105 protein-coding genes, 1 tRNA gene and 7 pseudogenes (1 of these 113 running past the window's edge) are annotated in these 115,343 nt (G+C 43.0%); 48 read left to right on the top strand and 65 right to left on the bottom strand.

Annotation, left to right across the window (positions count from 1 at the left end; translation table 11 throughout):
* Nucleotides 1-184 precede the first annotated feature (184 nt).
* Nucleotides 185-451, top strand: a complete 267-nt coding sequence (locus tag B0X70_RS05005; RefSeq protein ID WP_105396620.1) for a helix-turn-helix domain-containing protein — start codon at nucleotides 185-187, stop codon at nucleotides 449-451.
* A 142-nt stretch (nucleotides 452-593) separates the two neighbouring features.
* Here B0X70_RS05005 and B0X70_RS05000 read toward each other — a convergent pair.
* A tRNA-Asp gene (locus B0X70_RS05000) sits at nucleotides 594-670 on the bottom strand.
* A gap of 129 nt (nucleotides 671-799) precedes the next feature.
* Nucleotides 800-1,546, bottom strand: a complete 747-nt coding sequence (gene dnaQ, locus B0X70_RS04995; RefSeq protein ID WP_105396619.1) for a DNA polymerase III subunit epsilon — start codon at nucleotides 1,544-1,546, stop codon at nucleotides 800-802.
* A 57-nt stretch (nucleotides 1,547-1,603) separates the two neighbouring features.
* On the opposite strand from dnaQ, the gene rnhA reads away from it, so the two are divergent.
* Nucleotides 1,604-2,074: a ribonuclease HI gene (gene rnhA / locus B0X70_RS04990; RefSeq protein WP_040153435.1), complete on the top strand. Its 471-nt coding sequence runs from the start codon at nucleotides 1,604-1,606 to the stop codon at nucleotides 2,072-2,074.
* Here the strand turns inward: rnhA and B0X70_RS04985 are convergent.
* Nucleotides 2,071-2,787 carry a methyltransferase domain-containing protein gene (locus tag B0X70_RS04985; protein ID WP_217471025.1) on the bottom strand — a complete coding sequence of 239 codons (717 nt, stop codon included), beginning with the start codon at nucleotides 2,785-2,787 and terminating at the stop codon, nucleotides 2,071-2,073. The genes rnhA and B0X70_RS04985 overlap by 4 nt on opposite strands.
* 42 nt (nucleotides 2,788-2,829) lie before the next feature.
* On the opposite strand from B0X70_RS04985, the gene gloB reads away from it, so the two are divergent.
* From gloB to B0X70_RS04970, 3 genes are all read left to right on the top strand, one after another.
* Nucleotides 2,830-3,582: a hydroxyacylglutathione hydrolase gene (gene gloB, locus B0X70_RS04980; RefSeq protein WP_217471024.1), complete on the top strand. Its 753-nt coding sequence runs from the start codon at nucleotides 2,830-2,832 to the stop codon at nucleotides 3,580-3,582.
* A gap of 71 nt (nucleotides 3,583-3,653) precedes the next feature.
* Complete coding sequence (gene mltD / locus B0X70_RS04975; RefSeq protein WP_040153437.1) at nucleotides 3,654-5,018, top strand: murein transglycosylase D; 1,365 nt, start codon at nucleotides 3,654-3,656, stop codon at nucleotides 5,016-5,018.
* 711 nt (nucleotides 5,019-5,729) lie between these two features.
* Nucleotides 5,730-6,668, top strand: coding sequence for a 2OG-Fe(II) oxygenase family protein (locus B0X70_RS04970; RefSeq protein ID WP_217471023.1), 939 nt, complete (start codon nucleotides 5,730-5,732; stop codon nucleotides 6,666-6,668).
* Nucleotides 6,669-6,790: 122 nt separating this feature from the next.
* On the opposite strand, the gene B0X70_RS04965 is transcribed toward B0X70_RS04970, so the two are convergent.
* Both B0X70_RS04965 and B0X70_RS04960 read right to left on the bottom strand, forming a co-directional pair.
* On the bottom strand, nucleotides 6,791-7,207 hold the full coding sequence (locus tag B0X70_RS04965) for a PIN domain-containing protein (protein ID WP_036808120.1): 417 nt from the start codon (nucleotides 7,205-7,207) through the stop codon (nucleotides 6,791-6,793).
* Nucleotides 7,194-7,427: an AbrB/MazE/SpoVT family DNA-binding domain-containing protein gene (locus B0X70_RS04960; RefSeq protein ID WP_036808122.1), complete on the bottom strand. Its 234-nt coding sequence runs from the start codon at nucleotides 7,425-7,427 to the stop codon at nucleotides 7,194-7,196. The genes B0X70_RS04965 and B0X70_RS04960 overlap by 14 nt, the downstream gene beginning before the upstream one ends.
* Before the next feature lie 356 nt (nucleotides 7,428-7,783).
* Here B0X70_RS04960 and B0X70_RS04955 point away from each other — a divergent pair, with 356 nt between their 5' ends.
* Complete coding sequence (locus B0X70_RS04955; protein ID WP_110086576.1) at nucleotides 7,784-8,719, top strand: 2OG-Fe(II) oxygenase family protein; 936 nt, start codon at nucleotides 7,784-7,786, stop codon at nucleotides 8,717-8,719.
* Nucleotides 8,720-9,245: 526 nt separating this feature from the next.
* The gene (locus B0X70_RS04950) at nucleotides 9,246-10,448 is read left to right on the top strand and encodes an MFS transporter (protein WP_217471022.1); all 1,203 of its coding nucleotides are present in this window, start codon (nucleotides 9,246-9,248) and stop codon (nucleotides 10,446-10,448) included.
* A 90-nt stretch (nucleotides 10,449-10,538) separates the two neighbouring features.
* Here B0X70_RS04950 and B0X70_RS04945 read toward each other — a convergent pair whose 3' ends face one another.
* Complete coding sequence (locus B0X70_RS04945) at nucleotides 10,539-11,924, bottom strand: DASS family sodium-coupled anion symporter (protein ID WP_040153441.1); 1,386 nt, start codon at nucleotides 11,922-11,924, stop codon at nucleotides 10,539-10,541.
* Nucleotides 11,925-13,273: 1,349 nt separating this feature from the next.
* On the opposite strand from B0X70_RS04945, the gene B0X70_RS04940 reads away from it, so the two are divergent.
* The 3 genes from B0X70_RS04940 to B0X70_RS04930 all read left to right on the top strand — a co-directional run bounded on the left by B0X70_RS04940 (nucleotide 13,274) and on the right by B0X70_RS04930 (nucleotide 15,915).
* Nucleotides 13,274-13,996 carry a helix-turn-helix transcriptional regulator gene (locus B0X70_RS04940; protein ID WP_036808128.1) on the top strand — a complete coding sequence of 241 codons (723 nt, stop codon included), beginning with the start codon at nucleotides 13,274-13,276 and terminating at the stop codon, nucleotides 13,994-13,996.
* 153 nt (nucleotides 13,997-14,149) lie between these two features.
* A complete protein-coding gene (locus B0X70_RS04935; protein WP_217471021.1) occupies nucleotides 14,150-14,872 on the top strand; it encodes a helix-turn-helix transcriptional regulator in 723 nt (240 codons plus the stop codon).
* 320 nt (nucleotides 14,873-15,192) lie between these two features.
* Nucleotides 15,193-15,915 (top strand): helix-turn-helix transcriptional regulator, encoded by a 723-nt coding sequence (locus B0X70_RS04930; protein ID WP_217471020.1) that lies wholly within the window; start codon nucleotides 15,193-15,195, stop codon nucleotides 15,913-15,915.
* 332 nt (nucleotides 15,916-16,247) lie between these two features.
* Here B0X70_RS04930 and B0X70_RS04925 read toward each other — a convergent pair whose 3' ends face one another.
* The 8 genes and pseudogenes from B0X70_RS04925 to pyrG all read right to left on the bottom strand — a co-directional run bounded on the left by B0X70_RS04925 (nucleotide 16,248) and on the right by pyrG (nucleotide 24,890).
* Complete coding sequence (locus tag B0X70_RS04925; protein ID WP_046396916.1) at nucleotides 16,248-16,457, bottom strand: helix-turn-helix domain-containing protein; 210 nt, start codon at nucleotides 16,455-16,457, stop codon at nucleotides 16,248-16,250.
* A 489-nt stretch (nucleotides 16,458-16,946) separates the two neighbouring features.
* Entirely contained in the window at nucleotides 16,947-18,140 is a 1,194-nt protein-coding gene (locus tag B0X70_RS04920; protein WP_040154302.1) for an MFS transporter, read from the bottom strand.
* A 22-nt stretch (nucleotides 18,141-18,162) separates the two neighbouring features.
* Nucleotides 18,163-19,344: a cysteine desulfurase family protein gene (locus B0X70_RS04915; RefSeq protein ID WP_217471678.1), complete on the bottom strand. Its 1,182-nt coding sequence runs from the start codon at nucleotides 19,342-19,344 to the stop codon at nucleotides 18,163-18,165.
* 59 nt (nucleotides 19,345-19,403) lie between these two features.
* Nucleotides 19,404-20,111 (bottom strand): hypothetical protein, encoded by a 708-nt coding sequence (locus B0X70_RS04910; RefSeq protein WP_229001151.1) that lies wholly within the window; start codon nucleotides 20,109-20,111, stop codon nucleotides 19,404-19,406.
* Between the two features lie 822 nt (nucleotides 20,112-20,933).
* Nucleotides 20,934-21,122, bottom strand: a complete 189-nt coding sequence (locus tag B0X70_RS04905; protein WP_246593432.1) for a type II toxin-antitoxin system RelE/ParE family toxin — start codon at nucleotides 21,120-21,122, stop codon at nucleotides 20,934-20,936.
* A gap of 82 nt (nucleotides 21,123-21,204) precedes the next feature.
* Nucleotides 21,205-21,408, bottom strand: a pseudogene (locus tag B0X70_RS04900) (type II toxin-antitoxin system RelB/DinJ family antitoxin).
* Between the two features lie 467 nt (nucleotides 21,409-21,875).
* Nucleotides 21,876-23,177 carry a phosphopyruvate hydratase gene (gene eno, locus B0X70_RS04895; RefSeq protein WP_217471019.1) on the bottom strand — a complete coding sequence of 434 codons (1,302 nt, stop codon included), beginning with the start codon at nucleotides 23,175-23,177 and terminating at the stop codon, nucleotides 21,876-21,878.
* Nucleotides 23,178-23,252: 75 nt separating this feature from the next.
* Nucleotides 23,253-24,890 (bottom strand): glutamine hydrolyzing CTP synthase, encoded by a 1,638-nt coding sequence (gene pyrG / locus B0X70_RS04890; RefSeq protein WP_046396912.1) that lies wholly within the window; start codon nucleotides 24,888-24,890, stop codon nucleotides 23,253-23,255.
* Between the two features lie 410 nt (nucleotides 24,891-25,300).
* Between pyrG and B0X70_RS04885 the strand changes: the two genes are divergently transcribed.
* Genes B0X70_RS04885 through B0X70_RS25730 form a run of 6 tightly spaced genes read left to right on the top strand, consistent with a single transcriptional unit; the run spans nucleotide 25,301 to nucleotide 28,560 of the window.
* Nucleotides 25,301-25,648, top strand: a complete 348-nt coding sequence (locus B0X70_RS04885) for a hypothetical protein (protein WP_036780498.1) — start codon at nucleotides 25,301-25,303, stop codon at nucleotides 25,646-25,648.
* 1 nt (nucleotide 25,649) lies between these two features.
* Entirely contained in the window at nucleotides 25,650-26,258 is a 609-nt protein-coding gene (locus B0X70_RS04880; protein WP_217471018.1) for a restriction endonuclease fold toxin 5 domain-containing protein, read from the top strand.
* Nucleotides 26,209-26,994 carry a hypothetical protein gene (locus B0X70_RS04875; RefSeq protein WP_336246313.1) on the top strand — a complete coding sequence of 262 codons (786 nt, stop codon included), beginning with the start codon at nucleotides 26,209-26,211 and terminating at the stop codon, nucleotides 26,992-26,994. Before B0X70_RS04880 ends, B0X70_RS04875 begins: the two co-directional genes overlap by 50 nt.
* Nucleotides 26,995-27,054: 60 nt before the next feature.
* Nucleotides 27,055-27,777 (top strand): Imm52 family immunity protein, encoded by a 723-nt coding sequence (locus tag B0X70_RS04870; RefSeq protein WP_217471017.1) that lies wholly within the window; start codon nucleotides 27,055-27,057, stop codon nucleotides 27,775-27,777.
* 60 nt (nucleotides 27,778-27,837) lie between these two features.
* Nucleotides 27,838-28,287: a hypothetical protein gene (locus B0X70_RS25735; protein WP_336246312.1), complete on the top strand. Its 450-nt coding sequence runs from the start codon at nucleotides 27,838-27,840 to the stop codon at nucleotides 28,285-28,287.
* 60 nt (nucleotides 28,288-28,347) lie between these two features.
* Entirely contained in the window at nucleotides 28,348-28,560 is a 213-nt protein-coding gene (locus B0X70_RS25730) for a hypothetical protein (protein ID WP_336246311.1), read from the top strand.
* Nucleotides 28,561-28,625: 65 nt separating this feature from the next.
* Here the strand turns inward: B0X70_RS25730 and B0X70_RS04860 are convergent, their stop codons facing one another.
* The 6 genes from B0X70_RS04860 to rlmD form a co-directional block, all read right to left on the bottom strand.
* Nucleotides 28,626-29,240, bottom strand: a complete 615-nt coding sequence (locus tag B0X70_RS04860; RefSeq protein WP_217471016.1) for an AAA family ATPase — start codon at nucleotides 29,238-29,240, stop codon at nucleotides 28,626-28,628.
* Nucleotides 29,241-30,369: 1,129 nt separating this feature from the next.
* Nucleotides 30,370-30,702, bottom strand: a complete 333-nt coding sequence (locus B0X70_RS25905; RefSeq protein WP_217471015.1) for a TauD/TfdA family dioxygenase — start codon at nucleotides 30,700-30,702, stop codon at nucleotides 30,370-30,372.
* Complete coding sequence (locus tag B0X70_RS04850) at nucleotides 30,695-30,946, bottom strand: hypothetical protein (protein WP_217471014.1); 252 nt, start codon at nucleotides 30,944-30,946, stop codon at nucleotides 30,695-30,697. Before B0X70_RS04850 ends, B0X70_RS25905 begins: the two co-directional genes overlap by 8 nt.
* A gap of 160 nt (nucleotides 30,947-31,106) precedes the next feature.
* Nucleotides 31,107-31,892 carry a nucleoside triphosphate pyrophosphohydrolase gene (mazG, locus tag B0X70_RS04845; RefSeq protein ID WP_217471013.1) on the bottom strand — a complete coding sequence of 262 codons (786 nt, stop codon included), beginning with the start codon at nucleotides 31,890-31,892 and terminating at the stop codon, nucleotides 31,107-31,109.
* Between the two features lie 23 nt (nucleotides 31,893-31,915).
* A complete protein-coding gene (gene relA / locus B0X70_RS04840; protein ID WP_217471012.1) occupies nucleotides 31,916-34,147 on the bottom strand; it encodes a GTP diphosphokinase in 2,232 nt (743 codons plus the stop codon).
* A 42-nt stretch (nucleotides 34,148-34,189) separates the two neighbouring features.
* On the bottom strand, nucleotides 34,190-35,506 hold the full coding sequence (rlmD, locus tag B0X70_RS04835) for a 23S rRNA (uracil(1939)-C(5))-methyltransferase RlmD (protein WP_217471011.1): 1,317 nt from the start codon (nucleotides 35,504-35,506) through the stop codon (nucleotides 34,190-34,192).
* Nucleotides 35,507-35,559: 53 nt separating this feature from the next.
* On the opposite strand from rlmD, the gene B0X70_RS04830 reads away from it, so the two are divergent.
* Nucleotides 35,560-37,911: an ATP-binding protein gene (locus tag B0X70_RS04830; protein WP_217471010.1), complete on the top strand. Its 2,352-nt coding sequence runs from the start codon at nucleotides 35,560-35,562 to the stop codon at nucleotides 37,909-37,911.
* On the opposite strand, the gene dgt is transcribed toward B0X70_RS04830, so the two are convergent.
* On the bottom strand, nucleotides 37,895-39,421 hold the full coding sequence (gene dgt, locus B0X70_RS04825; RefSeq protein WP_217471009.1) for a dGTPase: 1,527 nt from the start codon (nucleotides 39,419-39,421) through the stop codon (nucleotides 37,895-37,897). The two genes, B0X70_RS04830 and dgt, sit on opposite strands and share 17 nt — an antisense overlap.
* 126 nt (nucleotides 39,422-39,547) lie before the next feature.
* On the opposite strand from dgt, the gene mtnN reads away from it, so the two are divergent.
* Both mtnN and btuF read left to right on the top strand, forming a co-directional pair.
* Nucleotides 39,548-40,249, top strand: coding sequence for a 5'-methylthioadenosine/S-adenosylhomocysteine nucleosidase (gene mtnN / locus B0X70_RS04820; protein WP_036781932.1), 702 nt, complete (start codon nucleotides 39,548-39,550; stop codon nucleotides 40,247-40,249).
* Nucleotides 40,250-40,329: 80 nt separating this feature from the next.
* Entirely contained in the window at nucleotides 40,330-41,157 is an 828-nt protein-coding gene (gene btuF / locus B0X70_RS04815) for a vitamin B12 ABC transporter substrate-binding protein BtuF (protein WP_246593431.1), read from the top strand.
* A gap of 81 nt (nucleotides 41,158-41,238) precedes the next feature.
* Here btuF and erpA read toward each other — a convergent pair whose 3' ends face one another.
* Nucleotides 41,239-41,583 carry an iron-sulfur cluster insertion protein ErpA gene (gene erpA, locus B0X70_RS04810; RefSeq protein WP_036781943.1) on the bottom strand — a complete coding sequence of 115 codons (345 nt, stop codon included), beginning with the start codon at nucleotides 41,581-41,583 and terminating at the stop codon, nucleotides 41,239-41,241.
* A gap of 318 nt (nucleotides 41,584-41,901) precedes the next feature.
* Here erpA and B0X70_RS04805 point away from each other — a divergent pair, with 318 nt between their 5' ends.
* Together B0X70_RS04805 and hemL are read left to right on the top strand one after the other, a co-directional pair.
* Nucleotides 41,902-42,687: a DUF1460 domain-containing protein gene (locus B0X70_RS04805; protein ID WP_217471008.1), complete on the top strand. Its 786-nt coding sequence runs from the start codon at nucleotides 41,902-41,904 to the stop codon at nucleotides 42,685-42,687.
* A 50-nt stretch (nucleotides 42,688-42,737) separates the two neighbouring features.
* The gene (gene hemL, locus B0X70_RS04800; RefSeq protein WP_217471007.1) at nucleotides 42,738-44,021 is read left to right on the top strand and encodes a glutamate-1-semialdehyde 2,1-aminomutase; all 1,284 of its coding nucleotides are present in this window, start codon (nucleotides 42,738-42,740) and stop codon (nucleotides 44,019-44,021) included.
* A gap of 75 nt (nucleotides 44,022-44,096) precedes the next feature.
* On the opposite strand, the gene B0X70_RS04795 is transcribed toward hemL, so the two are convergent.
* Nucleotides 44,097-44,495 carry a type II toxin-antitoxin system VapC family toxin gene (locus B0X70_RS04795; RefSeq protein ID WP_217471006.1) on the bottom strand — a complete coding sequence of 133 codons (399 nt, stop codon included), beginning with the start codon at nucleotides 44,493-44,495 and terminating at the stop codon, nucleotides 44,097-44,099.
* The gene (locus B0X70_RS04790; protein WP_112896116.1) at nucleotides 44,492-44,752 is read right to left on the bottom strand and encodes an antitoxin; all 261 of its coding nucleotides are present in this window, start codon (nucleotides 44,750-44,752) and stop codon (nucleotides 44,492-44,494) included. Before B0X70_RS04790 ends, B0X70_RS04795 begins: the two co-directional genes overlap by 4 nt.
* Nucleotides 44,753-44,798: 46 nt before the next feature.
* Here B0X70_RS04790 and B0X70_RS04785 point away from each other — a divergent pair, with 46 nt between their 5' ends.
* Together B0X70_RS04785 and B0X70_RS04780 are read left to right on the top strand one after the other, a co-directional pair.
* Nucleotides 44,799-45,023 carry a type II toxin-antitoxin system RelE/ParE family toxin gene (locus tag B0X70_RS04785; RefSeq protein ID WP_217471005.1) on the top strand — a complete coding sequence of 75 codons (225 nt, stop codon included), beginning with the start codon at nucleotides 44,799-44,801 and terminating at the stop codon, nucleotides 45,021-45,023.
* The gene (locus B0X70_RS04780) at nucleotides 45,013-45,297 is read left to right on the top strand and encodes a type II toxin-antitoxin system RelB family anti-toxin (RefSeq protein ID WP_214040179.1); all 285 of its coding nucleotides are present in this window, start codon (nucleotides 45,013-45,015) and stop codon (nucleotides 45,295-45,297) included. The genes B0X70_RS04785 and B0X70_RS04780 overlap by 11 nt, the downstream gene beginning before the upstream one ends.
* A 265-nt stretch (nucleotides 45,298-45,562) precedes the next feature.
* Here the strand turns inward: B0X70_RS04780 and B0X70_RS04775 are convergent, their stop codons facing one another.
* The 20 genes and pseudogenes from B0X70_RS04775 to hrpB all read right to left on the bottom strand — a co-directional run bounded on the left by B0X70_RS04775 (nucleotide 45,563) and on the right by hrpB (nucleotide 72,346).
* Nucleotides 45,563-50,419 (bottom strand): non-ribosomal peptide synthetase, encoded by a 4,857-nt coding sequence (locus B0X70_RS04775; protein ID WP_217471004.1) that lies wholly within the window; start codon nucleotides 50,417-50,419, stop codon nucleotides 45,563-45,565.
* Nucleotides 50,416-55,125: a non-ribosomal peptide synthetase gene (locus tag B0X70_RS04770; RefSeq protein ID WP_217471003.1), complete on the bottom strand. Its 4,710-nt coding sequence runs from the start codon at nucleotides 55,123-55,125 to the stop codon at nucleotides 50,416-50,418. Before B0X70_RS04770 ends, B0X70_RS04775 begins: the two co-directional genes overlap by 4 nt.
* Nucleotides 55,122-58,622 (bottom strand): non-ribosomal peptide synthetase, encoded by a 3,501-nt coding sequence (locus tag B0X70_RS04765; protein ID WP_217471002.1) that lies wholly within the window; start codon nucleotides 58,620-58,622, stop codon nucleotides 55,122-55,124. Before B0X70_RS04765 ends, B0X70_RS04770 begins: the two co-directional genes overlap by 4 nt.
* Nucleotides 58,623-58,814: 192 nt before the next feature.
* Nucleotides 58,815-59,142 (bottom strand): annotated as a pseudogene (locus B0X70_RS04760) (IS630 family transposase); the annotation flags it as partial.
* Between the two features lie 34 nt (nucleotides 59,143-59,176).
* A pseudogene (locus tag B0X70_RS24985) lies at nucleotides 59,177-59,278 on the bottom strand (DUF6392 family protein); the annotation flags it as partial.
* Between the two features lie 104 nt (nucleotides 59,279-59,382).
* Nucleotides 59,383-59,841: a DUF6392 family protein gene (locus tag B0X70_RS04755; RefSeq protein WP_217471001.1), complete on the bottom strand. Its 459-nt coding sequence runs from the start codon at nucleotides 59,839-59,841 to the stop codon at nucleotides 59,383-59,385.
* Between the two features lie 13 nt (nucleotides 59,842-59,854).
* A complete protein-coding gene (locus tag B0X70_RS04750; RefSeq protein WP_217471000.1) occupies nucleotides 59,855-60,307 on the bottom strand; it encodes a DUF6392 family protein in 453 nt (150 codons plus the stop codon).
* A gap of 88 nt (nucleotides 60,308-60,395) precedes the next feature.
* The gene (locus B0X70_RS04745) at nucleotides 60,396-60,869 is read right to left on the bottom strand and encodes a DUF6392 family protein (RefSeq protein ID WP_217470999.1); all 474 of its coding nucleotides are present in this window, start codon (nucleotides 60,867-60,869) and stop codon (nucleotides 60,396-60,398) included.
* 205 nt (nucleotides 60,870-61,074) lie between these two features.
* Nucleotides 61,075-61,332, bottom strand: a complete 258-nt coding sequence (locus tag B0X70_RS04740; protein ID WP_217470998.1) for a bacteriocin immunity protein — start codon at nucleotides 61,330-61,332, stop codon at nucleotides 61,075-61,077.
* A gap of 117 nt (nucleotides 61,333-61,449) precedes the next feature.
* A complete protein-coding gene (locus B0X70_RS04735; RefSeq protein WP_217470997.1) occupies nucleotides 61,450-61,704 on the bottom strand; it encodes a bacteriocin immunity protein in 255 nt (84 codons plus the stop codon).
* A gap of 61 nt (nucleotides 61,705-61,765) precedes the next feature.
* Nucleotides 61,766-62,233, bottom strand: coding sequence for a DUF6392 family protein (locus tag B0X70_RS04730; protein WP_217470996.1), 468 nt, complete (start codon nucleotides 62,231-62,233; stop codon nucleotides 61,766-61,768).
* A 65-nt stretch (nucleotides 62,234-62,298) separates the two neighbouring features.
* A pseudogene (locus B0X70_RS04725) lies at nucleotides 62,299-62,985 on the bottom strand (DUF6392 family protein); the annotation flags it as partial.
* Nucleotides 62,986-63,018: 33 nt separating this feature from the next.
* Nucleotides 63,019-63,474 carry a DUF6392 family protein gene (locus tag B0X70_RS04715; RefSeq protein ID WP_110086659.1) on the bottom strand — a complete coding sequence of 152 codons (456 nt, stop codon included), beginning with the start codon at nucleotides 63,472-63,474 and terminating at the stop codon, nucleotides 63,019-63,021.
* Complete coding sequence (locus B0X70_RS04710) at nucleotides 63,474-64,022, bottom strand: S-type pyocin domain-containing protein (protein WP_246593430.1); 549 nt, start codon at nucleotides 64,020-64,022, stop codon at nucleotides 63,474-63,476. Before B0X70_RS04710 ends, B0X70_RS04715 begins: the two co-directional genes overlap by 1 nt.
* Nucleotides 64,019-64,477 carry a DUF6392 family protein gene (locus tag B0X70_RS04705; RefSeq protein ID WP_217470995.1) on the bottom strand — a complete coding sequence of 153 codons (459 nt, stop codon included), beginning with the start codon at nucleotides 64,475-64,477 and terminating at the stop codon, nucleotides 64,019-64,021. The genes B0X70_RS04710 and B0X70_RS04705 overlap by 4 nt, the downstream gene beginning before the upstream one ends.
* Complete coding sequence (locus B0X70_RS04700) at nucleotides 64,477-65,001, bottom strand: S-type pyocin domain-containing protein (RefSeq protein WP_256448184.1); 525 nt, start codon at nucleotides 64,999-65,001, stop codon at nucleotides 64,477-64,479. Before B0X70_RS04700 ends, B0X70_RS04705 begins: the two co-directional genes overlap by 1 nt.
* A gap of 57 nt (nucleotides 65,002-65,058) precedes the next feature.
* On the bottom strand, nucleotides 65,059-65,310 hold the full coding sequence (locus B0X70_RS04695) for a bacteriocin immunity protein (RefSeq protein WP_165578168.1): 252 nt from the start codon (nucleotides 65,308-65,310) through the stop codon (nucleotides 65,059-65,061).
* 7 nt (nucleotides 65,311-65,317) lie between these two features.
* Entirely contained in the window at nucleotides 65,318-66,985 is a 1,668-nt protein-coding gene (locus B0X70_RS04690; protein ID WP_217470993.1) for a pyocin-S2/colicin E7-DNase domain-containing protein, read from the bottom strand.
* Nucleotides 66,986-67,356: 371 nt separating this feature from the next.
* Nucleotides 67,357-69,813 carry a bifunctional glycosyl transferase/transpeptidase gene (gene mrcB, locus B0X70_RS04685; protein ID WP_217470992.1) on the bottom strand — a complete coding sequence of 819 codons (2,457 nt, stop codon included), beginning with the start codon at nucleotides 69,811-69,813 and terminating at the stop codon, nucleotides 67,357-67,359.
* Between the two features lie 94 nt (nucleotides 69,814-69,907).
* Nucleotides 69,908-72,346, bottom strand: coding sequence for an ATP-dependent helicase HrpB (gene hrpB, locus B0X70_RS04680; RefSeq protein WP_217470991.1), 2,439 nt, complete (start codon nucleotides 72,344-72,346; stop codon nucleotides 69,908-69,910).
* 92 nt (nucleotides 72,347-72,438) lie between these two features.
* Between hrpB and sfsA the strand changes: the two genes are divergently transcribed.
* The 8 genes from sfsA (at nucleotide 72,439) to panD (ending at nucleotide 79,161) form a co-directional block, all read left to right on the top strand.
* The gene (gene sfsA / locus B0X70_RS04675) at nucleotides 72,439-73,146 is read left to right on the top strand and encodes a DNA/RNA nuclease SfsA (RefSeq protein ID WP_036808210.1); all 708 of its coding nucleotides are present in this window, start codon (nucleotides 72,439-72,441) and stop codon (nucleotides 73,144-73,146) included.
* A gap of 195 nt (nucleotides 73,147-73,341) precedes the next feature.
* The gene (gene dksA / locus B0X70_RS04670) at nucleotides 73,342-73,797 is read left to right on the top strand and encodes an RNA polymerase-binding protein DksA (RefSeq protein ID WP_011145244.1); all 456 of its coding nucleotides are present in this window, start codon (nucleotides 73,342-73,344) and stop codon (nucleotides 73,795-73,797) included.
* Between the two features lie 61 nt (nucleotides 73,798-73,858).
* A complete protein-coding gene (gene gluQRS / locus B0X70_RS04665) occupies nucleotides 73,859-74,761 on the top strand; it encodes a tRNA glutamyl-Q(34) synthetase GluQRS (protein ID WP_036808211.1) in 903 nt (300 codons plus the stop codon).
* 294 nt (nucleotides 74,762-75,055) lie between these two features.
* Nucleotides 75,056-76,414 (top strand): polynucleotide adenylyltransferase PcnB, encoded by a 1,359-nt coding sequence (gene pcnB, locus B0X70_RS04660; protein ID WP_110087219.1) that lies wholly within the window; start codon nucleotides 75,056-75,058, stop codon nucleotides 76,412-76,414.
* 5 nt (nucleotides 76,415-76,419) lie between these two features.
* Complete coding sequence (gene folK, locus B0X70_RS04655; protein WP_217471674.1) at nucleotides 76,420-76,935, top strand: 2-amino-4-hydroxy-6-hydroxymethyldihydropteridine diphosphokinase; 516 nt, start codon at nucleotides 76,420-76,422, stop codon at nucleotides 76,933-76,935.
* 70 nt (nucleotides 76,936-77,005) lie between these two features.
* Nucleotides 77,006-77,797 (top strand): 3-methyl-2-oxobutanoate hydroxymethyltransferase, encoded by a 792-nt coding sequence (panB, locus tag B0X70_RS04650; RefSeq protein ID WP_036808213.1) that lies wholly within the window; start codon nucleotides 77,006-77,008, stop codon nucleotides 77,795-77,797.
* 54 nt (nucleotides 77,798-77,851) lie between these two features.
* A complete protein-coding gene (panC, locus tag B0X70_RS04645; RefSeq protein ID WP_036808215.1) occupies nucleotides 77,852-78,706 on the top strand; it encodes a pantoate--beta-alanine ligase in 855 nt (284 codons plus the stop codon).
* Nucleotides 78,707-78,780: 74 nt separating this feature from the next.
* Nucleotides 78,781-79,161, top strand: a complete 381-nt coding sequence (panD, locus tag B0X70_RS04640; protein ID WP_036783129.1) for an aspartate 1-decarboxylase — start codon at nucleotides 78,781-78,783, stop codon at nucleotides 79,159-79,161.
* Nucleotides 79,162-79,295: 134 nt separating this feature from the next.
* Here the strand turns inward: panD and B0X70_RS04635 are convergent, their stop codons facing one another.
* Together B0X70_RS04635 and B0X70_RS04630 are read right to left on the bottom strand one after the other, a co-directional pair.
* Nucleotides 79,296-80,066 (bottom strand): ABC transporter permease, encoded by a 771-nt coding sequence (locus B0X70_RS04635; RefSeq protein WP_036808217.1) that lies wholly within the window; start codon nucleotides 80,064-80,066, stop codon nucleotides 79,296-79,298.
* The gene (locus B0X70_RS04630) at nucleotides 80,063-80,989 is read right to left on the bottom strand and encodes an ABC transporter ATP-binding protein (protein WP_217470990.1); all 927 of its coding nucleotides are present in this window, start codon (nucleotides 80,987-80,989) and stop codon (nucleotides 80,063-80,065) included. Before B0X70_RS04630 ends, B0X70_RS04635 begins: the two co-directional genes overlap by 4 nt.
* Nucleotides 80,990-81,176: 187 nt before the next feature.
* Between B0X70_RS04630 and can the strand changes: the two genes are divergently transcribed.
* Entirely contained in the window at nucleotides 81,177-81,830 is a 654-nt protein-coding gene (gene can, locus B0X70_RS04625) for a carbonate dehydratase (protein WP_036808222.1), read from the top strand.
* A gap of 229 nt (nucleotides 81,831-82,059) precedes the next feature.
* Here can and B0X70_RS04620 read toward each other — a convergent pair.
* Together B0X70_RS04620 and B0X70_RS04615 are read right to left on the bottom strand one after the other, a co-directional pair.
* Nucleotides 82,060-82,559: pseudogene (locus B0X70_RS04620) on the bottom strand (GNAT family N-acetyltransferase).
* A gap of 4 nt (nucleotides 82,560-82,563) precedes the next feature.
* Complete coding sequence (locus B0X70_RS04615) at nucleotides 82,564-82,842, bottom strand: type II toxin-antitoxin system TacA family antitoxin (protein WP_082301047.1); 279 nt, start codon at nucleotides 82,840-82,842, stop codon at nucleotides 82,564-82,566.
* Between the two features lie 240 nt (nucleotides 82,843-83,082).
* Between B0X70_RS04615 and B0X70_RS04610 the strand changes: the two are divergent.
* Together B0X70_RS04610 and B0X70_RS04605 are read left to right on the top strand one after the other, a co-directional pair.
* Nucleotides 83,083-83,363, top strand: a pseudogene (locus B0X70_RS04610) (type II toxin-antitoxin system RelE/ParE family toxin).
* A gap of 10 nt (nucleotides 83,364-83,373) precedes the next feature.
* On the top strand, nucleotides 83,374-83,652 hold the full coding sequence (locus B0X70_RS04605) for a HigA family addiction module antitoxin (protein WP_036808228.1): 279 nt from the start codon (nucleotides 83,374-83,376) through the stop codon (nucleotides 83,650-83,652).
* Nucleotides 83,653-83,760: 108 nt separating this feature from the next.
* On the opposite strand, the gene hpt is transcribed toward B0X70_RS04605, so the two are convergent.
* From hpt to cueO, 4 genes are all read right to left on the bottom strand, one after another.
* Complete coding sequence (gene hpt, locus B0X70_RS04600) at nucleotides 83,761-84,297, bottom strand: hypoxanthine phosphoribosyltransferase (protein WP_036808231.1); 537 nt, start codon at nucleotides 84,295-84,297, stop codon at nucleotides 83,761-83,763.
* 360 nt (nucleotides 84,298-84,657) lie between these two features.
* Nucleotides 84,658-85,128: a hypothetical protein gene (locus B0X70_RS04595; RefSeq protein ID WP_217470989.1), complete on the bottom strand. Its 471-nt coding sequence runs from the start codon at nucleotides 85,126-85,128 to the stop codon at nucleotides 84,658-84,660.
* 3 nt (nucleotides 85,129-85,131) lie between these two features.
* Nucleotides 85,132-85,671, bottom strand: coding sequence for a Panacea domain-containing protein (locus tag B0X70_RS04590; RefSeq protein ID WP_217470988.1), 540 nt, complete (start codon nucleotides 85,669-85,671; stop codon nucleotides 85,132-85,134).
* A 112-nt stretch (nucleotides 85,672-85,783) separates the two neighbouring features.
* On the bottom strand, nucleotides 85,784-87,328 hold the full coding sequence (cueO, locus tag B0X70_RS04585; protein ID WP_217470987.1) for a multicopper oxidase CueO: 1,545 nt from the start codon (nucleotides 87,326-87,328) through the stop codon (nucleotides 85,784-85,786).
* Between the two features lie 205 nt (nucleotides 87,329-87,533).
* On the opposite strand from cueO, the gene B0X70_RS04580 reads away from it, so the two are divergent.
* From B0X70_RS04580 to speD, 3 genes are all read left to right on the top strand, one after another.
* Entirely contained in the window at nucleotides 87,534-87,881 is a 348-nt protein-coding gene (locus tag B0X70_RS04580) for a YacC family pilotin-like protein (RefSeq protein ID WP_036782614.1), read from the top strand.
* Between the two features lie 112 nt (nucleotides 87,882-87,993).
* The gene (gene speE, locus B0X70_RS04575) at nucleotides 87,994-88,857 is read left to right on the top strand and encodes a polyamine aminopropyltransferase (RefSeq protein WP_217470986.1); all 864 of its coding nucleotides are present in this window, start codon (nucleotides 87,994-87,996) and stop codon (nucleotides 88,855-88,857) included.
* Nucleotides 88,858-88,885: 28 nt separating this feature from the next.
* Nucleotides 88,886-89,680: an adenosylmethionine decarboxylase gene (gene speD, locus B0X70_RS04570; protein WP_036808244.1), complete on the top strand. Its 795-nt coding sequence runs from the start codon at nucleotides 88,886-88,888 to the stop codon at nucleotides 89,678-89,680.
* 110 nt (nucleotides 89,681-89,790) lie between these two features.
* Here speD and B0X70_RS04565 read toward each other — a convergent pair whose 3' ends face one another.
* Entirely contained in the window at nucleotides 89,791-90,330 is a 540-nt protein-coding gene (locus B0X70_RS04565) for a cysteine hydrolase family protein (RefSeq protein ID WP_217470985.1), read from the bottom strand.
* A gap of 177 nt (nucleotides 90,331-90,507) precedes the next feature.
* Here B0X70_RS04565 and B0X70_RS04560 point away from each other — a divergent pair, with 177 nt between their 5' ends.
* Nucleotides 90,508-90,918, top strand: coding sequence for a type II toxin-antitoxin system HicB family antitoxin (locus tag B0X70_RS04560; RefSeq protein ID WP_036808247.1), 411 nt, complete (start codon nucleotides 90,508-90,510; stop codon nucleotides 90,916-90,918).
* A gap of 130 nt (nucleotides 90,919-91,048) precedes the next feature.
* On the opposite strand, the gene B0X70_RS04555 is transcribed toward B0X70_RS04560, so the two are convergent.
* Genes B0X70_RS04555 through agaR form a run of 9 tightly spaced genes read right to left on the bottom strand, consistent with a single transcriptional unit; the run spans nucleotide 91,049 to nucleotide 99,776 of the window.
* Nucleotides 91,049-92,953, bottom strand: a complete 1,905-nt coding sequence (locus B0X70_RS04555; RefSeq protein ID WP_046396218.1) for an alpha-galactosidase — start codon at nucleotides 92,951-92,953, stop codon at nucleotides 91,049-91,051.
* Nucleotides 92,954-92,991: 38 nt separating this feature from the next.
* The gene (locus tag B0X70_RS04550; RefSeq protein WP_036808250.1) at nucleotides 92,992-93,852 is read right to left on the bottom strand and encodes a tagatose bisphosphate family class II aldolase; all 861 of its coding nucleotides are present in this window, start codon (nucleotides 93,850-93,852) and stop codon (nucleotides 92,992-92,994) included.
* Nucleotides 93,853-93,861: 9 nt separating this feature from the next.
* A complete protein-coding gene (agaF, locus tag B0X70_RS04545) occupies nucleotides 93,862-94,296 on the bottom strand; it encodes a PTS galactosamine/N-acetylgalactosamine transporter subunit IIA (RefSeq protein ID WP_036808253.1) in 435 nt (144 codons plus the stop codon).
* 22 nt (nucleotides 94,297-94,318) lie between these two features.
* A complete protein-coding gene (locus B0X70_RS04540) occupies nucleotides 94,319-95,212 on the bottom strand; it encodes a PTS system mannose/fructose/sorbose family transporter subunit IID (protein ID WP_040149583.1) in 894 nt (297 codons plus the stop codon).
* On the bottom strand, nucleotides 95,202-95,999 hold the full coding sequence (gene agaW / locus B0X70_RS04535) for a PTS N-acetylgalactosamine transporter subunit IIC (RefSeq protein WP_036808259.1): 798 nt from the start codon (nucleotides 95,997-95,999) through the stop codon (nucleotides 95,202-95,204). The genes B0X70_RS04540 and agaW overlap by 11 nt, the downstream gene beginning before the upstream one ends.
* A 10-nt stretch (nucleotides 96,000-96,009) precedes the next feature.
* Nucleotides 96,010-96,492 carry a PTS N-acetylgalactosamine transporter subunit IIB gene (gene agaV, locus B0X70_RS04530; RefSeq protein ID WP_181147811.1) on the bottom strand — a complete coding sequence of 161 codons (483 nt, stop codon included), beginning with the start codon at nucleotides 96,490-96,492 and terminating at the stop codon, nucleotides 96,010-96,012.
* Complete coding sequence (locus B0X70_RS04525; protein WP_217470984.1) at nucleotides 96,458-97,675, bottom strand: AgaS family sugar isomerase; 1,218 nt, start codon at nucleotides 97,673-97,675, stop codon at nucleotides 96,458-96,460. Before B0X70_RS04525 ends, agaV begins: the two co-directional genes overlap by 35 nt.
* Nucleotides 97,672-98,967, bottom strand: a complete 1,296-nt coding sequence (locus B0X70_RS04520) for a D-tagatose-bisphosphate aldolase, class II, non-catalytic subunit (RefSeq protein ID WP_217470983.1) — start codon at nucleotides 98,965-98,967, stop codon at nucleotides 97,672-97,674. The genes B0X70_RS04525 and B0X70_RS04520 overlap by 4 nt, the downstream gene beginning before the upstream one ends.
* Nucleotides 98,968-99,002: 35 nt before the next feature.
* Entirely contained in the window at nucleotides 99,003-99,776 is a 774-nt protein-coding gene (agaR, locus tag B0X70_RS04515) for a transcriptional repressor AgaR (RefSeq protein WP_217470982.1), read from the bottom strand.
* A 399-nt stretch (nucleotides 99,777-100,175) separates the two neighbouring features.
* On the opposite strand from agaR, the gene ampC reads away from it, so the two are divergent.
* Nucleotides 100,176-101,333, top strand: coding sequence for a class C beta-lactamase (gene ampC, locus B0X70_RS04510; RefSeq protein WP_036808271.1), 1,158 nt, complete (start codon nucleotides 100,176-100,178; stop codon nucleotides 101,331-101,333).
* Between the two features lie 90 nt (nucleotides 101,334-101,423).
* On the opposite strand, the gene B0X70_RS04505 is transcribed toward ampC, so the two are convergent.
* Complete coding sequence (locus tag B0X70_RS04505; protein WP_217470981.1) at nucleotides 101,424-102,722, bottom strand: Tle-like phospholipase domain-containing protein; 1,299 nt, start codon at nucleotides 102,720-102,722, stop codon at nucleotides 101,424-101,426.
* 36 nt (nucleotides 102,723-102,758) lie between these two features.
* Nucleotides 102,759-103,235 carry a CesT family type III secretion system chaperone gene (locus B0X70_RS04500; protein ID WP_246593429.1) on the bottom strand — a complete coding sequence of 159 codons (477 nt, stop codon included), beginning with the start codon at nucleotides 103,233-103,235 and terminating at the stop codon, nucleotides 102,759-102,761.
* A gap of 796 nt (nucleotides 103,236-104,031) precedes the next feature.
* Here B0X70_RS04500 and B0X70_RS04495 point away from each other — a divergent pair.
* The 5 genes and pseudogenes from B0X70_RS04495 to B0X70_RS04475 all read left to right on the top strand — a co-directional run bounded on the left by B0X70_RS04495 (nucleotide 104,032) and on the right by B0X70_RS04475 (nucleotide 109,224).
* The gene (locus B0X70_RS04495) at nucleotides 104,032-106,146 is read left to right on the top strand and encodes a type VI secretion system Vgr family protein (protein WP_246593428.1); all 2,115 of its coding nucleotides are present in this window, start codon (nucleotides 104,032-104,034) and stop codon (nucleotides 106,144-106,146) included.
* A gap of 2 nt (nucleotides 106,147-106,148) precedes the next feature.
* Nucleotides 106,149-107,507, top strand: a complete 1,359-nt coding sequence (locus B0X70_RS04490; protein ID WP_217470979.1) for a VRR-NUC domain-containing protein — start codon at nucleotides 106,149-106,151, stop codon at nucleotides 107,505-107,507.
* Nucleotides 107,508-107,521: 14 nt separating this feature from the next.
* Nucleotides 107,522-108,667: a DUF3396 domain-containing protein gene (locus B0X70_RS04485; protein ID WP_217470978.1), complete on the top strand. Its 1,146-nt coding sequence runs from the start codon at nucleotides 107,522-107,524 to the stop codon at nucleotides 108,665-108,667.
* A gap of 37 nt (nucleotides 108,668-108,704) precedes the next feature.
* A pseudogene (locus B0X70_RS04480) lies at nucleotides 108,705-108,959 on the top strand (hypothetical protein); the annotation flags it as partial.
* A complete protein-coding gene (locus B0X70_RS04475; RefSeq protein ID WP_217470779.1) occupies nucleotides 108,952-109,224 on the top strand; it encodes a PAAR domain-containing protein in 273 nt (90 codons plus the stop codon). The pseudogene B0X70_RS04480 and the gene B0X70_RS04475, both read left to right, overlap by 8 nt.
* 904 nt (nucleotides 109,225-110,128) lie before the next feature.
* Here the strand turns inward: B0X70_RS04475 and B0X70_RS04470 are convergent.
* Nucleotides 110,129-110,356: a hypothetical protein gene (locus tag B0X70_RS04470; protein ID WP_217470977.1), complete on the bottom strand. Its 228-nt coding sequence runs from the start codon at nucleotides 110,354-110,356 to the stop codon at nucleotides 110,129-110,131.
* A gap of 571 nt (nucleotides 110,357-110,927) precedes the next feature.
* Here B0X70_RS04470 and B0X70_RS04465 point away from each other — a divergent pair.
* From B0X70_RS04465 to B0X70_RS04450, 4 genes are all read left to right on the top strand, one after another.
* Nucleotides 110,928-111,560: a response regulator transcription factor gene (locus B0X70_RS04465; protein WP_036808296.1), complete on the top strand. Its 633-nt coding sequence runs from the start codon at nucleotides 110,928-110,930 to the stop codon at nucleotides 111,558-111,560.
* Nucleotides 111,557-113,101, top strand: a complete 1,545-nt coding sequence (locus B0X70_RS04460) for an MASE1 domain-containing sensor histidine kinase (RefSeq protein ID WP_217470976.1) — start codon at nucleotides 111,557-111,559, stop codon at nucleotides 113,099-113,101. Before B0X70_RS04465 ends, B0X70_RS04460 begins: the two co-directional genes overlap by 4 nt.
* Nucleotides 113,102-113,190: 89 nt before the next feature.
* Nucleotides 113,191-114,522 carry an MFS transporter family glucose-6-phosphate receptor UhpC gene (uhpC, locus tag B0X70_RS04455; protein ID WP_217470975.1) on the top strand — a complete coding sequence of 444 codons (1,332 nt, stop codon included), beginning with the start codon at nucleotides 113,191-113,193 and terminating at the stop codon, nucleotides 114,520-114,522.
* Nucleotides 114,523-114,539: 17 nt separating this feature from the next.
* Nucleotides 114,540-115,343, top strand: partial view of an ABC transporter substrate-binding protein gene (locus B0X70_RS04450; RefSeq protein ID WP_036808303.1) — the 5' portion only. It continues 228 nt past the right edge of the window; 804 of the gene's 1,032 nt are visible here — the first part of the coding sequence; the start codon lies at nucleotides 114,540-114,542; the stop codon falls past the right edge of the window.

The raw sequence follows: 115,343 nt of genomic DNA, 5'->3' as shown, positions 1-115,343 counted from the left end.
CACCTGCAATATATAGGGAATATTCTGTTATCAAACAATCGATACTATTATTCAGTATTCTCTCCGATAGCCAATTCAATTAACCTTGATTGATAATCTGCACCTAATTACTACCAGACAGCAAAACATTGATAATTTATCTATTATCAATGTTTTTCTCACAATTAAAACTTGGAGATTATTTATGGATATTCAAGACTGGCATCCGGCAGATATTATTGCAGCCCTGAGAAAACAAGGAACAAATCTTTCAGCCGTTTCTCGTAAAGCTGGTTTAGCATCATCGACATTGAGTAATGCATTACATCGCCCGTGGCCAAAAGGAGAAGCATTAATCGCTACTGAATTAGGTTTACATCCATCGGATATTTGGCCATCACGCTATAGACCTGGTAAAGAGAACAAATTCTTAATAAAAGTTGCAGAAACAAGCTGTGTAGAAATCTGGTAGCACCTGTATGTCTTATGTTAATGCAATTTCATTATCATTTATATTGTCTATCGAGAGATTACTGCATGGTATAAGTACAAACAAAAAAGATATAGATACGAACAAAAAAGCCCCGGGCAACTACCCAGGGCTTCGAAATCTTTGGCGGTGCGGACGGGACTCGAACCCGCGACCCCCGGCGTGACAGGCCGGTATTCTAACCGACTGAACTACCGCACCGCGCAGCGTTCTGGTTGAGAACGAGGTGAATATTACGAATCCAAGATCATTCCGTCAATATTTTTTATAACAAAGTGACGAGTTTGATCAACTTTTCACCCCAAAAGGTGATTTATTCACAATTTTATGTTAACTCTGTTCAGAACTTATACGCCATAAACAGCTCCCGCCCTTCTTCTCAACTAAATCCAATCTGGATTCGTGAGCCGCGAGTTCTTCATCCGTTGCATAAACAACTTTCAATGCCGTTTGAGACCGGGTAACACGCTGTATTTCAGAAACATTCGCACCACCAGCAATTTCCCCTTCCATTGAAAAAGCAAGAGAAGTCTGACCGCCTGTCATTATCAAATAGACATCAGCCAATATCTCGGCATCGAGTAACGCGCCATGTAAGGTTCGTTTAGAATTATCTATATCATAACGATCACATAACGCATCAAGGTTATTTCTTTTCCCCGGAAATAACTGTCTCGCAAGTTGTAAGCTATCAGTAATCTTGCAGAAATCCGCAGTTGGCGGAATATCACGATCCAGCTTGCCAAACTCATAATCGATAAAGCCGATATCGAAGGGAGCGTTATGGATGATCAATTCAGCGCCGCGAATAAATTCAATAAATTCATCAGCAATATCAGCAAATAGCGGTTTATCCTGCAAAAATTCATCACTGATCCCATGCACTTCAAATGCTTCAGGATCGACCAATCTATCCGGCTGAATATAGACATGAAAATGGCGGCCGGTTAAACGACGGTTAACAACCTCTACAGCCCCAATTTCAATAATTTTGTGCCCTTCATAGTGAACACCTAATTTATTCATACCGGTAGTTTCGGTATCAAGAACAACTTGTCGTGTAATTGCCGTGCTCATAATGCCTTTTTATGTCAGACTTAGGGTTTTGAATTGAATAAGCAGAGTCTACCAGATATGAGCAAACAGGTAGAAATTTTCACCGATGGATCTTGTCTCGGCAATCCGGGGCCTGGGGGCTACGGTGTGTTATTACGCTATCAACAACACGAAAAAACCCTTAGCGAAGGTTTTTATCGTACAACAAACAACAGAATGGAACTCATGGCGGCAATTATTGGCCTGGAAACGCTGACTCGCCCTTGTAAAATTGTCTTAACCACCGACAGCCAATATGTGCGTCAAGGCATTACACAATGGATTCATAACTGGAAAAAACGCGGCTGGCGTAAAGCAGATAAATCTCCGGTCAGTAATGTCGACTTATGGCAACGTCTTGATCAAGCCATTAGCCGCCATGACATTGATTGGCAATGGGTCAAAGGCCACTCCGGGCATAATGAAAATGAACATTGTGATGAATTAGCCCGTGCCGCAGCAAACTCACCAACAGAAACCGACACTGGATATCTCGAAAATAGAGATTAACTGCGCTTTCGGTAACATTTTGTTACACCAACAGCACTGCCCAATTTAGGTTTTAATAACGTTACTCTTATCTGATTTAGCGTTAATGGCAGTGTGCGTTTGCGGGCAATAATCAGACTGACACAACCTAATATAGACAGGCGCCGATTAACAAAACCCATTTCATTTCGCCAAGGCAATATTTGGAAACTATCACGATACACCACTTCATAATTAAGCAAGCTCAACCAATCAAGTTGGCGCATTAGGGAGAACATCCGGCTGCAATAGGGTTGATGACGCCATAATCCCGGCACTAATTTTCCCAAACCAAGCAAACTCAATGAATTAAAACCACTGATAATGAGCCAACCATCATCAATCATCACTCGGTCAACTTCCCGTAAAAGCCGATGGGGATCAGCGCTGTAAGCCAGCATATGACTCAGTAAACACGCATCAACGGACTTCCCTTCAAACGGTAGATGGTAAGGATCAGTAATCACCTGCATATTCTTGCCTTCCTTACCCACATTAGTCTGATTAAAAATCGGACACTCTTTGCTGTCAATTTCAGCACTCAAATTACCGACTTTCAACAGATGGAAACCAAATATTTTCGGCCACCAGGGTTGTAATTGACGCTCCAAAGCGGCACGGTAATACTCCCCCCAAGGTAAATCAGCCCAAGAAGCCGGGGGATTTATATTCTGTATTGTATGTGCAGATTTCATGGCTTCTTTTCCTTATAACCCGCTGTTAATAAGAGGTATACAATGGAGCTTATCAGCATTCCGGTCCTTTCGGATAATTACATTTGGTTACTTTGTGATGAAAACAGACATGTTGTCATCGTTGATCCGACAGAATCACAGCCTGTCCTTGATACCTTAAAATCCCGCGGCTGGATACCCGATGCAATTTTACTTACCCATCATCATCACGATCATGTTGGCGGCGTTCCTGGAATTATTGATCGATTCCCTGAGCTACCAGTATACGGCCCAAAAGAAACCGAGAGCAAAGGTGCGACGATGATAGTCTGTGGCGGTGATAGCATCCATTTCGGTCATTTTTCTTTCCAGATCATCGACGTTCCCGGCCATACTCTGGGGCATATTGCTTTTTATCAAGCGCCTTACCTCTTTTGTGGGGATACTTTGTTCTCTGGTGGTTGCGGACGCCTCTTTGAAGGAACCGCTGAACAGATGTATGCATCTCTAAGTAAAATAGCTGAACTGCCCGATGACACACTGATCTGTTGCGCCCATGAATATACCGTTTCTAATATGAAATTTGCTCATGCTGTTTTACCCAATCAGACTATCAGCGAATATCAGCAAAAAGTAACCCAAATGAGGGAAAGCAATCAACCAACAGTACCAACCACATTACAAACCGAGAAAAAAATTAATATTTTCTTAAAATGTGATGATATTGATTTACAAAGAAATATTGGAATTGTCCCCAACTCTCAACCGCTTTCCGCCGTTTTCCGTCAACTAAGAAGACAAAAAGATCAATTCTGATTGAGAGAGTTGCTATATCAAGCCAAGATAAGTATTATTGGTCGTCTTTTAAGCAACCATAAAAATTAATTATGAAGACAAAAGCGATTCTGTTCGCATCTGTCTTGCTGGTTGGCTGTCAATCTGGACCAGATTGGTCGACGACAGCCGGACAACGGGCACAGAATTCGTCTTCAACGAGTCTAAAGACAGGCAAGATAGCAGCAACTAATGATACCGATCAGCTTGCTGCCTACTGGGGAGAGGATGGTTCTGGCGCTCAGCGTGAGCTGTGGGGATACATCCGAGATGAGTTGAAGATGAAAATCCCTGATAATTACAGGGTTCGTGAACAACGAAATTATTACCTGAAAAACAAGAGCTATCTCCACGATGTAACTTTACGGGCTGAACCGTATATGTACTGGATAGTCAGGCAGATCAAGCAACGCGATATGCCAATGGAACTGGTACTGGTACCCATAGTGGAGAGTGCTTTTAACCCGCATGCTACCTCACGCGCCAAGGCCGCGGGTCTGTGGCAGATTGTCCCGGATACGGGCCGCAATTACGGTCTTACTCAGGATAAATGGTACGACGCACGCCGGGACGTCGCCGCATCAACGACTGCCGCCCTGAATCTGTTACAACGCCTGAATAAAATGTTCAATGGTGACTGGTTATTGACTATTGCTGCTTATAACAGCGGCGAAGGCCGTGTTATGCGCGCAATAAAAGAAAACCAGATAAAAGGTAGACCAACGGATTTCTGGTCATTATCACTACCACGGGAGACTACGCTCTATGTGCCTAAAGTTCTGGCGCTCAGTGATGTCATCCGCAACAGCGATAAATATGGCATTACGCTGCCAAAATCCAATAATCAACGGGCGCTCGCTCAAGTTGATGTTGGCCAACAAATCACGCTGTCTCAGGCCGCAGAACTGGCTGGCATGTCCCTGACATCGATTAAAGCCTATAACCCCGGATATAAGCGAGGAGTAACATCGCCTAACGGTCCACATTACATCATGTTGCCAAAGGCAAAAGTTGATCAATTTAAACACTCGCTGGCAAATAAAACCGTTTTAAGTAATATTCGTCAGGAAGTTGCTAACAACAACCGCCGATTGAGTAAACAAAGCCAATATAAAGTTCGCTCAGGTGATACATTATCCGCTATTGCAAAGCGGTTTAACGTTTCCACCCGTGAATTACAACGCATGAATAATCTGAGAACCGCCAGATTGTTAAAAATTGGGCAAGTATTAAGGGTAAATAATGACAACGCCATTATTTACCGCGTACGCCAAGGCGACTCTATTGCCAGTATTGCTAAACGTCACGGTATCAACATTAAGGATTTAATGAACTGGAACGACGGCATAAAAACAACAGATATCAAACCAGGAATTGAGTTAACGCTCTATGTCGATGAATTTTCCGATGAAGCTTAAAATCTTTTCCAGTAGATGTTTTATTGTTGAAGGAAGATAATAGATGGCCCTCTATTAGGGCCATTTCTTCATATTTAGTGGAATAAACTTTGGCTTATTCCTTTTGAAATCAAACAAATTGATAAACAGTGCAAGGAAATCATATAATCAATTGACAAATACAACACGCAATTATTTAAATAAGATTAACTATCAAAATATTAACGTGTTAAATATGCTATTTAAGAAATCGCATTTAAATAACATAACAATATAATCAAGATAAAACATTAATTACTAAACTTAATGGAAATCATAAAAATATCATTGATAAACTATCACATTTAACAATAAATAATGAAAGCAATAAAACATCACCAAGTAATTTATAAAACATTCATATTAACAATAAATTAAAAAAATATAACTCTACTGTCGCCATTTATATTTCTATTATTTTTCATATATAAACCATCAAATTCTTGTAATATTCAAAAAGTCAGCTAGGATAGTTAGTGATCAATATTAATTACTTTGCTGAATAGTTACTTGGCGTTTTAACAAATAAACTTGTTAATATAATTATCCAAGCATTAATATAACGAAAAAAAGATTAATACACTATAAGAGAACAATATAAGAATAAGCACCACATGTAATATTGGCAACATACATTTCCGAGATAAAAAAGAATAAGCAAAAGTTCTTTTACCACATCTAAGGACTATCACTATGACAACATCATCAACAATGCGAACTCCAGTCAAACTACCACCAATGCCATCGGAAAGCGAAGCCTCAAAAACATATAAATCAGCAGATATGGCACGCTCCTATTTAGAGGGAGACAATCTTGTTTTTACTGACAACGACGGCTTTGATCAGGCTCTCAGAGAGGGTTTCTTCCTCCTGAAAGCACCATCATACATGGATTTTGAACACGGCGATCGATTTGCATACCATTTCTTTGATCCCGCCACAGAAGGTGACCTTCGCCCCTATACGGGATTCAAATCATATACTACTTTTTCCAATAGCTACGAAGGTTATTTCGACAGAGAACATGATCAATGGGAACATTTTCGCCTCGAACGGGAACATTGGCGCCTCATGCCATCAGAGGTTGCAACACTGGGTCGCCATATGGCACACATCGGTATATGTGTACTACGCTCCGTGTTAACTTATGTTGGCATTCCTCGTCGTGACTGGGAACTCATTACCAATGGTATTTCAGAAGGGTTAGGAAACCAGATGTTATCGTTTAACCACTTCCGATCAGAAAAAGCCACCCGAGGCTCTAAATTTCACCGGGATTCAGGATGGGTGACAGTTCTAAGATCAACTGAACGTGGCCTTCTTGCCTATATAAATGATGAACTTTTAGCTATTGATCCTGTTCCAGGACACCTAATCATTAACTTTGGTAGTTCGATCGAAGTGCTGACAGAGAATTTAACCCCAAATGTTCGGGCCAATATACATGGCGTTGCTCGCACAGAAAGAAATGGGCAGCGCGATAGAATGTCATATGTCATGTTTTTAGTTAGCAATCTGGCTGGTAATGTCTACAAATATGGCCCCAACGGCCCCATCAAAGTTCAATCCGTTAAAGAGTTTGTTATCCAGGAAGCGAGTCGAACATACGATGATGATAATGACGCTTTATAGATATTTTCTGCACAATAAATCGGGGTTATAACGCAGATTTGAACTGACAGATACCTTTATACCGGTGCCTGTCAGGTTAAATCGGTATGTGAACCTCGATCCCTCTCGAGCTCACCAAATCGTCAGACATATGAGAATGGATTTTTAATAACCAAGCTGTCTTCCAACATCTGCCCGTGATTCATGTCTTCACTATAGAGCGCCCGACAACCTGCGATGACCGCAGCCGCCACAATACAAGAATCGTAGAATGACAAGTGATAACGCTCTGCAATAAACCTAGCTCGGTCATGAACTTCAACCGTAAGAGGCACGATTTTGCAAAAACTACGTACAATATCGAGGAACTCCGCTATCTCTTCCCAACTCATCTTAAGTTTACGCACACACACGTGCGCCACTTCGTTGAGCACCTGTACACTAATGACCGGATTCGCTTTCAGCAGCGCTTCGGCACTATCGGCCTTGGCCACGTCTTGGGACAGCAGGTACAGCACCACATTGCTGTCGATGAAATCGCAAGACTTAGCCCCTGTCATTCGCTTCATCTCTACTGAACTTGAAATCTGCCGGCAACTTACCGCGGAATGTCCGAAGACGCTCCAACAACACCTCAGATCCAGGCTTCTTGCGTACCGCGAAGGTACGCGGATCATCCACTACAATCTCAATATCATCACCTTCACGCAATTCCAGAATTTCAACTAAACTAGCCGGCAAACGTATGGCAAGGCTGTTACCCCATTTTGCTACTTGCATGATATTACCTCCTTAGATATACATTTTTATTGTATATCCATTCTTGCAAAATACAAGCTTAACCAAATGCATCTCCCCCGAATACGGGGAAGATTTTTACCAAACTTCCTGTAGCTGAAAAATGCATACAAGGGATAATCGCCGTTCGTTTTAGCGTTTTAGCGTTTTAGCGTTTTAACGTTTTAACGTTTTAACGTTAATATAAAGGGGTCACTAACCAGTTTCTAGAAAAGCATTGGCAAGATATTAAAATAAAAGGCGGATTAACCCCATTCTGGATAGTGAATGTCATCCAAAAATCAACAATATTCACAAGTAAAACAAAATTCTTTCGCCCATATCTAAGGACCATGACTATGAAAACCTCATCAACAATGCGAACTCCGGTGAAACTACCATCAATGCCATCCGAAAGCGTAGCCTTGAAAATGTATAAATCAGCAAATATGGCACGAGCCCATCTGGAAGGTGATAATCTTACTTTTGATGACAGTGACGGCTTTGACCGAGCCCTTCGGCATGGCTTTTTCCTCCTGAAAGCGCCATCCTATATGGATTTTGAACATGGAGATCGATTTGCACGCCACTTTTTTGAACCCGCCACAGAAGGTGACCTTCGACCCTATACGGGGTTTAAATCATGTGGTCTTTCTACCGATTACGAAGGTTATTACGACAGAAAACATGACCAATGGGAAAATTTCCACATCGAACGGAAACACTGGAATCTCATTCCATCTGAGGTCGCTACACTGGGTCTCCACATGGCGCATGCGGGTATATGTATACTACACTCAGTGCTAAATTATGTCGGTATTCCTCGTCGTGACTGGGAACTAGTCACAGAAGGCCTTTCAGAAGGACTAGGGAACCAGACGTTAGGGTTTAATCATTACCGATCAGAGAAAGCAACCAGAGGTTCTAAGTTTCATCGGGATGTAGGATGGATAACAGTCTTAAGAACAACTGAACGTGGCCTTTTAGCCTATATAGATGATGAACTCTTGACTATTGATCCTGTTCCTGGCTACCTGATCATTAACTTTGGTAGCTCGATGGAATTACTGACAGAAAATTTAACGAAAAATGTTCGAGCCAATATACATGGTGTTGTTCGTACAGAACGAAATGGGCAATGCGATAGAACGTCATATGTGATGCTTTTAGACAACAATGTGACCGGTAATATCTATAAATATGGTCTCCAAGGCCCAATCAAAGTTCAATCCTTCAAGGAATTTGCTACTCAGGAACTTGAGCGGGTATACGATGATAATAATGATGCTTTATAGATCACTTCTTTATTGAAAGCGCAGGACACGTTAAACCTATTTTCTAACAACCTGTTTGCAACAAACTTCTCTCCATCTAAAACCGGGAGAACAGAATGAGGTAAACAGGTTTTTCTGCGTGCGTTTCATTGAAAGTAGACTTGATAAAAATATCAGCTAAAAACTGATATCCTTATAATCTTCATAATATGAATAACGTACTCAGCAGCTTTACTATTCAGATTAAAAGACTAGTTTACTTTAATCTGGATATCTGGCGTACCAGATTTCCTTGATATTCAAATCCTTGGGCAAGGAACATCAAATATCTAATCCGATAAATTAATTCCTTGCGCACTTTCTTTATCGGGTATATTACTAATGGAGTTTCCTCCCCTCCTTTGCAATTCCTAACACTTTCACATCAGCCTAATCGGGCTGCCCCCCTTATATGTATTTCACAACAGCTTTTCTACACCATGACTCATCACACTTTACCACAAGAAATATACGAACATTTATCTACATATGGAGTTAAATCGATCTTATGAACAAAAAAGCACAATATTCATCCACTTTGGAACAGAGTACAAAATACACGTTTTTATTTATCCTTTCAGTCACTGTATTCTTCGTTGGCGCAACCGAATTCATGTTGTCATCCATGCTTACCCCTCTTGCAGTCGCCTTCGGGACAACGGCGGTCGGAGCATCCTGGCTGGTATCTAGCTATGCATTTTCCTACGCTCTGGCAGCACCTATATTTGGGTATTTTGCAGATCGTATTAACAGAAGCAGATTACTTCTGATTTCTCTGCTGTTTTTCGCCGCAGATGGTCTGGCTATCATTCTTGCTCCCACTCTTAATATCGCAATCACGCTGCGAATTTTTGGCGGTATAGCATCAGCGGTAATCACCCCCACCGTATTTGCCTTGATCGCCGATATCATTCCTTATAATCGCCAAGCCGGAGCAATGGGCGTCGTTATGCTCGGTATGACTTTTGGCATTGCATTCGGTCCAGCTTTAGCCGGGATACTGACAGATTTAATAAATTGGCAGGCGCCATTTTTATTTACCTCATTCGGCTGTGTCGTTACATTCATCATTGGGATCTACTGCCTTCCATCAAAAACCGTACTCCTAAAGCCAACAAACCAGCGCTTAGTCTGGTTTCGGCAATGGTCGGTTGTCAGGCCGCTCATTGCAAAAGGGGCCTGGAATGGCGCCGGCGTCTCTGCTTTTCTTTTGTCTGGAGAAGTCTTACGTCAACGGTACGGATTTGGCCCCACTGAAATCGGTTTGACTGTCGCTGCCTTTGGTGTTGGCTTGGGATTAGGTAATCTGTCCGCCGGTTGGCTCCGTAAGCTTTGCGGTCGCGAAGAAGTGACTTTGGTCTTCGTCAGTTTGCTACTGACTGGAGTGATCTCTATTTTTATGCTGGTTCCGCTTACGCTCTTCGGTTCTCTAGGATGTTTGATATTCTGGGGTGCCGCACTGGGCGTTGGAGCGCCTGCAAGTACCGTCGTTTTGGCAACACGAGCAGGCCCTAACAAAGGTATGGTTCTGGCCTTTGCAGAAACATTCAATAATCTGGGAATTTTGTGCTTAGTGCCATTAGCTACTATTGGGTTAATCGCAGGAGGTTCAAGCACAGCAATGGCCGTGCTATCCGTCGGATTGGTTATCGGTCTGACATTGGCAATATTGGATTTCTGGCTGACGCGCTCGGCAAATCCTTCTCTATGAATCTTCGCCCTCTGGCTTTATTTCCCCACCATACATTTGTGGGGATATTGAATAGTTATTGTGTCCAGAGGGACATGAGTAAATTTTCAGTTATAACCAGAATAACCAAGCAAACAGAGAGATAATAACGATGCAGGCAATATTCAGCACCATGCCCACTCTGACCATTTCAGTCTGTTTAATATGACCGGAGCTGAAAACAATCGCGTTAGGTGGGGTGGCAACCGGCAGCATAAAGGCACAGGACGCCCCGAATCCGATAATGAGTGTCAGCGTCATTATCGGCATACCCAACGCTTCCGCGACGGTTGCGAATATCGGTACTAGCAAAGCTGCGCTAGCTGTATTACTGGTAAATTCAGTCAGGAAGATAATAAATGCAGCTACCGCAATAATAATCACAAACCAGTGGCTTGCGCCAAAAGTAGCAGCCATACCATTCGCCATGATTTCACTAGCACCTGAGTTTTTCAAAATAGCGCTTAAAGTCAGACCACCGCCAAACAGCATCAACACACCCCACTCGGTGTTATTTTGAATCTGGGACCAACTCGCCACCCCCGTTATACCAATCAGAACGGCAGCACTGACAGCAATAATGGTATCCAGATCTTTCACGCCCCCTAAGGCAGAACTGATAACCGTACTAAAGATCCAACAAAATACGGTTAATAGAAAGATCAGCATGGTCATTAGACGCTTACCAGTCCAATCCAGTTTTTCCAGCTTCATATCGAATTTATGATTCAAATTCGGGCGCAGCATCAAATACATAACACCAACCATCATTGGCATCAGAATAACCACCAACGGAACCCCAAATTTCATCCAATTGAAGAAATCGATGCCCAGTTGAGCCGCTGCAATCGCGTTTGGCGGGCTACCAACCAACGTACCTAAACCACCAATACTTGCGCTATAAGCCACCCCCAACAGCACAAATACAAATGTATGGCGCTCAGAACGCGCATCCAGATTGGACAAAATACCCAAGACTAATGGCAGCATCATCGCGGCAGTCGCGGTGTTACTGATCCACATGGAAAGGCCAGCCGTCACACCAAACAACAACATCACCGCTACAGACAAACGTCCGCGGGCAATCATCAGCAAACGGTTCGCAATCAGTCTGTCCAGTCCTTGGATGTGAAGCGCGGTTGCCAGAGCAAAACCACCAAAAAACAGGAAGATGATGGGATTAGCAAAAGATTTCAGCGCATCTCCCGTATTCATCAATCCCATACCAACTGCCAGAATGGGAATACATAATGCAGTAATAGTGACGTGAATAGCTTCGGTAAGCCACAGTACGCCAACAAATACCATTAGTGCTAAACCCGCATTAGCTTTTTCACTAAACGGCAATGTATTAAGTAGAATAAATAGTAATACAACATCAGCAGCCAGAATAATTAAGCCTTTTTTATTAGAAAAATTTAGCTTCATGGCTGGTGTTAAAGATTCAGAAGCATCCATTGGCGACTCCATTAGCGCCGGTGATATCTGATCCACCATTGCTACAATTGTTAAAAAAATACAAGGCGTGTGAATATAAGGAGTCTTCAGTAAGAAGCAAATGCAGTTCTTTGAATTTTGGGATCTAAAGCGCAAGAACCAACCAATTAAATCATAAAAGACGGTATTTTATACAAATTTTCGTTGTTATATCACATTATTACACCTTTATAGGTATAGGAAACCGTTATGTTTTATGCCGTTTTTTGGCACAAAAGCAGGTGAGTTTTACTTCTCCTAAAATTGCTAATAAACCCATTTAAAAAACGAGAGAGTGTTTTAGCATCAACGATGATTAAAAATCTGGCGAATGAATTTACCGGCAAGGTTATAGGTTCGACGGGTATTTAAACATCAATAAGACCATTTTTTCATTTTTCACCGATAGCTTTTTGATGGTAGGTTTTAAACTGTTATTAAAAGCCACTATTTAAACTTATGATTTTAATCGTAAAAAATTTTAACCGTTTTTTTAAACTTAATGGTTTTTTTCGTTTCCTGAACCCTATTTAACTTAACCGTTTTCATTAAACTGACACCTAGTTTTTCCTTCTGCTATATTTTATTTTTTAGATTTAAAACCAGAGAGGGTAACAGGTATGCTAATGATATTAAGACAATCCTCATTCCTTTAATCATTTTTAATGTGATTAAATAAATTTTTTATTCCTTTTTTCACAGCTAATCCCGGTTAACTTAAAAGCTTATCAGCTTTCTTTAATGATTGTTCCTGATTTCCGGTAAACCTCTTGCAACCATACAAAATCTCTTATTTGAGAAAATTTTCTTAATCGGTTTAATCCTGTTAAATGTTTTAATATAACCTTATACTCCTGGTATTGGATTAATGCAGTCTATTTGGTCACTTTATTAATCAAATTAAAACCTGTTTTCTCTTCCAATGTCTGTATAGCATCGAATTTTCACCTACTTTGAAAAATCCTTAATCACCTTTTTTATCTTTAATGATTAAAGTTTTTACCTGTTTTTTCACAATACGCTTGTCTTTTTCCCAGATTTTAAAACCATTCTGATAGATAAAAACAGCTTTTCTTAATCCTATTTAATCACTTTCAGATAAAACATAATTACTCTTACTTGAATAAGTGAAAATTTCTATAATCCTTTGCTTTTAAATGGCACGAAAAGCGATACATAATTATTCATTGCATCGTAAAAGTGATAACCTTACATGGAGTTTCTTACTGTTTTACTGTTTTACTGTTTTACTGTTTTACTGTTTTACTGTTTTACTGTTTTACTGTTTTACTGTTTTACTGTTTTACTGTTTAATTATGATAGGTGAAATTATGAATGATAAAACTATGAGTTTCTCTGTAAACAAAGATCTGGATGTTCATTCAAAAAGCTTTGACGCTTTCATTTCATATATGGAAAACAGCAACGATTTTTGGATCATAAAAGACAGCGAATCTCGATTCGTTTATGCTAATGATGTTACTCATTATTACTGCAACCTACCTAAAGGTTTTAATATGGAAGGCAGGCTTGATATTGAATGTCCAGGACCGTGGGTTGATTTTGTAGATGTTATACAAGCTAACGATAGAAACGTAATGACTAGTCAAAAGACCATTCCGGTACTAAATACCTTCATTTATGGTGGAAGACAAAAAATAATCCAACCACTTCTAGTCAATATTACCCCCCTAATGAAGGATGGGAAATGCATTGGGGTTGTTGGTCACGGTAAAAAACTTGAAATTTATTCCATGTACCATTTTGAAAACAACAGGCATCCTGACTCATTAACTTTTGGCAAACCAACTGATTTATTTACTGATAGAGAGTTCGATATAGTATTTTTTGCTTTGCAATCACTAAGCGCTAAAGATATAGCTAAAAAATTAGGTATTTCATATAGAACGGTACAAAGCAGGCTACATATCATTTACCAGAAAATAGGGATAAATTCATTAAGCCAGTTAAAAGAATATTGTAGAGGTAAGGGATATGATAACTATGCTCCTACCCGATTTATTAACCCTAATCCCTATATTCCTCTGGCATAACAATGCACAACATTCCTGCCGTCACTATGCCATTAGGGTTCTGTCTAAACAGAACCCTATGCTCCGACCAAAACTCGCTTAATAATGCAAAAAGCAGTTATGTGAGACACCTCACATGGAAGTTCTTACAGTTTAATTATGATAGGCGAAATTATGAATGATAAAACTATGAGTTTCTCTATAAACAAAGATCTGGATGTTCATTCAAAAAGCTTTGATACCTTCATATCATATATGGAAAATAGCAACGATGTTTGGGTTATAAAAGACAACGAATCTCGATTCATCTATGCCAATGATACTATGATTTATTACAGCGGTCTTCCTAAAGGTTTTAATATAGAAGGGAGGCTTGATGGTGAGTGTCCAGCACCGTGGTCTGAGTTTGAAAGTATTATACAAGCTAATGATAACAATGTAATGACGAGTCAAAAGACGATTCGGGTACTACACACCTTCACTTATGTCGGAAGAGAAAAAATAATCCAACCATTTCTGGTCAATGTTACTCCTCTAATGGAGGACGGAAAATGCATTGGGATTGTGTCGCACGGTAAAAAACTTCAAATTTATTCCATGTACCATTTTGAAAACAACATTCCTCCAGAGTCATTAACCTTTGGCAAACCAACTGATTTATTTACTGATAGAGAGTTCGATATAGTATTTTTTGCGTTGCAATCGCTAAGCGCTAAAGATATAGCTAGAAAATTAGGCATCACATATAGAACGGTACAAAGCAGGCTACATATCATTTATCAGAAAATAGGGATAAACTCATTAAGCCAGTTAAAGGAATATTGCAGGGGTAAGGGATATGATAACTATTCCCCTACCCGATTTATTAACCCGAATCCCTATATACCTCTAGCGTAATAATGCACAACATCGCTGTCATCACTATACCATTAGGGTTCTGCCTGGCAGAACCTTACACCTTGTTTCTCTCACATTCCATCCGGCATATTTCATATTGAAATTATTCATTAAAAACATAATTAATAATAAAAATTTCATACAATATAGAATATTAGTATTGAAGATGATTACAGGAAACTGCTCCTCTGTAAAATCATCCGCACCAAAGAGGAACTCCTTTTGAAATTCACAAACATGATTACTCATTGAGTCATAAACATGATAACCTTACATGGAAGTTATTCCGGTTTTACCGTTTAATCATGATAGGTGAAATTATGAATGATAAAACTATGAGTTTCTCTGTAAACAAAGATCTGGATGTTCATTCAAAAAGCTTTGATGCTTTCATATCGTACATGGAAAACAGCAACGATTTTTGGGCTATAAAAGACAACGAATCTCGATTCGTCTATGCGAATGATACTATGCTTTATTACAGCGGCCTTCCTAGGGGGTTTAACATAGAAGGTAGGTTTGATGGTGAATGTCCAGCCCCGTGGTCTGAGTTTGAAGATATTATACAAGCTAATGAAAAAAACGTAATGATGAGTAAAAAGACCATTACAGTACTAAACACCTTAACTTACGGTGGGAGACAAAAAATAATCCAACCATTTCTGGTCGATGTTACACCACTAATGAAGGATGGAGAATGCATTGGGATTGTTGGGCATGGTAAAAAACTTGAAATTTATTCCATGTACCATTTTGAAAACAACATTCACCCTGACTCATTAAATTTTGGCAAACCAACTGATTTATTTACTGATAGAGAGTTCGATATAGTATTTTTTGCGTTGCAATCGCTAAGCGCTAAAGATATAGCTAGAAAATTAGGCATCACATATAGAACGGTACAAAGCAGGCTACATATCATTTATCAGAAAATAGGGATAAATTCATTAAGCCAGTTAAAAGAATATTGCAGGGGTAAGGGGTATGATAACTATGCTCCTACCCGATTTATTAACCCGAATCCCTATATACCTTTAGCATAACAATTACAGCATCGCTGTCGTTACTATGTCGTTAGGGTTCTGCCAAACAGAATCCTACTCCCCTCCCAAAAAGTTTTGTTTCATCCGCTTATGTAATACTACGCCTATCTGGTGATCCGTGAAATCAACAGCGATATAAAGAGGAATGCCCACATAATAAAATATTAAATAATTGATGCCGAAAAAAATTAATTATGGCAAACATTAAGGCGTGACGTTAATAACTCTATTTTAATCTTATGATCATACCTGAAACTTTCCACAAAACACCAGAAAAGCTTCAGGTATTTAATCTCTTCTCATTGATTTTTTTTCGAGAAGTTTATTTTAATTCATTTTGAATATCTGCTTGGCCATATTTCGAAAGGCTCACAATCTAAAGCAGTAGCAATGAGCTGCTCACCTTTAGGCCACGGACGGTGCAAAGCATTTGATAAAGTGGATGATGCAAGCCCCGCTTCTCTTGAAATAGCAGATAACGACGTTCCCCGCTTTTTAAGCCCTGCAATAATATCAGCCGGGTGCCAGTCGTTTTTTACAATCATTCCTGATTCTCCTCTTAGTTTGGTTATTCAAGGTGCTATATTCATACTCTCTTCAAATTAATGTTTTTATATTGTTACAGCTTTTTCCCTGAGTCCGCACTGGTGCGGAATATTAAAAAATAACTGAACTAAAACGTTAAACCCCGCTAAGTACAGCCAAATATTCTCCGAATAGGAAAATGTTATATCTAACGTTCAAAAGTCATAAATGAACTTTAATTGTTAATAAATTCTCTTTTATAGATACTAGAATGTTTAAAAAGTTTAGTTATTTTGGGAAATGTTGGAAGAGCATTAAATACATTAATGAATGTCCTAAAAAACTCTTCAATTACGAGGAATAACGCTAAGTGACTGTCCCAGCTCAATCGATAATGTCGAAGCACGGGACTACAGAGATTCTGAATTTAACTACTTCATGGTCATCGAAAAATTGCTTGTACAACAGCAAAGCCAGTCGATAATTATCGACTGGCTGAATGACTGTTAACGTGCTTCATTCTGTGCCGTTAACCTGCCCTTAATGCGACAAAACCACCGTCCTCCCAATATTGCCACCATAAGTTCAAGAGAAGCTATTGCAGCTAGAGTTAGGATAAATAAAGTTTTGCCCGCGCCAACTAATATCCATCCACCGATTGCCGGAAATCCAAATATCCCCACAAAGTAGGCGACAACGAACCAAGTAAGAGCAGCATGACGATTCTCAAGCGCAGAGTCGTTTACTGCCCATGTTTGAATAACGGGATACACCAATCCATAGCCTATCCCCGTTAACATGGCCGCCACAACCTGGAACATAGGGTGAACCGGTACGCCTAGCAGGGCCAGAATGCCCATAATCAAGAATAACATCAGCGCGATGACTAATGGGGTACGGGGCATCGTCGATAAACGGCGAGCTAATAAAAGCCGCGACACAACCACGGTCGCCGCATGTACAGCAAAGAATGTACTTGCATTTGCTCGAGTCCCTTCAACCAGCGAACTCTGGAACGACATCATTCCAGAAAATACGCCGCCTCCCAGCCCTACCATGATAATGGGACGGATCGCACTACTTGCAGCAATCTTGGTTATTTTTCTCACCCAAGGTCTCAGTGATAACTCCCGTTGACCATGCGGCTCCTTGATCCCAAAGGTCGCCAGAAGTAACGAGGCGAGGATGCCAATGACGCCAACAAAGAGAAACGTTGTTTGTATGGGCACTCCTGCCTGTTCAACCGCCGCAGCAAGGAGGATGGGACTACCGCAAATCCCAGCCATTTGAAACGCGCTGAAGCGAGTAAACCAGTGCCCCCTGTCAGCGTCAGTAACACGTTCCGACAATGCCATAGGCCCACTGATATAGAACATTCCCCAACCGAGTCCAATCAAGAACGCTGCGATACGCGGGATATAACTCAGTTCACCGCTGAAACCGCCTAAAAGAAAATATCCGCAAGACATCGCCAGCGCCGCGAGGACTGCAAGGCGTGATGCTTCCAGTCGCCCGGCAAACCATCCAACCAAAGGAACGCCAATCAAGGTGCCGACCAAGGCCGCGCTAAGGGTCGTTCCAGTATCAATGTCACTCCCCCCTTGTGACCGAAAATACGCGGAAATAAGAAAGGTGGCGCCATATCCCCCCGCAGTGAACAGGGTTCCGAACAGGAGAAAAAGTGCCGACATTGTTCGCATGAGTCAAACTCCATCTTAATTATTACAGGACGCCGAATGGCTTTGGCGCCATCGACCTCAATTTATTCACCGCTTTTTGTAGACGTAGACAAACATACCGTATCTCGTCCTCGTCATTAAATCTGCCCAGTCCGAAGCGCACACTGGCTTGAGCCTGAGCATCGTTGAGTCCTATTGCTTTCAATACATGTGATGGCGCCCTGTTAGCGGATGTACATGCAGACCCAGAGGACAACGCGACTTCGGAAAGCTCCAGCAAAAGCGAATCAGCATCCAAGCCGTTGAAGGAGACATTTAACAGGCCGGGAAGGCATTCGATGAGATGACCATTTATCCGAACGTCAGCCACATTATCGATAATATACGACCGAAGCAAATCCCTTAAATAACGTAACCTCATCGACTCATCAGGCAAGTTTTTAACAGACAGCTCGACGGCACGCCCGAAGCCTACTATACCCGGGACGTTAAGGGTTCCAGAGCGTAAGCCTCGCTCATGTCCCCCGCCAACAATGAGAGGCGCGAGTGCTATATTCTTATTGCGTGAATCGATATAAAGTGCGCCGCCCCCCTTTGGCCCATATATTTTGTGCGCGGAAAATGAGGCAAGGCTTATATTCATACGCTGTACATCAAATTTTATTTTGCCAAGCGCTTGCGTGGCGTCTGTATGAAAAGGAATGTCACGTTCCTTACAGATCGCGCCTATCTCCTCAATTTTTTGTATTGAACCAATCTCATTGTTAGCGGCCATAATCGAAACGAGATAGGTATCATCTCTTATTGCACGAGATATTAAGTCTGGGGATACAATGCCGTCGCTTTGCGGCGGTAAATAGGTCACCTCCGTTCCCATTGATTCGAGCCTACTGCAACAATCAAGAACAGCCTTATGCTCAATTGTCGATGTGATGACATGCCCCTTTTTGCCCCGATGTTGAAAGCCCGCGATTGCAAGATTGTTCGACTCGGTGGAGCCAGACGTGAATATAATATCGGAATGACTCGTCGCATTTATCGATGTTGATATCACTTTTCTTGCATTATCAACAGCCTCCATCGCTTTCCACCCAAATGCATGGTTATTGCTGGCAGCATTCCCATAAGCGCAGGTGAAATAGGGCATCATAGTTTGAAGCACATCGGGATCTAATGGCGTTGTAGCATTGTTATCCAAATATATCGGCCGAGTTAAGTTGTACATAATGTTCCCCCTTAACAAACAAAGATGAAATTATTTTTTTATTATCTTGACTATATTTACTAAGCAGTAACTACATCTCCTTTACTCACCTCCCCCTCTTCATTAACAAGATTAAGACGAATGGCAGTTGAAACTCCGAGCATGTGGCTGAGTTGCAGCCCACGCACATATGCCAAAGCTCTCGACCAAGCGCAGTCCTCAAAGAATACCTCCAGAATAGCGTCTGAGCCTTTGTGATCACCTGCGGCTTTCTCAAAATATTCCTTCGTAATTGCCGCACAGGTGAGTTTCTGAGTTGGCTCTTCGTAAGAAGTATCTGATGTCGACGGTTTGCCGTCAGCAAGGTTTTTGGACACCATCCGTCGAGTGATAATTTCGGGTATTTCCCCAGAGGCTAGGATGTGGACAAGGTGTTGCCTGGCTGAATCTTCGTGAATAACACGTATTTCACTGAGCGGAATCTGATATTTTTCTGCTACAGGTAAGAAGATATTCCTGATCGAAGCGTGGAGATGACTCAGACGAGGGTTCCGTTTTTGAGAATTAGTGAGATTATTTATCAGGAACTGGAGGCGAAATATCCCATGATGATCGAACGCCACGGATATCCTCGGTAATTGGCCGCATTCATCTTGGCTTCGCTTGGCGAATATCAGAGCAGCCTCAAAAGCTTTCAACTGAGCTTCGATAACTATTTTACTATCCTCATTAAGATAAACTCGTGAATTCCCTGCCAGTATGCTTACGTTAGTTTCTCGCTGATTCATTTTCATCAATATCCTTTTCCAAGATGGATCGTATATATAAAAGATGACCACAAAGATTCATTAATTTTTGGATCAAGGGACTTTCTTAAAGAGTGGTTGATATAACGCATGGAAAATAAGGTGATCTTTAATAATTTCACATACGATAAATACCGTTCTCTCTTACGGCCCCTGTTATAAAATAAGTATGTTTGATATCAGGCAAGGGTATAATTCCCACAAAAGAAGTTGGGTAAAGATTAACGTGTCTTTTTTATTAAAAAATAGATCTTCGTCTTGTTTAAATGTTTTTTCTTTTTAACCTTGCAACCGTGGTTCTAAGCCCGACCATCGGACATCATCTAGCTCTCAGCTTATCGGGTAATTCTGTCACACCAATACAAGGCTCTAATTGCCAAGTATGGATATATCCGAACTATTGTTGAGACAGCTAACTAAAATCCGTTATATCAAGGTAAATCTTCTCAGCAACATTAAGGAGGGGATTCTCGCTATTAATCCATCGGCGAAAAGTTTCACATGTGAAAACATAGCTACACCGACTGCCTCAGGAAGACTCAAAAATTGACGTTGTAGAAGTTATCGGGTTATTACCCTTATGAAAGAGGGCTTTATCCCTCCTGTCAGACCGCCGGCACAATACAGTATCGCAGCTAAAGCTGGTGGTTTTAGCCTTTCATTTGGAAGAATAAAATTATTTCAGGTTTGTCATGCTCAAACATCAACCTATTACACACAGCTCAACTTAATTCTTTCTCTTCGAATCACAGTTAGCTCTCCGCTCAACAAACACATTTAAAAAATCAATCACTTATCCTCTTGCTATCCGAATAAATCAGCATGGCTACCAACTCGATACAATATCAATTCAGTGTCCGTACGTCGATAAATCAGAAGTAAATCCAGCGCTCCATGACATTCCAAATAACCAATATAGTTACCGTTCAGGCGGTGTTCTTTATACTTTGGTGGTAATGGCTGGCCGGTTTGCAAAAGCGCAAGGGTTTTCATAATGATTTCTTGCGCTTTTTATTGTTGACGTACTTTTTAGCATCCTTTTTAAATCGGCTCTGATAAACGAAAATCAGCACTGTTACCAACCTAGATCACTTTTTAATTCATCAAGCGTGTTGGCACGGTGAACGCCTATCCCGTTCTCTAGATCATGAATTGCCTGTAACGTCTCGCTATTCGGTTGCAGCAACCCATCCGGTAGCCGACCTTCTGCGGCTAATCAATTAATAACCATGCGTATAACGGTAGACAAATCGAGTCCAAGTGCTTTGGCATTTGCCATCGCCGCCGCTTTGCAGGCTGGTGACACCCTGGCTCTGACAACAGTATCAGTCATAGTAAATGCTCCCTTTGTGTGTTTGATTAGAACACCGCAGCCTTTTTGTAGCCACACGTCAAAAGATTATAAATATGACTTGGTAGCCAATTATCTGAAATTGTGATTTCACTTTTACATAGTAATAGTAGTTGTTCCACTACCGGCAAAAAGATCAGAAACGCTCAACACATCAAAACTGCCACGCAAAAAAGCCGCGCTCGTTTAAACTCTCACGTATTATCAGTGACCAACGCAATCCCACTGCAATGGCGTACCCGGCAATGGCAGCGTCGTTACCATCGATGAGTCTACCCAACTGCGGCGAGCAGCCTTTTTATTTTCGGGGCAACGTTTAACAACGGCTCGTATGTTGGTTAAGGCATTAAGGAGGGTTTTACCCCTCCTATTTAATGCTAATACTTAATTACCAATTAAGCCTGACCTTTTACTTCTTTCAGGCCATAGAAAGGTGCGCGATTACCCAAAGCTTCTTCAATACGGATCAACTGGTTGTATTTAGCAACACGATCAGAACGGCTCATAGAACCGGTTTTGATTTGGCCTGCCGCGGTACCTACTGCCAGATCAGCAATAGTCGCATCTTCCGTTTCACCAGAACGATGAGAAATGACCGCCGTGTAACCTGCGTCTTTTGCCATTTTAATCGCTGCCAGTGTTTCTGTCAGAGAACCAATCTGGTTGAATTTGATCAGAATGGAGTTAGCAATGCCTTTCTCAATACCTTCTTTCAGAATATTGGTATTGGTGACAAACAGGTCGTCGCCAACCAACTGGATTTTTTCGCCCAAGACTTTTGTCTGGTAAGCAAAGCCTTCCCAGTCAGATTCATTCAATCCATCTTCGATAGAAACAATCGGGTATTTTCTGGTCAAATCTTCTAGGTAATGAGTAAACTCTTGAGAAGTGAAAGTTTTACCTTCACCTTTCAGTTCGTAGTTACCTGTTTCTGGGTTGTAGAATTCAGAAGCGGCGCAATCCATAGCCAAAGTGATATCTTTACCCAAAACATAACCAGCTTGTTCTACCGCTTCTTTAATAGCAGCTAGCGCAGCCGCATTAGATTCCAGGTTAGGCGCATAGCCTCCTTCGTCACCAACCGCAGTGCTCATGCCTTTTGCTTTCAGAACCTTAGCCAAGCTATGGAAAACTTCAGAACCGATACGAACCGCCTCTTTCAGCGTTTTTGCTCCAATCGGTTGAATCATAAATTCCTGGATATCAACGTTGTTATCCGCGTGCTCACCACCATTGATGATGTTCATCATCGGCAACGGCATAGAGAATTTATCCGGAGTGCCATTCAATTCAGCAATGTGCTCGTACAACGGCATACCTTTCGCCGCCGCTGCCGCTTTAGCGTTAGCCAGAGAAACCGCCAGAATCGCGTTAGCACCGAATTTGGATTTATTTTCAGTACCATCCAAGTTGATCATGATTCTGTCGATGTTAGTCTGATCTTTAGCATCCTGACCGATAACTGCCTGTGCAATCGGGCCATTCACTGCATCAACAGCTTTCAATACACCTTTACCCATAAAACGGGATTTGTCACCGTCACGCAGTTCCAACGCTTCGCGAGAACCGGTAGATGCACCAGAGGGCGCAGCCGCTAACCCCACAAAACCCCCTTCCAGATGCACTTCTGCTTCTACGGTTGGGTTGCCACGGGAGTCAATGATTTCACGACCGATCACTTTAACGATTTTGGACATTAGGTTTTCCTCAGTACAAGTTACATTTCAGGTAAGTGACGGAATACTTCATGATGCCGTCACTCACTGCACATCTTATTTGAGCTGGCCTTTCTGATATTTACCGGCGGCTTTAACAAAACCAGTAAACAACGGATGGCCATCACGAGGGGTGGAAGTAAATTCTGGGTGGAACTGACAAGCCACGAACCAAGGATGGTCTGGGATCTCAATAATTTCTACTAATTTATGGTCTACTGAACGACCCGCTACCCGCAGACCAGCGTCTTCAATACGTTTCAACAGTAAATTATTCACTTCATAACGATGACGATGACGCTCAACAATCGTATCTGCCCCATACAAGGTACGCACCAAGCTATCTTTTGTCAGGTGACATGGCTGACCACCCACACGCATCGTTCCACCAAGATCACTCTCTTCGCTACGCACTTCTAAATTACCGTCTTCATCACGCCATTCGGTGATCAGGCCAATAACCGGGAACCGGCAATCTGGCTCAAATTCTGTTGAGCTGGCTTTTTCCAAACCCGCAACATGGCGAGAAAACTCAATCAATGCCACCTGCATGCCGAGACAGATCCCCAGATAAGGGATTTTGTTCTCACGCGCATAACGGGCTGTCATGATCTTGCCTTCCACACCACGGCCACCGAAACCACCAGGAACCAGAATCGCATCCAGTCCCTTCAATAATTCAACACCACGAGTTTCAACATCCTGAGAATCAAGCAGTTTGATGTTAACCGTCAGACGATTTTTCAATCCACCGTGCTTCAATGCCTCAATCACGGATTTGTACGCATCAGGCAGTTCAACGTATTTACCCACCATCCCAATAGTGACTTCACCAGAAGGATTAGCTTCTTCGTAAATGACCTGCTCCCATTCGGACAAATTTGCTTCCGGGCAATCAAGGCTGAATCGTTTACAAATATAATCATCTAAGCCTTGAGATTTCAATAGCCCTGGGATTTTATAAATGGAATCAACGTCTTTTAGGGAGATAACCGCTTTCTCCGGCACATTACAGAAAAGAGCAATTTTTGCCCGTTCGTTAGCAGGAATGACGCGATCTGAACGACAAATCAGAATATCCGGTTGAATACCGATAGAGAGTAGTTCTTTTACCGAATGCTGAGTAGGTTTAGTTTTGACTTCGCCAGCCGCTGCCAGATAAGGCACCAGTGTCAGATGCAGATATAAAGTGTGTTCACGGCCAACTTCTACCGCCATTTGGCGAATAGCTTCCAGGAATGGCAGCGATTCGATATCACCAACAGTACCGCCAACTTCCACCAGCACCACATCATGACCTTCACCACCACTGATGATGCGATCTTTGATTTCATTGGTGATGTGAGGAATAACTTGAACGGTCGCCCCCAAATAGTCGCCACGGCGCTCTTTGCGCAGCACTTCGGAGTAAACCCGCCCCGTCGTAAAGTTATTGCGGCGAGTCATTTTAGTGCGGATAAAACGCTCATAGTGACCTAAATCGAGATCAGTTTCAGCACCGTCTTCGGTAACGAAGACCTCCCCGTGTTGAATTGGACTCATCGTACCTGGATCGACATTGATGTACGGGTCCAGTTTCATAATAGTCACATTGAGTCCACGGGCTTCGAGGATAGCCGCCAGAGAGGCTGCGGCAATGCCTTTACCCAGAGAGGATACGACCCCGCCGGTCACAAAAATATAATTAGTTTTCATGCTGAACCTGAAAGTTTAGGTTTAAAAGATGATGGATATAACCAGGACGGGAAAGCAGTATACCCGAACCTTAAATTCGCCACAAATAATCTGAACGTAAATAAGGTACTTTTCCCGCATTTTGTTGTCCCACATTAGCCCCATCTCTGCTTAAACATAGCCGATTAATTCGTTGTACGTGGATAACAGCCCCTTTCATAGCATTGTCAATGTCAACATGAGCACAGACACAAACTTTATTTTCCATGAAGTCAATCGTGCCTGTTTATTCTCAATGTCGGATGATTTTATTGCTTTAATTGATTAAAAAACAGTATTATTGCTTCTATAGTGATCATTTCATCTAAATCACACTCAACCCAAAGGCCCCATTATAGGTAACAGTCGCTTATGATTTAAGGAGCGGTGCCATGATTATACTGACTCAGGAACAATTCGATAAAATTATTGATGCAGAGGACAATACTTATATTGAAAAAATCAGGCAATGCATTTTGTCAGAACATGCCGACTTGGTTGTGCATGAGGATGAGAAAAATTTGCATAAGCGGCTTAAAGAAGCCTATCGGTATTTAATCGAAGACCTGGGCTTTAAAGATAAAAAGCTGATTAAATCATACCTTTATTTAACGGCATTTAATCTTAATTTCCACGGTGTACCAGAAATCAAAAATGCCCTTGAAGCAGGAGAAAACCCGGAACAACAATACAAAGATATCTTGAGAATAATAGATAAATTGTTGAAAAGGAGCAATTAACATGCCTTTACCTCTGTTAGTCCCGGCAGCCCTGACTGCTGCCGAATATGCGGCATCAGCCCTTGCGGGCATATTGGTTGGCGTTGGTGTGGGCCTCGGCGTTACGGAAATGACAAAAGACAAGGATGATGAAAAAGAGCAAGCGGAAGCCCGAACGGATGTGATCAGTACAACAAGGGAAGAATGCAAGGCTTGCCCTGCCATTGAGAAAGTGAGTCCCAGTTGGGAAAGCACCAGTTCATATTCGCAGATTACCCTTGATTATCAACTCCAGATAGCTAAAACCGTTTACAAACCGGACGCCAAACTCATACAGGTATGGGAATGTCTGGGGGTCAGTTTTGATGGCTGGCGACCAAAAGCATGCCTGTTTCTGGAATCCAAAGCGAAATATGATCAGTTTTTTAGGAAGGGAAAGCCAGTGATATGGTGGACAGGTGATGAATCCATGAAAAAGCAAGGTAGGCGACAACAAGATGTGTGCGCCTCATTGAGTGATATTCCACGTTCTCACTGGCATTTTATGGAGCCTGTAAGCGCCGCTTACTACTCACAGGAATTTGCTGGATATTTCAATATTAAAGTATTTCACACCCCCTTACTCAGATAATGCGAGACAACATATGACTATTTTATCACCAGAAATAAAGCTGTATTTTGACCGGCAAGAACCATTGACTCCTCAAATAGTATTAACTGATTTATATCAAATTACTCAACAAATCGATCACTTTTTTGGCCGTCATAAAACTTGGTATTTAACAGGTCATACTCGTAAAGAAGCATTGGAACACCTTGTTTTTGAAGAGAACCACCCGACGGAAAAAGCGTTTCAAATATTTGAAAAAAGTTACAAAGAAGATTTCCCTTTTATAGGAAAAAAAATTTGGGATGGCGAAGATGATGATCTTGCCTGTTCCCTATTTTATGAGAACTATCGTAGAGACAGGTTAGGACAAATTAAGGTAAGAATGGATCTCAATATTGACGAAAAAGAGTTTCAGTTTTCACGGTTGATTGATTTTATTACTTTTTTAGTTCTCAGTCGTAATGCTCCCTACATTATGGTAGAAACTAACGGTTATACCTTGAAGAAAAATCAGGTATTCCCCGACAGGTTAAGTGCTGGGTGGATGATTTATTTACCCTTTGTTATAGATCCCGCATTATTACCAATGGCCGCTGAAATCTTGCCTATTACCAATGATAAAGAACAATTGGGGACATTAATTATCACCAAACAAGGCATTTTTGACGGCGAAAATCAGGATGATATTGATAAAGCCAATGATATTGAAATTCAGTTGTTGAATTTGGGATTACTGCCATTAATTACTGAGGTTTAATCGCTGCTCTTATCAGGGCGGTATTTCACACCCCTTTATTTGGATAATGCGAGGTAATAAATGGCTATTTTATCGACAAAAATAAAGTTGTATTTTGACCTGAAAGAATCTTTGACTCCTCAAGTGGCACTGGCTGATTTGTATAAGATAACGCAACAGATTGATCTATTCTTTGGACATCACAAGATTTGGTTTCTTCCCGGACACTCCCGTAAGCAGGCATTAGAACACACTGCCTTTGATGAACAAGGGGCAACGAAAAAGGTAATAGAGGCATTTGAGAATGACTATAAGGAAATACCACCTTTTATTGTCCAGAAAATCTGGGATGGTGAAAATGATGATCTTGCCTGTTCTCTATTTTATGAGAACTATCGTAGAGACAGGTTAGGACAAATTAAGGTAAGAATGGATCTCAATATTGACGAAAAGGAGTTTCAATTTTCACGGTTAATTGATTTTATTACCTTTTTGGTTTTCAGCCGTAATACCCCCTACATTATGGTGGAAACTAACGGCTATACCTTGAAACGAAATCAGGTATTTCCCGACAGGTTAAGTGCAGGTTGGATGATTTATTTACCCTTTGTTATAGATCCCGCATTATTACCAATGGCAGATGAAATCTTGCCTATTGCCAATAATAAAGCGCAATTGGGGACATTAATTATCACCAAAAAAGGCATTTTTGACGGCGAAAATCAGGATGATATTGATAAAGCCAATAATGTTGAAATTCAGTTGTTGAATTTGGGATTACTGCCATTAATTACTGAGGTTTAATCGCTGCCCTTATCAGGGCGGTATTTTACACCCCTTTATTTGGATAATGCGAGGTAATAAATGGCTATTTTATCACTGGAAATAGAACTGTATTTTGACTGGAAAGAATCGTTGACTCCACAAATGGCACTCACTGATTTGTATAAAATAACGCAACAGATTGATCTATTCTTTGGACATCACAAGATTTGGTTTCTTCCCGGACACTCCCGTAAGCAGGCATTAGAACACACTGCCTTTGATGAACAAGGGGCAACGAAAAAGGTAATAGAGGCATTTGAGAATGACTATCAGGAAATACCACCTTTTATTGTCCAGAAAATCTGGGATGGTGAAGATGATGATCTTTCCTGTTCCCTATTTTATGAGAACTATCGTAGTGACAGGTTAGGACAAACTAATATAACAATAAGACTCAATATTAACGAAAAAGAGTTTCAATTTTCACGGTTGATTGATTTTATTACCTTTTTAGTTCTCAGCCGTAATGCTCCCTACATTATGGTGTAAACTAACGGCTATACCTTGAAACGAAATCAGATATTTCCCGACAGGTTAAGTGCAGGTTGGATGATTTATTTACCCTTTGTTATAGATCCCTCATTGTTACCAATGGCAGCTGAAATCTTGCCTATTACCAATGATAAAGAACAATTGGGGACATTAATTATCACCAAAAAAGGCATTTTTGACGGCGAAAATCAGGATGATATTGATAAAGCCAATGATATTGAAATTCAGTTATTGAATTTGGGATTACTGCCATTAATTACTGAGATTTAACGGCAATTGCGTTGTTTTATGTTTTTACATTCGGGCAACGCTACATGCCTACTAATCAAGATATTTTATTCCCTATGATGCATTATTTTATTACCATTTATTTCATAGGTAGTGAAATTTAATCCCTGCAAAAAGCTATCATCATGTGAGCTAAAAATAACAATTTTCTCTTCTGCAATAGAAATCATCAATTCTATTAAAAATGTTATTGAATTGGAGTCAAGGCCATTTGTTGGCTCATCAAAAATATAAACATCTGCATCCGTAATAAAAGCTGAGGTCAATAAGAATTTCTTTTTTGTGCCAAGTGACATTTGCCCATATTCAATACCAGAATATTTAGATATGCCAAAACCATTTAAATAGTAATCTAATTGATGTCTTAGATTATTTTTCCTATAACGTTTGCATAGCTTTATCACTTCCATCCCAGTAATAAAGTTATAAAAATCAACATTATCTGATACATAAAAACCATATTTCTGTAAATTAAATCGACATTTTTTCTCCTTTTTTATAAAGTTAACCATTCCTTTTTTAACCTTATTCATACCCGAAATACTTGAAAGAAAAGTCGTTTTACCCGACCCATTCATTCCCGCAATACGGTTCAATCCAACATAAAAATTACAATTGCTTTCTGAAAAAATAATCTTATCATTAATAATAACTTCAAGCATAAATAACCCCAAAAAAGCATGTAAAAGAGACAATAACACAGAGAATAATAAGTTTCATATACTGATTTCTCAATAAAGAAATAAATGAGAAAATAACTGAAAGAAAAATATAGGATATAAACATAATAACTGGAAATGATTTAACCACAAAAAAACAAAAAGCAGAAATTAAAATAGAAAATAAAAAAAAAGAAACCAAATAATTATAAAATAAAAATTTTTGCATAGACAAAAAATTAAATAAATATGAAAATAGATTCATTTCAATATATGAGAGATTATAAAACAATAACATGCACATATAGATAACAACACTGAAATATGTTAGTAATATATAATCAGCCTTGGCTGGAATTTGAGAAAACGCATTTTCACATAATATATATAAAATCAGAACAGATAATAACATAATAAATGACGATGTTTTATTTTTATGGAAATGGTATCGTAGGTTTATAATATAAGGTGATAAAAAAAATCCTGATGAGAATAATTTCTTATGCTGACTAATTGTGTGACATGATGCAGAACTTAAATATAATCTAAACGCTATTAATAAAATAGCCGATGTAAAAATAAAATTATACAATACTCCATTTCTCAATGATGCAGAAAGAATAAAGAATGCAGCAACCAAAATAAAACATAATAAATTTAACTCAAACAAGCAAAATCCAATTACAGCAAAAGAAACAATCAAAAACAACATAGATGAAGAATAATATAAAGAATTAGCATTTCCAGAAAAAAAACCTAAAGAAAAGAAAATAATCATCGGAAAAGCACTATAAATGAAAAAAAATGATACTACAAAGAAACAATGTTTTTTTATCTACCAAAGAAACAACAATTGAATTTTTCCTCGCTGTAGGAAAAAACCTTATATTAACCAAATAAAATAACACCTAGATTATTAAGGATATGGAAGAGAAATAAAACGATTTGATATAGTTCTCTGGAGTAACAATATTCGAAGACAAGATAATTAAGAACTCAATTACACCACTGGCTTTTGCCGGAAGTAATAAGAAACAAAGAAATATAATGACATTTTTGTTCCCGGACGCAAATTTTTTTATTCTGTCTCTATACTCCAATGCATCAGCTATTATTAAATTCATACAATCCCCTAAAACCAAAATCTAAACAACGTCCTTTGTGAGTCTTTCGGAAATTTCGTCCTAGAATGTAAATACAAATAATTACTAAACACAATACATTGATTTTCCCTTAAATGCAATCGGTATTGATTTTCCTTTTGATGTATAAATATATTGATATCCATAAGCATTGAGTAAACCTCTTCCGTACATTTAAAATTATTGAGTAATGGTGAAAACGATATTCCAACTCTATCTTCTATTCTTGAAAATATTCTTTTTTGAAAAAACTTATCATTGTAAAAACGAGAAAGACATTCATCATTAAATAATAATCCAGACTTTTTTCCATATTTATTCAAAATAAAAGCTCGCCAAGATAAGGTTTAAAATAATATCATTCGTTAATTTATCACCAATAGATAATCTTATACTATTATCTGTGATCTTTGAATAACCTAATGGGAAAGTATTTATTTTCATCCCATTTTCAATGACTTTATTTTTAAATAAATTAATATTATTAAAACCTCCTGAAAAGAAAATAAAATTAGCTTGACTTATAGTTACATGAATATCATTTAGCTTTGATATCTTATCTATCATAACATCTCTATATTTTTTATATTTAATATATTCGATATATCAATTTTACCTTCATTTATAATATATAGAACTAACTCAAACAGAGCTCAGGGAAATTTATTCAACACAAATTTCCCTCTTAAAAAAATAAAAACCCCAGCTTTCAGGCTATTATTTCCGGTTACTGTCTCTTAACCTGTTGCCACATTTGTTCCATTTCTTCCAATGTCGCTGCTTCCAAGGTTTGGCCTTGGTTCAGGATCAGTTTTTCTACTTCTCTAAATCGGCTCTCAAACTTATTGCATGCTTTTTGCAATGCAATTTCTGGTTTGTATCCGAGATGACGGGATAAATTAACAACAGCAAACAATAAATCGCCAATCTCTTCTTCCAGATGCTGTTGATCAACAACCGCCTGATGAGCTTCATCCATCACTTCGTCGATCTCTTCGTAAACTTTGTCCAGCACCGGCCCCAAAGTATCCCAGTCAAAACCCACCGCAGCACAACGTTTCTGTATTTTATAAGCTTTCATCAATGCCGGCAGGCTTGCCGGAATGTCATCAAGGACCGAATGTAGATCTTTTTGCGCTCTTTCCTGCGCCTTACTTTTTTCCCAACCACTGATAGCCACATCACCGCTGATATCCTGCTGCTGACCGAAAATATGTGGATGGCGGCGCTCCAGTTTATCGCTAATTGCATGGCAGATATCATCAAAATCAAACAACTGTTGCTCTTTGCCCATTTCAGCATAGAACACCACCTGAAATAACAGATCGCCCAATTCTTCTTTTAGATCAGAAAAATCACCGCGCTCAATGGCATCAATGACTTCATAAGTCTCTTCTAATGTATAAGGCGCGATGGTTTTGAATGTTTGTTGTTTATTCCAAGGACATCCCTGTTGAGGGTGGCGCAACTGCGCCATAATCTCCAGTAACCGTTCTATCGCAAATGATTTCATTTTTTATCCAAATTTTCCTACGGTCAGTTGCCATGAAGACGCCTGGCTTCAATAACATCCGGTAACTGATTGATTTTCGCCAAGATCCGCCCCAGTACTTGCAGGTTATAAATCTCAATATTCATATCGATGGTGGCAATCTGCTGTTTTATATCACTGCGGCTACTCACCCCAAGCACGTTCACCTTCTCATTCGCCAAGATCGTGGTGATATCACGCAATAATCCACTGCGATCGTTCGCAACAACACGCACAATCAGTGAGTAACCACTGGAATAGCTCTCTCCCCAAACCGCATCCACCACCCTTTCCGGCGCATTCGCCTGCAACTCCGCCAACTGTTCACAATCAACCCAATGGATAGAGATTCCCCGACCACGCGTGATAAAGCCGACAATCTCATCGCCGGGAATTGGCTGGCAGCAACGGGCAATGTGATGCATCAAATTACCCACACCTTCTACCACAATCCGCCCGTCATCTTTAGCAGAACTACGCTGTGGGTGTGATTTACTCTCTAAATTGCGAAGCGCTTCCCGATCTGCATCCTCTGCGGTGGTTTTCTTGAGTTTGCTTTGTAAGAAATTGACCAATTGGTTAATGCGGATATCACCAACGCCAATTCCCGCCAGTACTTCATCAAGTGTATGGACGTTATAACGGGCAATGAGCAGCTTTTCCGCCTCTTTTAGGCTGAGATCCAAGTGTTCCAGTTCGTTATCCAGCATCTGACGACCAGCAATGATGTTTTTATCCCGATCCTGTTTACGGAACCAGTTATGGATTTTCGCCCGACCGCGGCTGGTGGTGACATATCCCAAGTTTGGATTTAACCAATCACGACTTGGGTTCGGATGTTTCTGTGTGATGATTTCAATCTGATCGCCCATTTGTAATTGATAGCTGAATGGCACAATGCGACCACTGATTTTCGCTCCAATACAACGATGCCCCACATCGCTGTGAATATGGTAGGCAAAATCCAGCGGCGTAGAACCGGTAGGTAAATCAATAACATCGCCTTTCGGTGTAAATACATATACCCGATCATCAAACACCTGGCTGCGAACTTCATCCAGCATCTCACCAGAATCAGCCATCTCTTCCTGCCATGCGATCAATTTACGCAGCCACGCAATGCGTCCTTCATATCCGGCACGACTGCCCGCCACCGCTCCCTCTTTATATTTCCAGTGGGCGGCTATTCCCAATTCCGCATCTTCATGCATCTGACGGGTGCGGATCTGAATTTCCAATGTCTTACCACTTGGCCCAAGCACTACGGTATGAATAGATTGATAACCATTCGGCTTTGGGTTAGCAACATAATCATCAAATTCATCCGGCAAATGACGATAGTGAGTATGTACTATCCCCAGCGCCGCGTAGCAATCCTGCAAACGTTCAACCACAATTCGCACAGCCCGAACATCAAACAGCTCATCAAATGCCAGTGATTTTTTCTGCATTTTGCGCCAAATGCTGTAGATATGTTTAGGACGCCCGTATATCTCAGTAGTGACGCCCTCCTTGAGCGTATGCTTGCGTAATGTATTGACAAAGTGATCAATATACTGCTCACGATCAATTCGGCGTTCATGCAGTAATTTCGCAATTTTTTTATATTCATCAGGATGAAGATAACGGAAGCAGTAATCCTCAAGCTCCCATTTAAGTTGACCAATACCTAATCGGTTAGCGAGCGGCGCATAAATGTTGGAACACTCTTTCGCAGCCAGTACACGCTCATCTTCAGTCGCCTCTTTAACTTCCCGCAAATGGGCAATCCGCTCTGCCAATTTGATAATGACACAACGAAAATCTTCCACCATCGCCAGTAGCATCCGGCGAACATTATCAACCTGTACAGAGCAGATTGAATCGTGATGAGTGGCTTTTAACTGGCGAATGGCGTCCATTTCCATAACGCCTTTCACCAGATTGGTAATTACACTGCCAAACGCCCCGGTGACGGTTTGATCGTCAAGTAATTTAGCTTCCATCAACGGGAATAGTAGCGCAGCACGCATGCTGTCATTATCCATACTTAGCGTAGAGAGGATCTCAACCATCTCTACGCCACGCCATAATAGAAGTTCTGAATCAGGATGATTTTGCGCTTTTTCGTGACAATAACGCCAGGTTTCGGCTAATTTTTCACCCAATTGAAGATTCGCTACATTTAAACTAGCGATCCACCTGTTTACTGCAAACTCTCCCGCAGGGGTTAAATGAGCACTTCTTACCGCAACCATAATCTCTCCCGATTACTTCATAGCTTCTATCCAACCATGATCTTAACGACTAAATAGCGCCATTGACTCCAAATGGCCTGTATGCGGAAACATGTCCAGCATCCGCACATTGATAATTTGATAGCCAGCCTCAAGCAGAATCTTACTGTCCCGCGCCAATGTTGTTGGATTACAAGAGACGTAGACCACTTTTTCCGGGGCTAATGCAACAATGTGTGACATGACTCCTGCCGCACCCGCACGCGCCGGATCTAATAAAACCTTGTTAAACCCCTGTTTCGCCCAAGATTGCTGATGTATGTCAGCTTCCAAATTCTCATGGCAGAAAGATATGTTATCCAAATTATTTAATCTGGCATTATATTGCCCATTAGCCACCAGCGTGGCAACCCCTTCGACTCCGACCACAGATTGCACTACGCGACCAATAGGTAAGGTAAAATTCCCCATTCCACAGAACAGATCGAGCACCCTGTCATTCGGTTGTAAATCGAGCCACTCCATCGCCTGCGCAACCATTTGTTGGTTCACCTGATCGTTAACCTGAATAAAATCTCTTGGACTGAAAACCAGTTTCAAGCCACCTACCTGATACCAAGGTTCCGGCGGTTGATTCAGTGATTCAAGTGAGGTTTCATCCGCTGCCAGATAGACAGCAACGTTATGTTGCACGGAAAATGTGCATAGTTTCTCTTTATCTTCCCGTTTCAAGGGATCAAGATGGCGCAATATCATCAATGGACCATTATCTGCTAGCACCAACTCCACATGTCCCAACCGTTTAACCGCTTTCAAGTTATTCAGACACTGAGATAATGGCTGCAATAACTGTTCCAATTCAGGTCGCAAAACAGGGCACTCTTTTATAGCAACTAATTCATTAGATTGATTTTGACGAAATCCCATCACCAGTTGGCGCTGCTTTACTTGATAATGTAAACCAAGCCTTGCCCGACGCCGATAACCATATTCGGGACCGAGAATCACCGGCTTGGCAGAAACCGTTACACCGGTTTCCCGTCTAATCAGATGTTCGAGGACGCTGGCTTTACTCTCACGTTGTAAATCAGGCGCAACATGTTGTTGCTGACAACCGCCACATACTCCAAAATGCGGACAACGGGGATTTACACGATATGGACTGTCAGATAGACGCTTAACCAACTTTGCTTTTGCAAACTGGCGCTTCTCTTCCGTTAGTTGTACCTGTGCTTGTTCACCGGGCAATAATCCGGCGACAAAAATAGTTTTACCCTGATAGCGAGCTACACCCTGCCCTTGGGCATCCAGATTATCAGCAGTAACTGTGATGATATGTCGATTTACTATTCGGCGGTTGGGGGAATAAAATTGCACCATGATTCTTACGGACTATGAATTATTAAGTTCTTATTTTCCCACAATGGACGATTATGACCAAATATAGCTTACGCATCCGCATGATGAGCCTGATCCTGGTTCCCATTTTACTGGTTGGCATGTTTTTCAGTATCTCATTCCTCTGTTATCACTATCGTGAACTGAAAAATCAAATTGTTCGATCTGGGATCAGTATTATTGAACCCCTTTCCATCGCCAGTGAAATTGGCATAAACCTGCACAACCGTGAACGTGTCAACTCATTGATAACCCGGCTTCATCGCAGAAATTCTGAGATAGTTCGGGCGATTGCCATTTTTAATGATGATAATCAGCTATTTGATATATCAAACTATAAATACAATGCAGCTCAACTACAGATCTCGCCAGATATGCCGCTGCCAACCACCCTGACAAAAACGGAGGTTAAAAATAGTATTATTTTACGCATACCCATTATTTCAGAACACTATTTGTCCCAGAATCAGCAACATGCTGACGCCCCATCTTTACATCCGATTGGCTATATCGCTATTGATCTCGATTTACGGTCAGCTCACTTACAGCAATATAAAGAAATCGTTATTTTTATATTACTATTACTCATTTGCCTCGGTTGGGCATCGCTGTTCGCCTACCATTTGGTTCGTAAGATCACCAAGCCTATCAGCGATATCGTCAGTACTGTCGATAGAATTCGCCAAGGACAATTAAATAGCCGTGTCAATGGGAAATATTTTGGTGAATTGGATACGTTGAAGAATGGCATTAATGCAATGGCCAAATCGCTCTCCAGCTATAAAGAAGAGATGCAAAACGATATTTATCAGGCAACGTCAGATCTTCGGGCGACAATGGAGCAATTCGAAATTCAGAACGTTGAGCTGGCAATAGCGAAAAAACGCGCTCAAGAAGCAGCCAGAATAAAAACGGAATTTCTGGCAAACATGTCTCATGAATTACGCACACCACTTAATGGCGTCATTGGCTTCACCCGCCAAGCATTGAAAACACCTTTAACAATACAGCAAACTGAATATCTGTATATTATCGAGCGTTCCGCTAATCATCTACTGAACATTATCAATGATATACTGGATTTTTCACGGCTTGAAGCGGATAAATTGGTATTGGAAAACATTCCATTCCTGCTACAAGATACGATTGATGAAGTTATGGTGTTACTGACACTCAGCGCCAAAAGTAAGAATATTCAGCTAACTCACCATGTTGATCCCCAAATACCGAATCTGGTCGTAGGCGACCCTACGCGCCTCCAGCAAATATTCACCAATATCATCGGTAACGCGATTAAATTCACTGACCAAGGTTCTGTGGAGATCAATATCAATCTGCTACAACAGAAGCACCATAAAATCAATTTAGAGATTACGGTTAGCGATACAGGTATTGGTATCAGCCCTGAACAGCAACCTCACCTATTTCAGGCTTTTCATCAAGCAAATGCCAGCATTTCCCGCCGTTATGGCGGCACCGGCCTCGGTCTGGTTATTACACGGAAACTGATCCAAGAAATGGGCGGAAATATCAGTTTTACCAGTGAGCCGAAAAAAGGTTCTGTTTTCCGTTTTGATTTATGGCTAGGAAAAAACGATTTCATTCTAACCGGCTCGGTTGTACCACAAAAGACGCTTATCCATCCCCCACGTTTACCGATGACCGTCATGGCCGTTGACGATAATCCAGCTAACCTCAAACTAATAGGCTCATTACTGGAAGAAATCGTGGAAAAAACCGTGCTATGTAGCAGTGGAGAAGAAGCTTTGCAGTCAGTAACCGCTCACCATTTTGATGTTATTCTGATGGATATTCATATGCCAGGTATGGATGGCATCTGTGCTTCCGACCGCATCCACCAGCTACCGCAGCACCGCAGTACGCCGATCATTGCGGTTACAGCCTATACTTGCCGACCAAAGAGCGATACAGATCAATCGCCATTTGAGGATTTCCTGACCAAACCTCTTGATGAAGATCGCCTGAGATCGGTGTTAAATCGCTACGTCAAAATGCCAAAATCACAACATATTAACTGGTCATTAGCGTTACAACAGGCAATTGGAAAAGAACAGCTAGCTATGGACATGCTGCAAATGTTGGTAGATTTACTACCAACGATTAAAACAATCACAGAAAAAGTTTTATCAGGGGAAACGGTGGAAGATTATCAGCAGCAGATCCATAAACTACACGGTAGCTGCTGTTATAGCGGCGTGCCGCAACTTAAAGCCCTCTGCCAATTAATCGAACAACAATTACAACAAGGCGTTCAACTAACTGATATAGAACCTGAATTGTTGGAACTAGCAGATGAAATTGATAATGTCCTTACCGCCGCTAAAAAAATATTGAGTAGCGGCGAGAACATCAATTGCACACAATAAATTTGCGATACTCTTCATAAGCATAATTATCTGTCATGCCACTGATGTAATCCTGAATAAGACGAGCGCGATAATAGAACTCCATCAGCTCTTTTTCAGATTGATCAGTGGCAACAATTTTCTCTACTGCTTCACCATAAGCGAGACGATGTTTGGTGGAAAGTTTGTGTAACAGCCGGGTTTCCATAAAATAATCTTTGTGGAAATTGTTTTGGTTCAGTTCCACAAAATCCTGACGGGACATCTTCAATAACGGATAATAAAAATCCAATAACCCATTGATGATTCGGTATCCCTGCAACTCTAATTTTTCAATCTCTGGATGATTAAACACTCTCTTACAAGCAATGTTTTTCAATGTTCTAAGTAACCGATGCTCCTCGCTCTTATCTTCAAGTAGCGCTTGATTAAATGAACCCTCAAAAACAGCCGGCAGATGATCAATAAAACGACGAGCAGTGTAAGGCACAAGTTTGCCGGTAATATAAACCCGCAGATACATAAAAAATTGGTCCTGCTGACTTCGACGTAATTCGTTACCGTGAATTCCCTTGTACGCCTTTCTGACCGTTACGTCGAATAGATCCCCGGCCCGATGACCGCCATTTTCTTGCCACTCCTGTTCCAAATATCCCATCAGGGTATCGACGTTGAAAATCGCTTTTTCAACAGCATCATCCAAATCAGCAATGCAATAAGAGATATCATCTGCGGCTTCCATAATATAAGTCAGTGGGAAGCGACAAAATTCACCCATTTTAAGCTCACGGCGTAATTCGCGCACAAAATGCGCTTCCGACCAATAAAAACCCGGTTTTTTCATCAAGTAATTAAATTGATTCGGTGTTTCTTCAAGACGAAAAGCAGGACAAGTATATTTTAGAATACAGCCAACCTGAGCATAAGTCAGATTGAGTTTTAATAAGCTATGCACCATTCGGATAGCTTGAGCATTCCCTTCAAACTGACACAGATCTTTACGCAACTGGCGACGAAAGCGATCTTTTTTCACATCGCCACACAAACGCAATGCGGGTATTTCACATTGATCTTCCCGCTTAATATTTTCCAGGGAAAAATTAAGGTCGAGTTTTCTGGCAAACCAATCTTTAATTGCCGCTTCACCAAAATGACCAAATGGCGGATTACCAATATCGTGCATTAAACAAGCCATTTCAATCAAACTTTCAAATGATAATAGCCGTTTGTCCAGCCCGTAATCGGCCAGCAAATTACGCGTTCTCAATTCATTAATAATCGTTTTTGAAATATGGCGTCCAACCTGTTGCACTTCTAATGAATGCGTCAAGCGACTGCGGACAGCGGCATTATTTTCCAGCGGAAAAACCTGTGTTTTCTGCTGTAAACGGCGAATAGCCGCTGAATTCATAATCCGCCCACGATCGCTTTCAAACTGGCGAATAACCTGTTCTTCATCATTAGGATCAATATGATACTGACGGTATTTACGCTGATAGTTAAGCTTCTGACTAAAGTCTATCCCGGACATTTATCCCCCGACTTGTGAGATAGCACTGTTTTACATCACAGATTATCTGATTGTTCCGAATTCAATGTTAAACTCAAACACGAGATGATTTTATATGATTAATTAATCAACAGCGAGTATGACATCATGAAAGTAGGCGTGATAGGTGCTATGGAACAAGAAGTGACTTTACTGCGCGATCAAATTGAAGATTGCCAAACACTGTCACGAGGTGGTTGCGAAATCTATACCGGTAAGCTCAACGGCGTGGAGATCGCACTATTAAAATCCGGTATTGGTAAAGTTTCTGCCGCAATTGGCACAACTTTGCTGCTTGAACATTGTCAGCCTGATGTAATTATTAACACCGGATCAGCCGGTGGCCTTGATCCGAAGCTACAAGTCGGTGATATCGTGGTATCCAGCGAAGTTCGCTATCATGACGCTGATGTCACCGCGTTTGGTTATGAACCCGGTCAGATGGCGCAATGTCCTCCGGCTTTCGTGGCGGACGACCAACTCATTGCTCTGGCGGAAGAGTGTATTCATTCACTGAATCTGAACGCAGTACATGGGCTGATTTGCAGCGGCGATGCCTTTATTAATGGCGCGGAACCACTGGCGCGTATCCGGGCGACGTTCCCACAAGTGACCGCGGTAGAAATGGAAGCCGCAGCGATAGGGCATGTCTGCCACCAATACAACACTCCGTTTGTCGTTGTGCGTGCTATCTCCGATGTGGCAGATAAAGAATCTCATATCAGCTTTGATGAATTTCTTGCCGTGGCAGCCCGTCAATCTACATTGATGGTCAACGCAATGCTGACAACGCTGAGTCAAGATAAATAATATATTACTGACACGCCCTGATTAATATTTTCGGGCGTGTTTGCCGGCGACATATTTCATGTTTTAAAGAGCGCACATTAATGAAATGGATAAAAAGCACGAGTTCAATTGGATTATTGCTTTTACTGTTTCTCAGTAATTTCAGCCATTTTCTGTATGCCACGCCCTTACGAGTAATCAGTTTATCGCCGTCAACCACTGAATTAGCCTACGCCGCCGGGTTAAGTGACAATTTAATTGCCGCCAGCGCCTACTCTGATTATCCCCCTCAAGCCCGTAAACTTGAGCAAGTGGCTAACTGGCAAGGCGTCAATCTGGAACGCATTATTACTCTTAAACCTGATCTGATTCTGGCATGGCGCGGAGGTAATCCCCAACGTCCACTGGAACAACTTGCTGCTTTTGGCATTAAAATCTTTTATTCCGATCCCACCACCACCGAACAGATAGCGCAGGATTTAGAACGGCTCGCTGAATATAGTCCTCACCCAGAACAAGCAAAAAAATCCGCGACTGAACTTCGTCAACGATTTGCCAATTTGCAACAAAAATATGCCGCCACGACACCAAAACCGGTCTTTTTACAATTCGGCACTTATCCTCTGTTTACCGCTTCAGGACATACACTGCAAAGTGAAGTGCTTTCAATCTGTGGCGGCAGAAATATTTTTGCCGACAGCCCCGTCCCCTGGCCCCAAGTCAGTCGGGAGCAAGTACTCATCAGGAAACCTGAGATAATTGTTATCAGCGGCGGGCAGGAACAGGTCAGATTAATTGAAAATTTCTGGCATCCACAATTGCAGGCCAAAGTGATTACATTATATGAAGATTGGTTTCATCGCGCGGGACCGCGCATCATTCTGGCAGCCGAACAGCTATGCCAGCAATTGAACGATGATGGTTCCTGATAAATCAAAATTATTTGAAAGATGACAGGAATATCCCGCAATAACATTCATAGACCTGTCATCGCGGGATATTCCCTAGAATCAAATACTGAAAGAAGAGCCGCAACCACAGGTTGTCTTCGCATTAGGGTTGGTGACGATAAAACGTGAACCTTCCAGACCTTCGGTATAATCCACACAACCACCTACCAAATATTGCAGGCTCATCGGATCAACAACCAACTCCACCCCCTGCTTCTCAATGGTCATATCACCTTCATTTATTTGATCATCAAAGGTAAAACCATACTGGAAGCCACTGCATCCTCCACCGGTGATATAAACCCGTAAACGCAAGTTTGGGTTTTCTTCATCCGAAACCAAGATTTTCACTTTGTTAGCGGCAGCATCCGTAAACTGCAAAGGTAATGCGATATCATCGCTCATCATTTTTACTCCAGACTGGAACCCGGCAAAGATATTTAGAAGACAACAAAAATTTGCCGATCATTAATAACTCGGATTATCCAATACCTGATTGGTTCGTTCAAGTTTTGTCATTTTGACAACACACCAACCGCCAAAAAATTATCACACCTGTAGCTTACTATTGCCAGCCTGTTACGATAGCCCCAAAGGACATTAAGCCGTCACTATAGTTAAATCCTTAGTCAATCAATTAGCAATAAGAAGGAAAAATATTGATTTATCATCATGATTAGTTACTTTATTGAATATTTTTCAAAGTAATCACATGGAGTTCCTATGCGAAAAATGTTACCACTGATGCTTGTTGCCACGCTGGCAAGCTGTGCTACTCATAGCAAACAAGCCGATATTGACAGCTATACCGCGAAAAAAATTAATGAAATTATAGACAACCAGGTAAAACCAGGAAATAAAGATAATCCAGGTGAAATAATAAAAAACGTCTCTTATCAATTCCTGGGCACACCTTATGCCGCAAACAAACTTATTGGCTCCCCGACTGAACCTGAAAAATTAGTGATAGATTTTAACGGGTTAGACTGTTTTACTTTCCTTGATTATGTAGAATCGCTAAGGAAATCCAACGACCAAAATGATTTTGTAAAAAATCTCATCCAGACAAGATATATCGACGGAAAGATTAGCTTTTTGCAAAGAAAACACTTCTTTACAGATTGGTCAACCAGAGAAAAATTAAATGCCAAAGATGTAACGGATGAAATAAGTCCTTCTTACATAACAATCACAAAAAGCCTAAATAAAAAGGCTGATGGTAGCGAATATATCCCCGGACTGGGTGTCACCAAAAGAGAGATCAAATATATTCCAGGCGATAAGGTCAATGATGCCGTTATTAAGAACTTAAAAACGGGCGATTATATTGGAATATATACCCATCTTGCCGGGCTGGATGTCACACATACAGGGATTTTTATTATGACGGATCATGGCCCAATGCTGAGGAATGCATCCTCACTTGCTGCGAATAAAAAAGTTGTCGATTCACCATTTCTTGATTACGTAAAGAATAAACCCGGAATTATCGTTCTAAGAGCATTATAATCCGTGGGGCAAACGGCAAATCCACTTAAAACTAGATTCAGGAGCCTTTCATGAGCCAATCCGACATCCTCTATTCTCAGGCAAAGCAACTTATTCCCGGCGGCGTCAACTCTCCGGTACGTGCATTTAATGGCGTTGGCGGTACTCCGCTGTTTATCAAACATGCTGATGGCGCTTATCTCTATGATGTTGATGGTAAAGCCTATATCGATTATGTCGGTTCCTGGGGGCCAATGGTGCTGGGACATAACCACAGCGCTATCCGCAATGCCGTTATCAAAGCCGCAGAGCAAGGATTAAGTTTTGGCGCCCCCACTGCCGCCGAAGTGGAAATGGCGCAATTGGTGACTGAACTGGTGCCATCGATGGATATGGTGCGCATGGTTAACTCAGGCACCGAGGCGACCATGAGTGCTATCCGTCTGGCTCGTGGTTATACCAACCGCGACAAGATCATTAAATTCGAAGGTTGCTATCACGGCCACGCTGATTGCTTGCTGGTGAAAGCCGGTTCTGGCGCGTTGACTATCGGCCAACCAAACTCGCCAGGGGTTCCGGTTGATTTCGTTAAACATACGCTAACCTGCACCTATAACGATTTGAGTTCAGTTCGAGAAGCATTTGAAAAATATCCGCAAGAGATCGCCTGTATTATTGTCGAACCTGTCGCCGGTAATATGAACTGCGTACCGCCACAACCAGAATTCCTACCCGGTCTACGCGCGTTGTGTGATGAGTTCGGCGCTTTGTTGATTATCGATGAAGTGATGACCGGTTTTCGCGTCGCCCTATCCGGCGCACAATCTTATTACGGCGTCGAACCCGATATAACTTGCCTTGGCAAAATCATTGGCGGCGGTATGCCCGTTGGCGCTTTCGGCGGGCGTTATGAAGTGATGGAGAAATTAGCGCCAATTGGCCCTGTTTATCAGGCAGGAACCCTATCCGGCAACCCGATTGCGATGGCTGCCGGCCTTGCTTGTCTGAAAGAAGTTTCTCAACCTGGCGTTCATCAACGCCTGACTGAACTAACAGATAATCTGGCGGCTGGCCTGACAAAAGCAGCAAAAGAGGCTGGCATTCCTTTGGTAATCAACCATGTTGGCGGGATGTTCGGTATTTTCTTTACTGATGCAGAAACCGTCACTTGCTATCAGGATGTGATGAATTGCGATATTGAGCGTTTTAAACATTTCTTCCACCTGATGCTTGATGAAGGGGTTTATTTAGCGCCTTCTGCATTTGAAGCAGGTTTTATGTCTATTGCTCACACTGATGAAGATATTCAGCGTACTGTTGATGCCGCCGCTCACTGCTTTGCCAAGCTGAAATAGTTTCTTTGTTTTCAAATAATAGCGCCGTATTTTTACGGCGCTCATAACATCAGGTAACTACTCGGTTTACTCAATTTAAACAGTCCAATCTTCGATATGCAATCCCGGTACATATTGAAAAGCACGATCATTTGTAACCAATATCATCTTCATATTTAGCGAGTGTGCTGCAATAAGTAAATCAAGTGGTGCTAATATCTTACCCTGTTTTTGCATCTCAGCCTTGATCATACCATAGTGTTCAGCAACAGAATCATCCCAAGGTAAAACATCAATACGCATGAGAAACTCTCTTACTGCTATACGGAGTCGCTTTGCTTCTGGGCGACGCGCCAACCCAAACAATAATTCACCTTCTGTAATAGCTGAAATACAAAGTGACGACATTGGCACAGACAGAACATGCTGCACGACTGAATAGTGCCCTCTGATAAAATGCCCTACTACATTTGTATCAAGCATATAATGCTTCATTCTTCCCATCCCTCGAACGGATCACGAGATTGCTCTTGCTGGTACCGTTCTCCTTCACTCAGAAAATCATCGGGGATAGCTGTTCCCTTCAATGCCGCAAAAAATCCATCCCAGTTGTGTGGCTTACGGGACAGTATTACATCTCCTGTCTCAGGATCCTTTCGGATAAAAACTTCATCAGAATCAAATCGATAAGCCGCTGGCAGACGTACCGCTTGACTCCTCCCATTCATAAACAATTTAGCTATATGCCCCATACAACCTCCTAATATTGATTGGTATATATCAAAGCATATTACAAGTATGGATACATATCAAGATATAGATCAAATATATATAGAGCCGCTAAGAGACGGGCTATTTCAACTGAGAGTAGGCAACAAAGACATCACCAGAACAATTTTTGCTTATGCCAAGGGAAGAAGAATTTATATACTTCGCACATTTATAAAGAAAACCCCGAAGACTCCACCGGCAGAAATCAAACTAGCATTACAAAGATTAGAGGAAATGACAGATGAAAGTTAAGGGTATTCCATTTTCAGAAGTGAAGGCGAAAGCCCTCTCATCCCCCAAAGCTCAAGCCGCTTATGAAGCAGCTAAACAGGAAGAAGAACTCTACGAACTAATCCAAAGCATGAAACAGAAAGCAGGTATTAATAGTTCACAGTTAGCCGAACGACTAGGAATTACCCCACCGGCAGTAGCTAAGGTTGAAAAAAACCCAATGAAAGCAAGTATTGCAACACTTGAGCGCTATGCAGCAGCTTGTGGAGTAAATCTCAAAATTACTATCGCATAATACGTTAATCTCAATACCTGATATCTTAATCAAACTTCATAGTAAAGATATCGGGTAATCTGACCAAAGTTACAAACGTTATCTAGGGATTGCTCAGGCACAACAGATAAAAAGTACCTATGTCAGCTTTATTAATATTATTTTCTATGTAAGAAACCATCAGCAACTTAACTCCTATATATTCCGCTACCTGAACGTGTGTGATGATAATCTTATATGTATTAGCCTCATCCCTGAGGCCAATCTCTTTATGTTTCAGAAAAATTCAGTCATAAAACTGGCTGATACTCTCTTTTTCTTGACCGGATACGATGACGTTTAGCAGTCGTTCATAATATGTAGCCATCCTATCAATGACTGCTTCTGTATACAGTTCCGGATTGTAATGGAGTTCACAACTGATATTTTGCGGCATGTATAAGAAATTCATCCCAAGTGATTCAAAGGGAATTATTTCGGTATCTATCACTTCCACATCAAGATTTGGCAATGATAATTTTTCATCTTTAGACACGTCGATAAAATCATAGAAATTTTGTGCATCCAAATAGTTAAACAGAACGTTAAATATACCCTCCCTCGCCTTTTCTCCCACCACGTCAATCACGACAGACATGTGGATATTAGAATTCTCTATGGCGCGATGAATAGACTGGCTAACCTGCTTAATAATTCCTTGTAGGCTCATTTCCTTATTGATATTGGATTTTACTATCAAGTCACCCAAGAATAATCCTATTGTTTGATGGCTTTCTATGCGAGTTCGGTCAGCTTTTGGCGAGGTGACAATATGTTGTGATTCACCGGAGTGCATAAAAAGAGAAGTGTGGAACAAAGCCATAAATAACATATAAGGTGTGATTTTATGAATTTCACAATATTGCAAAACAGCTTTATCCAGCGAATCAGGTATTTTGATATGACGGGCATGAGACCGATATTTTGAAGCCAGATGTTTTCTGAAAGAAACTGGAAAATCGCGTTCTGGATCAACATCAGCAAATTGTTGTTGCCAGAATTTAATTTGTTTTTTAGCCTCCTCAGTCGCATGGATTTCTTGCAACTCATAAACATAACCAGAATATTGCATGGCAACGGGTGGCAATGTGTTTTCTTGCCCCTGTGAATAAGCGGTATATAACTGTTTAAACTCATTCATAATGATATTGATAGACCATCCATCGGAGATAATATGGTGTACATCAATCAATAATACCGTGATTGTTTCCGAAACAGACAGTAGGAATGCCTTGATTAACGGGCCATTATAAACATCAAAAGGTGTTCTTAATTTCTCTTCCCAGAGCTTGTTAATTCCAATAATAATTTGTTCTCTCTCGATTCCTCTTGGTAACGCTTCAATAACTTGAAGATTGATTTTCATATTGTTATCAGGCTGCATGAAAATCTGCTCATTTTCTTGATAAAACTTAAAACGTAAACTTTCATGTCGTTCCAAGATGGTATTTAAACTTTTTTCCAACGCACTGTGATTCAGTTCTCCCTCCATCAGCAAAGTAACGGGTACGTGGAAACTGTCCTCCAACAACGCTTCTTGAACAAAATACCAATACATTTTCTGACAATAAGAAATAGGCATTTTTCCATCAAATATATTGTGATCAGATATATTGTGAGTTGTCTTTGGTGCGGATATTTCATGCTTATGACTGTGACGAATCACACTGGCAATCTGAGCAATAGTTGGATTCGCAAACAACTCATGCATACTGAAATGATTGGTTAACGTATTTCTTATAGCAGCGGTTATTTTAACTGCTAAGAGTGAATGACCACCGAGTGAGAAGAAATTATCATAAATACCAATTTGATTGATTTTTAGATGTTCTTGCCATAACTGACAGAGTTTTTCCTCGATTTCATCTCTCGGCGCGATATAAGCCTGACGACGTAAGTCATTTTCATCTGGAATAGGCAACGCTTTTTTATCCACTTTATTGTTTAAATTCAGTGGAATACGTTCCAATGGGATATAGAGACTGGGCACCATATAGTCAGGCAGTTGTTTTTTCAAGGCGGATTCCAGTAGCTCTGCAAGTTCTCCTCTAATAGCAGGAAGTCGCAGATAATCAGCTAAATGCGTTTGGCTGTAATCTGCATTAAAAGCGGCCGCTTTCTCCGCCAGCCAATTCGTACTCGGGCAAACATAAGCAATGAGTTTCCTCTCCTCGCTGTCATGACCATCAGCGATCACCACAGCATTACTTAAAATCTCCTGCCCCGCCAACACCGACTCGATTTCCCCCAATTCAATGCGATGGCTGCGAATTTTAACCTGCGAATCCCGGCGGCCAATGAATTCCAACTCACCTTCCGGCGTCCAGCGTACTAAATCACCCGTACAGTAAAGTCGGTCTGCCGAGTTGGTACTGAAAGGATCTCGGGTAAACTGTTTTTCCGTGATATCCGGCGCATTCCGGTAACCACGCGCCAGTTGAATGCCGCCGATATGCAGTTCCCCGACAGCCCCGAGAGGCAGCAGATTACCGTCGGAATTCAGGATTCGCATCACAGTATTCGGCAACGGTTTTCCAATCGTCACTCGCTTATTTGCTGTTAATAAGGCGGAAGTCACAATCGAAGTACACTCTGTTGGGCCATAAACGTTAAACAGCTTTCTGCCCTGCGACCACTGCGCGGCAATATGCGGTGCCACAGCTTCCCCTGCCAGCAACAAGGTTGAAACTGTGCGCCATTTGTTGAAATCCAAATGAGGCAACAGCGCAGGTGGCAGTACGGCATGGGTAATGTGGTGTTTTTCAACTATCTCATCCAACCATTCAGGCGAGCGGCGATGTGTTTCTGAAATCAAATACAGTGTGGCGCCATAGGCCAGGGTCATCGCCATTTCCAACACTGCGGCGTCGAAGCTCCAGGAAGCAAACTGCAACCCGCGAATATCAGCATCCGCACCGAATAGCGCGGCTTGTGCTTGTGCCAGATTCACCCAACCCTTGTGCTCCAGCATCGCCCCCTTTGGCCGGCCGGTAGAGCCAGAGGTATAAATAACATAGGCCAGATGATTTTCTGTCAGGGGCACTGAACGATGAACGATATTGTCGGTAGGCAGGTTTTGCACATATGACTGTACCGTTTCGACATCCAGACAGATAACGCGCTGCTGACTGATAGGCAATTTATCAACCAGTGGTGTTTCGGTCAGGATAAATTCAGCCCCACTGTGCTCCAGCATGTATTGCAGGCGGGCTTGCGGATAACTGGCATCCAAAGGCACATAAGCGCCACCCGCTTTGAGAATGCCCAGCAGTGCAATCACCGTTTGCAACGACCGGGGAAGGCAAATTGCAACCAGAATATCTGGCTGGATACCCTGCTCAATCAGGTAATGCGCCAATTGATTGGCCTGAGCATTAACCGCCTGATAACTTAAGCTTTCCTCACCAAAAACCAGCGCGGTTTTTTCAGGATTCAGCGCCGCCTGTTCTTCAAACAACTCATGGAAGCAGCGCCCTTGTGGGTAATGGTTCTGTGGCCCATTTAATTCATGCAGTAAGGTATGCTTTTCAGCTTCTGACAATAATGGGAGTTCATGAATGGAAGGCTCTTTATTGACTGAATCATCAGTCATTACCTCAACAATGCCAGAAAGCAAGGTTGCGTAATTGGCGATAAATCTTTCAATGGTACTGCTATAAAACAGACTGGTATTTGAAATCCATACTATAGATAATTCGCCTGTCTGCTCTTCTTCAAAAACATGAATTTCCAAATCAAACCGAGTCGTTCTAAATAAATTATCTCCGAGTTCAATAATATCATCCTGTCCCAGTATTGCTTCACGTCGGTTATTCTGTACTGCAAACATGATTTGGAAGATGGGATTATGGTTTAGGTTTCGTTCCGGGCTGAGCTTTTCCACCAACATCTCAAATGGCAAATCTTGATGTTCGTAAGCATCCAGGATGGTACGGCTGTTTTGCTTTAATAATTCACTGAACGTCGGCTGACCGGATAAATCTGTTCTGATAACCAATGAATTAACAAAAAAACCGATCAGAGGTTCAATATCAGGATGTTGTCTGCCGGCAATAACGGTTCCAACCAGAATATCTTTCTCATTACTATAGCGGCTCAGCAATACGGCAAAAGCCGTTTCCAAGAACATAAATAGTGTAACTTTATGCTTGGCACATAATGCTCTGATTGCTTGGGTAAGATGTGCTGAAATGCGCTGTAGATGAAGCCGCCCCTCGATATTTTGTTTTTCCGGGCGTGGATTATCCAGCGGTACACGGTGGACGGATGAAATTCCGGCTAGCTGATTCTGCCAGTATGTCAGTTGTTTTTTCAGCACATCATCTTGCAGCCAACCCTGTTGCCACTGGGCATAATCGGCATATTGAATTCTCAGCGGCGGTAGCGGATTTACTTTACCCTGACTATAAGCTTTATATAACGTGAAAAATTCATGGAGAAATATTGCCATCGACCAGCCATCGAAGGCGATATGATGTATCGTATAAATAATAAGATAATCATCTGCTGCCAATTTTATTAACCGGATGCGCAACATCAGGTCCGCGCTAAGGTTAAAAATCAGATTCTCTTCTTCCTTACTAAGTTGTTTTACCTGATCGTTTTTCTCAGTTTCAGACAACGCAGATAAATCATGATGTGTAATCGGTAAATCATAATCAGCGGCAATAAATTGCCGCGGTTCGTTATTGATGATTTTAAAATAGGTACGCAGGACTTCATGGCGTTCAAGTAATGCCTTAACGGCTGATTCAAACGCCTTTATGTTAATGAATTCCCGCAGCCTGAAATCCCCCATACAGTTATATTGGGGACTTCCTCCATCCAGTTGATCAATAAACCATAGTCGTTGTTGAGCAAATGAAAGCGGATAATGTTCCGCTTTGCCATCACGCTGAATATCTTGCAAAAAGTGATGAGTTTGCTCTTCTGAATCGAGCTGGTTCAGAAAATCAATCAACTCCTGTTTATGTTGTTTCCATTCACTGAGCAAGGCTGGTGGAATACTGCCGCAGCTAGTCTCGTATTGTAAACGGTTATCAGTAACGAACAGAGTAATTCCCTGCTCTAAAGACTCATTAATAATTCGCGCGGCATTTCTCATATCTCACCCTTCAATAGTTCTTGCGCTGTCTCTTTCCCAGCCTGGAAATGTTTTCTTTTTTCTTTGATAAGATGAATAGTGACAATCTGTGATAGCTGCTCAAGTGTCGGGTGTTCAAAAACACTTCTCAACGGAACTTCTATTTCTAATTCGTTACGTATTGAACTAATAAGGCGGGTTGCCTGTAGTGAATGTCCACCCAATGTGAAGAAATTGTCATAGATGCCAACTTGACTGACATTCAATAACCGCTTCCACAACTGACCGATCTTAATTTCCATTTCATTTCTTGGCGCCACATAATTCTGTCGGCGTAAATCGTCTTCATTTGGGATCGGTAATGCTTTTTTATCCACTTTATTATTTAACGTGAGTGGCATTCGTTCCAAAGGAATATAGAGACCTGGAACCATATATTCTGGCAATTGTTGTTTCAGTGCGGATTCGAGTAATTCTGAAAGTTCCCCACTAATGGCCGAAATTTGCGGATAATTAGCTAAATGGGTTTGATTATAGTCAGTGCGTGCTTGTACCGGTGGTAACTCTCCACGACTAAAAATCACATCCAGCAAATCAGGTTGCTGTTGTGACCACGTGACGCCGCATTGATAACCACATTGTTCAGCGTATTGCAGTAAGGATTCGAATTCCCGAACCTGTTGTAATGCCTGTGGGGAGAAACTGCCAGCATTTTCTGGTGGCGTGATCATCTGATTGGCTGACCAGTGACGCAGCCCTTCTGCCAAAGTTAGGTCATCTTTAATTCTGGCGTTGGGGATACCTGAAACACCTAATATATCCTCTGCGCCCATCTGCAATAAATTACGCAGACTTTCAAAAGAATCGAAATTATGCCAATTTAACAGTAATTCATGACAAGATTTGGTGTTTTCATCGCTTTTATGCAATATGACATCGTAACGATAACGCAACATTTCATTGTCGCCGATGCCACGTTTAACCAGAATATCAACCCGGCCAATTTCAGGATAACGCTCCGGTAATTGGGCAAAATAAGTTGGACTAAGTAAAAACTCGGGTTCTTGTTGTAAACGCCGCTGAATACGGTTCGCCAGCGTCCCTACCTGAATACGCTGCCCGTTAAGATGACTTTGCTCTATCGCTGTAGCATGGGCGGTTAATAGATCTAAGTTGCGGATATCTCCCAGCAAAATTTTCCCACCCGCTTCAACCGCCGGAATTAACTGTTCAAGTACTTTTTCCAGATATTGAACATTGGGAAAATATTGGACAACAGAGTTAATCACGACAGTATCAAATTCATCAGCACTCAATGTTCCTAAATTGAGTGCATCTCCTCTTCTGAGCTGCACATGTGACCAGCCACGTTGTTGCAGAATATGTTGATGCCGATTTAAAACCTCAGCCGAAATATCGGTCGCCACCACTGATTCGCACCATTCAGCATAGCGATACAGCAATAATCCGGTACCACAACCGATTTCCAGTAAGCGATGAGGATGCAAGGCTTTAATCCTGTGCATGATTCCTGCTAACCACTCCTCCATTTGCTCAAGGACAATCGGTTGTTCAGTATAGCTGTTCATCCAGCCACCGAAATCACTGTCTGATGCGACTGCATCACCGTTCTGAATGCTCTCTTTTCGAGTACTATCCGTTGTGGGTTGACGGTACTGCTCATCAAAAATTTCTGTCCAGTTCTCAACGCTGCTTGCGTTAAACTCAACCGCTTTTTCACCTAACCACTCTGTACTTGGGCAAACATACGCAATGAGTTTTTTATCTTCATCTTGACCATAAGCGATCACAACAGCACTACTTAAAGCATCATGCCCGGACAAAACTGTCTCGATTTCACCCAACTCTATACGGTGACTACGGATCTTAACCTGAGAGTCAACACGGCCGATAAATTCTAACTGACCATCCGGCGTCCAGCGCACTAAATCGCCGGTTCGATAAAGCCTGTTTTCCCTGCCATCCGTTACATGTGAACTGAATGGATCTCGGATAAACTGCCTTGCTGTGATTTCCGGCGAGTTTCGGTAACCACGTGCTAACTGAACGCCGCCAATATACAGTTCCCCGATAACGCCCATCGGAGCCAAATTACCTTCCTGATCAAGAATACGCATCACAACGTTAGGCAAAGGCTTTCCAATCGTAATCTTCTCGTCAGTGAGTAACGCTGTGGTGACAATGGATGTACATTCTGTCGGGCCATAGACGTTAAACAGTTTTCTATTCTGTGACCAACGAACAGCAATCTGCGGTGGTACCGCTTCACCCGCCAAAAGCAAAGTTGAGACAGAACGCCATTTGTTAAAATTCAGATGTGGAAGCAGCGCGGGTGGTAACACAGCATGAGTTATCTGATGTTTTTCAACCACTTCATCCAGCAATTCAGGGGAACGCCGTTGGGTTTCAGAAATCAAATAGAGTATTGCGCCATAGGCCAATGTCATAGACATCTCTAAGATCATGGCGTCAAAACTCCAGGAGGCAAACTGCAACACCCGGCAATGTGAGTCAATGCCAAATAAATCTGCTTGCGAGAATGCCAGATTAACCCACCCTTTATGTTCCAGCATCACCCCTTTCGGTTTACCGGTAGAGCCGGAAGTATAAATCACATAAGCCAGATGATTTTCCGTGAGCGGAAGTGGACGCTCAGTAATATTATCCGTAGGCATATGTTGTAGCTGAGACTGGACTATCTCTGTGTCCAGACAAATCACTTTCTGCTGGCTAATTGGCAGTTTTTCAACCAGATGAGTTTCGGTCAGGATGAATTCGACTTCACTGTGATCCAACATATATTGGAGGCGGGCTTTCGGATAACTGGGATCTAACGGTACATAAGCGCCACCCGCTTTAAGAATACCCAATAATGCCACAACCGCTTGTAATGACCTTGGTATGCAAAGTGCGACCAACGTGTCCGGTATGATCCCTTGTTCAAGCAGATAGTGCGCCAATTGGTTAGCTTGCTCATTTAATGACTGATAGCTCAGGGTGTCATCGCCCAAAATCAGCGCATTTTTTTCAGGGTATTGTGATACCCGCTCTTCGAAGAGTTGATGGAAACATTTCCCGGTCGGATAAGGAATTTGTGGCCCGCTCCATTCATGCAGTAAGGTATTCCGTTCAGCATCTGCCAATAATGGAAGGTCATGAACGGACGGCTCGCTGATACCAGCATGATGCTTCATCACATCAACAATATTAGTCAGCAAAATTTCGTAATTGGCGATTAATCTGTTAATGGTCGCATTTCTGAACAGGCTGGTGTCAGAGATCCATCCAATGGATAACTCACCTTCGTCTTCTTCATAAATATGGACTTCCAAATCGAATCGGGTGGTCAGAAGGGAACGTTCTTTAGATGTAACAATGCTATCCTGCTCCAGCGTTGTATCTCGTTGATTATTCTGTACTGCAAACATGATCTGGAAAATAGGATTATAATTTAAATTCCGTTCTGGACTGATTTTCTCCACCAGCATCTCAAAAGGCAGGTCTTGATGCGCATAAGCATCCAGGATCGTACGACTATTTTGTTTTAATAGTTCACTGAATGTAGGCTGACCGGATAAATCCGTTCTTATCACCAATGAATTGACGAAAAATCCAATCAAAGCCTCAGTGTCACGGTGTCTTCGGCCTGCAAGCGGCATGCCAACCAGAATATCCTTTTCACTACTGTAACGACTCAACAACACAGCAAAAGCCGTTTCCAGAAACATAAATAACGTCACTTCATGTTTGGCGCACAGTGCTCGAATTTCTTGGGTCAAAGCTTTTGAAATACGTTGTGGATGAACATTCCCTTCAAAATTTTGTTTTTCTGGTCGTGGATTATCCAGTGGAAAACGGTGAAGCGGCGAAATACCTGATAATTGGTTTTGCCAGTAATCCAGTTGTTTTTGCAGAATATCCCCTTGCAGCCAATCCCGTTGCCATTGGGAATAATCAGTATATTGAACTAGTAATGGCGGAAGAGGATTACCCTCGCCTTGGCAATAAGCGCGATATAATGTCAGCAGCTCGCTGATAAAGATTGCCAACGACCAGCCATCACAGGCGATATGATGAATCGTATAGAGAATGAAATAATCATCATCTGTTAATTTTAGCAACCGAATACGCAGCATCAGGTCAGTGCTGAGATTAACAGCTTGTTTCCACTCTTGCTCGCCAAGTTGTTTAAGCTGTTGTTCTTGCTCAAATTCTGAAAGTGTGGACAGATCATGTATTGTAATAGGCAAATCATAAGCAGTAGCGATAACCTGCCGTGGCTCATTATCAATAATTTTGAAATAAGTACGCAAAGATTCATGGCGTTCAAGCAATGTTGCTACAGCCGCCTCAAAGGCTTTGAGATTGAGCGACTCTCTCAATCTGAAATCACCTGTACAGTTATACTGAGGGCTGCCTTCGGTAAGTTGATCGATTAACCACAAACGCTGTTGAGCAAATGAAAGTGGGTAATGTTCCGCACGCTCATAACGAGGAATACCTTGCAATCGGTGAGCATCCGTATCCTCTTCTGAATCGATTTGCTTCAGGAAATCAATCAATTCTTGTTTATATTGCTTCCATTCACTGAGAAGTTCCGAAGGAATGCTGTCTCGGCTGGTTTTATATTTCAGTTTGTTATCAATAACAAACAGAGTGATCCCTTGATTTAAAGCCTCATTGATAATCTGTGCTGCATTTTTCATATATTGCCTTCCAATAGTTCCTGTGTTGTCTCTTGCCCAGCCTGGAGATGCTTTCTTTTTTCTTTAACCTGATAAATCGTGGCGATTCGTGCTAATTGCTCAAGTGTTGGATGCTCAAAGACACTGCTCAACGGTATTTCAATGTTTAGATCATTGCGTATTAAGCTGATAAGGCGGGTTGCTTGAAGAGAGTGACCACCTAGCACGAAAAAGTTGTCATAAATGCCGACTTGACTAACGCCCAACACTTCTTGCCATAACTGACTGATTTTTCCTTCCACTTCATTTCTTGGCGCGACATAACCTTGTTGTCGGAAATCATTTTCATTTGGAATAGGCAACGCTTTTTTGTCCACTTTGTTATTTAACGTGAGTGGCATTCGCTCTAGCGGAATATAAAGGCTTGGAACCATATATTCTGGTAATTGTTTTTTCAGTGCTGATTCAAGTTGCTCTGAAAGTTCAGCTTTAATATCGGAGGATTGAGAAGGGTTGTCGGTATTAAATTTCAGCCCTTTTTTATCCAGCCAGTCTTTGGTTGGACAAACATAAGCAATCAATCTTTTATCGTTCCCATAAGTAATAACCGCAGCACCGCTTACGGCATCATGTCCGACCAATGCTGTTTCGATTTCTCCTAATTCAATCCTAAATCCTCTAATCTTGACTTGAGAGTCAATCCGGTCAATAAATTCCACACGACCATCAGGCCACCAACGGGCTAAATCTCCTGTTCGGTATAAACGTTGAGATTTATCCTTCAAATCAGTAATAAATTTCGTTGCGTTTGTTTCAGGAGCATTCAAATACCCACGTGCCAGTTGGATGCCGCCAATATATAATTCCCCCGCAACACCAATAGGCACCAAATTACCTGATGGATCAAGAATACGGATAACGGTATTGGGCAATGGTTTCCCAATCGTAATTTTGTCATCAGTTAATAAGCCCGCAGTCACAATGGCAGTACACTCTGTCGGGCCATAGACGTTAAACAGTTTTCTACCCTGTGACCAACGAACAGCAATTTGTGGTGGTACCGCTTCCCCCGCTAAAAGCAAGGTTGAAACGGAACGCCATTTGTTAAAGTCCAGATAAGGCAGCAAAGCCGGCGGTAATACAGCATGGGTAATCTGGTGTTTATCAACTAACTCATCCAAATATTCAGGGCTATGCTGTTGGGTTTCTGAAATTAAATAAAGCGCTGCTCCATACGCCAGTGTCATAGATATTTCTAAGATCATGGCATCAAAACTCCAGGAAGCGAACTGCAATCCCCGGCTATATGAATCAACACCAAATAAACCCGCCTGTGAAAGTGCCAGATTTACCCACCCCTTATGTTCCAACATAACCCCTTTTGGTTTACCCGTAGAGCCAGAGGTATAAATGACGTAAGCCAGATTATTTTCCGTTATTGGGAATGGGCGTTCAGCGATATTGTCCGTAGGCATGTGCTGCAATTGTGATTGCATTGTCTCCGTATCCAAACAGACGACTTTCTGCTGGCTGATTGGGAGTTTTTCTATCAGATTTGTTTCGGTCAGAATGAACTCAGCTTCGCTGTGTTCCAACATATATTGAAGACGGAGTTTCGGATAACTGGGATCTAACGGCAAATAAGCTCCCCCTGCTTTAATAATCCCCAGTAGCGCGACTACAGCGCGTATTGAACGAGGAATACAGAGCGCGACCAATGTTTCTGGTTTGATCTTTTGTTCTATCAAATAGTGAGCGAGTTGGTTAGCTTGTTTATTTAGCTCCCGATAACTTAATGAATTGCCGTCAAAAACAACGGCTGTTTTTTCGGGATGTCGGGCAGCTTGTTCCTCAAACAGTTCATGAAAACAGCCGCTATGCTGGCTATGATCCTGTAGGCCATTCCATTCATGTAATAAAGTGTGTATTTCAGCCTCTGCTAACAGTGGAATATTATGGACAGAGGGTTCCCTGTGTATTAGATCGAAACCAATACATGGCTTCATTACATTAATAATATTAGCAAGCAAGGTTTCATAATTGGCGAGTAATCTTTCAATAGTTATATTTCTGAATAAGCTGCTGTCATAAACCCATAACAGGGATAATCCTCCTTCCTCTTCTTCATAAACATGAATTTCCAAATCAAATCGGACTTTCAGAAGCAGACGCTCTTCAAGTTCAATATTATTATCCCGCGCCAGTGTCGTATCACGCTGAGTATTTTCCAGAGTAAACGCGATTTGGAATATAGGGTTATAATTTAAGTTTCGTCCCGGACTTATTTTTTCTACCAGCATTTGAAATGGCAAATCTTGATGAGCATAAGCATCCAGGATAGTACGACTGTTCTGTTTTAATAACTCACTGAAAGTAGGCTGGCCGGATAAATCGGTTCTGATCACCAGAGAATTAACAAAAAAGCCAATCAGAGGCTCAATATCATGGTGCCTTCTCCCGGCAAGTGGTGTCCCGACCAGAATATCTTTTTCATTACTGTAGCGACTCAACAATACGGCAAAGGCTGTCTCCAGAAACATGAATAATGTGACTTCATGTTGGTGACATAATGCCCTTATTTCTTGTGTCAAATCCTTTGAAATACGTTGCTCACTAAGATGCCCCTCGAAACTCTGTTTCTCTGGTCGTGGGTTATCCAGTGGAAGACGGTGAAGCGGAGAAATACCTGATAACTGAGTTTGCCAATAATCCAGTTGTTTTTTCAGAATATCACCTTGCAGCCAATTTCGTTGCCATTGAGCATAATCGGTATATTGGATTTTAAGTGGCGGTAATGGGGATATTTCTCCTTTATGATACGCGCGATATAAGGTGATAAGCTCATTAATAAAAATTTCTATTGACCAACTATCACAGGCAATATGGTGAATGGTATAGATAATCACATAATCATTTTCAGCCAGCTTTATCAGACGAATACGCAACATCAAATCAGTACTGAGATTAAAAACCAAGTTATCTTCTTCTTTGCTGAATCTTTTGACTTGAGATTCTTGCTCAGTTCCAGAGAATGCGGTCAGATCATGTAGTGTAATGGGTAAATCATAGGAATGTGCTACGACTTGCCGTGGTTCATTATCAATAATTTTAATATGGGTACGTAACGCCTCATGACGCTCAAGCAACGTTTTTACCGCAGCCTTAAAAGCGTTGAAATTAAGTTGTTCCCGTAATCTCAAATATCCGGGACAATTATATTGGGGGCTACCTTCGGTAAGTTGGTCGATAAACCACAAGCGTTGTTGAGCAAATGAGAGTGGATAATGTTCTGCATTGCCATCACGTTGGATATTCTGTAATTGATATGTTTGAATTTCTTCTTCTGCATCGATCTGACTCAGGAAATCGATCAACTCTTGTTTATAATTTTTCCATTCACTGAACAATTCCACTGGAATACTATCACGGCTGGTTTCGTATTGTAATCGATTATCAGCAACAAACAGAGTAATTCCTTGATTTAAAGCCTCATTCACAATTTGCACTGCATTTTTCATATATCTCCTTGAAAATATAATATCAAATTATTTATATACGTGATTATTTATTATGGCCGTAGTTTTAAAATAAAAAATTTCTCATCATGTTAGCATATGGGCATCGAAAATCATTAGCTATGTTGTTTGATTTTATTATCAAAACAGAGGAAAGATAAATAACTCTTCATAATTATGACACACTCCATTTTATTATTCTCTGTTATTCCTATAGGAAAATGAATTCAAAAATACTTTCACTTTTTCGAGCAACTGCCACGTATGCTAGCAGCAATGATTTCGTGTCACTGTTTCATACAGGGATTACCATAGGCGTTCAATTTTATTCAGCCAGAGATAATAAACGTATAAAATAATAGGTTAAATTTAGGATGACGTACCAGCCAATCACTGACCAGCCGGCTTTTATGAATACTGTACTTACCCAAAATTAACGTTTGGATTTCAACGTGACAATATTGGTATTCAAGTTCTTTCAATACATTAATAATCTAGGATTCTTATTTAACCCGCCAACATATTTCAGATTAGCAATTGAACGATTAATCATCTTAAAACCCTGTAGGTTTGGTTTTATAAGAGATTAATCCTTGATTAAAAATTCCCTGATAAGATTTACCTAAGCTATTTATTAACACTAAAACATTGATCGCCATTATTTACATAACCTATTTATTCATATCTTACCGCTAGTATATAAATATGGATAACGGTTTATTAGCCACTATCCAATAAAAGTAAAAAAAACTCTAGAAGACATTTATTCAAAACGTTCAAATATTAATGCATGTACCCGTAAATCAGCCAAATAGAGAAAACGAATCTCTGTATTAGGATATTGCTTACTTAACTTATGTGTATAAGAATCATATCCACCAACCATGCCAATAACAGGGATTTTTTCTGGGCCACCAGCAGAATCTGGTTCCCCCATAAGTGCTCTAACGATTGCTCTATCCATTGAATGTGAAAATGGATAAGGCAATTCTCCACTATATTCTCCACTACCTTCATAAGCGTTAATAAGTGTAATTTGTACAGATTCTAATATTCTTGAATCAGCATGAAACACTAATGTAAGGCCAACGTCAGGTCCACAATTGAACGTATCAGCATTCTCAAACAAAAACTCAAACATTCCGGCTAAAATAAGTTTTCTTTCAACTAATTGCTCCGCCGTTTGTCCTAAGCTTTTAATCATCGTCATAATATCTGCCATTATTACCCCTTTTTCAAATAGTGTTGAAATTAAGTGCTCTCACTCGATAATAAGAATCATAAATAAAAATAACTTCCACGTTTGGATAAGATTTTATACGATTTATATAAGCATCGTATCCACCAATAACACCTATAATCGGTGCTTCTATCATATCTTTTGACTCCGTAGGTTCTCCATATTCAGCTCTTATCGTTGCCTTATCCATTAAAGATAAAAATGGATAAGGCAAACTACCATTATATTCATCATGATCACCATGTATATCAATTAGAATTATCTGGACTGAATTCAATTGCCTAGATTTAGAATCAAAAACTAATGTGATTCCTTTTTCAGGTTCGCAATTAAACGATTCATCCCCTTCAAAATGAAACTTAAATATTCCTTTAGGTATCTCACCAATTTCAACTAATGCTTCGGCAGTTCTCCCAAGATATTTAATTAATTTCGTAATATTAATCACTAATTACCCTACCCTTATTCTGCATTCAATCAATGTAGTTCTTCCAATATCTTATTCTGCATCCGTTCATTACGCTTTTAAGATATTACTACCATGTCACACTTTCAGCACGAAGGAAAGTTATTGTCTCAACTTGTTCAAGCAAATCATGGGATAATTGTATATAAATCTTTTCCTCAGATTCAAATACATTGTAAAGGTAAAGGTCTTTCCAACCATATTGACAGTTAAACACCTTACATGGTGGAAAAGACTTAATTGCCTGCCCAAAATGCTTCTTAACCCATTCACGCGTCATTGAATTAATCAGAGGGGACGGCAATTGATTTGGATAAACATAACGGGGCCGTTCTTCATCGATCAATGTCAGAGTAACATGTGTTAATTTCTTACTGGTCCGGTTAAAAGCCAGAAATATCCCCTCTTTCTGCATATCTAACGACACATAATCGTCACCAGAATCTCCTCTAGGCTTACTCTTATAAGAAATTAAACCTTCATTAAAAATTTCCTGATAAGATTTACCCAAGCTATTTATTAATGCCTCTACATTTATCGCCATTATTTATATAACCTCTTTATTCATATCTAACCTCTAGTATATAAACATTGATAACGATTTATTAGCCGCCATCCAATAAAGGTAGAAAATTAGAAAAAATATTCCAAAAAACGTCTATACAAATTGTTCAAATGCTAATACATCCAATCGCAAATCAGTTAAATATAATCGCATAAATCCTTTTCCTAATTTACCGAATCCCTTTTTATTTTTTGAAGCCAGGTTTGCCGTTTTTAGCCCGCCATTCTTTTATAACTTTAAGCACACCCTCAGGACTATCTTCAACTCCGTTTTCTGGGTAGAGAATTAGTCCATTTCGTCTGGGATGTTCGGTAATTATCTCAATATGTTTTACTAAACTGTGATATTCGTTCTCAGTTTTACATTCACCATCGAAGATTTTATTCAGCAGAACTAAAAATTCAGCTTCTGTATAATCTTCCAACTTATTTTTCAAATTCATCCCACTTTATCCCCTTTATTAACATGTATTTTTACATATCGCTTCGGTGTCAATGTGAGCAGATTATCCATATTATAAACCTCACCACCTTCATTTTCCTAATTTACCGAATCCCTTTTATTTTTTGAAGCCAGGTTTATCATTTTTAGCTCGCCATTCTTTTATAGTTTTTAAAATTCCTTCCGGGGAATCATCTTCTCCATTTTTGGGATAATAAATTAAATCTGATCCTGAAGGATACTCAGTTATTTTTATAAACCCCTCCAATAAAGCATCTTGCTCTTCCTCTGTACCTTCATCCGATATTATTCTTAAAATCAGCTCTATAAACTCATTTTCGGTATATTCTTCCAGTTTATTTTTCAGATCCATTTTATTTTACCTCTTTGTTTAAATGAGTTGGCTATTAAAACGGTTTCCCTCTTATTATTGATTACCAACGCACTTCTGATGTGGGTAAGAATGTCACTGATATAACTTGCTCCAATAGATCATAATCAAACTTCATACTGGTCGGAATACGAAAATCCAGCAATGTATATAACTCAGTCCAGCCAATGTCTTTTTTGAGCCTTTTTCTCGGTGGAAGAAATTTTTCTGGTTTACCAAATTGTTCATGAACCCACTGTCGGCACATCAATGGAATTAATGGTGAAGGCAGCTCATTAGTAAACTGGTATAAGGAATTCTTCTCGTCAAACAAAGTTAATGTAATTTCTTTTAATCGCTTTCCTTCCCGATGGAAAGACAGAAAGACGCCTTCTTTAACCATATCCAAGCACACTACACTATCACCGGCAAAACCACTTGGTTTCGTTTTATAAGGGATTAACCCCTCATCATAAATATCCTGGTAAGTTCTACCTAAACTATTAATTAACGATTCAACATTAACCGTCATTATTTTTACATCCCCTTCTCTGATGTATCTTAGACTTAGATTTTCAAATTTTTCACAGGAAAAAATTATATTTCCCTCTCAAAAACCAATCCTCGAACACGCAAATCCTTTAAATATAGCACACGAATATTTGTATCAGGGTATACAGATTGAAGTTTGCGAATATAACAATCATGTCCGCCGACAACACCAATAACAGGAACTTTTGTTTCCTCTGAGGTAACATCAGGTTCGCCTAGCAAAGCTCTAACAGCAATTTTATCCATTGATAGAGTAAACGGAGGAGGCATTTCCCCATGATACATTTCACTATTTCCAGAATGTCCAGAAGTACTAATAAGTGTAAATTCAACTGACCTCAATTTTCTCGATTTATCATCGAATACCAAGATAAGACCAGCCTCAGGTTCATAATTAAACGTATCAGCTCCTTCAAAAAGGTATTCAAATTTTTTATCAGAAATAAGTTTTTTTTCAACTAATTGCTCCACTGTTTGGCCCAAACTTTTAATCATCGCCGTAATATCTGCCATTATCCCCTGCCTTTTCAGATAGTGTTGAAATTCTGCATGTGTTCCATTTCTTGGTCGCCCCGAAAAATTTCTATACAAATCTACTTCAAACAATTTCACCGGTGATTTACTCAAATACACATACACCGGCGACATATTCGGAATAGGAAATACCAGAATATAATCGCGGAAATCCTTCTCTTCCTGCATGGGCAGAGATTCAATATCGCTATCCACTTTACCCAAGACAAATAATTAGAAATCACACTTCACTCAAATTTTTTTAAACGTTATATTACTCACCTTCTGATCTGTAGAATACGCAAAAATTATTCGTGTATTTGGGTATTGATCGCTCATCCGGTCAATATAAGTATCCCATCCTCCAACCATTCCAATAACTGGCAATTTAACAGCGCCCTTTGTCTCTGATGGCTCTCCTAACACAGATTTAACCTTTGTCTTATCCATTTCAGACAAAAATGGGGGCGGCATTTCACCTCTATAAATCTTCATCCTTGGCCCAGATGCAATTAGAGTAATACCGACTGAGATTAACAACCTTGATTTATCTTCAAAAACTAACGTTAATCCATCCTCTGGTATACAGAGAAATTCATCGTCTCCTTCAAACAAATATTCAAACTTTCCCGTTGGGATAAGTTGTTTTTCAATTAATAGATCTGCTGTTTTCCCTAGACTATGAATTATTTCAACAATATCTCTCATTACCTGTACCATCCTTTCTCTTGATTAAATTTATGTAAGTCTTTCCGGGCATTATTCAATTGACTATCAGTATAACCTTCTTCTTTCAGACCTGGAGTCATAGCATCAAAGTTACTATCAACTGCTGCTTTCAAATCGGATGCATCCCGAATCCTTTTCGTTGGTGTATTTCGCCCGCCATAAGTTTCACTATATTTTTGATGAACCCAGCGAGAAACAGCAATACAAACGCTATTCTCTAAGATATTTTTGAGCACACCAGAATCTAATTCTCCGTACCTTTCAATCAAATAAATTTTCAACGCCGCCTGAGAAGGAATATGATCAATATCCAACCCATCATTACGGCTACGTCCAGCCAGATCCTGATATTCTCCCACTTCCAACGGTTTCACCGGCGGTTTACTCAAATACACATACACCGGCGGCATATTAGGAACGGGGAGGATCAGAATATAATCACGAAAATCCTTCTCTTCCGGCATCGGTAACGATTCAATATCGCTGCCCATATTGTCCAAAATAAATAGTGAGAGATTACTCTTCACCCAGATTTTTTAAAAGTTAGATCACTTACCCTTTGATGTATTGTATACCCAAACACAATATTGATTGCCGGATATAAGTCTTTTAAGCAATCGATATAAACATCCCAGCCACCAACCATACCAATAATCGGTACTTCTGTAGCTTCATTAACCTCAGAAGGTTGACCTAAAATAGCTCTCACTGCGGCTTTATCCATTACAGGTTGAAATGGTGAAGGCATATTGCCTTTATAAACTTCAATTTCAGGTAAATATGATGTCAAAGTAATGCATACAGAGATTAATTTTTTTGTGAATTCATCAAAAACTAGCATGAGCCCAGGCTCAGGTTGACAATGGAACTCCTCATCACTATTAAAGATGTGCTCAAATTTCCCAGCCGAAATAAGTTGTTTTTCAATTAACATATCGACTGTTTGTCCTAAATTATTTATTATTGCAACAACATCGGCCATTATTTGTACCACCTTTGCTTTTTATTGAGTTGGTGTAGATCTTCCCTCGCCTTATCTAATTGTTCAGGCGTATAACCCTCTTCTATCAATCCAATAATCATAGCGTCAAAATTACTCTCTACAGCAGCCTTTAGATCAGATGCATCCTGAGTTTTTTTCATTGGTGTATTTCTCCCGCCGTAGGTTTCACTGTATTTCTGATGTATTCGTTTGGGTATTACTATGCTGACACCTTTTATAAGCATAGCTTTTATCATTGCTGGAGACATATTTGGATACTTATTAGCAAGATATTTTCTCAATGCCGCCTGAGAAGGAATATGATCAATATCCAACCCATCATTACGGCTACGTCCAGCCAGATCCTGATATTCTCCCACTTCCAACGGTTTCACCGGCGGTTTACTCAAATACACATACACCGGCGGCATATTAGGAACGGGGAGGATCAGAATATAATCGCGGAAATCCTTCTCTTCCGGCATCGGTAACGATTCAATATCGGTATGATAGTTGTGAGGTATTCTCTTTGATTGTGATGAAAAGGATTATAAAAATCCTTTTCATCACTTACTCAATCTCTATTTTTTAAAGCCAGGTTTGCCGTTTTTGGTTCTCCATTCCTTTATCACTTCAAGCACACCTTCAGGACTATCTTCAATGCCATCTTCTGGATAGAAGATTAAATCACCGCCAGAGGGGTGTTCTGAAATTCTTTCAAATTCATCTATAGCTTCTGATTCTTCCTCCTCTGTTCGAAAATTTCCATTAAATATTTTCTTTATCAAGGATAAAAATTCATTTTCAGTAATATTCATTACATTATTTTCCATAGTTTATTCACCTCCAACTATGTAGTTCACCATGTCTCTTTGGCGTAACAACACTAATGTTATCAACATTATAAACACCTCCACCTTTAGAAATAGGCTTTTTATGATGTAACTCGTATTTTTTCTTTTTTCCTTTCCATTCGTCTTTCCTTGGAGCTGGAGCTTTTCCTTTTTTCATATTTCCCATATTCGCAGTTTTAAATTGCTTAGAAAACTCAGGGTCATTAGCAACTTCTTTCCAAAACGCATTTCTGAAATTATCAAAGTTATTAAACTTTCTCCCACGCAACTTATCTGCTATCTGACTGGGAATTGGTGCTCCCATACCTTGCCCTGCGCGACTTAACCAGTTTCCTTCGATTTTTTGTCCCCGACCAGTTACCACTCCCGGTTGATTCCGAGGAGTATTAAACATCACATAGATCGGCTCCATGCCTGAATCGGCTGGAAATACCAGAATATAATCACGGAAATCCTTCTCTTCCGGCATAGGTAACGATTCAATATCGCTGCCGACTTTATCCGGGATCGGCAACACGGTTATTTGCGACGGAATAAACGGTTGTTCTTCATTCCCGGTATGCGGTGGAACTTTGAATTCCTGCTCGCTCGGTGTCCATAAAATTGTCGGCCGGTTTTCTCCCGGTTCCCAAAACTCGTAATTACCGGTGGTCCGATTCAGCGTCATCATGCGAACCGGTACTTTATCCAGACCACCTTCCGGGCTGACGTGATATCCCTGAACCGTCATCCTGCCGCTTTTTTCATCTCTGATCCAGCGAAAACGCACACGGGTAGAAGCTTTACCGTACTGTTCCGCTATCTGGCTCAAACGATACGGGGTTAAGTAATCCTCCTCGCCTTCATTCAACTTCGGTGAATAAAACAGCCCCATTAATCCAACTGTCACCGGATTCGGCGCCGCCAGCCAACGTCCTGCACTGATGGCGCCGCCGCCAATGTAACGCATCACCAGCGTTTCCCCTTCCGCTACCGCGCTGCGGGCAGTGGCGGCCACAGCGGTAGCGGCGGCTTCGGCTTTATCTTCACCACTACGGAACCACCGTTTATACCACGGTAATTTTTTATCCTGCGGTTTATCCGGCTCAGGCGGGTGTTTCTCACCTTGTGGAGATGGTTCCGGTTTTTGTGGCGTCACCGGAGTGGGAGATGACGGAACCTGATATATCGCCATTCTGCCGAAGTTATTCGCCGGTTCAGCCTCGGTTCCGGCATCAGTACAACCTTTACCCCGTAAGCAGGATTTCGCAAATACCGGTATTGGAGGCTCTTTAGTCACAGGAGGTGCGGGCTGAACGTTTCTCGTTTCCTTCACCGGCGACGAGAAATTCTGGGCCGCCATATTCACAGGCGCTGTAGCCCGATGATTAGGCTGCTCCTGCTTCTCATAGCTGTCCATCTCCGAGTTGATAAACCTAGCCCGACAGGGGCAAGTACTCACACTGTCCAACGTGCCAGCCAGCTTGCGGCCCATGTCAAACACGTCAGATACACCACCGACAATCATGTAAGTACCGGGATGTTTGCCACAGGTAACTGTATCCCCTTCACGAGCGGTCGCCCGTCCATTAAATGTCATGGTGTGGTCACCAGTGATAATCTGTCCGCCACAGGTTGTCTTATCACCAACGAGCAAGAAATATCCTATTGCCATCTATTCACTTCTCCATTGGTTTACAGCATGGAGAGTGAAGCTAATTGAAATTATCGTCATATTATTATCGCCATCAAGCTAATACACATGATCAACAATTAATCAGATTTTACTTAAAGAAGATATAGGAATATTCTGAAAATTGCCGATTTTATTGCCTATGATGGGCGTAATAACTCATAATTTATAACAATTTATTTACAATTAAATAACAAACATAAGACTAAAAGGATAATAACGCGGTATGTTTGGAAAGCAGGTAAAAAGGGAGTGAACAGCTCTGTGGGATGAATAGCGCTCTACTTTACCCAGAAAACAAAAACGCTGACCATAGAGATCAGCGTTTTGTCATTTATCTCATCAAATATTTATTATTGGCCAAACATCTCCCGCAACCAGCCCGGTGCTTGTTCTTGCTGTTGAACAGGTGCTGATACCTCTGTTTGCTGGCACAAACTTTGTGGATCATAAGTCCAAACCGGTAATGTTCGCCAACCACTGCCACTACAGCTAAAGCTGCCATCCTGATTAACCGCCATATCGACAATGCCTTCTGGTGGAATATTATTCAATATCAGCGGCGTCTGATTTTCCAGATAACGGCGATACACATTCAATGCCCCTGTAGCGCCTGTCAGATTAGTCGGGTCGTTGTTATCGCGGCCAACCCACGCTATCACCACCTCTTTACCATCGATTCCGGCAAACCAGCTATCACGCAGATCATTGGTGGTACCCGTTTTACCCGCCAGATTATAACGACCAAACTTAGCGTTCAGAGAACGAGAAGTTCCATTCGCTACCACCTGCTGCATACCATATAGCGTCAGATAAGCCGCCTGAGCCGGTACAGCCCGTTCAGCCTGTGGGTAACTCTGATATATCACAGTGCCATCTTCCGCGATGACAGAACGTAACGCGGAAAGCGTCGCACGGTTGCCGCCACTCGCCATTGTCTGGTATTCCTGCGCTACTTCCAAAGGTGTCAAGCTGAGAGAACCCAGTAACATGGCCGGAACCTGCTGAATCACTTCCTCCGGTACGCCAAGCCGGATCAATGTGTTGCTGACATGATCAAGACCAACCGCCAATCCAAGGTTCACCGTAGGAATATTCAATGAATTTGCCAGCCCATCTATCAACATGACTCGCCCACGGAAACGACGGTCATAATTTCTCGGTTCCCAAACCTTACTGTTCGGCTGTTTTACCGCAAGGGGTTCATCCGCCAGCCAAGTATTCAACCGATATTGATCCGGCTCACTCAATGCCGCCAAATAAGTCGAAGGTTTTGCCAGCGAACCAATCGAACGGCGCGCCATCATCGCTCGGTTAAATCCAGCATACTGAGGTTGAGAACCCCCAACCATCGCCCTGATTTCACCACTGATGCGATCGACAATCACCATTGCCCCTTCAAGGTCAGCGATTTTGCGGGTTTTTCTCAGACTGGCAATCCCCTCTTCCACTGCGTTTTCAGCCGCATCCTGAGATACCGGGTCTAAAGTAGTGAAGATTTTTACGCCGGACAGATCATTTACTCGATCCCCCAGTCGGTCCTGCAACTCCTTACGAACTAGCTGCATAAACGCCGGTTGTGGGGTAATAACACCACCTTTCGGTTTTACCCCCAGTGGACGAGCACTCAATAACTTATAAAGATCTTCATCAATAATTTGCTGGTTTTGTAACAGCTTGAGCACCACATTACGACGCTGGAGAACGAGTTTAGGATTACGCCACGGATTATAGAGTGAGGCCCCTTTCACCATACCGACCAGCAACGCCTGTTGATCTAAACTCAATTCATCCACGGGACGGCCAAAATAGTAGAGGCTCGCCAGCGGGAATCCTCGGATCTCCCCATCACCACTTCGGCCTAAATAAACTTCGTTCAGATACAGTTCGAGAATCCGATCTTTGCTGTAACGATAATCCATCAGCACCGCCATATAGGCTTCATTGGCTTTGCGCACCAAAGTACGTTCATTGGTCAGGAACAGGTTTCTCACCAATTGTTGCGTCAGGGTACTTCCCCCCTGAACCGTACGCCCGGCAGTCAAGTTAGCCAGTGCCGCACGCCCAATGGAAAGAATACGGATGCCATCATGTTGATAGAAATGGCGATCTTCCGTCGCCAGCAAAGTGTTAACCAGTAAATCGGGGAAACCAGAACGTGGCACAAATAACCGCTGCTCCCCATTGGGGGACTGCAACATGGTAATCAGCTTCGGATCAAGACGGAAGAACCCAAATTGACGCTGATTTTCCAGATTTTCGATCCCCGCCAAGCGGTTATCGCTGAAAGTCAGCAGAGCGTGGATCTGCCCCTCTTTGCTGTCAGGGAAATCAAACGGACGGCGCAACATTTCAATGGTTTCACCTCTGACAGAAAACTCTCCGGGACGGGTAATTTTCGTCACCTGGCGATACTGCATCCCTTCCAGCAGATGTACCATCTCTTTCTTACTGTAGTTCATGCCCGGTTCAAGATTGACCATTCGTCCATAGACTGCCGCCGGTAACTCCCAGACTTTTCCATCAATGCGATCACGGATTTTGGCATCCAGATAGACACCATAAGCCGCCAGTAATACGGCAAAAATAATAAATATCTTGAATAACAACCAGAACCAACGCCACTTTTTCTTAGGCGGGCGAGAATACATTCCTTTCGTTGTCATGGGTTGATCCTCTTCATCATCGTAGTCATCATCTTCATAGCCATTATCATCATCCAACCGATATCGCCTTTTTAATGGCCCTTTACGGCGGGATACCAACTTTTTGCCTTTACGTCCGATTGGTTGACGATCTTCACCAGACATTCCAAAATTCTCCAAAACCGCTCAGATGCTCTTATTTGGGTTTTCATATTTTTTAATGAATTTATTCGCCAGCAAAAACAAGGAGTAAATTCTATTACGAATATTTTTTTGTCCGCCGAGTCGGTACCGTATTTGCCGGATCATCCGGCCATAAATGTTTTGGGTAACGCCCTTTCATCTCTTTTTGTACTTCACGATAGGACCCTTGCCAAAAAGCAGCCAGATCCTGCGTGATCTGCAATGGCCTTTGGGCTGGCGATAAGAGTTCAAGCACCAGTGTTACCCGCCCTTTTGCCAGAGATGGGCTTTGCTGCTCACCATACATTTCCTGCATCCGAACAGATAATACCGGTGGTTTATCACTGAAATAACGAATTGCTATCCGACTGCCGGTAGGAACAGTGTAATAAATAGGCAGTTCATTATCCAGACACTGTTGTTGTTGCCAATCCAGCAAGTTTTCCAACACCGGCAACAAATCAATCTGTTTCAGCCCTTTCAAATCACGCACGCCAGTAAGGAACGGCATCAACCAATCATCAAGAGAAGCCATTAATGCATCATTATCTACTGCCGGCCACTCCATTTCAGGCAACCATTTAGCCGCACATTGGATACGGATGCACAACTGAACTGCCGCAGGTGACCAGTTCAGCTCATGTAATCCCTCACTGCGTAACCAGTTTAGCAGAGCCTGTTGTAATTGCTCATCGGAAGGTTTTGCCAATCGTTGGGCTTTTACTGTCAGGCTGCCACATTGCAGCCGTTTCCATGATCGTAATGTCCCTTTGTTATCATCCCATTCAACGACACTTTGCTCACTAAATAAATTCGGTTGTTGCTGTACCAGTCGTTCAATATCCAGAGGACAAGCCAGCAAAATACGCGCATCAGGATTTTTGCTGTTTTGTAATAACGAAGGAGCCACCAGCCACGATTCGCCAGATAACTTTTCTTCATCATCGATTATCGTTCCCAGACCATTCGCCAGTTGAAAACGCCCTCTCTTATCTCGATTTTTGGCTATTCTGTCAGGGAAACCCTGGGCTAATAGCATTGCAACAAATCCACCATCCGGCTCACCAAAATGATCGCCCATATTCCTGGTTAACTGCTTTGCCCGCCGTAACCAATGAACCTGTCGCTGTTCAACCCAATAAGTGATATCCGGCTGACCATCTCGGGGCGGTTCCTCCAGAATCGCGGTCAGCATAGCTGCGGTTGCCAGCATATCGGCCCCTTGTTCCAATCCCGCACATAACATCGCCGCCAAACGCGGATCACTGCCAGATTCCGCCATTTTTCTGCCTCTGGACGTTAACTGACCATTGCTATTGACTGCGCCTAACTGTAATAACAGCGATTTGGCTACTGTCAGAGCTGCCGCCGGTGGCATATCTAGCCAGTGCAATTGAGAAATATCATGACAGCCCCACTGCAATAAGGAGAGCCATAAGCTACTGAGATCAGTATTCAGAATTTCAGGCTCACTATGTTCTGCCGATCTTTCTGCCTGTTCCTGGCTGAATAGATGCCAACAAATTCCGGCTTCCAGTCGTCCCGCTCGGCCAGCCCGTTGTGTCATAGAAGCTTGACTGATGCGTTGAGTGATCAGACGAGTCAGCCCATTTTTGGGTTCAAAACGCGTCGTGCGTTCAAGACCGCTATCAACCACCAATCGAATACCTTCAATCGTTAAGCTGGTTTCCGCAATGTTGGTCGCCAAAACAACTTTACGGCGTCCACATGGTGAAGGTTCGATCGCTTTTTGTTGTTCAGCCAATGACAACGCACCGTATAACGGGCACAAATCGGTATCCTCGGCAACTCTCCCGCTAAGAAGTCCAAATACCCGTTGAATTTCTCCGCTACCCGGTAAAAACAACAGCATAGAACCTTGTTCCTGTTGGAGTAACCGCAATACAACGGTAGCTACACTCTGTTCAAGAGGTTGATGAGTTGGCAAATGACAATAATGTCTGGTCACAGGAAAGCTTCGCCCTTGAGAAGTAATCACCGGCGCATCAGGTAATAAAGAACAGAGCCGCTGATTATCCAGCGTCGCTGACATAATCAAAATTCGCAGATCATCCCGCAGCCCTGCCTGTACATCCAGCAACAATGCCAGCGCCAAATCGGCCTGCAAGCTACGCTCATGGAATTCATCCAGAATCACCAGAGAAACCCCGGTCAGCATGGGATCTTGCTGCAACATACGGGTTAAAATGCCTTCCGTTACCACTTCAAGGCGAGTGGTTGTACTCACTTTCGTTTCTGAACGCATCCGGTAACCCACCGTCTGCCCAATATTTTCATTCAGTTGAGCTGCAAGGCGATTAGCAACACTGCGAGCGGCAATCCGCCGTGGTTCCAACATTATGATACGCCCAGAAAAATCGGCTTTTTTCAGAATTTCCAGTGGCAAAACTGTCGATTTCCCGGCACCAGCCGGAGCATGAAGCAGGACCTGTTGTGAACTTTTCAACGCACTCAGGACAGGCTCGACGACTTCATATACAGGCAATAAAGACACAAACACTCCATACAAAGAAAGTTAACTTTCAACCGCCGGCATTGTAGCATTGCCCGCTTCAATCTTATGCCATCAGTCATCAAGGAGTTTTTATGGAATTCCATCCACCCTTACAATCTGCCACGCTAATTCGTCGTTATAAACGCTTCCTGGCTGATGTCATCACACCGGAAGGCGAAACACTGACCATCCATTGTGCCAATACGGGCGCAATGACCGGCTGCGCGACACCGGGAGATACGGTTTGGTACTCCACATCTGATAATCCCAAGCGTAAATACCCCAACAGTTGGGAATTAACAGAAACGCAGGATGGTCACTGGATTTGCGTCAATACGCTCAGAGCAAATGATTTAGTCGCTGAAGCCATTGCAAAAAATGCTATTCCAGAATTTTCTGAATATAAAAAAATCAGTCGCGAAGTGAAATATGGCGAAGAGAACAGTCGGATAGATCTGTTATTACAGGCAGAACAACAAGTTAATTGCTATATTGAAGTGAAATCAGTGACTCTTCTCCAGGAAAATTGTGGCTATTTCCCTGATGCTGTCACGACCCGCGGGCAAAAACACCTACGGGAATTGCAGCACATAGCAGAACAAGGGCAAAGAGCGGTTTTGTTCTTTGCGGTTTTGCATTCCGGCATCAGGCAGGTCGCGGCGGCGGCACATATTGATCATAATTATTCATCTCTTTTGGAACAAGCGCAAAATTCTGGGGTCGAAGTTATCTGTTACCAGGCCAACATGACCGGAAAAGGGATGATTTTAGGCGATAAGTTAACTTTTGTACTAAAATAATTAATTTATCGATTTACCTAATTATTTGCAGCCAAGTTGTACAAGGTGTAAAGGCATGCAATACATTTGCTTCCACACCATTGTGAAACTAATGGCAGGAACAATTGCCAACCCATGCTCCATCTGCTATTTATAGCGGCCTGTTTTTTTCCCCGCTAGGGGTTTGTTTGATAGTGCGTGTGTAGGAGAAGTATTATGCAAGAAGGGCAAAAACGTAAAACCTCGTCCTTAAGCATTCTCGCCATCGCTGGGGTAGAACCTTACCAAGAAAAGCCAGGTGAAGAATACATGAACGATGCCCAGTTGGCGCATTTCAAGCTAATTCTTGAAGCATGGCGCAATCAACTCAGGGATGAAGTAGATCGTACTGTATCTCATATGCAAGATGAGGCAGCGAACTTCCCTGATCCAGTTGACCGTGCGGCGCAGGAAGAAGAATTCAGTCTTGAATTACGTAACCGCGATCGTGAGCGTAAATTGATTAAGAAGATCGAGAAAACCCTGAAAAAAGTCGAAGATGACGATTTCGGTTTTTGTGAATCCTGTGGCATTGAGATCGGCATCCGTCGTTTGGAAGCCCGTCCAACCGCAGATTTGTGTATTGATTGTAAAACTCTGGCCGAAATCCGTGAAAAACAGATGGCTGGCTAATTAATGGTGTTCCGAATACGGCGTCTTCATGACGCCGTATAAACAACTCCACTGATCCCATATGATAAAATCTGAACGTCCCCACGCTTATAGTCCCCACTCTTATATTGGGCGTTTCGCCCCATCACCTTCTGGCGACCTGCATTTTGGTTCATTAATCACTGCCATTGGCAGCTATTTGCAAGCCCGCGCTTGTCAGGGGAAGTGGCTGATACGTATCGATGATATTGATCCGCCCAGAGAAGTTCCCGGTGCTGCCGACCGTATTCTTCACGCGCTTGAGCATTACGGTTTACATTGGGATGGTGAAATTCTCTATCAATCTCAGCGCCATGAGGCTTACCGTCATATCCTTAATCAATTGCAACAACAAGGCTTAAGCTATTACTGCACTTGTACCCGTCAACGCATTCACCAGACTAATGGTTTTTATGATAGAAACTGTCGTGAATTAAATTTGCCCGTTGATCATGCAGCAATTCGATTCAAACAGCGTCATCCGATTTACGGTTTCGAAGATAAGTTGCAAGGATATCTGAACGCCGATCCGATCATGGCTGAAGAAGATTTTATTATTCACCGTCGTGACGGTTTATTTGCCTATAATTTAGTGGTTGTTATTGATGATGATTACCAAGGTGTGACCGAGGTGGTAAGAGGAGCTGATTTGATCGCACCAACCGTCCGTCAGATGGCGCTTTATCAGCAGTTAAATCTGAAAATACCTGACTATATTCATTTACCACTCGCTCTAAATCAGGATGGCAATAAACTTTCCAAACAGAATCATGCTCAGCCGATCCCATTGGATGATCCCCGGCCATTACTGATTGAGGCATTATCTTTCCTTAATCAACCAGTCATAGAAAACTGGCAAGACCTTTCTCGTGATCAATTGTTGAAAAAAGCAACAGCACGTTGGGAGCTGGACCGAATTCCACGACAAGGTAAAATATATAGGTAACGTGAATAAAGTTACGGTTAGTCATAACAACCATTCTCAAAAAATACACAGTAGGCTATGATTAGCCGCTGTTTTTATTTGTTTTATATGATTAGTTACTTATCGAGGTGTACCATTTTTAACCGAGTAGCAAATTTCTGCCGTAACTTATTGATCCGCGAAGGGAAAACTAACCGCGAACCACAGGCAGCCAGTGAAGGATCAGTCACCGGATCTAATCGTTCTACTCAGGAAGAGTACGTAACTCTTCACTCTAATCGCCAAAACCCTTATCAATCTTCATCCAATGTGGAAATGCAAAGGAAGGTTGAACAGGAGAATCCTCATCCTGACTCATTAATAACGATAATTCCACGGGAACAACATAGTATTTCCCGCAGAGATATCAGTGAAAATGCACTGAAAGTTCTTTACCGTCTGAATAAATCCGGCTTTGAAGCCTATCTGGTTGGCGGTGGCGTCCGTGATTTATTGCTCGGCACGAAACCGAAAGATTTTGATATTGCCACCAATGCAACGCCAGAACAGGTACGTAAGCTATTTCGCAACTGCCGTCTGGTTGGACGCCGCTTCCGTTTAGCTCATATTATGTTTGGTCAGGAAGTGATTGAAGTCGCAACATTCCGTGGTCCACATGAACAAACGGGTTCCGGTGATAAAAATCAGTCACAACAAGCACAAAGCGGTATGCTACTGCGGGATAACATCTTCGGATCAATTGAAGAAGATGCTATGCGCCGCGATTTCACCATAAACAGCCTCTATTACGGCATCAATGATTTCTCTCTGCGTGATTATGCCGGTGGTCTTCATGATCTGGAAACCGGTGTTATCCGCTTGATTGGCGATCCTGAAACTCGCTATCGAGAAGATCCAGTAAGAATGCTGCGTGCGATCCGCTTCGCCAGCAAACTAAATATGACCATCAGCGAAGATACCGCCGAACCGATTTCTCGTTTGGCTTTTCTGCTGAGTAATATTCCACCAGCCCGCCTGTTTGAAGAATCGCTAAAACTTTTACAAACCGGTCAAGGCTACAGCACTTATCAACTTCTGCGCGAGTACCGCCTATTTCAACCACTTTTTCCATTGGTTCAACGCTATTTCACCGAAAATAACGACTCGCCAATGGAACGTATGGTCAATCAGGTTTTGAAGAATACCGACTTCCGGTTACAGAACGATAAACGGGTTAATCCGGCGTTTTTGTTCGCCGCGATGCTCTGGTATCCACTGGTTGAGCATGCGGAAAAGCTGTCCCAAGAAGGTGGTCTGGCTTACTACGACGCTTTCGCATTGGCTATGAATGATATTTTGGATGAGCAATGCCACTCCATTGCTATTCCTAAGCGCCTGACAACCATCATGCGTGATATCTGGCAATTACAGTTACGTCTGCCACGCCGTCATGGTAAACGGGCAAATAAGTTGATGGAGCACCCTAAATTCCGTGCTGCCTACGATTTGCTGGAACTCAGGGCCAATGTCGAAAACCGCAATGAGCTAAAAGAACTTGCCCATTGGTGGGGAGAATTTCAGCAAGTCAATGCATCACAGCAACGACATATGATTTCCGAACTGGGCAGTGAGATTGTCCGTCGTCGTACACGGCCACGCCGTCACTATAAACCAAGACTAAGCAGGAACGGCTGATAATGATGGCTCGTGTTTATATCGCTGTTGGCAGCAATCTGGCGGAACCTGTGCAGCAAGTAAAAAATGCACTTGCTGCATTAAGGGATTTACCAGAAACAGAATTTATTGCCTGCTCCTCACTGTATCGTACTAAACCAATGGGGCCGCAGAATCAACCTGATTTTCTGAATGCGGCAGTCGCGCTGGAGACCACGCTAACACCGGAAGAATTACTCAATCACACTCAGGCGATTGAACTGGCTCAGGGGCGGGTAAGAAAAGATGAACGCTGGGGGCCAAGAACACTTGATCTGGATATCATGCTATTTGGCGATCTGGTGATTAATACCGAACGCTTGACCGTGCCTCACTACGGACTAAAACAGCGCGAATTTATGCTCTACCCGTTAGCTGAAATTGCCCCTGATCTCATATTTCCTGACGGGGAAGCTTTATCTGAAAGACTAAAACATATTCCAGAAAACGGCCTGGAGCTCTGGCTGCAACCGCAGTCCTCTGATTCTAATCATTACATATAAGGATCTCAGTTCAGTCCGTGGCCGATTTCTGTACATAACAAGAAAAATTGCAGGAGAAGGAAGATAGATAATGAAACCAATAACCATGACTGATCTGAATCAGCTCAAGAACGAAAAACGTAAATTCGCAACTATTACCGCTTATGACGCCAGCTTTGCCCACCTGTTTGCCGAGCAAGGTATCGATGTCATGCTGGTGGGTGACTCACTGGGTATGACAGTGCAAGGGGCTGATACCACCATTCCAGTGACAGTTGAAGATACTGTCTATCACACTCGTTGCGTCCGTGCCGGAGCACCTTATACTTTTATTATTGCCGATATGCCTTTCATGAGTTATGCCACACCAGAGCAGAGTTGTGAAAACGCGGCTAAGCTTATGCGTGCTGGCGCTAACATGGTGAAACTTGAAGGCGGTAGCTGGTTATACGATACCATTAGTATGCTTACCGAGCGTTCTGTACCCGTTTGCGCTCATTTAGGGCTAACTCCGCAGTCAGTTCATATTCTGGGCGGTTATAGAGTGCAAGGACGTGATGAAGAATCAGCGAATCAATTGATAAAAGATGCCATTACCTTAGAAAAAGCGGGCATACAACTGCTGGTGCTAGAGTGCGTCCCCGTTGATTTGGCTAAACGTATCACCGATGAATTACAGATCCCGGTAATCGGTATTGGCGCCGGTAATGTGACTGATGGGCAAATTTTAGTGATGCATGACGTGCTAGGCATCACAGTAAGCCCGCCTAAGTTTGTGAAAAACTTCCTTGAAGAAGCGGGAAATATACCTGATGCCATCCGCCTATATAAAGAGCAAGTAGAAAGCGGCGCCTACCCAGGTAAAGAACACTCATTTTATTAATAAATTACCCTTTGTTAGCCCGAAGGCTGCAAACATACTAAGGAGTATTAAGCAATGCTGATTGTCGAAACCGTACCGATTCTACGCCGTGAAATCCGCCGCTGGCGTCAGGAAGGAAAACGCATTGCACTGGTGCCAACAATGGGTAACTTGCACGATGGCCATATGACGTTAGTCGATACAGCCAAAGGGCAAGCAGATATTGTGATTGTCTCTATTTTCGTCAATCCGATGCAGTTTAATCGTCAGGATGATCTGGCAAGATATCCCCGTACTTTACAGGAAGATTGCGAAAAACTTCATCAACACGGTGCCGATCTGGTATTTGCTCCTGCCGATAAGGAAATATACCCTAACGGTATGGAACATCAAACTTATGTTGAAGTTCCTGGGCTTTCTACCATGCTGGAAGGGGCCAGTCGTCCCGGTCATTTCCGTGGTGTGTCAACCGTGGTGAGCAAACTATTCAATTTGGTACAACCCGATTTGACCTATTTTGGCGAGAAAGATTTTCAGCAATTACAACTTATTCGCCAAATGATTGACGACCTGGCTTATGACATTACGCTAATCTCAGTACCTACTGTGCGCGATAAAAATGGCCTGGCTCTCAGTTCACGTAATAACAATTTAACAGCCGATGAACATCGAATCGCCCCAGAACTCAGCAAGATCATGCGATCTATCGCTGAAAAAATGGCACAAGGTGAACGTCACACAGAACAAATGCTTACCCAAGCTGCCGAACAGCTACGCGAAGCAGGTTTTGTACCTGATGAGTTGTTTATCCGTGACGCCGAAACATTGGCGCCGTTAAATACCGAAAGTAAAAAAGCGGTTATTCTGATGGCTGCTTGGTTAGGGCAGACCCGTTTAATCGATAATCAACAGATAGACTTAATGCAATAATCGCCGTTGTATCAGGCGTTATTGATGCAGGAAAATAACAGATTCTAAGTTGTCATCGAATCAGGAGAGAAACCATGTTGCGCACGATGCTACAGGGGAAATTGCACCGAGTGAAAGTGACTCAGGCAGATCTACATTATGAAGGTTCCTGTGCAATTGATCAGAATTTTATGGATGCTGCCGGTATTCTGGAATATGAAGCTATTGATATCTATAACGTGGATAACGGCGAGCGTTTTTCCACTTATGCTATCGCCGCTGAACGTGGCTCTAGAATAATTTCAGTTAATGGCGCGGCCGCACGCCGTGCGGCGGCAGGTGATAGGCTGATTATTTGCTCATATGTACAAATCCCTAATGAAGATGCCTGTCATCATAAGCCTAATATCGCTTACTTTGACGGTGATAATATTATGAGCCGTATAGCTAAAGCCGTGCCAGTTCAGGTAGCTTAAATATTAATTTAAGTGCTCAATAATGGGTAGGTTGTGAAGACATTGCAGTTGTGAAGACATTACAATTGTGAAGACATTACAAATGCATTTCCCCTACCCATTCATCACTACTCACATAACAAAAGAATCTACAATTAAGTCCTCAATCCCCGCCCTGTTTCAATTAAATACCAAGCAGCAAGATAAAAAACCATAATAAATGCGGTCAAAACACTTAATGTAATTATCAAAGAAACATCAGTAATTCCCAGGAAACCATAACGAAAACCACTAACCATATAAACGATCGGGTTAAGCTTGGAAACCGCCTGCCAAAATGGGGGTAATAATGTCAATGAATAGAACACCCCGCCAAGATAGGTCAATGGCGTTAATACGAAGGTCGGAATAATGCTGATATCATCAAATGTCTTAGCAAAAATCGAATTCAGCAAACCGCCTAGTGAAAACAGAACGGAAGTCATTAGCAATGTAACAACAATCATCCACCACGCATGAATATGAAGCGGAACAAAAAATAGAGAAACCAATGTCACCAAAATACCGACGCAAACACCACGGGCAACACCACCACCAACAAAGCCCACAATAACTATGTGTGTCGGAACCGGCGCTACCAATAATTCCTCAATACTGCGCTGGAATTTCGCGCCAAAGAAAGAGGAAGAAACATTAGCATAAGAGTTAGTAATCACCGCCATCATAATCAGGCCAGGGACAATAAACTGCATATAATCGACACCGCCCATTTCTCCAATACGCGAACCAATCAAGCTACCGAAGATAATAAAATAGAGCGACATGGTAATAACCGGCGGTAATAAAGTCTGTACCCAAATACGCCCAAAACGGGTAATTTCTTTAATCCAGATAGTTTTTAGCGCCACCCAGTACAACTGAATCATTTACTATCTCCTTGCTTGTTGTTCACCAAGCTGACAAATAACTCTTCCAGACGGTTCGCTTTATTGCGCATACTCAGAATATGAATACCCTGAGCACTTAATTGGGTGAATACGCTATTTATTCCCTGACCACGTTGAACATCTACTTCCAAAGTAGAGGCATCCAGCAGTCGATAATTATATCCTGCCAGTTCAAGAGTTGGGTTTTGCGTCGCCAGATCGAAGAAGAATGTTTCAGATTCCACCCGACTGAGTAAATTTTTCATACTGGTGTTTTCTACCAATTCACCGTGCTGAATAATACCAATATTACGGCACAGCATTTCTGCTTCTTCCAGATAGTGAGTCGTTAGAATAATTGTCGTTCCCTGTGCATTCAGTTGTTGCAAAAAATTCCACATAGAGCGACGAAGTTCAATATCAACACCGGCAGTCGGTTCATCAAGGATCAATAATTTAGGCTGATGCATCAAAGCACGTACAATCATCAGACGTCGTTTCATCCCACCAGACAGACGAATCGCTCGTTGATTACGTTTTTCCCACAGATCTAACTGCGATAGATAAGTTTTCGCTCTGGCTTGCGCCACTTTTCGCGGTACACCATAGTAACCGGCTTGATTGAGAACAATCTGCAACACTGTCTCAAACGGGTTAAAATTAAATTCTTGCGGAACAAGACCTAACTGGCGTTTAGCATTCACAATATCGGTATCAATATCATAGCCAAATACCTTAACCTTACCGCTGCTTTTGTTTACCAGAGAGCTAATAATGCCGATTGTGGTGGACTTCCCTGCACCATTCGGACCCAATAATGCGTAGAAGTCTCCAACTTCCACATTCAGGTCTATCCCACACAGCGCCTTAACACCATCAGTGTAAGTCTTAGTAAGCTGCGTTAACTCCAATGCATAAGTCATAAATTACAAAACACCTTTATTATCTGGTCGCCTTTGCGTGCAATGTGGAAACATAATGCTCCTTTTCTGCCTGACTTGCTTTGCAAAAACAGCAGAAAAATTAAAAACAAACAGCAACAAAATATTAAAATTTTAATTGATGTTGTATATGATTCTATCTTAAAGAAACACTACCAGGCTATGAATCATGATGAAAAAAATAGAAGAGCTGCTTGCCAATAACAAGCAGTGGTCAGAATCGGTTAACGAAGAAAACCCAAATTTTTTCAAAGAATTAGCAAAAGCACAAAAACCTCGATTCTTATGGATTGGCTGCTCAGACAGCCGGGTGCCAGCAGAAAAACTAATTGATGCCGCCCCCGGTGACTTATTCGTTCACAGAAACGTTGCAAACCTGGTTATTCATACTGACTTAAATTGTCTTTCAGTTATTCAATATGCGGTAGACGTACTGGAAGTTGAACATATCATTATCTGCGGACACTATGGTTGTGGTGGTATCGAAGCCGCAATTGATGGCACCGAACTGGGATTGATTAACAACTGGCTGCTACATATCCGTGATCTTTGGTATAAACACAGTTCTATGCTAGGTGAATTACCCCCCAATGAGCGTCTGAACCGTCTGTGCGAAATTAACGTTGTTGAGCAAGTATATAACCTTGGTCACTCAACCATTATGCAATCAGCATGGAAACGAGGCCAAAAAGTGATGATCCACGGTTGGGTTTACGGTATCCATAATGGTCAATTGCAGGATCTTGAAGTGACGGCTGACAGCCGTGAAAAATTGGAATTGGCCTATCGTCAGACCGTTTCCAAATTGACGCATAAGAAGTGATTTTTCTAAGTTACTGATAAAATACGCTGTAGAAAAGGTTATATTTAATCCTTTCCACAGCGTAATTAAATGAAGATTTATACAGATTTTCAGTTTATAAATTATATTAAAATGTTTTCCTCACACTTAAAAAAGTATATTTCACCCTTTAAACTCATGACAATATTTTTCTCCAGAGATATTATCTAAACTAGAGTGGAAAGTTTACAACAATTTTTGCTAAATGGTATTAATCTGTTATTTTAAAAACAGTTTTTAAATCTTTTAGCGTGATCATTAGCGTCATTGGATTTAAAAGCGAATCACTAAAACCCACAGACTTATAAAACGCCTTAGCGTTCTCCGAGATAGCATGAACAATCAACCCTCTAACACCCACCAAATCTGCCGCTTGAGCGACACGTATGGAAGCATCTCTGACTAAATAGCGACCAAACCCTCTTCCTTGATAACGCTTATCAACAGCTAAGCGGCCCAAAATAATCACCGGAATGGGATTTGGCATATTACGCTTAAATTTGCTTATCGCCTCTTCTGACATGATTGAGCCGGTAGCTAACGAATAATAAGCAATAACATCCCTGTCTTCGCTTACAACATAGGTTCTCGAAGCATTCTCTTTTGATTTTTTAATGCTCTGTCTGTTAACCAGTTGTCCAGGGTGTCAATTCCTGAAGTAAAACTATTTAAATTGTGCTCATCTGTTAACAAAGTTGGATCATTAATCATTTTATCACCACGGTTTTTTCATATTTGCCGTTTTGATAAGACGCTCATTTGGAGCAGCCGGAGCATCAAGTTTAGCAATAAAAGCATTAAAAATTTCTGGAGATATAACCATAAAGGAATATTCCAATAAAGTATTTTCAGCATCACGTTTGATTGTATCAAGGACATATTCAGTAACGGTTTTTCCCTTCACTTTTGCTGCCCTATCTATTAAATCCCGATCCTCTTGCCTAATCCTCAAGTTGAGTGTCTTATTTTTACGATTCTCACTTATTACGTTCATTTCAAATCCCCTTATGCTATAGGTGGTCTAAATAATACACAAACGTAACGCCATTGTCATCACATTCTAGGGGGGGAGAATTCCCATTAGGCATAGAGGCTTACATCGGCTTTCGCTAATACAAATGTAATATACCCGTTATCATTCATTGAATACTTAAATATTACAGAAATTATATGTATTTGTTGACATGCCATGACGACTTTCGTATAGCGTGCATATACAGTATACGAGACTAGTATGATTAAAAGCTTCAAACACAAAGGATTGGAAAAATTTTTCAAAACTGGTTCTACCGCTGGCATTCAGCCTAAGCATGCCCTAAAGCTGCAAATCCAGCTAACTGCATTGAATATGGCTAAAAAACCAGAAGATATGAATGCCCCTAACTGGAAACTTCATCCACTAAAAGGAGCAAATCTTAGCGGTCACTGGGCAATATCTGTTAACGATAATTGGCGTTTAACATTTGATTTGAGGGCGAAGATATAATTCTCGTTAATTATCAAGATTATCACTGAGGGCAACGAAATGAAAATGCATAAACCTGCACACCCAGGCATAGTTTTGCGTGAATATCTTGGTGACATATCTGTCACAGAGGCAGCAAAGGCTCTCGGTATAACCAGAGCTGCACTATCTCGCATATTAAACGGCAATGTAGGAATATCTGCTGATATGGCCCTGCGACTAGAAGCCGCATTAGGTACTAGTGCCGAAATGTGGACAGGAATGCAGTCCCAATATGAACTGTGGATTGCCTCACAGCACAAAAGACCAGAAATAAAACCAATACTGGCTCACTCCTGATAGCGTAATAAGAGGGCTTTACTTAGCCAGCTACAACACTACACACCATGTCTGAATCACAAAGCAAAAACGGCAACCCGAAAGTTGCCGTTTTCAAATACGAGAAAACTACTCTTCTAGCAAAATCACATGGCCGATATAAGGCAGATGACGGTAAAGTTGCGCATAATCGATACCATAACCCACCACAAATTTATCCTCAATTGAGTAACCAATCCACTCCACCGGAACATCAACTTCACGGCGGGAAGGTTTATCCAGCAAGGTACAGATTGCCAGTGATTTTGGCTCACGCAGCGCCAAAATTTCACGTACTTTATTCAGGGTATTACCTGAATCAATAATATCTTCCACAATCAGTACATGCTTACCACGAATATCCTCGTCCAGATCTTTCAGGATTTTCACATCACGAGTGGAATTCATACCGCTGCCGTAACTGGAAGCCGTCATAAAGTCGACTTGATGAGGGATCTGAATTTCACGGCATAAATCCGCCATAAAAATAAAGGAGCCTCTCAGTAATCCGACCAGCACCAACTCACTACCGCTATCACGATAATGTTCAGTGATCTGTTTTCCCAGTTCAGCAATACGCTGCTTAACCTCCTGTTCGGAGATCATAACTTCTACAGTGTGTTTCATTATAAAGTTAACCAATTGTTTTTAATGAATAAATATATAAAAATCAATAAAAGATTATAACCAGTTGATATGCCAATTAATACGCCATTCTTCCAGCAATATTATTGAACAGTTCCTTTTCCCTAAGATATCTAAAGGTAAGTATGGCATAAGATAAGGATGTTTATACCCGTCATCTTTCAAGTTGCCTCTTTGTTGGCTGCACTCACTCACCCCGGTCACATAGTTACCTATGCTCCCGGGGATTCGCTCCCTTGCCGTCGCGATGCATCTTGAAATCCATTGGGTATATAATATTTAGAAGAGAAACCAATCTATAGATCATACACCAAAACTATTATTCATAATAATAGCTCACCGCTAATCGATAAATTGTTCTAACGACACCAATATGTTGCGCTTCTGACCACGTTTCATTGTTGGGGAACGCTTAACCGCCTTATAAACTTCACGCATATAATAATCAGTGACTTTACCCTTAACAATATTATGATAATCAGTGCTGATCCTTTCCTTAATATCGTTAATATCAAATGCCGCATGAGCATCTATACAATTAATAAACGAATCCCATTGCAAAAACTTATGATCTTTCTGAGGCAAATCAACTTGGCATTGAAGAAGTTCCTGTCGTAATTGGATAAATTCGCTAATTTTAGAATTAATTATCAGAACAAGCAGCGGCTCACAGCAGCAAACCAACAAATATTTTAACTTTGGAGGCGTTGTAAAAGGGCAGTGAAGATAAAGAACATCTCCTATAGCCAAATTCTGTTTGGCTGAAAATTCCGCCCTAAAAGATGCAGGAAATCTGTCACCAAGATTAGTCATCAGCTACTCAGTAAAAGCCAGATAAGCAACTAACTTGTCACCATCTTTACAACTGGCAGCTATCACTTCCAATGGAATCTCACCATTCTGGTTAGCCGCCATCCAAACACTATCGTGGCTGATATCACGTATTTCTTTAAAAGAAAGATTCCCATATTTTTCAATTGCTTCATTTATGCAATCAATATCTGAATCACTAAATACATCTTCATCGAAATCACGCAAAGCACGTATTTGGTGATTCCCATAACGTCCTTCTACTGCCAACGATGACCGTATAACATCAACATCACACCCATTTGGAATAAAGCGCCCGTCCCCTCTGGCTACTTTTATAATATCATAGGCATTCTCTGCCACAGGGCCATCTTTCATTGCAAGATAGTTATCACCCGTAATTAACCGGCCATAACGCTCTAAATGCAGTCGGTCAGCAAAATACAAAATTTTACCCACATGATAAATGTCAGAAATTGGTGCTGTAGAGGCAACGTACAGAATGGCCTCTATAGCCTTTTCTGAATCAAACCTTGCATTAAGCATCTCAATACCTTCATTCAAATTAGGATAAATAACATACAAAATCTATACCTATTTTAATACCTACCGTAATCCCTGTACAACGCTTTGTTGCGTTCCATTGCGGCCAGCAAAATTATTTACTAACCGTAAAACCTAGCATCATACCGGTATCTTCATGTTCCAGTAGATGACAGTGCGCCATAAATGGATGTTTCACTCCCGCAGTATGCTTGAACTGAACCAGCACTTCGCTCTCCTTGCCCTCCACATGAACGATGTCTTTCCAACCACTGCGGTGAGCGGCAGGTTTGCGGCCATTTTCACTCAAAATGCGAAAGCGGGTGCCGTGGATATGGAACGGATGCAACATCATATCGCCAACTCCCGAAATCACCCAACGCTCATACTGCCCCTGTTTCACATCAAAAGCGGGTTCTGTTATGGAGAAAGACTGCCCATTAATGGTGTTCGCACGATGGAAATTTAATTCACTACCATGATGCATATCTCCGTGGTTCATATTCCCATGATCCATCCCCATACCAGCCATAGCCCGCTCACCGTAGCGCTGAGATAGCATTATCATCCCTTGCATATCCAGACGACTGTCCATCGCCAGATGTAAACGACGCCGATTCAAACCGTTAAAAGAGGGCAATGCAGGAAGCGTGGTAAGCCGCTCCGACAGTATTGTACGGCTAGAAAAAAGCTGAGGTTGAATACGCAAAACCGGCAGTGGCTGATCAAATGGCGGTAATGTCATTCCTATCTGAACCACAGGTAAAGTCACCAGATCGAAAGTTTTTCCATCAAACGTATTCACCAATACCTCAAAACGCTCTCCCGGCAGAATCGATAATTCATTAACCGCAACCGGCTCCGCTAACAAGCCTCCATCACTGGCAACAACATACAATTCACGACCATCACTGACCGCGATATTCAGACTGCGAGCATTACAACCATTCAGCAAACGCAAACGTAACCAACCACGTGGCGCAATATGCTGAGGTAAAACAACGCCATTGGTCAGCATTATATCGCCAAACCAACCGACAGCAGCGCTCATCACATCCAGTTGATAATCAATCTGCCCCTCGTTATTCAGGCGCTTATCTTGCAAAACCACCGGAATATCATCCACGCCCCACTGATTTGGCAAACCCGTATTAATACTGTTCTCATCTTCAATCAGTACTAATCCACCAAGCCCCATTGCAACCTGATAACCCGTCTTGCCATGCGTATGTGGATGGAACCAACAAGTTGCTTCCGGTTGTTCAGGCGTAAAATTGACCGTCCGACTCCCTCCTGGCGCAATCATCGCATGTGGGCCGCCATCGGCTTCCCCAGTAATCTCCAGACCATGCCAATGAACTGTGGTCTCTTCTGGTAGATGATTAAGAATATCAATAGTGACAGGTTTACCTGACATCAATTTCAATGTCGGCCCCAGTAAATCACCGTTGTAACCCCAAGTTTTAGTCACCTTTCCTGCTTTAAAACTGGATTTTCCCGCTTTGATTTCAATAGCAATTTTACCTGCCGCATCTGGCTCTAATTGTGGAGGAATGGGCAGTACTGGATAAGACTCAGCAAAGGAGAAACGGCTCCAGACAGGCAATATACTGGATGCACCAATAACCGCGCTTAATCTGATAAAATCACGTCGTTGCATATCAATTTCCTGATTAAATCGGCAAAAAATAAACAATAAAAAAACATTTCATAAAAGGAAACGTAAAGGTTACCCTTACAGGAAGGTCAAGCAGAGGGAATGTGATTTAGGTCGATCTTTACAATAATTTAAAAAAATAAATTTTACCTAACAAAGATATTAATATGTTAACGTAATATGACATGGATTGATTATAATAATACAAATGCGAAAATTAGCTCTCTTGACTTACATACTCGTTCTGTTCGGTTTTTCCCACCCCGCAAAAGCGCTGACAGAAAATGAAGCTGAAGATCTGGCGGATCTGACGGCGGTGTTTATCTACCTGAAATATGACTGTGGTTACAGCCAAATTCCTGACCGGGAAATTAAACGAGCCATTATTTATTTTGCTCAGCGTAATAAGTGGGATTTAACGAATTACAACAGCCAATTGATGGACAAACTCAATGAAGAAAGCTACCAGGATTTAAAAGGAATTTACCTGTCCAATGCGATAAAGTGCCATGCTCTCGCCAGAGATTCGCTGAGTTTATTCGCCTACGTTAAATAGTGCTTTTCCTCATCCCCCGAAAGGGGTAAATTTCACCGTGCAACTATGAGAATTGTTGGCTATTATGTGCACCCAATTTTCATGACTGTCACAGTGGAGGAAAAGCCGGGATATGTCGCAAAAAGAAATTTGGTACGAAACCCTGCACGCCAACTTTGGTCAGTATTTTTCCGTCGATAAAGTGCTTTATCACGATAAAACTGAGCATCAGGATTTGATTATCTTTGAAAACGCGGCATTAGGCCGCATTATGGCGCTGGACGGCACAGTACAAACCACTGAACGTGATGAATTTATCTACCACGAAATGATGGCTCATGTTCCTTTGTTCGCCCACGGGAACGCCAAACGAGTACTGATTATCGGCGGTGGTGATGGCGGTATGTTACGTGAAGTTTGCCGTCATCAATATCTTGAAAGCATCACGATGGTTGAAATCGATGCTGGTGTCGTTGAATTCTGCCGTCAGTATCTGCCTAACCATAATGCCGGTGCTTATGATGATCCACGTTTCAATTTGATCATTGACGATGGCGTTAATTTCGTTAATACCACTGATCAGAAATTCGATGTCATTATCTCTGACTGCACGGACCCGATTGGGCCTGGTGAAGGATTATTTACCTCCGAATTCTATCAAGGTTGCCAACTCTGCCTGAATGAAGGCGGCATCTTTGTTGCCCAAAATGGTGTTTGTTTCCTGCAACAGGACGAAGCAGTAACCAGCCATAAAAAATTGAGCAACTATTTTGCTGACAGCGGTTTCTATCAGGCTGCGATTCCAACCTATTATGGTGGAATTATGACCTTTGCCTGGGCGAGCCAGAACCCGGCACTACGCCATGTGGATCTGGCGACATTGCAACAGCGCTTTAACAACGCAGGCTTTACCTGCCGTTACTACAATCCAGCCGTTCATACCGGTAGCTTTGCTCTACCACAATATCTGCTGGATGCACTATCCGAGAACCCATAATCACCCATTAGCCAGGAGGTGAAATAAATTGCACAAGCTGAAATTGCACGGCTTTAATAACCTGACAAAAAGCCTGAGTTTTTGTATTTACGATATCTGTTATGCAAAAAGCCAAGCTGATCGGGATAGTTATATCGCTTATATTGACGAACAATATAACGCTAACCGTTTAACGGAAATTCTCAGCGAAACATGTTCGATCATTGGTGCAAATATTTTGAATATCGCCCGCCAGGACTATGAGCCGCAAGGGGCAAGCGTCACCATTCTCGTCAGCGAAGAGCCTATGGACCCAAAGGATGTCGACAATACTGAAAATCCCGGTCCGTTGCCTAATTCCGTCGTCGCTCATTTGGATAAGAGCCATATCTGCGTTCACACTTATCCAGAGAGCCATCCGGGCGGCGGCATATGCACTTTCAGAGCTGATATTGAAGTATCAACCTGCGGTGTTATTTCACCTCTCAAAGCGCTGAACTATCTGATCCACAAATTAGAATCAGATATTGTCACGATGGATTACCGCGTCCGTGGTTTCACCAGAGATGTAAATGGCATGAAACACTATATCGATCACGAAATCAGCTCGATTCAGAATTATATGACCGAGGAAGTGCAATCGCAGTATTACATGATGGATGTTAATATTTATCAGGAAAATCTATTTCATACAAAAATGATGCTAAAAAGATTTGACCTGAATGATTACCTATTTAATGCCACACCAGAGCAACTGAGTGAAACGGAAAAGCAGGAAATTACCCATCTCTTGAAAAAAGAGATACAAGAAATCTATTATGGACGTAATTTACCCGCTGTTTAGTTAATATTTAGCTGGCAGGCGCCAATATTCACTGGCATCTGCCAGATCAGTTTTAGCTGATATATTCTCAGCAATTTGATCCATTAACTATATTAATAGGCTATTCCATATTACCCGGTTAAAACATTACTCGTTGTAATCTCAGCGCCATAAATGGTTTTAAGATAATTAAGAGCATCCTCTTGATCAACACCGGGAAAAACACACACAGCATCTGACAAAATTTTGATTCGATAACCGCGTATAAACGCGCCATAGGCCGTATGTCTGACGCAACAATGGGTATGCTGGCCGGTTAACACAACTTCCGTCACACCATATACTTTCAAAACCTCTTCCAGTTCGGTTCCATCGAAAGCCCCATAAAATCGCTTGGGCAAAACAATTTCACGCTCCGTCCCAATAGGAGCCAATGTTTCAATGACATTAGCACCTGGCGTTCCAGCCATTGCATGTCTGCCCCAAATACTCATTTCCCGATCATCAGCTCGATGAGCGTCATTAGCATAAACCACCAGCCAATCACGATGGTTCCGAGCATGATCAATCAGCCGCTTGATTACCGGTACGATCTTCATCGCATCCGCCTCATTGGCGAGTGCTCCTGTGACAAAATCGTTCAGCATGTCAATTACAATCAACGCTTTCATTAGTTTTGTCCTTTAAATAGATTTAAAAAAACAATTGCTGTGACTTGTTTCCACCACTCAGTTACAGACAATTCTGACAAGACCATTAGCCAATAACAATAAAAGGATATACCTTTACCAACATTGAAAAGTATCAAGAAACAGGCGGGACTTTGAGTCCACTTCTCGGAGGTGTAAATGTTATATCCAGTTGCGATTGATAAAGGCCACTCATCCTTCGGCGTCCGTGTCCCTGATATCCCGGGTTGCTTTTCTGGAGGGGATAATTTTACAGACGCAGTAGAAAGCGTCCGCGAAGCAATTGAAGCGCATATCGAATTGCTGATTGATGATAATGAATCAGTACCAGAGGCGACAAGCGTAGAAAACTACCTTGCCGACCCTGAATATATAGGAGCAATATGGGCATTAATTGATGTGGATATTACACGATTAATGGGAAAGTCAGAGAAAATCAACGTAACTCTTCCATCATTGCTAATCCGCCGAATCGATCAATTCGTCGCAAATCATCCAGAATACGGGAGTCGTTCAGGTTTTCTATCACACATAGCGGCAGAAAAAGTTATTAGCAGAACCAAAATCTAATATGTCTGAAATGTTAATTTATTGACAATACGCTGATTTTTTCCTAATAAGACACCATCACAATAATTTCCCAAAACAATCACTGCCCCGAATAAAGTCGTTTATTCGGGGCAATTTAATAACACTGTGATTATTTCGATGGCGTCAAAGAAAAGGTCAGTGTCTCTAACGGTTGAAGGGTAATCAGCGCTGTTTTATTGATAAACTTCGGCAACGAGTTGTTCTCGCCATAATCGATATTAACGTCATATACCGAAGGTTGATCATCAGGCAATTCGAGATCGCTTTGCAGATCCAGATAATATTGTTTCACTTCATCAGCAGGATTGCGCAAAGTGATAATCGACTTTTTCGGACTCCAGGCTCCCCAACCGTACACCGCTAGGTCGGTGGGATCTTTACCAATCCAATGGGTATCAAACAGCACATCTTTATTCTTCTCTGACCATTTCGCCGCGTTTGCCAGCGTATCCCAATCCTCGGTGGTCAACAGTTCAGGCGTAACATACATCTCCTGTAACTGAGTGCCGCTGCCAAAATAGCTCCAAACCTGATCGGCAAAATCTTTAGGTGACTGTTTATCCAGATGCTTAGCCTGTTTAGCATAAACAATGCCATGCAGCATCAACGAATTTAGTGGGAACAGCGGCCCCTTTGTTACGACATTACGATAAGTTTCCGCATCACGATAGGTAAGCCACTGCTGCACTTTAGAACCTGTACCGAGAAACTCCACATCATAGCCGCCACGCCAAATAGAATCGGCGAAAAATAGCCAGGAAGGCGTGGCTTTGGTGCCTGTGGTCAAGTTGATAAACAGTTCATTGCCTGTATTGCGCATATCTTCAATAAGATGGATAGCGGCATCAAAATCACTGGTGAATGAACTCCCTTTAATCACACGATCAGCATTGCCGGTGCCGTCCAGCTTAAACATGGATACATTTTGTTGTTGAATCAGGTTGAGCACCCGGTTATGGAAATTGGCGTAGTAATTAGGGCCTGAAAGCGCAAATCTGCCATCTATCACTTCATAACCAAACTCCTCCGCATGAGAAACACGCTGCTCACCCGGTTTACCATAACCGCCCCAAGGAGAAAGCCAAATACCTAAACGAGCATGGTATTGATCTGCTTCCTTCTTAAGATTTTTGAACTCATGGGGAAATGCCTGACTAAAACCCCAATCTCCTTTAAGGTTATCCCAACCATCATCAAACAGATAACCACCCAACTTCACACCGCGCTTAGTCACCAACTCCTGCCCAAACTGTTTGATACGCGTCAACGACTCTTGTTCGGTATAAGGAGTGAAGAAACCAATATCGTACCAAGAGTTGTAATGTAGGTAAGGACTATATTGACGCGGACGAGCATTGTTCAAAAATTCATTGACGTTACGCCGCAATTGCCCTTGCTGATAAACACCAACATATGTCTTATAACTTAACGTTTTCCCCGGCTCGAGCGGGATAGAGAGCGCAATTTTTTGCGAAGCGCTCCCTTTATAAGCCTCAGTGGTAATCAATGGATTACCGGGAACAATAAAGAAGCTATCGCTGACAATCGGTGAACTGGCGATAGAGCCGTGAACAAAAGGGACTTTAGTGCGAAATGGCATCAACGAGACAGAGCTGAGCTCCAACGCGTTTTCTTGCGGTGTAATAGTGATTTCAAACGAGCCGTACTTATCTTTATCCTCCACCGTAATGATATTTTTTACCTGAATGTCGCCATGTTTCAGGGAGACAACAATACGATTGCGCTTTTTGCTGATATCAGTAATCTGAAAATCTTTAGTAGTGAGTTTTTCTCCTGATTTCAACGTGATTTCAAACAGATTATCAATGATGATGTGATCGTGGTTTTTTGGATTTTCAAATTTTAATTGCGTCACTTTACCGTGTTCGTCGCTAACAGTTACATGGTAATTATTACCGTCCAACAACCAGCTATCTGCCCAGACTGGCGTGTTATACAACACGGAACTCGCTAATAAACTCAACGTAATTCTATTTAACGTTCTTATTTTCACAGCAGTTTCCTTATAGTCAGAATAAAAAAACAGAACCGTCACGAATACAGCTTGCCTGCACTGCCACAAATCCGAATCTTTTCTTCTACTACTGCCTGCATAGCCTGTTTTCCCGGCGCGATATATTTACGCGGATCATTTGCATCTGGATGCTGGATGAAATAGCGCTTTACCGCATCAGCAAAAGCAATTTTTAGATCGGTCGCCACATTGACTTTACATACACCAAGACCAATCGCCTGCTGTATCATCACTTCAGGAATACCCGATGCGCCATGCAGCACCAACGGAATATCCACCTGTTCACAAATTGCTGCTAACCGATCAAAATCCAAACGCGGTTCACCATGATACAAACCATGCGCAGAACCAATCGCCACCGCCAGAGAATCAATACCGGTACGGGCAACAAAGGCTTTCGCCGCCAGCGGATCGGTAAAGAAACTATCGGCGCTGGAAACCTGCAAATCATCTTCCTGCCCGCCTAGCCGCCCCAACTCCGCCTCAACGCTAACATCGTAACGATGGCAAAATCGTACCACCTCAGCTACCTTACGAATATTCTCTTCAAAGGGTAAATGCGAGCCATCAATCATTACCGAACGCACACCCGCGGTCACTTTATGACTGATATCCTCCAGTTCCTCATGATGATCGAGATGCAACGCCAGCGGCAAATTGTGGCGACGAGCGGCATCCTGACAGATTGACACTAGGTAGTCAGTCCCCGCATAACTGAAAGTACTTGGCGTACCTGCCAGAATCACCGGCGATGCCAAACGTGCAGCGGTTTCCGCTACCACTTGGACAGTTTCCAGATTATGGACGTTGAAAGCAGGAACCGCATAGCCTTCACGCAGGGCCTTTTTTAACATTTGACGACTAGAAATCAGGTACATATAAGCTCCTTAAATGCCATCCAGATTCGGGCTGTCATACCTTCGTTTCTGTTGTTCATGCCACAGGCTGGTTAATCCCCGCCGCCCACATTCCAGCGCCATATCACGAAATGTTTCCAGAGTTATATCTTCACGATCCAGCATCATCTCTACCGCCAATTGCATATTAGTACCGGTGATAACTTCATAACATGGATTAGCTATTGCCAGTTGCGCCGCCTGCCGGAACGGTGATCCACCCAGTAAGTCACTGAGAATAATGACACCTTCACCACTATCACAGGCGGTGCAAGCCGCCTGTAACAACAGTAATAATTGTTGCGTACTGATTCCCTCAGGAAAATCGACAGCGCAGCACTGAGGTTGTCGTCCGACGACTTGTTCCACTGCCTGCAACAACCCACTGGCGAAATGCCCATGACCGGTGATTACAATACCTAACATTCCCTCTCCTCAGCGCCATTTATTAAAGAAAACCAACATACTTCCCTACAATCCCGATCACGACGGTCAAACCAATTAATTTGATCGGGGAAAATCCCTTTTTCATCAACCAAAACACCAGCAAAGTGAAACACAACGGCAATAAGTTCGGCATCAGTTTGTCCAGCACATCCTTCTGCAACGCCACACTGGCCTTACCGGCATTTACCACCACCGGCGTCGAGAGATGGACATAGGAAGCCACCAACGCCCCGATTACCGTCATTCCCACAATCGAAGCAGCATGGGAGATCTTTTTGGTATGCTTTTTCAACAATGTCAACGCGCTGGTTCCTGCCCGATAGCCATAATGAGCCAGACCAAAACGCAAGCCGAAATGCACGATATTGAACAACAGCAGGAATATAATGGGACCGAATAGACTGCCTTGTAGCGCCAGAGAAGCCCCGATACCCGCGCAGATAGGCAGCAGAGTCAACCAGAACAATGCATCGCCAATCCCACCGAGCGGCCCCATCAGCGCCACTTTCACCGCGCGAATAGTGGAAATTTTTTCTTTATTCCTCTCCATTGCCAGCACCAACCCAGACAGGAAGGTGACATCAAACGGATGCACATTGATAAACTCCATATGCATCTTCATAGAATTTGAAAGATCTTGCGGATTCTTGTGAATCTTACGCAGACCAGGGATCAAGGTGTACAACCAGCCTCCCGCCTGCATACGCTCATAGTTAAATGATGCCTGTAGCAACAAAGAGCGCCACGCCATACGATTCAAATCGCCGTTGGTTAGATCCTCACTCGGTATCGTGTCCTGATAATCATCCTGCTCAACCTGACTGGTTGCCAGCGCCTGCGCCATCCTGTTCTCAGCTTTAGCGGCCATAGCCGCATCGGTGTCGTTAAATGCCATCTTCCATCTCCTGAGATTGAGTGTGAGATTGAGTGGTAGACACGCTGCGTTCAGCGGCCTCTTCCATACGGGAACGGTTAAAGAAATCGATCAATGCAATCGCGAAAGCGCCAAGTGCTACAGCAATAATCGGCATATTAAGGAAGGTGACTGAAACGAAACCCAGAATGAAATAAGCGATATAGGTCTTTTTCATCATGATCTTCATCAGCATAGAAAAACCAATCGCAGGCATCATGCCACCCGCAACCGCCAAACCATCCAACAACCATTGCGGCGCCTTCCGTACCATGACACTGGCGGCGTCGGCACCGAAATAGACCGGCAGAAATGCCACGATAAAGTAGAAACAAAACAGAATGGCGATACCCAGATAATTCACGCGCTCCACGCCACGCCAGTTCAACGCTTTTACCATCTGATCGCATTTATGCATCATGGGTGAGAAGACGGTAAACAACAGAGTGATACAACCTTGTACTGCAATCGAAAATGGCACCGCTATACCAATCGCGACTTTAGGATCAGCCCCCGTCAAAATGGCAAATGCGGTACCAATCACCCCACCAATCACCACATTTGGCGGTTGAGCACCGGCCAGCGGCACCATGCCCATCCAGACTAATTCCAGTGAACCACCCACCAACAAACCCGTCTGTACATCCCCTAAAATCAACCCAACCAACGGCCCAATTACCACTGGACGATGAAAATGAGTCAACCCATCGAATAGATCCACCCCGGCCAAGCCAGCCAACAACCCAATCAATATCGCATCAATCAGCATAACTCACCCCTCAAACCAGCAATTTGGCGATAGGTTCTCCTGCTTCATCCGGCACCCGCCGAATTTCGCAAGTGACTCCCAGTTGCTCCAGTTCACGAAACACCACCACGTCACTGTCATCAACCGAAACCGTCTTATGGATTTGGCGCTTTCCCTCAGAAAAATGCATATTGCCCACATTAACGAAGCGGATCGGTACTCCGCCCTTTACCAGCGTCAGTACATCCTGCGGCGTTTTACAGACGATGAAAATTTTCTGGCGTTCAGCCGCTTTATGAATCACATCAATGGTTTTTTGCAGGGTGAAATAACGCGTCTGAACCCCATCAGAAACCACCATATCCATCAGATTTTGCTGCATCAAATCACCGGCAGCTTGATCGTTAGCCACTAATACCAAATTGGCCCCCAGTGAATTGGTCCAGGTCACACCGACTTGACCATGCACCAACCGGTTATCAATTCGGGTCATTAAAATATTCGGTATCGACATAATCACTCCTGCTACATTTTATTCTTGGTGAATACGATGGATGATAAGGATAAATTTCCACCCCCTTCACCACGCGATTGACTTCCCCTGTCGGACATGGATTGTCTGGCGTTATGCCCAGTGCCAGCGAGGTTTCAAACGCTAACATCTGCAAAAATATCAAATAGGGGAACAACAGCCAGATATCGTCTTGTTCACTGTTAACCACCGTGAACCCTTTCCCCTGTGTGCCGCTCAGCGCCACAATTTGACACGCCAATCCGTCATGATTCAGTTCATGCCATAGATCGAGATCATAACGACGACGATATTGATCAGCGGAGAGCATCATGATCACCAGCGTATCGCGCTCGATCATAAATTTCGGCCCATGACGCACCCCCATTGATGAGTCGTAACGGGTGGCGACATGCCCGGCGGTCAACTCCAGCATCTTGAGCGCCCCCTCCTCTGCTATCCCAGTAAAACAACTGGAACCCAGACACATCATGCGCTTAAAACCACTGCATGCCAGCCGCTTAACTTGTGCCTGCCACTGCCCCCTTTCCCGCTCACACAACGCGATCATCGTCATCAACGCCTCACCACTCTGTTCCAACGTCAACGGCCCTAGCAGCAACACTGTTGCTAACGTCATACAACTGAAACTGGACGTCATAGCAAAGCTCTGGTCATGAGCACCCTGTGGCATATTCAACGAACAGACGTGAGCGCGCCCTTCGGCATAACGCGCTAACGCACCACCGGGATTACAGGTCAGCATCAGGTGATAACAGCGTGGCAGGAGTTGATCCGCCAGTTTTACCGCCGCCACACTCTCGGGGCTATTGCCCGACCGCCCATAGGAAATCAACAAGGTTGAACGTGTTGGATCGAGATATTGCAAAGGAGAAGGCACAATATCTGTAGTGCTGTACGCGACTACATTCAGTCCACACTGCTCACGCAACCAAGGCGCCAGCGTGCGCCCGATAAACGCGGAGGAACCTGCGCCACACAGCACTATCTGTAACTCTGGATCTGATAATAAAGGCTGCAAAAAGGGTCGCCACAATCCCTCCTCACATTGCAGATTTTGATATAACTGACGCCAAAGTTCAGGCTGTTGATGGATCTCTCTGGCAGTATGCAACGCATGATGCTCACGCAACCAGACTTCGGTATAGGAAAACAGCTCATTCATGTTAAAACTCCTTGTACCTCTAGCTCACAAGCCTGCGCATAGCTCAAGAGCACAGAACGAATTTTATCCAACACCCAAGCGTGTGGGTCATTATCCAGCCTGCCGGCATTAACCGCCTGCGCCTGCTCAGGCAGGTACTGACTCAGTAGTGAAAGGGAAACCGGGCGACAACGCAGGTTATCCATCAAAGTATTCACTGCCTGTTGTACTTGCGGATGCGGCCAGTAGTAACGAACGCGATCACTCAAACTGTATTGACGATCAATAAACTGTTGATGCGGTGTACCGTGATAATAGCGGTTCCAGTGCTCCGGCTGCTCAAGCATGACCTGTTCCAGCGTGGCGCACAGATGAGCCGCGCCCTGTTCCCCATTCCATTCACTATCGATTTTATCGAGTGCGAACAGCGCCTCCCGTAAAGCAAAAGTCAAAGCCGGACCGACTTTCAGAATGGCAAAGTGATCACGAACCAACTCACGGTAAGCTTGCGCCGTTTGATAATCAGTGGAATGGGCTTCATAGACTAAATAGGGTTGAGATTCGATATATTGACTCAGCGCCGCTGCACGTTCAGGTTGATAATGTTCGATATGGTGGTGATCGAACTCCACACCCGGTTGCACCACCAACGCAATCACCCGCGGCCATACCGGTTCCAATCCAGCCAATCGCCAGGCTTGTTGATGAACATTCAACGTTGTAGCCGCAGCCTGAGGCGTAGTGACCTGCATTCCTTCTAATGCTTCTTTAGCTCCGCCCGGTACCGGCACTTCGGTACCTATCACATAAACCGGTGGTTCGCCCCCCACCTGCTGCCAACAACGTTCAGCCACCTGACACAAACGAGCCGCGCGTACCGCAACCTCGTTGTCGCCCAGCGGCGTTGGATCATCCAGACAAGACATCGAGCAATCGAGGTGGATCTTACGAAACCCCGCCGCCACATAATCGTGTATCAACGTTTCAGCCAGTTTCATCGCCTGTTCAGCGGGAAGATCCTGCCAGGCATTTGGTCCAAGATGATCGCCTCCTAACCAGACACGATCACGCGGCAACCCAATGCGATCGGCCTGCTGCCAAACTACATCCCGGAATTGAACCGGTTGCATCCCGGTGTAACCGCCAAACTGATTGACCTGATTAGAAGTTGCTTCAATCAGTACCGAGGTCTTACGCTCTTTAGCGACGCGTAAAGCACTTTCCAATACCCAAGGATGAGCGGAACAGACCGAATAGATCCCCACCGCTTCACCTGATTTATGACGACGGATAAGTTGTAATAGTGACTGCATGGTGTCTCCCATGCGGGCAAGAATCTCGGTAAGAACTATTCGTCGGCAATAACCACATCCACGCCGAGTTCAATTAATGCCCGCTTGTAGTTATCGGGGATCCGACTGTCAGTAATCAGCCGATGAATCTGTCCGGCCTGACGGATCATGCAAAAACTTCTGCGCCCAAATTTACTGGCATCCGCCACCGCGATAATTTCATGCGCCACCTCACACATTACGCGATTAAGGTGAGCTTCACCGGGATGTGGCGTGGTTATCCCTGCTTCCAGATCAAAACCATCGACGCCAAGAAATAGGGTGTCAAAGCGATATTGACGTAATTGTTGTTCCGCAGCCGGACCATAGAGCGAGTAGGAGTTTTGACGCACACTCCCGCCAAGCACCATCACCTCCATCCGGTCAAACCCCGCCAGTTCATAGGCGATATTCAACGCGTTAGTCATGACGACCAAATCACGCCGTTCTTTAAGAAATGGCGCGATTTGCGTGGTAGTCGAGCCGGAATCAAGGATCAGGGCATCACCATCCTGAACAAACTGTGCCGCCCTGGCCGCAATGCGCGATTTCACATCACGATTGATCCGGCCTTTATCTTGCAAGGGGCGATCAAAGGCGAATTGCTGATTCAACATGGCGCCGCCATAGGAACGCAATGCACAACCTTTTTGCTCCAGATAACGCAGGTCATTACGGATAGTGACGCTGGAAACCCCAAAACGGGTGCTCAGATGCTCAACACGTACGCTGCCTTCATGACACAACAAGTCGATAATCTGTTCACGTCTTTTTACGGTATCCACAGCCATTCCGTTATACCCCTCAGATTTTCAGCGATAAATTTATGCCGCCTGTGATGAATTGCTTTCCCTCTCTTTCGATTTAATTACAGCAAAAGCAACCAAACGAAATTGTGATCGCTATTACAGTCTATTATATAGACAAAAATAGGCATAAAAGGTTTCGATTAGAAACAAAGCGAAAGAAAATATTAAATTTTCTGGTTACTGACTAGTTACCCAAAAATCAGTTTTCATCCACCTTTTGGGTAACAATTGATATAAAGAAACGAAAGCGCTTGGTTTTCAATCAGCAACCGCAAAGTTTTATTTTGTCAGGTGATAGAGATCACAAATTTTATGATTGGGGGTACAAATCCTGATAAAATCCCGGACTGAAAGCTCTCACTGTAATTAAGGACACATCACATGACAAAACAATTTTCGGTGCTGACAGGCGGGCTGCTGCTTGCCGCTTCTCTCGGCGCTCAAGCCTCGAATACACCCGATCAGGCCCGTCTGACAAATACTGTTGATAAGACCATACACTCCCTGATGCAGGAATATGACATTCCAGGAATGGCGATCGCGGTGACTTTCCGCGGTCAACATTTTTTCTATCAATACGGTGACGCGTCAAAAGAGAACAACACGCCGGTCACCAAAGAGACAATCTTTGAGTTAGGTTCGGTCAGCAAAACCTTTACCGGCAGCCTGATCTCTTGGGCGCAGGTGACGGGAGCCATTTCCCTCTCCGATAAGGCCAGCCATCATTTTCAACCGCTTGCAGGCAGCGCCTTTGACAACATAAACCTGCTGAATATTGCCACCTATACCGCGGGCGGCCTGCCGTTGCAATTCCCCGACGAGATCGACAGCAATAGCAAAATGGTGGACTGGTTTCAGCACTGGCAGCCAAAGTACACTCCCGGAACCTACCGCCAATACTCCAATCCTAGTATTGGCCTGGCGGGCTATATCGCTGCCCAAAGCCTTGAAAAACCCTACTCAATGCTGGTGAAAAACCAGATCCTTTCACCGCTTGGTCTACACCATACCTGGTTTAACGTACCCGCGCAGGAGATGAAAAATTATGCATTGGGTTATTCAAAAGAGAATAAACCGATCCGCATAAACCCCGGCGTGCTGGCTGAGGAAGCCTATGGCCTGAAAACCAGCGCACAGGAACTGATCGGCTTCGTTGACGCGAATATCGATCCTTCCCGCGTAGGTGACAGCAAACTGGCACAGGCGATTCGGGCAACCCATACCGGTTATTACCGGGTAGGTGAGATGACGCAAGGGCTAGGCTGGGAGCTTTATCACTGGCCTGTCACCCTTGAGCAGGTACTGAGCGGCAACTCGGCGCAGCTCGCTTTTCAAGCCAATAAAACTACGGAACTATCGCCGCCAGAGCCGCCAACGGATGCGCTTTTTATCAATAAAACCGGCTCCACCAATGGCTTCGGAGCATATGTCGCGTTTGTGCCGCAAGAGCAAATGGGTATTGTGCTGCTAGCCAACAAAAATTACCCCAATGAGGCGCGCATCAAAGCAGCCTGGCAAATCCTCAAGGCGCTGAAATAACGCTCAATCGCGTTTAAATACTGTGTCTTTAAATACCGTGTCTGTTGACAGCGCCTCCCGCAGGAGGCGCTGTCCTGACATATCGAGTCGTTAAGCCAGTAAGGCTTCCAAACCTGCGGTCACCGACTCCATACGGTGACCACCTGAATGCTCAATCACATAACGCTTGCCTACCTGAGAAGAGGCATCCAGCCCCCAAATACCATGTTCGGCCTTCTGACTCAGCGGATCACTACTGGTATTGATGTGGGTGACGTTGGCACTATCCAACTTATCGGCCAACCGATCCCGCAATCCTACATGCAACCCCATGCTGTTGAATGCGGTGACTTTGATCCCATGTTTAATGCCCGCATATTGCGCCAGCCCGCCGCCTAAAGAGTGGCCCAAAACCTCAACCTTACCGCCATATTGTTTAGTAAAGGCTTTGACCAAGCGGTCCGCATCCTGAAACGCGCTGTCCTTGATCCCCAAAGCCGCGCCGACATCACTCTTTACAGTGCCAGGACGCTTGGTTGGCTGAGTGCCCACAAAGGAGAGCACCATAGTGTCGTCACGCTTGTAGACAGCGACCTTGAGCGCAGACCAGCCATCTCCCTCAAGGATTAAAGGATCATCCTGCCCCTTGCTGGGGCGAACATGCAGGGTTAACTCACTGCCGGTTCCGCCAGTGCCATCCTCCCGGCGAGCCAGTATTGAGGACGGAATATCAGCTAAAGCAGCATGACTGTAACCCGCGGGCATATCCCGATAGCTACTGGAGCAACTGATTCTCGCCAATTGGGCCGCATCCATCACTGCTTTAGCTCCCACAGCATTCAACGGCTCTTGCTCTGCTTTAGCCACAAACGCGGGTTTGGCGATAACCTTGGCAGAATTCAGCAATTGCTCGGCACGCGTTCCAGCCTGCAAACGCTCAGACGCGCCAAGCGGTAGATGCGAGACTCCCTTCGCGCCCGCTCCAGCCAGCCCCAAGGCAGAGGACGCCAGTAAACGCCCGGTGGATTCCGCCAAGTTTTTAACGCCTGCGACACCGACTGAAATTGCACCGCTCGTTACACTACTAGCACCGCCCGTGATATTAGCCAATCCCTTGATAATGGCCCCAGTCCAGTAACGCGCTTTACCTTTGGCACTCTGCGCATGGGAGTCATGTCCTCCCTGTATGGCAGTGCCAATCTTGCGAGCTGGGGCGCTCAATGTCAGATATTTCAGTGTAGTGGTCAGCACCTTGCCCGGCGACACCTGAGTACCAAGACCGGTACTGGTGTAATGGGAGGCAAGATGATGATGAACATTATTATTGCGAGATGGTGCCTGTACTTCTCCGTTCGAGAGGGGCGACAATGCCGTGGCGCTGGGAGAGTGCCCAATACCTTGAATAGACATCTTATTATTCTCCTTGGTTATTCAGATGACGGTCACTTAACATGCGATGGCTGATCCGGGTAATGGATGCGGCGCAGATGCTCCGTTCTGTTGGGTGTTGATCGCCTGAAACTGAGACTGCAAGCTGATCCCAAGATCGAGAAACTCCCCCAAAGTCTGCATAAATGTCGTTTCATCGAACATCTCGATCAATGCGGAGAAGCTCAACACCAAATAATTGGTACGACTGTCCAGACTGATCTGACTGCCGCCGGTGGTAAGACCAAACATATTCAACTCAAGGGCAGCCCGAGTCAGCATCAACTGGCCCGATTCATCTACCGGTAATCGCAACAAAGGAATATAGAGATAAAATGCCTGAACGTCGTCGTTGTCCGGTACTTCAACGACGCACTCTCCACCTTGGCCGAAAGGCACGGTACAGTGACCATCGCTGCCAATGCTCAAAGCCACGCCTTGACGTTCACCCACAAGGCGCAACCATTCCGATACTGTCTGTTGATATGCTTTCACTATGATATTCTCCGCTCGTTATCCCTTACAGACCAAGGGTTTCGCACGCAATAGAAAGTGTGAGCATGTTAACAATCACCGGCAAGCCGTGATTTATTTCCGGGGCGAAGTTTTTTATATCGACGTCGAAATAGCGCCTTACCGGCAGTTGGGTCGCACCGTGCAAATACGGTTCGAATCTACTGCACCCAACTTGGCCGACAGGTGTTATCCCAGTAGCATTAGGTTAATTCATATGAGTTTTACGAGCCGGATCGTATTCCCACCACCACTCAAAAGAGGGAAGTCGTGACTGCTCCCCGCCGTAAAGAGGATGTCGCAAAAGGCCAGCATTGAAAATAAACCCGCAGAGATTTATTGCCTGTTATTGGGAGTGACAACCCATGACAGGCTAAATTTTTCGATTGAAAAGGAGCTATTGAGCGATTTATTAATCAAAGAATTCAATATGAAAAATCGGCATTGATGGCGATTAATTAGCCACTTCATGTGATATTAATCACATTTTCTTCATGTTCATCTGATAAATATCGTGATCTTGTGGTCATATATTTAGAGAGCGAAATTCTCTGTTATCTGTTATCTGTTATCTGTCTCCACTCCATCCTACTCAGTTGGAAGCGGTCTGTTGTTCTCTCTAACGCCACGTATTAAATGATGGCTATTTTACGTTGTCATTTTTTTACCGTGGAACAGACCGGCGCTATTTAAAAGAGCCGCATGTCATGGCTCGTTTAATGGCTTCTTGCGTTATCCCCGCTTCAGGATAATGGCTCAATTATGTAGGGTTTCAAATATGGATGGATTAGTTTTCACCTGCCGAATTGGCGCGCTGCCCCAAACCACCTTTCAGGTAGCGCAATTTACTTTACAGGAAGAGCTGTCACAGCTTTATCGCCTGACGTTAAAAGTAGTTAGCTCACGTGATGACATTCCCCTGAATGAACAACTGGGGGACAGCGCGTCACTGACCATTACCCGCAATGGCGTCACCGAACGGACCATTAATGGGTTGATAACCGGGGCTGAACAGGGTGATACCGATGGCCGTCGCACTTTTTATATTTTCACTGTCCGCCCCACAATGTGGCTGATGACGCTCAATCAGGACAGCCGTATTTTCCATCGGAAGTCTGTACCGGAAATTTTAACGATCCTGCTTAAAGAGCATCGTATCTTATTTACCCGCGATACGCTCTATAAACGCCATGTCGAACGGGAATACACCACGCAAAAACGCGAATCCGCCTATGATTTTTGGTGCCGACTGGCGGCGGAAGAGGGCATTATCTTCTGGTTTGAGGAAAAACAGACGTTGTTCTGTGATTGCCGTCTGGGCATGCAGGCGGATATTGATCTCACTTACAATACGCACCCGGAAACGGACGAGACAGATACCACCGCGTACCAGTGGAGTTATGGCGAATACCTGTGTTCGAATGGCACGGTCCAGAAAGATCGTAACTTTCTTAACCCCAACTACGCACTTGAACACCGGGAGACAACCGACGATAGCGGGCACCATTCGGTGTTTGAAAGTTACGGGCGTTTCCAGTGGGATGCGGAAGGAAAACCGTTTACCCAACTGAGGCTGGAACAGTTACAAAACTACAGCAAAGTCGGTACCGCCAAAACCAACTGTATCCGGCTTCGTCCGGGCAAAATTTTTACCCTGCAATCCCATCCCATAGAGGCCATGAACGACCGCTGGCAGGTGCTGTCTGTCACGCATTATGGGCAGCAACCTGTCGCGTCAAACGACGGCGGCGAAGGGACCACCCTGACCAACGAAGTCGCCTTTATTCCCGGGCGACAGGACTGGCGACCCCCTTACCGCTACAAACCGCTGGCGGACGGTGATGAAGTCGCCACGGTGGTCGGGCCGGGAAGCGAAGAGATTTATGTGAACGAACACGGCGCGATACGCATCCATTTCCACTGGAACCGTTACGATAAAGCGGACGACCTCGCGTCTTGCTGGGTACGGGTGGCACAGGGCTGGAACGGCAACGGTTTCGGTTTTATGGCGATACCGCGCGTCGGGCAGGAGGTGATAGTCAGCTATCTCAACGGCGATATCGACCGCCCGATTGTGACGGGGTGTACCTACAATGGCCTCAACCGTCCGCCGCTTGATTTACCGCTGGAGAAAACCCGTACCACCTTTAAAACCCGGACTCGCGGAGGACAGGGATTTAATGAACTGCGTTTTGAGGATGAAAGAGGCAGCGAGGAAGTGTTTATTCATGCTCAGCGGAATATGAAAACGCAGATCCTCTGGGATAAAACCACGCAGATAGGCCATGACCAGCAAACAGAAGTGGCGCATAACCGCGCGGCGATAATTAAAAACGAGGATGATGAAGCGGTGCAGGGCTGCCAGACGCTTGAAGTCGGTCAAAATCAAACGGTGACCATTAAAGGTCAGCAAGCCATTTCCGTTGGTAAAAGCCATCAATTAAACATCGAAGATAACCAACAAATTACCGTGGGTAAACATATCACAATACACTCGGAAAGCGGGCAAATCACCATTGGGAACGCGGGCGGGCAGATAGTTATTGACCCGATGGGGAATATTCGTATCGAAGGGGTCAGCATCACCATGACTGACCATATCACCGGCAAGAAATCCGCCGGTGCTCTGTTTGATTATTCAGCCCGCTATACCTTGCTGAGTGAGCAAAGCGATAAACCATTGGTGAATGTCCCCTACACCATCACCACCGGCGATGGTCAGGTCATCCCGGGTAAAACTGATGGGCTGGGCAGAACGATAACGGTGCAGAGTGCGGCCGAAGACAATCTGCAACTGCGCTCGCCGGAAGCAACACCCAAGCCGAAGCAAACCTTATACCGGGCCAGCGGTAACACGCCGGTAGAGTATGTTATGGAGTTTATGGAGAAATAAGTATGGCAATATCCAACAACGGCAAGATGTGCCCGGCTGTCACATCAATCACCTGTACGATGGAAATAGGCGTCTTTCCCGCCGATGAAGATCCCTGTTATCTGGCGGAAAAAGCCGAATACGCCCTGCGTCTGCCGGCAATGATTGTCACCAGGCTGGGGGCTATTCGCTTTCTTAATCAGGTCATTATGAGTGGATTGATTAAGGTTGAGGAGCTTAAGCATGACTTCCTGTGGCCCTATAAAGCGGAAGTGGTGTTTGCTATCAGAGGGCCTAAAGATGTACCTCTGCCTATGCTGGCAACCAGTCTGGCCTCTAAACAGCGTTATGGTAATAACTTACCGCAATCCAGTAATCCGTTTGCCCGGCCTTCTGCCGACGACGCAGAGAAATTTGGGGTTGTTGGTATCCGTCGCCCCGATATTATTCTGGTTAAAGATGAAACTCTCCGTTGGCCGGGCAGAAATGCTACCTATTTTGATGGCTCTGAGCACTCCGATAATCTAAAGATGTTAATTGAGGTGAAATTTCCGGGCGATGACCTAAATCAGGGACAACTAACTGATTACATTCAGATTGCGACCGAAGATCGCTTTGGGGTGATGCGTGTCATCGATAACCGTACAGAAGAGCAAAAACAGTATGATGAAGCGTGGCGAAAACTTTATCAGCCCGATTCCCAACACTATAAAAATCCCATCCCACTGGCCCCGCTGCCGCCCGGTTCGCCGCCTGATGAGGAAGCTTTACCCACCCCGCCCGCAGAGGGTGTGCCGGGGACCATTCCGCAACCCCTGACAAAAAATCCACCGCTTCTCAGTACTTCCCGCTGGTCGTTTTTACCCAGCTATGAAGACTGGGTTATCCTCGGGCAGGAAGTGGCGGGTCTGGCTGAAAACGGGTTGAATTATGTCCGCGACAGTACCCGGGAGCTGCTTGCCCAGTTTGGTTCATGGCTCAATCAAACCGGCAAGTGGGTGTGTGAAGAGATTATTGACCCGATAAGCCATCAGGTCAGCTACGCATTTTCTTGGGTCAGTGAACAAACGGGGAAAATCGTGACCTGGACGGAGAGTGAGATAAAAGCCCGGTGGCAGATTGTGCAAGAAGGCTCAGATATCACCCTGGAAGAGCTAAAAAACATTAGCTGGATGCAGATATTGAAAGAGGTGGGTGAAGGCATGCTGGAAGTGGTGGTGATTATTGCCGGTGTTGCCGTTGTTATTCTTGTCACCCTTGCCGTCGCTGCCGCGCTGATTGCACTGGTGGAAATTTTAGCTGCCGCCGCCGCAGTGAGCGCCGCCGCGTTAGCTGCCGTCCTGGCAATATTGGCGAGTGTGACATTCGCCACCGCCTCATAATTAACGGAGAAAATATGGATACTTCAGATTACTTTGCCCAGTTGAAATCACAATTGACCGCGTTTACCTTCCTCAATGGCGATGGGCTGACCGTTTCTCGTCTTGGGATTTCTATCACCTTGTTTTTTAAACAGGGTTACACCCTAGAGAAAAAACAGCGCATTCTGGCCTGCTACCGACGTTTTCGGGAGGAGTTCGGTACTCAACTGCGTTTTCACCGTCATGAGCTAAAAGGATTAAGAAAATATTCGCCGGAAAATATTGCCAAAGTGGAAGAGGGTATTCTTAATCAGAAAAAAAACCAGTTTTCTGGTTGGGTGGTCAGTGATGCCAAAAATGAAGATGAGGCACCTCGTTATTTGATGCGTTACTTGGATTCCCGGGAAGCTAATGGTGACGATGATAGCTCTTACCTAAGCCTGACACTGCCTTGGGATTACTTAAAAGAACAAGACGGCATGGCTCGTTTTATGGCCTGGCTGGACTTTCTGTGTGAACAACTCGAACCGGACAGTGGGGACTGTGGCTACAGTCTGGTCTTACCCAACGACTTCTATGACTACTTTCCTTTAGAGTATCAACTGGCGCAACGTTACCCTTCCTTGCAAGTTAACTCCGCAGTGTTCACAGCTAAATTACAGTATGAACACTCCATCCGTGGCATTAACTGGATCACCCTGCTGTCCAAACGCTTTGTAAACCGATTGGGTGGAGAATACTGGATACGTCAGGTGCTGCGCCCCTACCGGGATGTGGTGATTAGTTCTTACCGTGATGGACTGATAATCCGTGCCGGTCAATACCCGGACTTAACGCCACTGCCGGGCAGTGTCCCGGAGAGTTATTTTGCCATTAACCAACTGATACGTCCGATACGGGTGATACCTCGTGAAGGCCATTCATTGCACTTCTATGGTGAGGGTCATTTTAATTCAACTTCCACCCTGGCCTGGTATGCCCGTTATGACCGGGGACCGCTGCAAGTGACCCCTTTGAAAGGCAACCACCCTGCATTGGTCAGCGGGATCTGGCAAACCGATAGCCTGCCGGGCAAGCAGTACTTCTTTGCTCAGGGTACGATGTCTTTTGATGTTCCAGGTACAAAACCGGGCACAACCCTCTGGCATCTGATCCGGGAAGCGGCAAATATGTGGGAATAACTGATTATCCACCGACTCATAACTCACAGAGAAAATGATGGAAACTGTAGATTACTTTGCCCAGTTGAAATCACAACTGACCGCGTTTACCTTCCTCAATGGCGATGGGCTGACTGTTTCTCGTCTTGGAATTTCTATCACCCTGTTTTTTAAACAGGGCTACACTCAAGAGAAAAAGCAACGCATTCTGGCCTGCTACCAGCGTTTTCGGGAGGAGTTCGGTACTCAACTGCGTTTTCACAGTCATGAGCTGAAAGAGTTAAGAAAATATTCGCCGGAAAATAATGCGCAGTATCGTGGAAAGTAAAAAAATCATCCTTAAAGGCGATACCACAACAACCGGAGGCGAGGTTTTAAATGGTTCCGATTTGGTAAACCAACAACTCTCGGTTGCCTGTAAAGGTGCCCCGGTGTTTTGTCCCGCCTGTAAACAAACCGGCGCGATTGCGGAAGGTTCTAACTTGTTCAATATACAAGGAATACCTGTCGCGCTGGAGGGACACCTTGTTAATTGTGGTTGTCCGACCGGCGCTTGTCGATTACAGGTACGGTCATAACTATCCAATGCTAAAGCCTTTAATTGAAAGGATGGTTTTAAACTGTGATTAAAAGTTATTTTTTAACGTATGATTTTAATCGGTATCTGGTTTTAACCGTTTTTTATCTTTTGGCTATATGCTTTTTGCGAAATTTAAGCATTATGATATATCGTGGTTTTACGTTTAAACTAACATTAATCATATCCGATTTATTTTAACTGACATTGTTTTATAGATATGGTTTTATTGACATGATTTTATCGATATAGTTTTACCCACATTGTTTTACCAATACTGTTTTACCCGTATTACTTTACTGGCAATTCTGCGAGTTTTTATAAATCAATCACCTTTTATCTTTCCTTTATAAATCACTAATCAATAGCTTGATAGTATAAAAACACCGTTAATGTTTTTTAGGATAACGCCTTTTTTAGCATTTAAATCCGGCTAAATTAATCTTTTTATCTCTTTTTTATCACATTTTTTATTGATTTGTTCGTAAAATGATGGTGAGAAAATACTTGAGCGTTAATCTATTCCATTATGTTATTTTACGTGATTATTGCTTTTCAACTCTCGGTTAATGATTAGTGAATTTCGATTAAATGTCATTAATCACGCTACTGAAAAATTTGATTCATTGTGTTAAATCAGTCTGTTGAATGAAGTATTTAACCTCTCCCTGTTTGTCGTTTTAAATAGTCATAGCGGGTTAGGCAAATGTAAAATAAGTGGAGTGTAGTATTACCGATTTACCGATAAGTGGATTAAACATAGCAGGGAATAGGTTGTTTTTAGTCACTCTATACCTTTTAAAAAGCTGACATTAATGGGCTACCTATTTTTTAATCCTTAGTTGATTAATCACCGGTAAAAGGGAAATGTAAATTAAAAAAGTAATGTTGAAAATATGATAAGCTTATACAGCGGTTTTCATTCTGAGGGGGTGTTTGTTTTTAATTGTAAATCGGCCATGACGAAAGGTTTTTACATTTACTGAACCGTATTTAACGTTCTTATTTTCATTAAACTGATATTTAGGTTTTCTGTTTTCTCCTTTTTCTATATTTGACTTTTTAGGTTTAAAACCAGTGAGGGTAGCAGAACGGCTAACGGTATTAAGATTAACGCCCATTTCTTTAATCATTTTTAATGTTGCTAAATATCCTTGCTTTTCTGGGGTTAATCTAAAAGCTGCCCGGTTTTCTACAATTATAGTCTCTGATTTTTCGTAAACTTGTTGCAGTCAGGCAAAATCTTTTATTTAAGCAAGTTGGTTTAATGCGGTTAATACGGTTAAATATTTTGCTAGGATATATTATTGTTATTAGGTTAACACTGTCATCTTTTCACCTTATTTAATCAATTTGAAACCTGTTTTTTCTGATGTATTCTCTTCCAAGGTCAGCATGACATCGGATTTCTTACCCGCTTTTAAAAATCCTTAATCACTGCTTTTTACTTTTGATGATTAAAGTTTTTACCTGTTTTTTCGTGGTTAGCCTGGCCTCTTTTCCCGCTTTTAAAACCACACTGACAGATAAAAAAGGCTTTTTTTAACAATTGCCCCGTAAATCCTGGCCCAATGCGAGGGTTTACGGCGGTTTTTGCTAAATTTGTTAGCTTTCTTGCAGATTTAGTTGATTAATTTGCACAACCTGCTTTTCCTGCACATCATATAAATTATTTCATTAACCATTATCCATTAACGAAAACTTATGATTAGAGTTGCACTTATTGACGACCACGTAGTTGTCCGTTCCGGCTTTGCCCAATTACTCGCGCTTGAAAAGGATATTGAAATCGCCGGGCAATACGCCAATGCCAAAGAAGCTTGGTTGGGTTTACTCAGAAACCCGATTGACGTCGCCGTGATGGATATCGATATGCCCGATGAAAGTGGTTTGCACCTGCTCACCCGGTTACGGCAAAAACAACCTGATTTTCGTACCATTATTCTCAGTATTTATGACACCACGGCATTTGTACAAAGTGCGCTGGATGCCGGCGCCTGCGGCTATCTCACCAAACGATGCGGCCCGGAAGAATTAGTACAGGCAGTACGTTCCGTACATCAAGGCGGTTGCTACTTGTGTGCCGACGCACTAAAAGCACTGCGTCAGACACCACAAGAGATTAAAGCACTGCAAGTTCTGACGCCCAGAGAACGGGAAATATTTTCTCTACTTATCAACGGCATCAATGTTAAAACTATCGCGGAACAACTCAATCTCAGCCATAAAACAGTTCATGTTCATCGTGCCAATATTCTTAGCAAACTCCAGTGTAATAGCACTATTGATCTGGTTCATTACGCTCTGCAACACCAGATTCTAACGGGGAACTCATGAACAGAGGATCACGATTTGGCCTGTTATCACTCTTTCTGCTGTTTTTCTATTCACTGAATTGGCTTGCTCTGTGGACTATCAGCTTCTACCTGAATGATAACGGACAACAAGCGGCACTGCTTTTGCCACAAGGGTTACGGCTGGCACTGTTTATCCTACTAGGATATCGTTACTTACCAACCTTATTAGCCACTGAGATTATTATTCTGCTATGGCTCGGCAGCGAACAACTTATTACTCACAATATCATTCTGTTATCACCCTTTCTCAGCCTAATACCTGCCCTTATCGTGCAACAATTCTGGGGGCGCTATACCCTGTATTGGCAACGGCTCTCAATTCTGCTGGCCGGTGTAGCCGCCAATAGTGTGTTGCAGGCTGTTTGTCTGGGGTTTACGCTGACTGCCGACGCCAGCCATCTGTTTCTCACCTCGTTAACCGGTGGCGTTTTGCTGTCACCTTTTGTTTATCTGATCTATGAATACCTGCGTCAGCAACATCTGAGAAATATGCTGCAACCGAGCGATCCTGATCCGCAGCTACGCCCTTCCTTGTTGATGTGGTGTTGTCTATTCTGCTTGCTCGGGTTAAGCGCCCAGATCTTTATGTCGCCAGAAATTGAGAATCTTTTAATCATTCTCATATTTATCCCCAATGTCTTCATGGCCTACCGTTATGGCTGGCAAGGCGGCGTACTGGCAGCTCTGTTAGGCAGTCTCATGATCACGTCAGCTCGTCAATTCAGTGGTGCTTTTAACGATTTAGGCGAACTGGAAATGTTCCTGACCATTCAATCCTTATTAGGCATAGGTCTGGGGATAGCAATCAGCCGTCAGCAACAGCTCGCTGAAAATTTGCAACGTTACCGTGAATTGCTAGAACGGGAGTTAACCGCCCGCCGTACCCTGATGAAGAAACTGATTCACACAGAAGAAGACGTTTGTAAAAGCATTGCCCGCGAGTTACATGATGAAATTGGTCAGAATATTACCGCCATTCAAATTCAGGCAACGCTGATAAAACGTACCGCCACCACCCCGGCAACAGAAATGATCGCAGAACAGATCAATCATCTTGCTCAACAGATTCATCAATCCACGCGTCAATTATTACGCCAATTGCGCCCACCGGTTCTGGAAGAGATGTCCTTAGAAAAAGCACTTCACCATTTGATCCATGAATTTGCGTTTAAAGAACAAAATATTGATTGCCAGTTGAATTACCAGCTTCCTCAAAATCCAACGGATGAAACGGTGGTTTTTACCCTCTACCGTCTGGTTCAAGAGTTACTGAACAATATCAGCAAGCATGCTCAAGCGACTCGAATCGCTATCATCCTGCGACAACACCGGGATGTGATTGAACTCAGAATCAGTGATAACGGCATCGGCATTACAGAAGACAAAAGAAAAGGCGGATTTGGCCTCCAGGGTATTGAAGAACGTATCCGTGCATTAGGAGGAGATTGGCAATTAAGTAATGATAACGGCACACGCATAACTGTTAACCTGCCCACAAATTCTGATGAAAATCAAGCATAACTAAGAATTATTCCTAGTTGCCTAAAACCTTACCTCATCCATTTTCATTAATTTTTCTTTACATTCCCTTTTTCATGGAGGAACCGGGTATGCAAGCCACCAGCCAGGAACAGATTTCACAACACTATCGCCGCTGGCGTAGCCGCCTGCTGATTTCCATGATTATTGGCTATGCCGCATTTTATCTGACGCGAAAAAGCTTCAACTTTGTCATGCCGGTTATGCAGTTGGAACTAGGACTGGATAAAGGGCATATCGGCTGGATAACCAGTCTGTTCTATCTGGCCTACGGTAGCTCAAAATTTATTTCCGGTGTATTTCATGATCGCACCGGTTATCGCTGGTTTATGGGCGCCGGATTAGTGATGACAGGTGTGTTAAACATTATCTTTGCTTTCTGCTCATCATTTTCCGCCCTGCTGATCATCTGGACACTGAACGGCTTCTTTCAGGGATGGGGCTGGCCGCCTTGCGCCAGATTGCTGACACACTGGTACTCCCGCAATGAACGGGGCTTCTGGTGGGGATATTGGAATACTTCCATCAATATTGTCGGTATCACTATCCCAATATTGTCCGCTTTTCTGGCGACAACTTACGGCTGGCAAACAGCACTGATGATGCCGGGAATTATCGGCATTTTATTGGGTATCTGGCTTTGTCATCAATTATGCGGCATACCACAACAGCAAGGTTTGCCCAGTGTGGGACAGTGGCGGCAGGATTTACTGGAGCTTCGACACGAACAGCTATCGCCCCCCATGCCGATGATGCAGATATTGCGGGATACGATCTTAACTAACAAAACTATCTGGTTGCTAGGATTCTCCTATATTCTGGTCTACCTCATCAGAATGGCGATTAACGATTGGGGAAACCTGTGGCTGTCGGAAACGCATGGCGCCAATCTGCTCAGTGCCAACGCGACGCTCTCACTGTTTGAACTTGGTGGTTTAACCGGCGCCCTATTTTCCGGTTGGGGATCGGATTTACTGTTCCGCGGCCAACGCGCCCCAATGATTCTACTGTCCGCGCTTGGACTGTTCATGTCTGTCACCGCATTGTGGCTGACTCCCATTCATCACTATGCGCTGTTGGCAGCCTGTTTTTTTAGTATCGGTTTTTTTGTATTTGGCCCGCAAATGCTGATTGGACTGGCAGCAACAGAATATTGCCATAAACAAGCCGCCGGCACCGTCACTGGTTATCTGGGATTGTACGCCTACTTGGGCGCGGCAATCGCAGGTTGGCCTCTAAGTCAGATGATTGCCCACTATGGCTGGTCAGGGATGTTTGCCCTACTCACAGCCGCAGCCGCCATGATGGGTTTGCTGTTGATGCCGCTGTTAATGGCGGACGTTGGTAAAAGGGAACATATGGCAGGGATAGCACCGAGACTTTCCGATGACAAGCAGTTTTAAATACCAAGGACAAAATAATGAAACTGAAACCTCTCTCTACACTTATCGCAGCCGGTTTGGTCGTTGCTGCATTTACCAACAGCGCTCAAGCCGCCGGACGATTGATCGTTTATTGCAGCGCCACTAACGCTATGTGTGAAACTGAAACCAGAGCATTCGGTGAAAAATACAATGTAAAAACCACTTTTGTCCGTAACGGCTCAGGCAGTACCTTGGCAAAAATTGAAGCCGAAAAACGCAATCCACAAGCAGATGTCTGGTACGGCGGGACTCTGGACCCACAATCTCAAGCGGGAGAGATGGATCTGCTGGAGCCTTACAAATCCCCTAATCTGACGCAAATCATGCCGCAGTTCCGCGACCCGGCTAAACGTAAAGGCAACTACAGCTCCGCCGTTTACGTCGGCATTCTTGGCTATGGCGTCAACACTGAACGTCTAAAAGAGAAAAATCTGCCGATTCCAACCTGCTGGAAAGATCTCACCAAACCGATATATAAAGGCGAAATTCAGATTGCCGATCCTCAAAGTTCAGGCACTGCTTACACCGCGTTAGCAACCTTTGTTCAACTATGGGGCAAAGATCAGGCATTTGATTATCTGAAAAAACTCAACGCCAATATTTCTCAGTACACCAAATCCGGCATTGCCCCGGCACGCAATGCCGCCCGCGGCGAATCCGCGATTGGTATCGGTTTCCTGCATGATTACTCATTAGAAGTAGAAAATGGCGCACCACTAAAACTTATCGCGCCATGTGAAAGTACCGGTTATGAAATCGGCGGCGTAAGTATCATCAAAAATGCCCGCAATATGGACAAC

This window comes from Photorhabdus akhurstii (assembly GCF_019090985.1).
Taxonomy (GTDB): domain Bacteria; phylum Pseudomonadota; class Gammaproteobacteria; order Enterobacterales; family Enterobacteriaceae; genus Photorhabdus; species Photorhabdus akhurstii.
The sequence above is the reverse complement of the archived record's forward strand: the minus strand, read 5'-3'. Positions and strand labels throughout refer to the sequence as shown.

What these genes read in the sequence shown, in the direction of transcription:
- cueO (WP_217470987.1), bottom strand. Translation starts at nt 87,328, where the DNA reads ATGCAACGACGTGATTTTATCAGATTAAGCGCGGTTATTGGTGCATCC.
- B0X70_RS04940 (WP_036808128.1), top strand. Translation starts at nt 13,274, where the DNA reads ATGAATGATAAAACTATGAGTTTCTCTGTAAACAAAGATCTGGATGTT.
- B0X70_RS04915 (WP_217471678.1), bottom strand. Translation starts at nt 19,344, where the DNA reads ATGTACAACTTAACTCGGCCGATATATTTGGATAACAATGCTACAACG.
- B0X70_RS04475 (WP_217470779.1), top strand. Translation starts at nt 108,952, where the DNA reads ATGCGCAGTATCGTGGAAAGTAAAAAAATCATCCTTAAAGGCGATACC.
- B0X70_RS04985 (WP_217471025.1), bottom strand. Translation starts at nt 2,787, where the DNA reads ATGAAATCTGCACATACAATACAGAATATAAATCCCCCGGCTTCTTGG.
- mazG (WP_217471013.1), bottom strand. Translation starts at nt 31,892, where the DNA reads ATGAAATCATTTGCGATAGAACGGTTACTGGAGATTATGGCGCAGTTG.
- B0X70_RS04790 (WP_112896116.1), bottom strand. Translation starts at nt 44,752, where the DNA reads ATGGGGCATATAGCTAAATTGTTTATGAATGGGAGGAGTCAAGCGGTA.
- agaR (WP_217470982.1), bottom strand. Translation starts at nt 99,776, where the DNA reads ATGGCTGTGGATACCGTAAAAAGACGTGAACAGATTATCGACTTGTTG.
- B0X70_RS04930 (WP_217471020.1), top strand. Translation starts at nt 15,193, where the DNA reads ATGAATGATAAAACTATGAGTTTCTCTGTAAACAAAGATCTGGATGTT.
- B0X70_RS04770 (WP_217471003.1), bottom strand. Translation starts at nt 55,125, where the DNA reads ATGAAAAATGCAGCACAGATTATCAATGAGGCTTTAAATCAAGGGATC.
- B0X70_RS04945 (WP_040153441.1), bottom strand. Translation starts at nt 11,924, where the DNA reads ATGGATGCTTCTGAATCTTTAACACCAGCCATGAAGCTAAATTTTTCT.
- B0X70_RS04630 (WP_217470990.1), bottom strand. Translation starts at nt 80,989, where the DNA reads ATGACTTATGCATTGGAGTTAACGCAGCTTACTAAGACTTACACTGAT.
- gluQRS (WP_036808211.1), top strand. Translation starts at nt 73,859, where the DNA reads ATGATAAAATCTGAACGTCCCCACGCTTATAGTCCCCACTCTTATATT.
- B0X70_RS04565 (WP_217470985.1), bottom strand. Translation starts at nt 90,330, where the DNA reads ATGAAAGCGTTGATTGTAATTGACATGCTGAACGATTTTGTCACAGGA.
- B0X70_RS04860 (WP_217471016.1), bottom strand. Translation starts at nt 29,240, where the DNA reads ATGCTTGAAGTTATTATTAATGATAAGATTATTTTTTCAGAAAGCAAT.
- B0X70_RS04765 (WP_217471002.1), bottom strand. Translation starts at nt 58,622, where the DNA reads ATGAAAAATGCAGTGCAAATTGTGAATGAGGCTTTAAATCAAGGAATT.
- hpt (WP_036808231.1), bottom strand. Translation starts at nt 84,297, where the DNA reads ATGAAACACACTGTAGAAGTTATGATCTCCGAACAGGAGGTTAAGCAG.
- B0X70_RS04785 (WP_217471005.1), top strand. Translation starts at nt 44,799, where the DNA reads ATGGATACATATCAAGATATAGATCAAATATATATAGAGCCGCTAAGA.
- B0X70_RS04970 (WP_217471023.1), top strand. Translation starts at nt 5,730, where the DNA reads ATGACAACATCATCAACAATGCGAACTCCAGTCAAACTACCACCAATG.
- B0X70_RS04795 (WP_217471006.1), bottom strand. Translation starts at nt 44,495, where the DNA reads ATGAAGCATTATATGCTTGATACAAATGTAGTAGGGCATTTTATCAGA.
- rnhA (WP_040153435.1), top strand. Translation starts at nt 1,604, where the DNA reads ATGAGCAAACAGGTAGAAATTTTCACCGATGGATCTTGTCTCGGCAAT.
- B0X70_RS04560 (WP_036808247.1), top strand. Translation starts at nt 90,508, where the DNA reads ATGTTATATCCAGTTGCGATTGATAAAGGCCACTCATCCTTCGGCGTC.
- B0X70_RS04935 (WP_217471021.1), top strand. Translation starts at nt 14,150, where the DNA reads ATGAATGATAAAACTATGAGTTTCTCTATAAACAAAGATCTGGATGTT.
- dnaQ (WP_105396619.1), bottom strand. Translation starts at nt 1,546, where the DNA reads ATGAGCACGGCAATTACACGACAAGTTGTTCTTGATACCGAAACTACC.
- panC (WP_036808215.1), top strand. Translation starts at nt 77,852, where the DNA reads ATGCTGATTGTCGAAACCGTACCGATTCTACGCCGTGAAATCCGCCGC.
- B0X70_RS04910 (WP_229001151.1), bottom strand. Translation starts at nt 20,111, where the DNA reads ATGAATCAGCGAGAAACTAACGTAAGCATACTGGCAGGGAATTCACGA.
- B0X70_RS04690 (WP_217470993.1), bottom strand. Translation starts at nt 66,985, where the DNA reads ATGGCAATAGGATATTTCTTGCTCGTTGGTGATAAGACAACCTGTGGC.
- panD (WP_036783129.1), top strand. Translation starts at nt 78,781, where the DNA reads ATGTTGCGCACGATGCTACAGGGGAAATTGCACCGAGTGAAAGTGACT.
- hemL (WP_217471007.1), top strand. Translation starts at nt 42,738, where the DNA reads ATGAGCCAATCCGACATCCTCTATTCTCAGGCAAAGCAACTTATTCCC.
- B0X70_RS04735 (WP_217470997.1), bottom strand. Translation starts at nt 61,704, where the DNA reads ATGGATCTGAAAAATAAACTGGAAGAATATACCGAAAATGAGTTTATA.
- B0X70_RS25730 (WP_336246311.1), top strand. Translation starts at nt 28,348, where the DNA reads ATGATTTATTTACCCTTTGTTATAGATCCCTCATTGTTACCAATGGCA.
- B0X70_RS04485 (WP_217470978.1), top strand. Translation starts at nt 107,522, where the DNA reads ATGGATACTTCAGATTACTTTGCCCAGTTGAAATCACAATTGACCGCG.
- rlmD (WP_217471011.1), bottom strand. Translation starts at nt 35,506, where the DNA reads ATGGTGCAATTTTATTCCCCCAACCGCCGAATAGTAAATCGACATATC.
- B0X70_RS04495 (WP_246593428.1), top strand. Translation starts at nt 104,032, where the DNA reads ATGGATGGATTAGTTTTCACCTGCCGAATTGGCGCGCTGCCCCAAACC.
- B0X70_RS04755 (WP_217471001.1), bottom strand. Translation starts at nt 59,841, where the DNA reads ATGGCAGATATTATGACGATGATTAAAAGCTTAGGACAAACGGCGGAG.
- agaW (WP_036808259.1), bottom strand. Translation starts at nt 95,999, where the DNA reads ATGCTGATTGATGCGATATTGATTGGGTTGTTGGCTGGCTTGGCCGGG.
- B0X70_RS04460 (WP_217470976.1), top strand. Translation starts at nt 111,557, where the DNA reads ATGAACAGAGGATCACGATTTGGCCTGTTATCACTCTTTCTGCTGTTT.
- dgt (WP_217471009.1), bottom strand. Translation starts at nt 39,421, where the DNA reads ATGTCCGGGATAGACTTTAGTCAGAAGCTTAACTATCAGCGTAAATAC.
- agaF (WP_036808253.1), bottom strand. Translation starts at nt 94,296, where the DNA reads ATGTTAGGTATTGTAATCACCGGTCATGGGCATTTCGCCAGTGGGTTG.
- relA (WP_217471012.1), bottom strand. Translation starts at nt 34,147, where the DNA reads ATGGTTGCGGTAAGAAGTGCTCATTTAACCCCTGCGGGAGAGTTTGCA.
- uhpC (WP_217470975.1), top strand. Translation starts at nt 113,191, where the DNA reads ATGCAAGCCACCAGCCAGGAACAGATTTCACAACACTATCGCCGCTGG.
- B0X70_RS04635 (WP_036808217.1), bottom strand. Translation starts at nt 80,066, where the DNA reads ATGATTCAGTTGTACTGGGTGGCGCTAAAAACTATCTGGATTAAAGAA.
- eno (WP_217471019.1), bottom strand. Translation starts at nt 23,177, where the DNA reads ATGTCCAAAATCGTTAAAGTGATCGGTCGTGAAATCATTGACTCCCGT.
- B0X70_RS04705 (WP_217470995.1), bottom strand. Translation starts at nt 64,477, where the DNA reads ATGGCCGATGTTGTTGCAATAATAAATAATTTAGGACAAACAGTCGAT.
- speE (WP_217470986.1), top strand. Translation starts at nt 87,994, where the DNA reads ATGTCGCAAAAAGAAATTTGGTACGAAACCCTGCACGCCAACTTTGGT.
- folK (WP_217471674.1), top strand. Translation starts at nt 76,420, where the DNA reads ATGGCTCGTGTTTATATCGCTGTTGGCAGCAATCTGGCGGAACCTGTG.
- B0X70_RS04960 (WP_036808122.1), bottom strand. Translation starts at nt 7,427, where the DNA reads ATGCAAGTAGCAAAATGGGGTAACAGCCTTGCCATACGTTTGCCGGCT.
- B0X70_RS04520 (WP_217470983.1), bottom strand. Translation starts at nt 98,967, where the DNA reads ATGCAGTCACTATTACAACTTATCCGTCGTCATAAATCAGGTGAAGCG.
- B0X70_RS04745 (WP_217470999.1), bottom strand. Translation starts at nt 60,869, where the DNA reads ATGGCGATAAATGTAGAGGCATTAATAAATAGCTTGGGTAAATCTTAT.
- B0X70_RS04550 (WP_036808250.1), bottom strand. Translation starts at nt 93,852, where the DNA reads ATGTACCTGATTTCTAGTCGTCAAATGTTAAAAAAGGCCCTGCGTGAA.
- agaV (WP_181147811.1), bottom strand. Translation starts at nt 96,492, where the DNA reads ATGTCGATACCGAATATTTTAATGACCCGAATTGATAACCGGTTGGTG.
- B0X70_RS04850 (WP_217471014.1), bottom strand. Translation starts at nt 30,946, where the DNA reads ATGATAGATAAGATATCAAAGCTAAATGATATTCATGTAACTATAAGT.
- B0X70_RS04505 (WP_217470981.1), bottom strand. Translation starts at nt 102,722, where the DNA reads ATGTCTATTCAAGGTATTGGGCACTCTCCCAGCGCCACGGCATTGTCG.
- B0X70_RS04740 (WP_217470998.1), bottom strand. Translation starts at nt 61,332, where the DNA reads ATGAATTTGAAAAATAAGTTGGAAGATTATACAGAAGCTGAATTTTTA.
- B0X70_RS04805 (WP_217471008.1), top strand. Translation starts at nt 41,902, where the DNA reads ATGCGAAAAATGTTACCACTGATGCTTGTTGCCACGCTGGCAAGCTGT.
- B0X70_RS04965 (WP_036808120.1), bottom strand. Translation starts at nt 7,207, where the DNA reads ATGACAGGGGCTAAGTCTTGCGATTTCATCGACAGCAATGTGGTGCTG.
- mltD (WP_040153437.1), top strand. Translation starts at nt 3,654, where the DNA reads ATGAAGACAAAAGCGATTCTGTTCGCATCTGTCTTGCTGGTTGGCTGT.
- B0X70_RS04950 (WP_217471022.1), top strand. Translation starts at nt 9,246, where the DNA reads ATGAACAAAAAAGCACAATATTCATCCACTTTGGAACAGAGTACAAAA.
- pcnB (WP_110087219.1), top strand. Translation starts at nt 75,056, where the DNA reads ATGCAAAGGAAGGTTGAACAGGAGAATCCTCATCCTGACTCATTAATA.
- ampC (WP_036808271.1), top strand. Translation starts at nt 100,176, where the DNA reads ATGACAAAACAATTTTCGGTGCTGACAGGCGGGCTGCTGCTTGCCGCT.
- B0X70_RS04730 (WP_217470996.1), bottom strand. Translation starts at nt 62,233, where the DNA reads ATGACGGTTAATGTTGAATCGTTAATTAATAGTTTAGGTAGAACTTAC.
- B0X70_RS04870 (WP_217471017.1), top strand. Translation starts at nt 27,055, where the DNA reads ATGGCTATTTTATCGACAAAAATAAAGTTGTATTTTGACCTGAAAGAA.
- B0X70_RS25735 (WP_336246312.1), top strand. Translation starts at nt 27,838, where the DNA reads ATGGCTATTTTATCACTGGAAATAGAACTGTATTTTGACTGGAAAGAA.
- B0X70_RS04885 (WP_036780498.1), top strand. Translation starts at nt 25,301, where the DNA reads ATGATTATACTGACTCAGGAACAATTCGATAAAATTATTGATGCAGAG.
- B0X70_RS04830 (WP_217471010.1), top strand. Translation starts at nt 35,560, where the DNA reads ATGACCAAATATAGCTTACGCATCCGCATGATGAGCCTGATCCTGGTT.
- sfsA (WP_036808210.1), top strand. Translation starts at nt 72,439, where the DNA reads ATGGAATTCCATCCACCCTTACAATCTGCCACGCTAATTCGTCGTTAT.
- btuF (WP_246593431.1), top strand. Translation starts at nt 40,330, where the DNA reads ATGAAATGGATAAAAAGCACGAGTTCAATTGGATTATTGCTTTTACTG.
- gloB (WP_217471024.1), top strand. Translation starts at nt 2,830, where the DNA reads ATGGAGCTTATCAGCATTCCGGTCCTTTCGGATAATTACATTTGGTTA.
- B0X70_RS04595 (WP_217470989.1), bottom strand. Translation starts at nt 85,128, where the DNA reads ATGACTAATCTTGGTGACAGATTTCCTGCATCTTTTAGGGCGGAATTT.
- erpA (WP_036781943.1), bottom strand. Translation starts at nt 41,583, where the DNA reads ATGAGCGATGATATCGCATTACCTTTGCAGTTTACGGATGCTGCCGCT.
- can (WP_036808222.1), top strand. Translation starts at nt 81,177, where the DNA reads ATGATGAAAAAAATAGAAGAGCTGCTTGCCAATAACAAGCAGTGGTCA.
- mrcB (WP_217470992.1), bottom strand. Translation starts at nt 69,813, where the DNA reads ATGTCTGGTGAAGATCGTCAACCAATCGGACGTAAAGGCAAAAAGTTG.
- B0X70_RS04955 (WP_110086576.1), top strand. Translation starts at nt 7,784, where the DNA reads ATGAAAACCTCATCAACAATGCGAACTCCGGTGAAACTACCATCAATG.
- B0X70_RS04465 (WP_036808296.1), top strand. Translation starts at nt 110,928, where the DNA reads ATGATTAGAGTTGCACTTATTGACGACCACGTAGTTGTCCGTTCCGGC.
- B0X70_RS04695 (WP_165578168.1), bottom strand. Translation starts at nt 65,310, where the DNA reads ATGGAAAATAATGTAATGAATATTACTGAAAATGAATTTTTATCCTTG.
- pyrG (WP_046396912.1), bottom strand. Translation starts at nt 24,890, where the DNA reads ATGAAAACTAATTATATTTTTGTGACCGGCGGGGTCGTATCCTCTCTG.
- B0X70_RS04905 (WP_246593432.1), bottom strand. Translation starts at nt 21,122, where the DNA reads ATGAAAACCCTTGCGCTTTTGCAAACCGGCCAGCCATTACCACCAAAG.
- B0X70_RS04490 (WP_217470979.1), top strand. Translation starts at nt 106,149, where the DNA reads ATGGCAATATCCAACAACGGCAAGATGTGCCCGGCTGTCACATCAATC.
- B0X70_RS04580 (WP_036782614.1), top strand. Translation starts at nt 87,534, where the DNA reads ATGCGAAAATTAGCTCTCTTGACTTACATACTCGTTCTGTTCGGTTTT.
- B0X70_RS04470 (WP_217470977.1), bottom strand. Translation starts at nt 110,356, where the DNA reads ATGATTAAAGAAATGGGCGTTAATCTTAATACCGTTAGCCGTTCTGCT.
- B0X70_RS04775 (WP_217471004.1), bottom strand. Translation starts at nt 50,419, where the DNA reads ATGAGAAATGCCGCGCGAATTATTAATGAGTCTTTAGAGCAGGGAATT.
- B0X70_RS04615 (WP_082301047.1), bottom strand. Translation starts at nt 82,842, where the DNA reads ATGAACGTAATAAGTGAGAATCGTAAAAATAAGACACTCAACTTGAGG.
- panB (WP_036808213.1), top strand. Translation starts at nt 77,006, where the DNA reads ATGAAACCAATAACCATGACTGATCTGAATCAGCTCAAGAACGAAAAA.
- dksA (WP_011145244.1), top strand. Translation starts at nt 73,342, where the DNA reads ATGCAAGAAGGGCAAAAACGTAAAACCTCGTCCTTAAGCATTCTCGCC.
- B0X70_RS04590 (WP_217470988.1), bottom strand. Translation starts at nt 85,671, where the DNA reads ATGCTTAATGCAAGGTTTGATTCAGAAAAGGCTATAGAGGCCATTCTG.
- B0X70_RS04880 (WP_217471018.1), top strand. Translation starts at nt 25,650, where the DNA reads ATGCCTTTACCTCTGTTAGTCCCGGCAGCCCTGACTGCTGCCGAATAT.
- B0X70_RS04715 (WP_110086659.1), bottom strand. Translation starts at nt 63,474, where the DNA reads ATGAGAGATATTGTTGAAATAATTCATAGTCTAGGGAAAACAGCAGAT.
- mtnN (WP_036781932.1), top strand. Translation starts at nt 39,548, where the DNA reads ATGAAAGTAGGCGTGATAGGTGCTATGGAACAAGAAGTGACTTTACTG.
- B0X70_RS04780 (WP_214040179.1), top strand. Translation starts at nt 45,013, where the DNA reads ATGAAAGTTAAGGGTATTCCATTTTCAGAAGTGAAGGCGAAAGCCCTC.
- B0X70_RS05005 (WP_105396620.1), top strand. Translation starts at nt 185, where the DNA reads ATGGATATTCAAGACTGGCATCCGGCAGATATTATTGCAGCCCTGAGA.
- B0X70_RS04920 (WP_040154302.1), bottom strand. Translation starts at nt 18,140, where the DNA reads ATGCGAACAATGTCGGCACTTTTTCTCCTGTTCGGAACCCTGTTCACT.
- B0X70_RS04540 (WP_040149583.1), bottom strand. Translation starts at nt 95,212, where the DNA reads ATGGCATTTAACGACACCGATGCGGCTATGGCCGCTAAAGCTGAGAAC.
- B0X70_RS04605 (WP_036808228.1), top strand. Translation starts at nt 83,374, where the DNA reads ATGAAAATGCATAAACCTGCACACCCAGGCATAGTTTTGCGTGAATAT.
- B0X70_RS04525 (WP_217470984.1), bottom strand. Translation starts at nt 97,675, where the DNA reads ATGAATGAGCTGTTTTCCTATACCGAAGTCTGGTTGCGTGAGCATCAT.